Origin of the sequence: Chitinophaga pendula, from assembly GCF_020386615.1 — a bacterium.
Classification (GTDB): Bacteria; Bacteroidota; Bacteroidia; order Chitinophagales; family Chitinophagaceae; genus Chitinophaga; species Chitinophaga pendula.
This window is the reverse complement of the sequence record NZ_CP077769.1, coordinates 4498377-4613719: the sequence shown is the minus strand read 5'-3', so window position 1 is coordinate 4613719 and position 115343 is coordinate 4498377. Positions and strand designations below refer to the sequence as shown.

The 115343-nt window shown below is 48.5% G+C and carries 101 protein-coding genes and 1 other RNA gene (2 of these 102 cut by a window edge); 57 read left to right on the top strand and 45 right to left on the bottom strand.

The genetic code is table 11. From position 1 onward, the window contains the following. Together KTO58_RS16520 and KTO58_RS16515 are read left to right on the top strand one after the other, a co-directional pair. On the top strand, positions 1-1053 hold the 3' portion of the coding sequence (locus KTO58_RS16520) for an OmpA family protein (protein WP_095838311.1). It extends 846 nt beyond the left edge of the window; 1053 of the gene's 1899 nt are visible here — the last part of the coding sequence; its start codon lies beyond the left edge, outside the window; it ends in the stop codon at positions 1051-1053. 31 nt (positions 1054-1084) lie between these two features. Beyond that, positions 1085-3571, top strand: a complete 2487-nt coding sequence (locus KTO58_RS16515) for a Calx-beta domain-containing protein (protein ID WP_095838312.1) — start codon at positions 1085-1087, stop codon at positions 3569-3571. Positions 3572-3643: 72 nt separating this feature from the next. Here the strand turns inward: KTO58_RS16515 and KTO58_RS16510 are convergent, their stop codons facing one another. From KTO58_RS16510 to rplU, 8 genes are all read right to left on the bottom strand, one after another. After that, positions 3644-4876, bottom strand: coding sequence for a FecR family protein (locus tag KTO58_RS16510; protein ID WP_095838313.1), 1233 nt, complete (start codon positions 4874-4876; stop codon positions 3644-3646). A 30-nt stretch (positions 4877-4906) separates the two neighbouring features. Continuing rightward, the gene (locus KTO58_RS16505) at positions 4907-5449 is read right to left on the bottom strand and encodes an RNA polymerase sigma factor (RefSeq protein WP_095838314.1); all 543 of its coding nucleotides are present in this window, start codon (positions 5447-5449) and stop codon (positions 4907-4909) included. A 484-nt stretch (positions 5450-5933) separates the two neighbouring features. After that, the gene (locus KTO58_RS16500) at positions 5934-6431 is read right to left on the bottom strand and encodes a GNAT family N-acetyltransferase (protein WP_095838315.1); all 498 of its coding nucleotides are present in this window, start codon (positions 6429-6431) and stop codon (positions 5934-5936) included. Positions 6432-6443: 12 nt separating this feature from the next. Next, positions 6444-7076 (bottom strand): DsbA family protein, encoded by a 633-nt coding sequence (locus tag KTO58_RS16495; RefSeq protein ID WP_095838316.1) that lies wholly within the window; start codon positions 7074-7076, stop codon positions 6444-6446. Between the two features lie 8 nt (positions 7077-7084). Further along, positions 7085-8767: a DNA polymerase/3'-5' exonuclease PolX gene (locus KTO58_RS16490; protein WP_095838317.1), complete on the bottom strand. Its 1683-nt coding sequence runs from the start codon at positions 8765-8767 to the stop codon at positions 7085-7087. Between the two features lie 159 nt (positions 8768-8926). After that, the gene (locus KTO58_RS16485) at positions 8927-9313 is read right to left on the bottom strand and encodes a hypothetical protein (RefSeq protein ID WP_225859794.1); all 387 of its coding nucleotides are present in this window, start codon (positions 9311-9313) and stop codon (positions 8927-8929) included. 71 nt (positions 9314-9384) lie between these two features. Further along, complete coding sequence (gene rpmA, locus KTO58_RS16480; RefSeq protein ID WP_095838318.1) at positions 9385-9663, bottom strand: 50S ribosomal protein L27; 279 nt, start codon at positions 9661-9663, stop codon at positions 9385-9387. A 34-nt stretch (positions 9664-9697) separates the two neighbouring features. Then, positions 9698-10000, bottom strand: coding sequence for a 50S ribosomal protein L21 (rplU, locus tag KTO58_RS16475; RefSeq protein ID WP_095838319.1), 303 nt, complete (start codon positions 9998-10000; stop codon positions 9698-9700). Positions 10001-10340: 340 nt separating this feature from the next. On the opposite strand from rplU, the gene KTO58_RS16470 reads away from it, so the two are divergent. The 4 genes from KTO58_RS16470 (at position 10341) to ssrA (ending at position 14991) form a co-directional block, all read left to right on the top strand. After that, a complete protein-coding gene (locus KTO58_RS16470; RefSeq protein WP_095838320.1) occupies positions 10341-11834 on the top strand; it encodes a GH3 auxin-responsive promoter family protein in 1494 nt (497 codons plus the stop codon). A gap of 73 nt (positions 11835-11907) precedes the next feature. Further along, positions 11908-13074 (top strand): 1-deoxy-D-xylulose-5-phosphate reductoisomerase, encoded by a 1167-nt coding sequence (locus KTO58_RS16465; protein ID WP_095838321.1) that lies wholly within the window; start codon positions 11908-11910, stop codon positions 13072-13074. 99 nt (positions 13075-13173) lie between these two features. Continuing rightward, complete coding sequence (gene rseP, locus KTO58_RS16460; protein WP_095838322.1) at positions 13174-14520, top strand: RIP metalloprotease RseP; 1347 nt, start codon at positions 13174-13176, stop codon at positions 14518-14520. 95 nt (positions 14521-14615) lie between these two features. After that, positions 14616-14991, top strand: a transfer-messenger RNA (tmRNA) gene (ssrA, locus tag KTO58_RS16455). Positions 14992-15093: 102 nt separating this feature from the next. Here ssrA and KTO58_RS16450 read toward each other — a convergent pair. From KTO58_RS16450 to KTO58_RS16440, 3 genes are all read right to left on the bottom strand, one after another. Continuing rightward, entirely contained in the window at positions 15094-16005 is a 912-nt protein-coding gene (locus KTO58_RS16450; protein ID WP_095838323.1) for a helix-turn-helix domain-containing protein, read from the bottom strand. Positions 16006-16103: 98 nt separating this feature from the next. Then, complete coding sequence (locus KTO58_RS16445) at positions 16104-16877, bottom strand: SDR family NAD(P)-dependent oxidoreductase (protein WP_095838324.1); 774 nt, start codon at positions 16875-16877, stop codon at positions 16104-16106. 244 nt (positions 16878-17121) lie between these two features. Next, positions 17122-18225, bottom strand: a complete 1104-nt coding sequence (locus KTO58_RS16440) for an epoxide hydrolase family protein (protein ID WP_095841533.1) — start codon at positions 18223-18225, stop codon at positions 17122-17124. A gap of 395 nt (positions 18226-18620) precedes the next feature. Between KTO58_RS16440 and KTO58_RS16435 the strand changes: the two genes are divergently transcribed. After that, positions 18621-19226, top strand: coding sequence for a CGNR zinc finger domain-containing protein (locus KTO58_RS16435; RefSeq protein WP_198315217.1), 606 nt, complete (start codon positions 18621-18623; stop codon positions 19224-19226). After that, positions 19226-20116, top strand: coding sequence for a PD40 domain-containing protein (locus tag KTO58_RS16430; RefSeq protein ID WP_095838326.1), 891 nt, complete (start codon positions 19226-19228; stop codon positions 20114-20116). Before KTO58_RS16435 ends, KTO58_RS16430 begins: the two co-directional genes overlap by 1 nt. A 98-nt stretch (positions 20117-20214) precedes the next feature. On the opposite strand, the gene KTO58_RS16425 is transcribed toward KTO58_RS16430, so the two are convergent. Continuing rightward, complete coding sequence (locus KTO58_RS16425) at positions 20215-21726, bottom strand: DNA recombination protein RmuC (RefSeq protein WP_225859793.1); 1512 nt, start codon at positions 21724-21726, stop codon at positions 20215-20217. A gap of 212 nt (positions 21727-21938) precedes the next feature. Between KTO58_RS16425 and KTO58_RS16420 the strand changes: the two genes are divergently transcribed. The 3 genes from KTO58_RS16420 (at position 21939) to KTO58_RS16410 (ending at position 24064) form a co-directional block, all read left to right on the top strand. Further along, positions 21939-22928: an alpha/beta hydrolase gene (locus KTO58_RS16420; protein WP_095838328.1), complete on the top strand. Its 990-nt coding sequence runs from the start codon at positions 21939-21941 to the stop codon at positions 22926-22928. 22 nt (positions 22929-22950) lie between these two features. After that, on the top strand, positions 22951-23505 hold the full coding sequence (locus tag KTO58_RS16415) for a methylated-DNA--[protein]-cysteine S-methyltransferase (protein WP_225859792.1): 555 nt from the start codon (positions 22951-22953) through the stop codon (positions 23503-23505). A gap of 79 nt (positions 23506-23584) precedes the next feature. Continuing rightward, entirely contained in the window at positions 23585-24064 is a 480-nt protein-coding gene (locus KTO58_RS16410) for a DUF4943 family protein (protein ID WP_095838329.1), read from the top strand. Between the two features lie 97 nt (positions 24065-24161). On the opposite strand, the gene KTO58_RS16405 is transcribed toward KTO58_RS16410, so the two are convergent. Beyond that, entirely contained in the window at positions 24162-25559 is a 1398-nt protein-coding gene (locus KTO58_RS16405; protein ID WP_225859791.1) for a family 43 glycosylhydrolase, read from the bottom strand. Between the two features lie 205 nt (positions 25560-25764). Between KTO58_RS16405 and KTO58_RS16400 the strand changes: the two genes are divergently transcribed. Genes KTO58_RS16400 through KTO58_RS16390 form a run of 3 tightly spaced genes read left to right on the top strand, consistent with a single transcriptional unit; the run spans position 25765 to position 27282 of the window. Then, a complete protein-coding gene (locus tag KTO58_RS16400) occupies positions 25765-26346 on the top strand; it encodes a Crp/Fnr family transcriptional regulator (protein WP_095838330.1) in 582 nt (193 codons plus the stop codon). A 60-nt stretch (positions 26347-26406) separates the two neighbouring features. Then, positions 26407-26883, top strand: coding sequence for a DoxX family protein (locus KTO58_RS16395; protein WP_095841535.1), 477 nt, complete (start codon positions 26407-26409; stop codon positions 26881-26883). Positions 26884-26889: 6 nt separating this feature from the next. Beyond that, positions 26890-27282, top strand: coding sequence for a hypothetical protein (locus KTO58_RS16390; RefSeq protein WP_095838331.1), 393 nt, complete (start codon positions 26890-26892; stop codon positions 27280-27282). Between the two features lie 90 nt (positions 27283-27372). On the opposite strand, the gene KTO58_RS16385 is transcribed toward KTO58_RS16390, so the two are convergent. From KTO58_RS16385 to KTO58_RS16375, 3 genes are read right to left on the bottom strand one after another with little or no spacing between them, the layout of a single operon-like run. Beyond that, positions 27373-27783, bottom strand: coding sequence for a VOC family protein (locus KTO58_RS16385; protein ID WP_095838332.1), 411 nt, complete (start codon positions 27781-27783; stop codon positions 27373-27375). Positions 27784-27824: 41 nt separating this feature from the next. Then, positions 27825-28631: a helix-turn-helix transcriptional regulator gene (locus tag KTO58_RS16380; protein WP_198315218.1), complete on the bottom strand. Its 807-nt coding sequence runs from the start codon at positions 28629-28631 to the stop codon at positions 27825-27827. A gap of 42 nt (positions 28632-28673) precedes the next feature. Then, entirely contained in the window at positions 28674-28961 is a 288-nt protein-coding gene (locus KTO58_RS16375; protein WP_095838334.1) for an SWIB/MDM2 domain-containing protein, read from the bottom strand. Positions 28962-29202: 241 nt separating this feature from the next. Here KTO58_RS16375 and KTO58_RS16370 point away from each other — a divergent pair, with 241 nt between their 5' ends. The 3 genes from KTO58_RS16370 to KTO58_RS16360 are packed head-to-tail and all read left to right on the top strand — an operon-like array spanning position 29203 to position 31157. Beyond that, positions 29203-30057 carry a TraB/GumN family protein gene (locus KTO58_RS16370; RefSeq protein WP_095838335.1) on the top strand — a complete coding sequence of 285 codons (855 nt, stop codon included), beginning with the start codon at positions 29203-29205 and terminating at the stop codon, positions 30055-30057. Positions 30058-30067: 10 nt separating this feature from the next. Further along, complete coding sequence (locus KTO58_RS16365) at positions 30068-30571, top strand: RNA polymerase sigma factor (protein WP_095841536.1); 504 nt, start codon at positions 30068-30070, stop codon at positions 30569-30571. After that, positions 30561-31157, top strand: a complete 597-nt coding sequence (locus KTO58_RS16360; protein ID WP_095838336.1) for a hypothetical protein — start codon at positions 30561-30563, stop codon at positions 31155-31157. Before KTO58_RS16365 ends, KTO58_RS16360 begins: the two co-directional genes overlap by 11 nt. Here the strand turns inward: KTO58_RS16360 and KTO58_RS16355 are convergent. Then, positions 31152-32027 carry an ankyrin repeat domain-containing protein gene (locus tag KTO58_RS16355; protein ID WP_095838337.1) on the bottom strand — a complete coding sequence of 292 codons (876 nt, stop codon included), beginning with the start codon at positions 32025-32027 and terminating at the stop codon, positions 31152-31154. The genes KTO58_RS16360 and KTO58_RS16355 overlap by 6 nt on opposite strands. A gap of 61 nt (positions 32028-32088) precedes the next feature. Next, on the bottom strand, positions 32089-32985 hold the full coding sequence (locus tag KTO58_RS16350) for a LysR family transcriptional regulator (protein WP_095838338.1): 897 nt from the start codon (positions 32983-32985) through the stop codon (positions 32089-32091). Positions 32986-33071: 86 nt separating this feature from the next. Here KTO58_RS16350 and KTO58_RS16345 point away from each other — a divergent pair, with 86 nt between their 5' ends. The 3 genes from KTO58_RS16345 (at position 33072) to KTO58_RS16335 (ending at position 34639) form a co-directional block, all read left to right on the top strand. Next, complete coding sequence (locus KTO58_RS16345) at positions 33072-33668, top strand: thioredoxin family protein (RefSeq protein ID WP_095838339.1); 597 nt, start codon at positions 33072-33074, stop codon at positions 33666-33668. Between the two features lie 144 nt (positions 33669-33812). Then, complete coding sequence (locus KTO58_RS16340; protein ID WP_157752901.1) at positions 33813-34427, top strand: DUF2975 domain-containing protein; 615 nt, start codon at positions 33813-33815, stop codon at positions 34425-34427. Next, a complete protein-coding gene (locus KTO58_RS16335; protein ID WP_095838341.1) occupies positions 34427-34639 on the top strand; it encodes a helix-turn-helix domain-containing protein in 213 nt (70 codons plus the stop codon). Before KTO58_RS16340 ends, KTO58_RS16335 begins: the two co-directional genes overlap by 1 nt. 303 nt (positions 34640-34942) lie before the next feature. Here the strand turns inward: KTO58_RS16335 and KTO58_RS16330 are convergent, their stop codons facing one another. Both KTO58_RS16330 and KTO58_RS16325 read right to left on the bottom strand, forming a co-directional pair. Further along, positions 34943-36214 (bottom strand): thioesterase domain-containing protein, encoded by a 1272-nt coding sequence (locus KTO58_RS16330; RefSeq protein ID WP_095838342.1) that lies wholly within the window; start codon positions 36212-36214, stop codon positions 34943-34945. A gap of 264 nt (positions 36215-36478) precedes the next feature. Then, complete coding sequence (locus tag KTO58_RS16325) at positions 36479-37087, bottom strand: FEKKY domain-containing protein (protein ID WP_095838343.1); 609 nt, start codon at positions 37085-37087, stop codon at positions 36479-36481. A 347-nt stretch (positions 37088-37434) separates the two neighbouring features. On the opposite strand from KTO58_RS16325, the gene KTO58_RS16320 reads away from it, so the two are divergent. After that, a complete protein-coding gene (locus KTO58_RS16320) occupies positions 37435-38856 on the top strand; it encodes a right-handed parallel beta-helix repeat-containing protein (protein ID WP_157752902.1) in 1422 nt (473 codons plus the stop codon). 4 nt (positions 38857-38860) lie between these two features. On the opposite strand, the gene KTO58_RS16315 is transcribed toward KTO58_RS16320, so the two are convergent. Next, complete coding sequence (locus KTO58_RS16315) at positions 38861-39340, bottom strand: hypothetical protein (protein WP_095838345.1); 480 nt, start codon at positions 39338-39340, stop codon at positions 38861-38863. A gap of 26 nt (positions 39341-39366) precedes the next feature. Then, entirely contained in the window at positions 39367-39744 is a 378-nt protein-coding gene (locus tag KTO58_RS16310) for an SRPBCC domain-containing protein (RefSeq protein WP_095838346.1), read from the bottom strand. A 236-nt stretch (positions 39745-39980) separates the two neighbouring features. Between KTO58_RS16310 and KTO58_RS16305 the strand changes: the two genes are divergently transcribed. The 3 genes from KTO58_RS16305 (at position 39981) to KTO58_RS16295 (ending at position 42949) form a co-directional block, all read left to right on the top strand. After that, entirely contained in the window at positions 39981-41927 is a 1947-nt protein-coding gene (locus tag KTO58_RS16305; RefSeq protein WP_157752903.1) for a helix-turn-helix transcriptional regulator, read from the top strand. Between the two features lie 233 nt (positions 41928-42160). Next, a complete protein-coding gene (locus KTO58_RS16300; protein ID WP_095838348.1) occupies positions 42161-42379 on the top strand; it encodes a hypothetical protein in 219 nt (72 codons plus the stop codon). A gap of 24 nt (positions 42380-42403) precedes the next feature. Beyond that, a complete protein-coding gene (locus tag KTO58_RS16295) occupies positions 42404-42949 on the top strand; it encodes a DUF8685 domain-containing protein (RefSeq protein ID WP_095838349.1) in 546 nt (181 codons plus the stop codon). Between the two features lie 124 nt (positions 42950-43073). Here KTO58_RS16295 and KTO58_RS16290 read toward each other — a convergent pair whose 3' ends face one another. Then, entirely contained in the window at positions 43074-44294 is a 1221-nt protein-coding gene (locus KTO58_RS16290; RefSeq protein WP_095838350.1) for a PepSY-associated TM helix domain-containing protein, read from the bottom strand. Positions 44295-44327: 33 nt separating this feature from the next. After that, positions 44328-46721: a TonB-dependent receptor gene (locus tag KTO58_RS16285; protein ID WP_095838351.1), complete on the bottom strand. Its 2394-nt coding sequence runs from the start codon at positions 46719-46721 to the stop codon at positions 44328-44330. Between the two features lie 281 nt (positions 46722-47002). On the opposite strand from KTO58_RS16285, the gene KTO58_RS16280 reads away from it, so the two are divergent. The 4 genes from KTO58_RS16280 (at position 47003) to KTO58_RS16265 (ending at position 53676) form a co-directional block, all read left to right on the top strand. Then, entirely contained in the window at positions 47003-47599 is a 597-nt protein-coding gene (locus KTO58_RS16280) for a TetR/AcrR family transcriptional regulator (RefSeq protein WP_095838353.1), read from the top strand. Positions 47600-47615: 16 nt separating this feature from the next. Continuing rightward, positions 47616-48485: an alpha/beta fold hydrolase gene (locus KTO58_RS16275; RefSeq protein WP_095838354.1), complete on the top strand. Its 870-nt coding sequence runs from the start codon at positions 47616-47618 to the stop codon at positions 48483-48485. 600 nt (positions 48486-49085) lie between these two features. After that, positions 49086-52157: a SusC/RagA family TonB-linked outer membrane protein gene (locus KTO58_RS16270; protein ID WP_095838355.1), complete on the top strand. Its 3072-nt coding sequence runs from the start codon at positions 49086-49088 to the stop codon at positions 52155-52157. A gap of 37 nt (positions 52158-52194) precedes the next feature. Beyond that, positions 52195-53676: a SusD/RagB family nutrient-binding outer membrane lipoprotein gene (locus tag KTO58_RS16265; RefSeq protein WP_157752904.1), complete on the top strand. Its 1482-nt coding sequence runs from the start codon at positions 52195-52197 to the stop codon at positions 53674-53676. Positions 53677-53752: 76 nt separating this feature from the next. Here KTO58_RS16265 and KTO58_RS16260 read toward each other — a convergent pair whose 3' ends face one another. Next, positions 53753-54175: a hypothetical protein gene (locus KTO58_RS16260; protein ID WP_095838357.1), complete on the bottom strand. Its 423-nt coding sequence runs from the start codon at positions 54173-54175 to the stop codon at positions 53753-53755. Between the two features lie 167 nt (positions 54176-54342). On the opposite strand from KTO58_RS16260, the gene KTO58_RS16255 reads away from it, so the two are divergent. From KTO58_RS16255 to KTO58_RS16245, 3 genes are all read left to right on the top strand, one after another. Further along, entirely contained in the window at positions 54343-55377 is a 1035-nt protein-coding gene (locus KTO58_RS16255) for a sugar phosphate isomerase/epimerase family protein (RefSeq protein ID WP_095838358.1), read from the top strand. Between the two features lie 164 nt (positions 55378-55541). After that, complete coding sequence (locus KTO58_RS16250; RefSeq protein ID WP_095841537.1) at positions 55542-55886, top strand: hypothetical protein; 345 nt, start codon at positions 55542-55544, stop codon at positions 55884-55886. A gap of 158 nt (positions 55887-56044) precedes the next feature. Further along, positions 56045-57259: an NAD(P)/FAD-dependent oxidoreductase gene (locus KTO58_RS16245; RefSeq protein WP_095838359.1), complete on the top strand. Its 1215-nt coding sequence runs from the start codon at positions 56045-56047 to the stop codon at positions 57257-57259. On the opposite strand, the gene KTO58_RS16240 is transcribed toward KTO58_RS16245, so the two are convergent. Then, a complete protein-coding gene (locus tag KTO58_RS16240) occupies positions 57249-58229 on the bottom strand; it encodes a FecR family protein (RefSeq protein ID WP_095838360.1) in 981 nt (326 codons plus the stop codon). The two genes, KTO58_RS16245 and KTO58_RS16240, sit on opposite strands and share 11 nt — an antisense overlap. A 234-nt stretch (positions 58230-58463) precedes the next feature. Here KTO58_RS16240 and KTO58_RS16235 point away from each other — a divergent pair, with 234 nt between their 5' ends. Next, positions 58464-59639: a proline dehydrogenase family protein gene (locus tag KTO58_RS16235; RefSeq protein WP_225859790.1), complete on the top strand. Its 1176-nt coding sequence runs from the start codon at positions 58464-58466 to the stop codon at positions 59637-59639. A 69-nt stretch (positions 59640-59708) separates the two neighbouring features. On the opposite strand, the gene KTO58_RS16230 is transcribed toward KTO58_RS16235, so the two are convergent. Together KTO58_RS16230 and KTO58_RS16225 are read right to left on the bottom strand one after the other, a co-directional pair. Continuing rightward, the gene (locus KTO58_RS16230; protein WP_095838362.1) at positions 59709-61013 is read right to left on the bottom strand and encodes a RagB/SusD family nutrient uptake outer membrane protein; all 1305 of its coding nucleotides are present in this window, start codon (positions 61011-61013) and stop codon (positions 59709-59711) included. Between the two features lie 33 nt (positions 61014-61046). Beyond that, positions 61047-64052, bottom strand: coding sequence for a SusC/RagA family TonB-linked outer membrane protein (locus tag KTO58_RS16225; protein WP_095838363.1), 3006 nt, complete (start codon positions 64050-64052; stop codon positions 61047-61049). Positions 64053-64653: 601 nt separating this feature from the next. Between KTO58_RS16225 and KTO58_RS16220 the strand changes: the two genes are divergently transcribed. The 4 genes from KTO58_RS16220 (at position 64654) to KTO58_RS16205 (ending at position 67290) form a co-directional block, all read left to right on the top strand. Beyond that, a complete protein-coding gene (locus KTO58_RS16220) occupies positions 64654-65448 on the top strand; it encodes a thymidylate synthase (RefSeq protein WP_095838364.1) in 795 nt (264 codons plus the stop codon). Between the two features lie 54 nt (positions 65449-65502). After that, positions 65503-66003, top strand: coding sequence for a dihydrofolate reductase (locus KTO58_RS16215; protein ID WP_095838365.1), 501 nt, complete (start codon positions 65503-65505; stop codon positions 66001-66003). 70 nt (positions 66004-66073) lie between these two features. Beyond that, positions 66074-66940, top strand: coding sequence for a cytochrome-c peroxidase (locus KTO58_RS16210; protein WP_095838366.1), 867 nt, complete (start codon positions 66074-66076; stop codon positions 66938-66940). Further along, positions 66883-67290, top strand: coding sequence for a cytochrome-c peroxidase (locus tag KTO58_RS16205; protein ID WP_225860287.1), 408 nt, complete (start codon positions 66883-66885; stop codon positions 67288-67290). The genes KTO58_RS16210 and KTO58_RS16205 overlap by 58 nt, the downstream gene beginning before the upstream one ends. A gap of 6 nt (positions 67291-67296) precedes the next feature. Here KTO58_RS16205 and dnaG read toward each other — a convergent pair whose 3' ends face one another. Continuing rightward, positions 67297-69273 (bottom strand): DNA primase, encoded by a 1977-nt coding sequence (dnaG, locus tag KTO58_RS16200; protein WP_225859789.1) that lies wholly within the window; start codon positions 69271-69273, stop codon positions 67297-67299. Between the two features lie 338 nt (positions 69274-69611). Between dnaG and KTO58_RS16195 the strand changes: the two genes are divergently transcribed. Continuing rightward, positions 69612-70292, top strand: coding sequence for a hypothetical protein (locus KTO58_RS16195; RefSeq protein WP_095838369.1), 681 nt, complete (start codon positions 69612-69614; stop codon positions 70290-70292). Between the two features lie 229 nt (positions 70293-70521). Further along, positions 70522-71697 (top strand): acetyl-CoA C-acyltransferase, encoded by a 1176-nt coding sequence (locus KTO58_RS16190; RefSeq protein ID WP_095838370.1) that lies wholly within the window; start codon positions 70522-70524, stop codon positions 71695-71697. A 59-nt stretch (positions 71698-71756) separates the two neighbouring features. Here KTO58_RS16190 and KTO58_RS16185 read toward each other — a convergent pair whose 3' ends face one another. Further along, positions 71757-72401: a hypothetical protein gene (locus tag KTO58_RS16185; RefSeq protein WP_095838371.1), complete on the bottom strand. Its 645-nt coding sequence runs from the start codon at positions 72399-72401 to the stop codon at positions 71757-71759. A 196-nt stretch (positions 72402-72597) separates the two neighbouring features. Between KTO58_RS16185 and KTO58_RS16180 the strand changes: the two genes are divergently transcribed. Next, complete coding sequence (locus KTO58_RS16180) at positions 72598-76107, top strand: hypothetical protein (protein ID WP_095838372.1); 3510 nt, start codon at positions 72598-72600, stop codon at positions 76105-76107. Between the two features lie 144 nt (positions 76108-76251). After that, positions 76252-77235, top strand: a complete 984-nt coding sequence (locus KTO58_RS16175; RefSeq protein ID WP_095838373.1) for a pyruvate dehydrogenase complex E1 component subunit beta — start codon at positions 76252-76254, stop codon at positions 77233-77235. A gap of 87 nt (positions 77236-77322) precedes the next feature. On the opposite strand, the gene cysM is transcribed toward KTO58_RS16175, so the two are convergent. Then, complete coding sequence (cysM, locus tag KTO58_RS16170) at positions 77323-78204, bottom strand: cysteine synthase CysM (RefSeq protein ID WP_095838374.1); 882 nt, start codon at positions 78202-78204, stop codon at positions 77323-77325. Between the two features lie 20 nt (positions 78205-78224). After that, positions 78225-79040: a serine O-acetyltransferase gene (locus KTO58_RS16165; protein ID WP_095838375.1), complete on the bottom strand. Its 816-nt coding sequence runs from the start codon at positions 79038-79040 to the stop codon at positions 78225-78227. A gap of 174 nt (positions 79041-79214) precedes the next feature. Between KTO58_RS16165 and KTO58_RS16160 the strand changes: the two genes are divergently transcribed. Then, positions 79215-79940, top strand: coding sequence for a hypothetical protein (locus tag KTO58_RS16160; protein ID WP_095838376.1), 726 nt, complete (start codon positions 79215-79217; stop codon positions 79938-79940). Here KTO58_RS16160 and KTO58_RS16155 read toward each other — a convergent pair. Beyond that, positions 79937-80785, bottom strand: coding sequence for a DUF4846 domain-containing protein (locus KTO58_RS16155; protein ID WP_095838377.1), 849 nt, complete (start codon positions 80783-80785; stop codon positions 79937-79939). The two genes, KTO58_RS16160 and KTO58_RS16155, sit on opposite strands and share 4 nt — an antisense overlap. Positions 80786-80990: 205 nt before the next feature. Between KTO58_RS16155 and KTO58_RS16150 the strand changes: the two genes are divergently transcribed. From KTO58_RS16150 to KTO58_RS16130, 5 genes are all read left to right on the top strand, one after another. Continuing rightward, positions 80991-82175, top strand: coding sequence for a sigma-54-dependent transcriptional regulator (locus KTO58_RS16150; protein WP_095838378.1), 1185 nt, complete (start codon positions 80991-80993; stop codon positions 82173-82175). A gap of 12 nt (positions 82176-82187) precedes the next feature. Next, a complete protein-coding gene (locus KTO58_RS16145; protein ID WP_157752906.1) occupies positions 82188-82844 on the top strand; it encodes an alpha/beta fold hydrolase in 657 nt (218 codons plus the stop codon). 117 nt (positions 82845-82961) lie between these two features. Continuing rightward, positions 82962-84143 (top strand): signal peptidase I, encoded by a 1182-nt coding sequence (gene lepB / locus KTO58_RS16140; protein ID WP_095838380.1) that lies wholly within the window; start codon positions 82962-82964, stop codon positions 84141-84143. A 77-nt stretch (positions 84144-84220) separates the two neighbouring features. Further along, positions 84221-84712, top strand: a complete 492-nt coding sequence (locus KTO58_RS16135; protein WP_095838381.1) for a cytidine deaminase — start codon at positions 84221-84223, stop codon at positions 84710-84712. A gap of 127 nt (positions 84713-84839) precedes the next feature. Further along, positions 84840-85637, top strand: a complete 798-nt coding sequence (locus tag KTO58_RS16130; RefSeq protein ID WP_095838382.1) for a tetratricopeptide repeat protein — start codon at positions 84840-84842, stop codon at positions 85635-85637. Between the two features lie 61 nt (positions 85638-85698). Here the strand turns inward: KTO58_RS16130 and argS are convergent, their stop codons facing one another. Together argS and KTO58_RS16120 are read right to left on the bottom strand one after the other, a co-directional pair. Beyond that, positions 85699-87624 carry an arginine--tRNA ligase gene (argS, locus tag KTO58_RS16125; RefSeq protein WP_095838383.1) on the bottom strand — a complete coding sequence of 642 codons (1926 nt, stop codon included), beginning with the start codon at positions 87622-87624 and terminating at the stop codon, positions 85699-85701. Positions 87625-87790: 166 nt separating this feature from the next. Next, the gene (locus KTO58_RS16120; RefSeq protein WP_095838384.1) at positions 87791-89137 is read right to left on the bottom strand and encodes an OmpA family protein; all 1347 of its coding nucleotides are present in this window, start codon (positions 89135-89137) and stop codon (positions 87791-87793) included. A gap of 223 nt (positions 89138-89360) precedes the next feature. Between KTO58_RS16120 and dnaK the strand changes: the two genes are divergently transcribed. Together dnaK and KTO58_RS16110 are read left to right on the top strand one after the other, a co-directional pair. Continuing rightward, positions 89361-91280, top strand: a complete 1920-nt coding sequence (dnaK, locus tag KTO58_RS16115) for a molecular chaperone DnaK (protein ID WP_095838385.1) — start codon at positions 89361-89363, stop codon at positions 91278-91280. 81 nt (positions 91281-91361) lie between these two features. After that, on the top strand, positions 91362-92375 hold the full coding sequence (locus KTO58_RS16110) for a dipeptide epimerase (protein WP_095838386.1): 1014 nt from the start codon (positions 91362-91364) through the stop codon (positions 92373-92375). Positions 92376-92388: 13 nt separating this feature from the next. On the opposite strand, the gene KTO58_RS16105 is transcribed toward KTO58_RS16110, so the two are convergent. Then, positions 92389-92643: a hypothetical protein gene (locus KTO58_RS16105; protein WP_095838387.1), complete on the bottom strand. Its 255-nt coding sequence runs from the start codon at positions 92641-92643 to the stop codon at positions 92389-92391. Positions 92644-92670: 27 nt separating this feature from the next. On the opposite strand from KTO58_RS16105, the gene KTO58_RS16100 reads away from it, so the two are divergent. Beyond that, positions 92671-93912 (top strand): DUF6807 domain-containing protein, encoded by a 1242-nt coding sequence (locus tag KTO58_RS16100; protein WP_095838388.1) that lies wholly within the window; start codon positions 92671-92673, stop codon positions 93910-93912. A gap of 78 nt (positions 93913-93990) precedes the next feature. Here KTO58_RS16100 and KTO58_RS16095 read toward each other — a convergent pair whose 3' ends face one another. Next, positions 93991-94308, bottom strand: coding sequence for a DUF6686 family protein (locus tag KTO58_RS16095; protein WP_095838389.1), 318 nt, complete (start codon positions 94306-94308; stop codon positions 93991-93993). A 467-nt stretch (positions 94309-94775) separates the two neighbouring features. On the opposite strand from KTO58_RS16095, the gene KTO58_RS16090 reads away from it, so the two are divergent. From KTO58_RS16090 to KTO58_RS16080, 3 genes are all read left to right on the top strand, one after another. Beyond that, positions 94776-95777 carry an NAD(P)/FAD-dependent oxidoreductase gene (locus KTO58_RS16090; RefSeq protein WP_095838390.1) on the top strand — a complete coding sequence of 334 codons (1002 nt, stop codon included), beginning with the start codon at positions 94776-94778 and terminating at the stop codon, positions 95775-95777. A gap of 11 nt (positions 95778-95788) precedes the next feature. After that, on the top strand, positions 95789-96118 hold the full coding sequence (locus tag KTO58_RS16085; protein ID WP_198315219.1) for a 2Fe-2S iron-sulfur cluster-binding protein: 330 nt from the start codon (positions 95789-95791) through the stop codon (positions 96116-96118). 138 nt (positions 96119-96256) lie between these two features. After that, positions 96257-97528, top strand: coding sequence for a sensor histidine kinase (locus KTO58_RS16080; protein ID WP_225859788.1), 1272 nt, complete (start codon positions 96257-96259; stop codon positions 97526-97528). A 75-nt stretch (positions 97529-97603) separates the two neighbouring features. Here KTO58_RS16080 and coaA read toward each other — a convergent pair whose 3' ends face one another. Continuing rightward, entirely contained in the window at positions 97604-98545 is a 942-nt protein-coding gene (gene coaA, locus KTO58_RS16075) for a type I pantothenate kinase (RefSeq protein WP_198315220.1), read from the bottom strand. Positions 98546-98590: 45 nt separating this feature from the next. Further along, a complete protein-coding gene (locus KTO58_RS16070; protein WP_225859787.1) occupies positions 98591-99946 on the bottom strand; it encodes an NAD-dependent succinate-semialdehyde dehydrogenase in 1356 nt (451 codons plus the stop codon). A gap of 113 nt (positions 99947-100059) precedes the next feature. Here KTO58_RS16070 and KTO58_RS16065 point away from each other — a divergent pair, with 113 nt between their 5' ends. Next, positions 100060-101247, top strand: coding sequence for an MFS transporter (locus tag KTO58_RS16065; protein ID WP_225859786.1), 1188 nt, complete (start codon positions 100060-100062; stop codon positions 101245-101247). Between the two features lie 81 nt (positions 101248-101328). On the opposite strand, the gene pyk is transcribed toward KTO58_RS16065, so the two are convergent. Both pyk and pfkA read right to left on the bottom strand, forming a co-directional pair. Then, a complete protein-coding gene (gene pyk / locus KTO58_RS16060; RefSeq protein ID WP_095838392.1) occupies positions 101329-102819 on the bottom strand; it encodes a pyruvate kinase in 1491 nt (496 codons plus the stop codon). A 10-nt stretch (positions 102820-102829) separates the two neighbouring features. Further along, positions 102830-103810 (bottom strand): 6-phosphofructokinase, encoded by a 981-nt coding sequence (gene pfkA / locus KTO58_RS16055; RefSeq protein ID WP_095838393.1) that lies wholly within the window; start codon positions 103808-103810, stop codon positions 102830-102832. Between the two features lie 138 nt (positions 103811-103948). Here pfkA and KTO58_RS16050 point away from each other — a divergent pair, with 138 nt between their 5' ends. Further along, complete coding sequence (locus tag KTO58_RS16050; protein WP_225859785.1) at positions 103949-106066, top strand: prolyl oligopeptidase family serine peptidase; 2118 nt, start codon at positions 103949-103951, stop codon at positions 106064-106066. 215 nt (positions 106067-106281) lie between these two features. After that, a complete protein-coding gene (locus tag KTO58_RS16045; RefSeq protein WP_225859784.1) occupies positions 106282-107181 on the top strand; it encodes an SDR family oxidoreductase in 900 nt (299 codons plus the stop codon). Positions 107182-107272: 91 nt separating this feature from the next. Here KTO58_RS16045 and KTO58_RS16040 read toward each other — a convergent pair whose 3' ends face one another. From KTO58_RS16040 to KTO58_RS16030, 3 genes are all read right to left on the bottom strand, one after another. Then, positions 107273-108250 (bottom strand): HU domain-containing protein, encoded by a 978-nt coding sequence (locus tag KTO58_RS16040; protein WP_095838395.1) that lies wholly within the window; start codon positions 108248-108250, stop codon positions 107273-107275. A gap of 120 nt (positions 108251-108370) precedes the next feature. Then, a complete protein-coding gene (locus KTO58_RS16035; RefSeq protein ID WP_095838396.1) occupies positions 108371-110002 on the bottom strand; it encodes a TonB-dependent receptor in 1632 nt (543 codons plus the stop codon). 94 nt (positions 110003-110096) lie between these two features. Beyond that, positions 110097-113189, bottom strand: a complete 3093-nt coding sequence (locus KTO58_RS16030; RefSeq protein ID WP_095838397.1) for a tetratricopeptide repeat protein — start codon at positions 113187-113189, stop codon at positions 110097-110099. Between the two features lie 273 nt (positions 113190-113462). Here KTO58_RS16030 and KTO58_RS16025 point away from each other — a divergent pair, with 273 nt between their 5' ends. Continuing rightward, positions 113463-113870, top strand: coding sequence for a DoxX family protein (locus KTO58_RS16025; RefSeq protein WP_095838398.1), 408 nt, complete (start codon positions 113463-113465; stop codon positions 113868-113870). A gap of 62 nt (positions 113871-113932) precedes the next feature. Further along, complete coding sequence (locus tag KTO58_RS16020; RefSeq protein ID WP_095838399.1) at positions 113933-114346, top strand: acyl-CoA thioesterase; 414 nt, start codon at positions 113933-113935, stop codon at positions 114344-114346. Positions 114347-114355: 9 nt separating this feature from the next. Here the strand turns inward: KTO58_RS16020 and dacB are convergent, their stop codons facing one another. After that, positions 114356-115343, bottom strand: the 3' portion of a protein-coding gene (gene dacB / locus KTO58_RS16015; RefSeq protein ID WP_095838400.1) for a D-alanyl-D-alanine carboxypeptidase/D-alanyl-D-alanine endopeptidase. 428 nt of this gene lie beyond the right edge of the window; only the last 988 of its 1416 coding nucleotides appear in the window; its start codon lies beyond the right edge, outside the window — the gene reads right to left on this strand; the stop codon is at positions 114356-114358.

The window sequence follows — 115343 nt, the reverse complement described above, 5'->3', positions numbered from 1 at the left end:
AGTAAGCCAGCGCCTCTAAGGTTATATGGACGTTCTGATAATTACTCTTTCCTCCATCCATCTATTGCAAATAAGGGTAAGCGGTTATATTTTGCATCGGATATGCCTGGGGGTTATGGCGGGACAGATATTTACTATACGGACTGGGATAAAAAGGAGAAGCGCTGGAAGGCGCCTGTCAATCTTGGACCAGGTATTAATACAAACGGGAATGAACTATACCCGTTTTTCTTTGAGGAAAAGTTACTATTTGCATCTAATGGCTTGCCTGGTTTTGGCGGACTGGATATTTTTATTGCCAAATTGAATGAAAAAGATACTGCGCCTGTGCATTTGCCCTATCCTGTGAATACACAGTTTGATGACCTGAATCCTGTATTGGATCAGGCGCATTCGCTTTTATATTTCACCTCGGATCGTTCAGGGATTCACGACAATGATCACATTTATGTACTTAATCTGAAGAAGCATATGCTTCCTCAACTGGATTTACCTGTGCCCGGCAGACCGGTAAAACAGGAGGAGAAGGTACCTTATACCGTTACTCCATCGAACCGGGCTGTTATTACTTATGTAGGTAATAAGGAAGGAGATACACCGTTATCGGAGCCCGTGAAACAGGCGATAGTTCATAATGAGCAAGAGCGGGCATTAACTGAAACAGGGTCGGCATTTGTTGCCAAGAAAAAGGACCCCGGTGTTATCTATTTTGATCTGGATTCGTATGTGCCACAGGATCAGGAGTGGTATAAGTTAGATACTCTTTTTCTGGACTGGAAGAGACATCCTGAGCGTACTTTCCTGGTGGCAGGTCATGCAGACGTGACAGGACCTGAGTCACACAATCTTAATCTTTCGAAGAACCGGGCAATGTATATAAAGGAAAGTTTAAGAAGCCGCGGAGTGGATCCCGCCCGTATCAAGGTGAGTTATTTTGGCTCGACCAAACCACTGCTGGCTGTAGAGCAGGATACCATTTCGCAGGATAAGGCATTGTTCCTTCAGGCACAAGGTATTAATCGTCGTTGTGAGGTGAGTATATCAGCTAACTAAAAAAAACATTTGCATATCAAAAGTAAAGGAAATGAAAAAAATTGTTTCGTTGTTCCTGTTGTTGGGAATGGGGGCTATATCCCGGGCGCAGGAAATGCCTGTTGTATTCAATAAGAGCTTCGGTAGCCCTAAAAATCAATATCAGAAGCTAGCGATAGCAGAAGGAAATGCTATTGTTGCCATCGGTGGAGGATTGGATAATGGATGTATTACGAAGCTATCTGCTGCCGGCAATCTTATTTTTAATACCAAGCTTAACAAGGGAGGTCTTGTTGCTTACCAGGACTTACTGCTATTGCCCAAAGGGGATATCATCGCTGTAGGTGGTGGAACGATTGCTTATGGTAATGCCCGTATCACCAAACTTACTTCGAACGGAGAGGTGGTGTTTGACAAAAGTATTGGTAATGGACAAGGCGGTTTTTATGCTAAAGTGATCCTGGATCGTCACGGTAATATTATCGCTGTTGGTGTTGACGGCAGCAAGCCGGCACAGGCCCGTATCACTAAGTTTGCTTCGGATGGAAAGATAGAATTTGATAAGGCATTCGGTGCACATAGCCTGCTCTCGAATGTATTAATAGATGAGGACGAGAACATCGTTGCCGTTGGTGGTGATGCTGGTGATGGAGAAGGGAAAGCTTATATGGTAAAGATAGATGGAAAAGGAGAGAAGCAGTTTGAATTGAGTTTTGGTAAACCCGGGGCTGTATTCGAGAAAATGTTATTGCTAGAGGATGGTGCTGTGCTTGCGATGGGAGGAGGTGCTTATGGTACCGGGAACGCCAGTCGTATTGCCAAAGTTAACAACGAAGGACAGGTTGTGTTTGATAAAGAGTATAGCACTGTAGATGGTAAATTTAACGCCATGAAAGTAAACGACCTTGGCCAGATATTTGCCTGTGCGGAAGAGAAGGATAAAGGCCGGTTAGTCAAATTACGTCCGGATGGAACAGAGCTTTTTAATAAGGAGATAGATGCCGCCTTGTATGCCCTTGAGGTAGGTAAAAACGGACGTGTGGTGGCTGCCGGCGGGAACATCAATAGCAATACAGGTAAGATTGTGAAGTTGTTACCTGATGGTACCCTACAGGTAAATAAGAACGCAGGAACCTTATTCCAGCATTTATTGCTGACGGAAGATGACGAGATCTGTGTGGTGGCTAGAGAGGGTTATCGGCTGATGAAGTTCAGTCCTGATGGTGAGATGATGTTTGATAAGGAGTTGGGTAAATATGATGCCAAGACTACCCTGTCCGCATTGTTAATGAGCCCCGCCGGTGAAATATTGGCTGCTGGCGGTGGTGAACACGATGGTAACCGTATTATAAAGATCAGCCATGGTGTAACGATTAATGATATTGTTGTATCCGAACCATTGAATGGTTTAGCGAATGCGACGATGACCATTACGTTATCCGGTTTCTTACGCAGTAACGGTGTGCGGACGCCGGTAAATGTGCATTATAAAGCTATCGCTAACAAAACAGGTGCAGGTACTGCTGATTTCGACGCAACGGAAGGAACTATTTCTTTTGTGCCTTCTGAGTATGCTGCCGGAGCGATTATTTCCAAGACGATACAGATACCCATCAAGAGCGATAATTTACTGGAAGGAAAAGAGTCATTCCATGTCGAATTACTGGATGCGTCTGAGCTGCACCTGACTAAGGCGAAGGGAGAGGTGGCTATCCTGGACCAACCAGCTATTGTTAAATTCACCGGCGGAAACGCCGGTGCTGAACCTGCAACGGATGTACTTTTTGCTGCCGGTTTATTTAAGCGGGATAATACGCCGTTGGTAAACGCGACGACTAAGCCGGTGAAACTGACCTATAAATTTGGTAATGGTACAGCCTTAGCCGGAGCGGATTTTGTGAATAGTCTGAAGGCTCCGTTTGAAATAGCCAGCGGTGCATCTACTGCCTCTTTATCTGTAAAAGTAAAAGACGATAATCGATTTGAACTGGCAGAAACTGTAGTGTTGGTATTAAGTGAGATCAAAGCAGATAATGAAGCAAATGTGGGGTATAATGGAGATGTAACTTCTATTTCGGCCTCTCAGTATATTCATGATCAGGCTGCTTATATCACGCTGGTGAAGTTGACTGATGCGAACGAGTCCAGTACTGCTCCGGTAAGTATGTTTAAATGTATCCTGGTGAAAGCTGCTGATCAGAGTGTACAAACGAATTGCACCGGTAGTGATATCAATATATATTTCTCTGTGGACTCCTCCAGTACCGCGGCTAACGGGCGAGATTATGTGATCATGAACGGAGATATGGTAAAGATCACGGGAGATTGTGCATTTAGTGAGACGGATATACAAGTAGCTTTGGTGAATGACCGGATCAAGGAAAATGATGCATCTGTTGTATTGAAATTGAGAGAAGCTACCAGTGCAGCTAATATAGGTATTCTGAAGATAGTACCCGACCTGAAACTAAATACAGCGCTGGCTATTATTCATGATGATGATAATGATGCGGGAGAGACGGTGCTGTCTGTAAAATAAACGTATTCGACAATTAAAAAAGGGATGGCCGTACGGTCATCCCTTTTTTAATTGTTATGAAAATGCTTTTTGTTAGTCATACATGTCTGCTACTTCACTGACCACTTCTTTTATTTTAAAGTGGATGGTGCTGCCAAGTATATAATAGTCCAATGTTGTTGTTTCGCGTAAAGAGCGGAGGAATATGTCTAACGGCTTTTCGCGTTCAATACTTCCGGTAAATGTCTGTGTAAGTAATGGGGTTGCGTCTATGATCATTTTCATGCCATACCATCTTTCCATTACGGGAGCCAATTCTTTCAGGGTTTTATTTTTGAAGGCGTAGATACCATTACGCCAGGAGAGGGTCATTTCCTCGTCGAAGCGTTTTATCTTAAAACGTTCGCCTGCTTTATAGATGGCCTGGTATCCTGGCTTTAGTACGACATCGAGACTATCGCCTACGTCTGTGACAACGGAGCCTTGTACCAGCGAGGTAGTGGTTTGATCGGCATCGTAGGAATTGACGTTGAATGCGGTTCCCAGGGCCCTGATAGAGGTGGTATTAGTATGGACGATGAAAGGTTGTTTAGGATTATGTGCTACGGTGAAGTAGGCTTCGCCTTCCAGGTAAACTTCGCGGGTCTTACCCGGGAATATGAAGGGAAAGCGGAGGGTGGAGGCTGCGTTCAGGTGTACTTCTGTACCATCGGAGAGGTCGAATTTATAGTCGACTTTAGCTGGAACGGTGAGGGTATTCCATTCTGTATTGACATCGTCTATAGAGTCTTGTTTGAGTTGGGCAGCTAGTATTGCGCTACTGTCGAGGTGGGTGATAATTGTTTTTCCGGTGTCTGTAAAGTTAGGAGGCGATACAGGTGTAAAATGTCCCTGTACGGTGGTCCCTGGTTGTACGGAAGGCGTCACCGACTGGTTGTTCATGCTGATCCCGGGAATTATGGGCAGATGGGTCTTGGTAGAAAGATAGAGGAAATAAGCAGTGCCTGTACATATCAGTAACATGGCGGCGACCGCCCATCTCCAACGGGAAGAGGGAAGCGGTAACAGGACAGGTTCTTCTTCGACCGGGATCTTGCTTAATTTATCTGTAATGCGGCACCAGGTCAGCTCTGCTCTCGCATCGTCGAGGAACTCGCCGTTAGTGGCGGTTTGCGCATCTTTCATATCGAGCCAGCAAATGTATGCATGTACATCGTGCTGCATGATCCGTTCCAGTTCAATATCGTCTTCGCGGGATATCTCTCCGAGCAGTTTTTCTAATATTAACTGGTAGACGTATTCTTTGGTATATTTTGTCCGTCTCATGAGTGATCATTGAGAGATGTGGTAGTATTTTCAATAAGTATTCAGGAAGATTTCTCTTCGTAGTTCTTGCATTGCGAGAGACAGGTGCTGGGATATGGTATGTACACTGATGCCCATCAGCTGTGCTGCCTCGGCATGTTCCTTTTGTTTACCGAATATCAGCTTTACTACTTCCTGTTGTTCGGCGGGCAGGTCGTGTAAAGCAGTTACGAGGCGTTGTATGTATTCGTCTGGAGTTACCAGGTTAGTTTTTGCCTGGGGGTAGGTGGGGAGTTCCGGATGTTCTTCCCTGACAGATACATGAGGATAGTCGATAGATCCTGCGATACAATTATCATGTACCAATTTACACAGGTAGCCACCTACTGCATTGGGAATATCCTTATAGGCTTTTTGCTCCCAGAGCTGGACGAAAATGTTTTCTACAGCTGTTTCTGCTTGCTGCATATCATCGAGCACCAGGTAGGCTTTCAGGCATAATGGTTTGTAATATTTCATGAATAGCCTTCTGTATGCCTTTATATTGCCAGCCTTCACTGCTGATAATAATTGAGCATCTGTTTCATTACTCATATGGTAGGTTTTAAAACGGGGCAAAAAACTGATACATTTTGGTACCTATTGGCAAATCATCGAACAAGGGTTTTTTACATTACACAGGATGTCATTCACAAGTGACAGTAATCCACACAGCTAGGGCACAATATGGAGGCAAGCTAGGAAATAAAAATGGTCCAACTGTTAATAACTGGTTAACGAAGGGAGGGGTGCGTATAGGGGTGATTTTTATATTTCATTGATTGATATGGTGTTGTAACTATATATATGTAGCAGCTGGGGATAGAGATGGGGGATCGGGGAAGGCTTTTAGTATTAGGGACCATTGGGCAGGATTAGTTAGTAAGGGGTAAATCCGTTGTTGATACTTTGTCGTAAATACAGATATAAGACTATTTAAAGAACCGAATACACTTACTAGAAAATATTAAAGATAGTTGTGTCTTTTTAATGGTTAAACTTGGGAAACAGCCTGGTATTTCTACCAGGCTGCACTTTTTTATACTAATGTCTTTCTCAAAATGTAGTCATTCATAAGGTATCCCCGGCCTATATCTGTGTCTTTTTCTCCGGTTATATTGAATCCCTGGCTTTGGTAGAATTGTAATGCTTTATTATGGCGATTAACGTCCAATTCCAGGACCGTGCCGTCGGCGGCTCTTACCTGATCGGCTACTGCATTGAGTAAGAATTTGCCGATGCCTTTGCCTTGTTGTGAGGGATCCAGGTAGATCTTGTGCAGTTTGAATACTTGTGTTTCTGATGTCGTGCTGTAGGAAGCATAGCCGATGGGTTGTTGATCATCGGCCAGTATCAGATAATGATGTCCTTTAACAGTCAGTTGGTCCTGCAGTGATGATGTGCTGTACATCATATCCATCATGTAGGTGATTTGTTCGGGTGTGAGGATGGCGGCGTAGGTGGGCGGCCATATTTTGTCAGCCAGCGCTTGTATAGTGGATATATCTGTGATGGCGGCTGCTTTTACATGTAGCATAAGCGTAGTTGTTTATTCTTTTGTTTTTACCTGTTCAATAGCTGTCTGTAGTTGTTCGGCAGGCACATATCCACGTGCGGCGAGGAAGAAGCGATCATCTTTCTGCAATATGACGGCAGGGAAGCCAGTGATTCCCCATTGAGCTACCTGTTGAAATTCCAGATTGGTTTCCTGCAGATATTGTGGGTTTTGCAAGCGTTGTATAAAAGCGGCCGGATCTATGTCATACTGTTTTATCAGTTTGATGTAAGTATCGTTATCGTTGAGTGATTGTCCTTCATAATTGAATGCAATCTGTATTTCATGTGCAAAATCGATCGCTTTTTCTGGCAGGAAGGATTTGAACACAGTCAGTGCCAACGCGGGAGGTGTGGAGTCCAGCAGATAGTCTTCCCTGGGTAGCAATTGCTCCAGGAATGGTTGGCCAAACTTTGCGCCGGTCATGTCTTCCACCCTATGATAGGCTTTGATGATATAACCATGCATGCTTGCTGCAGGGCGACGGTTATCTCCTGTGTTCATGCCACCGGAAAGTATTTCGAACGACAGTTGTCCGGCATATTGTTGTTGCATCTGTTGGATGACTGGTGTGAAGCCATAGCACCAACCGCACAATGCATCAGATATATAAATTAGTTTCATCATGGTTTGTATTAATAACCTTTAGACTGTTTTCTTTTGAGCAGGTAGTCTGTCAGCATATCCCTACTATAGCTACTAAGGTTGCGTTCTTTGGTGAGGCCTCCTTTTTGGGCTGCGAGTACGCCATAGTGGATATCCTGGTATCCGCTGATGCTATGGGCATCTGGATCTATGGAAATGAGGGCACCCTTTTCCAGGGCGTATGGTATCCAGCTCCAGTCTATATCCAATCTCCTTGGATGGGCATTTAATTCTATTACGACCTGGTTGGCGACGCAGGCGTCAATGATCGCTTTATGATCTACTGGGTAGCCGTTACGACTTAGCAAGAGCCTTCCGGTCATATGTCCGAGTATGGTAGTATGTGGATGCTCGATAGCCTTCAGGAGTCTGGAAGTGGCTTTATCCTGTGGCATTTTCAAGTTAGCGTGTACGGATGCGATTACGAGATCGAACGATGCCAGGACGTCGTCTGGATAGTCCAGGTTGCCATCGTTTAGTATGTCAGCTTCTATGCTTTTGAATATGCGGAATGGTGCCAATTGTTGATTCAGGCTGTCTATCTGTGCATGTTGAGCTATAATCCGTTCGATGCTCAGGCCATTTGCGTAAAATGCGGAGCGGGAGTGATCGCTGATGACCAGGTATTCGAATCCCTGTTCTTTGGCAGCCAGGGCCATTTCTTCCAAGGTATACAGTCCATCGCTCCATTGGCTGTGGGAGTGGATAATACCCTTTATATCAGCAGTGGTGATCAGTTGAGGTAATTGATGAGAGGCTGCTTGTGTGATGATGTTGGGATCTTCCCGGAGGCAAGGAGCTATATAGTCGATCCCGGCAGCGCTGAAGATAGCCTGTTCGTCGGTATAAACGGCGTCTGCAGTGGGCAGTAGTTCATTGACTGCCTGGAGGAATTCACCGGAAGCGGAGGTATTAAATAATACCTGTGCGAAGGTATTGTTGGTAGCGTGATATATTTTGACTTTGAATCCTTTTTCATGTTGCCATGTTAGTGATTCATCGTTTGATGTTGATAAGGTAAGGCCGGTGAGTGAGGCTACTTTTTCCTGCAGAGTGGAGGGTGTTGCAGCGGCTACCAGTGCGATATCGTCGATGATAATATCCTGGCGGCGTATCTGGCCGGTGAGTGTTACCTGTGCTGGTTGCAGCAACTGCTGAAGGGATTGTTCGAGTTGTGCTGCCAGTGGGAGGATTTCTGCATAGAGGAAACGTTCTCTGTTGGAGAGATAGAAGTTGATGCTTTGTTTAACATTTTCCTGTGTTTTCTCTCCGAAACCTTTTAGGAGTGCGAGGCGGTTTTCGTTGCAGGCATATAATAGTTCGCCCATGCTTTCGACTTCGAGTTCTTTCCAGATGGTGGCGATCTTTTTGGGGCCGAGGCCTTTGATCTTCATGATCTCTAGGATGCCTGCCGGTGTTTTCAGCAGATAATTTTCCAGCAGTGAGAAATGGCCGGTATCTAACATTTCGAGGATGCCTTTGCCAGTGGACTCGCCGATTCCTTTGATGCGGAAGATATCGTCTCTGGCGGTATCTTTCAATTGTACGGGCAGTTTTTCTATGGTAAAGGCTGCGCTGGAAAAGGATTTGGCTTTAAAGCTATTTTCGCTGTGTATCTCCATGAGTTTTGCAAGCAGGGAGAAGTTATCTGCTATGGTGTAATTATCTAACATAAGAACCGGTGTGAGCGATGTAATTGTCGTGCATTGACAACTTGCAAGTTATCACTTTATCGGTTTTGATGGCGGGTAAAAATGGGGAGATAGGGGATGGGGAAAAAAAATATCCCGGCATGAGCCGGGATACTTATTCTACAGTTTGTAATTGTAAACTTACAGAGCTGGAGCGGAAGGTGCCTGAGGAGCAGCTGGTGCAGAAGATTTCTTCTTAGGAGCAGCTTTCTTCTTAGGAGCAGCAGCGGCTTTCTTTTTAGGAGCAGCGGCAGCTTTCTTCTTAGGCGCAGCTTTTTTGGCAGCAGCTTTCTTTTTAGGAGCGGCTTTTTTAGCAGCAGCTTTCTTTTTAGGAGCGGCTTTTTTAGCAGCAGCTTTCTTTTTAGGAGCGGCTTTTTTAGCAGCAGCTTTCTTTTTAGGAGCGGCTTTTTTAGCGGCAGCTTTCTTTTTAGGAGCAGCTTTTTTAGCAGCAGCTTTCTTTTTAGGAGCAGCAGCAGCTTTTTTCTTAGGCGCAGCTTTTTTAGCAGCGGCTTTCTTAATTGTTGCCATTGTTTTTTGAATTTGGGTTAGTAAATTAAAATCTGGGTATTAAAAAAAACTTTATGGCAAACACTACACAATTAAGCTTCCGCCTGTGCAGTGGTGTCAAATTCTTTTACTGAAACGAAGGTTCTGTTTTCGCGACCTTTTCTGAATTCAACCACACCGTCAGTCAATGCGAAAATGGTAAAATCTTTACCGACACCTACGTTTTTACCTGGGTGGTAAACAGTACCTCTCTGGCGAACGATTACGTTGCCGGAAAGTGCTGCCTGACCTCCGAATATTTTTACCCCGAGCCTTTTGCTTTGGGAGTCACGGCCGTTCTTTACGCTACCTTCACCTTTTTTATGTGCCATTTGTATTTAACGTTTTTACTTTGTCAATAATAAATTAAGCGATCTCGTTGATCTTGATCTTGGTAAAGTGGGTACGGTGACCTATCTTCTTTCTGAAGCCTTTACGTCTCTTCATTTTGAAGGCGATCACTTTGTCACCTTGAACGTGACCGAGGATCTCGGCTTTTACCACTGATTTTACATCAGTACCTACTGTCAGCGTGCCAGCATTATCTGTTAACAGCACTTCAGAGAACTCCACTTTATCTCCTATATTTCCCTGTAACTGCTGTACAAAGATTTCCTGGTCTTTTTGCACTTTAAATTGCTGACCTGCGATTTTTACAACTGCAAACATAATTATCCAAAATATAATTTCCGCAAAAGTACCATTTGTTTTTCAATTGACAAAGTTTTCTGGTATTTTATGCGTGATGATACAATAAGCCAAAATCGCTATCGAGATAGACAGATTTTTTTCAAAGATACGTAGATTCCTGAATTTTAGTTTTTTTTAACAAATGTTTATATACATATATAGCACTTACCGGCTATAGCCAGATACGGTGTTGCGAGCGGTTTCAAGCATACAAAGCTGCTGAAACCTGCTATGGAAGCGGTTGAGTAAAAACACTTAATTTGCCGGTGCGATGCATCGCAATTTTTTTACTTTTGTCATTTTATCTAAAACAAACGGCATGAAGTTTAAATCACTGCTGGCCAAACCATTTGCTTCTATTGTGTATAATCGCATCCGGAAGGAAATGCAGCGGGCGGTGGAAGACCAGGACGCTATCCTGGACGATTTGATCAAAACAGGCAGGAAGACCGATTTTGGTAAGGAGCATAAGTTTGACGCCATACATGCTTACGATGAATATAAACAGGCGGTGCCTATCCGTGATTATGAGGCTTTCGCTTCATATATTAATAAGATAAAGGAGGGTCGGCAGAACGTATTATGGACGGGTGCTCCTATTTACCTGGCGAAGACCTCGGGTACGACCAGTGGAGTGAAGTATATACCTATTACTAAGGACTCGATCGACAATCATGTGGATAGTGCAAGGAATACATTGCTTTGTTATATGGCGGAAACCGGCAATACCACTTTTGCGGATGGTAAGTTGATCTTTCTGTCTGGCAGTCCTGAGTTGGAGCGGATCGGGAATATACCCAGCGGGCGGCTTAGTGGCATTATGAATCACCATGTGCCCCGTTATCTGCGTACTAACCAGTTGCCTACTTATGAGACCAATTGTATTGAGGATTGGGAGCATAAGTTGGATAAGATCGTGGAGGAGACGATTGATCAGAATATGACTTTGATCAGTGGTATTCCGCTCTGGATGCAGATGTATTTTGATAAATTGATGGAGCGTAGTGGTAAGAAGATCAAGGAGCTGTTCCGCAACCTGGATGTGATGGTATACGGTGGTGTAAACTTTGAGCCTTATAAGGCCAGGATACAGGAATCTATCGGAGCATCGGTGCACAATATTGAGACGTATCCTGCTTCCGAAGGTTTTTTTGCTTTTCAGGACTCGCAGCAGCACGAGGGTTTATTGCTGAATACGAATAGCGGTATCTTTTATGAATTTGTGCCGGCACAGGAGATACACCTGGAGCGGCCTACCCGTCTTTCTTTGCGGGATGTGCAGCCAGGTGTCAATTACGCACTGATCATCAGCAGCAATGCAGGTCTCTGGTCCTATAATATAGGTGATACGGTTAAGTTCCTGTCTACCGATCCATACAGGATCGTGGTAACCGGGAGGACCAAACATTTTATATCTGCTTTTGGAGAACATGTAATAGGAGAAGAGGTAGAGCAAAGTCTTTTGCAAGTGGCTGCTACGGAGAATGTACGGATCACGGAATTTACGGTAGCGCCGCGTGTGCAGCCTGATAAGGGGTTGCCTTATCACGAATGGTTTGTGGAATTCGAGAATACCCCTGGTAACCTGGAAGCATTTGCCAACAAGGTAGACGCCCAGATGCGGCAGCGTAATGTGTTGTATGACGGGCTGCTGCGGGGGCAGGTATTACAGCCGCTGAAAATAAGGACAGTGCGCCGGCAGGGATTTATTGACTATATGAAATCCGTCGGTAAGCTGGGAGGACAGAACAAAGTGCCCCGGTTGAGTAATGACCGTAAATTGGCGGACGACCTGGTGCGGTATCTGCAATGAGCACGCCTTTTAAGGGTAATGGTCTTTACTGACAGGAAGTGTAAATCATTTTTTTCAAGATATTAATTAACTGATGAGTAAAAAAAGGATAGCAATATTTGGTTCTACCGGTTCGATTGGCATCCAGGCGCTGGAAGTGATAGCTGCCCATCCCGACAAGTTTGAAGTGGAAGTATTGACAGCCGGACAGAATGCTACGTTGCTAATTGAACAGGCTTTACAATTCAAACCTAATGCTGTTGTAATCGGAGATGAATCGCAGTATGAGGCGGTGAAGGAAGTATTGTTCAACAAAGGTATTAAGGTATTTGCCGGCGCGAAAGCGATGGTGGAAGTTGCGGCCTGGAATATGATAGACATGATGTTGGCCGCTGTGATGGGGTTTGCCGGATTGGCGCCGACGCTTTCCGCTCTCGAACAGGGTACCCCTGTCGCACTGGCTAATAAGGAGACACTGGTGGTAGCCGGTGATATTGTTATGGCGACAGCCAGGAAAAAGAATGTGCCCATTATTCCTGTGGATTCTGAGCATTCTGCTATTTTCCAATGTCTGCTGGGGGAGCCTTTCAACAAGGTAGAAAAGGTGATATTGACGGCTTCGGGTGGTCCTTTTCTGGGGAAAAAGCCTAATTTCCTGATCAATGTAAAGAAGGACCATGCGTTGCAGCATCCTAATTGGAGTATGGGTGCGAAGATCACTATTGACTCTGCTACGCTGATGAATAAAGGATTGGAAATGATCGAGGCCCGCTGGTTGTTTGGACTGGTGCCGGAGCAGATAGAAGTGGTGATCCACCCTCAGTCCATCATACATTCCATGGTGCAGTTTGTGGACGGTTCGCTAAAGGCCCAGATGGGATTGCCTGACATGAAGCTGCCTATACAGTACGCTTTGGGATATCCTAACCGTTTACAGAACGATTTCCCCCGTTTTTCCTTCCGAAATCACCCTTCCCTTACTTTTGAGCAACCCGATACCAAAACTTTCCGTAACCTTGCGATAGCCACAGAGGTATTGCAGATGGGAGGTAATGCGGCATGTGTGATGAATGCTGCGAATGAGGAGGTGGTGCATGCCTTCCTGAAGAACCGGATAGGGTTCCTGCAAATGACGGAAGTGATCGAGGAGACGATTGCCAAGATACCGTTTGTAGAAAAGCCTACCTTGCAGCACTATTACGAATGTGATCAGGCGGCCCGTGAATATGCGGGTACGCTTATCAACGCGATCGTCATCTGATATTTTTTAAGAATGGTAGCGCCATCGTTGATAACAGACCTGATCGCCTGGTAACGAATGATGCCAGGACATTAAAGTTTTTAAAGTAGCAACAAATACATGACAACACAAGAAATATTGGTAAAGGCCGGACAGTTGGTGCTGTCCCTGTCGATACTGGTAGTATTACACGAGATGGGACACTTCCTCCCAGCCAAACTGTTTAAGACAAAGGTGGAGAAGTTCTATCTGTTTTTTGACCCCTGGTTTTCTCTATTTAAGTTCAGGAAAGGAGATACGGAATATGGTATCGGATGGTTGCCATTGGGCGGTTACGTAAAGATCGCTGGTATGGTGGATGAGAGTATGGACCGGGAGCAGTTGAACCGTCCGCCGGAGCCTTGGGAATTCCGTTCCAAACCGGCTTGGCAGCGACTGATCATCATGATCGGTGGTGTGACGGTGAACCTGATCCTTGGTTTCCTTATTTATGCCATGATGTTATGGTATTGGGGGGAGACATATCTGCCTACTAAGGAAGTAAAATATGGTGTAACTGTAGATTCCCTGGCGCAGAGCATCGGTTTGCGTGATGGCGACAAGTTGTTGGGAGTAGATCATCAGGCGATCGAGAAATTCCATACAATACCTGGTGAGATCATTCTCCGCGAGGCAAAGACCATTGAAGTAGACCGTGACGGGCAAGAGGTAAGTATTGCTATTCCTCCCGGTTTTGTGCGTCAGCTGATCAAGCAGAAGGGTGGATTTGCGATGCCTCGTTTCCCATTTTACGCGAAAGGATTTCCTAAAGACTCTCCAGGTGAGAAGGCTGGTATCAAAAAAGGAGATCGCCTGATATCTATCAACGGAGCGCCCACCTTATACTTTAGTGATTTTGCCAAGCGGCTGAAAAACTATAAGAACCAGGAGATCACCGTAGGAGTGATCCGTGGCAAAGACACTTTACAGATACCTGCCAAGGTGCCTGGAGATGGTTTGCTGAAGATCTATTTTGAGGATGATATGAAGCAGTTCTTCACGTTGAATACACAGCAGTATACATTCTTTGAAGCTATACCTGCTGGTTTCAAAAAATGTATCAATACCCTGGTGAAATATGTACAGCAACTGCGCCTGATCTTTGTATCTCCGGAGGTAAAGGCCAGCGAGTCGCTGGGAGGTTTCCTGAGCATAGGTAACCTGTTTCCTGGTGAGTGGGATTGGATGGCCTTCTGGGAGATGACAGCATTGCTGTCTATCATCCTGGCTTTTATGAACATCTTGCCGATACCGGCCCTGGATGGTGGCCATGTATTGTTCCTGCTATATGAAATGGTGACAGGTCGTAAACCCAGTGAGAAATTCCTGGAATATGCTCAAATCGTAGGGATGGTATTATTGTTCGGTCTGTTGTTGTATGCAAACGGACTGGATATCTGGCGGAACATTATCAGTAAATGGTTCTAATAATTAATTGATTTACATAAAATAACAGCCGGGTTTTAGCGACCCGGCTGTTTTGTTTTAGAAAAGTTGTATATTTGTATACTGAATTTAAACCTGGGGTCGCCTGGTTTTGACAGCATACGGTCTTTGAAAGTGTAAGCATGTCGTGCGTTGGATAATTAGCACGTTAATCTGAATATTCAAACTCTAAATGGCGAATCTAACTACGCCATGGCTGCCTAATCAGCGATTAGCGCACCATTATAGCCGCCTGGAGTTGTCGCCTTATGCGACTCCCGCCGCTGAATCATCAAACCCATAGGGATAGGCGCTCATGGTTTCTGTGAGTGAGTGCCGAAACACAAACGGATAAGGACGAGGTTGGTTAGTTATGTTCCTGCCGAGTTCCGACACATCAATACATAAATAAGCATGTAGAAAGCTTTCGGAGAATATGTTTGGACGCGGGTTCGATTCCCGCCGGCTCCACGAAAAATCCCAGTGGGAGAAATTTTGACAGCTACCTTAATAGGGTAGCTGTTTTCGTTTGTTATAGCTTAGACTTCTTTGTTGTATGCTGTATGGTCAATACCATTAATTAAAAGCGGATCTGAATTGCACCGGTGATATGCGTGTCTTCATTTTAAAAAGCCTGCTGAATGATTGTGGATGCTCGAAGCCTAATTCGTAAGCTACTTCGCTAATTGTCAATTCAGTGGTAGAGAGTAACTCTTTTGACCTTTCGATCAGTTGCTGATGAATGTGCTGTTGTGCATTTAGCCCGGAGAGGGAGCGTAGCATATCGCTTAGATAATTAGGGCTATAGTTCAATTGATCCGCCAGATATTGTACCGTTGGTATGCCATGGCTGACGGGTTTTCCTTCTTCAAAATATTTATTCAGTAGCTCTTCCAATTTTTGCAGTAAATCGCTGGTTACTGCTTGCCGGGTCAGGAATTGACGTTTGTAGAAACGTTTGGCGTAACTCAGCAATAATTCGATCTGGGCAATGATCACCTCGTGGCTGAAGTCATCTATCCGGTTCTTCAATTCTTCGTGTATAATGTTGTATATAGATAGCATTGTTATCTTTTCTTGTTCGGACAGGTGCAGGGCCTCATTGGTGGCATAGGAGAAGAATCCATAGTTTTTGATCTTCCTGGCCAACGGATAACCTTGCAGGAAATCCGGATGGATGAGTAATGAATATCCTGCATTGTTTGTATAACTATCCACGTTGCCTATGATCTGATTGGGAGCAGTGAAAAGAAGGCTTCCTTCGTCAAAATCATAAAATCCCTGTCCATACCTGAACTTTCCGCTCAGTTTGGTAATGAAAGATATCTTATAGAATCCCGATACATAACTGGATGGAAGCCGGCCCATGTCTATGTGATCTTTTAAGATCAAACTTATCAGTGGGTGAACTGGACCGGGAAGGCCCAGCATACGATGTACTTCCGATATGGAATCCAGTTTACTGACTTTGGGTGTTTCACTTTTCATGATTCAAGGTAATGTCAATGACCGGTGGCTGTTTGTGCCACCGATCATACTTTAAATTTAAGCATTCTATGCGTTGTGGTAATTCCAGCCTGGGTTAATTACCATTGAAAGGGGCCATCCGGACCGGTAAAGGTTGCGGTAGGACCATTAGTTTCGAGCGCTACCCGGATCGGTTCACGAGCGCCTACTTCAAGACTATCAGTGCCTTGAAAGTTGTTCAGTGCGGTGGCGGTAAAACCCGGGCTGACTGCGTTGACCTTTATATTTTCTTTTTCCAGTTCCAGGGCAAAAGCCAATGTAATAGCATTGAGGGCTGTTTTAGATGCTGGGTAAACAATACCGAAATGTTCTCTTGCCCAACAACTGGGATCGGCTATCCAGCTGAGTGAGCCCAGTCCACTGGATATATTGACGATGCGTGCTGCGGATGACTTTCTCAGTAAAGGCAACATCGCCTGTGTAACCGCGATAACACTGAATACATTGGTTTCCCAAACCGCCCGTACTTCATCTACAGCCGCGGTGCTGGCGCGGCTGCTCTCTATTATTTCTTCCAAGGAGCGACCAGGTTTGCCTGCATGGGATATAGCAGCATTGTTGACCAGCAGATCCAGTCGGCCCTGTTCCTTTTCAATACGGTCTACCGCGGCGTTAATAGTGGATTGTTGGGTAACATCCAGTTGGATGGCATATGCATTGGCACCTATCTGTGCGGCGGCCTTTTCTCCGTTGTCAGAGTTACGTGAGCCGATATATACACTATAACCGTTCGCTGCAAGTGCTTTTGCGATCTGATTGCCTATGCCCTGGTTCGCTCCGGTGACAAGGGCAACGAGCCGATTGTTTGTTGATGGTTCGATCTGATCTTTCATAAAGTTGCTGTTTGAATGAATAGTGCAAAATTCACGAACTATTACTTTGTGATGATAACCAAATCAAGGACATCTGTAACCGAAATGAAAAATGGCGACTACCGCCAGCCCATAAAAAAGGGAGCTGATACAGCCTCCCTTTGTTATTTATTCTATAAGTGCTTATAGCTACTTCACTAAAAGAGTTTATTTCACTTCGCTTTGGGGAAACGTCTTCATTTCTTAGCTACTTCACTAAAAGAGTTTATTTCACTTCGCTTTGGAAAAATGTCTTCACTTCTTTTGTCCACAATTCCGGTAGTTGCAGTGCTGCAAAGTGTCCGCCTTTCTCCATTACGGTGAAGCGTTTTACGTTTGCTTTTCTGTCTGCCCACTCTTTGGGTGTAGGAGCGTCGCCCGGGAATATGGCTATGCCGGTGGGCGTATTTACCTTTTGACCTGAAGCCAGTTGTTGAAAGGCACCAGCCGCATAGGTACGCATAGACGAATTGATTGTCTGACTAACCCAGTAGATCATGACATTGGTGAGCAGTTCATCTTTCGTGAAGTGATCTTCAATGTTGCCCTCTTTGTCAGTCCAGGTATGGAACTTTTCTACGATCCAGGCAGCAAGGCCTACGGGTGAGTCATTCAGTCCATAGGCTTGTGTTTGCGGTTTGGTAGCGTGCAGCATTGCATATGCACCTTCTGCGTACCACCACTGTTGAATAAACTGTCCGAATTCTTGTTCTGCTTTGGTCATAGTTGCCCAATCTTCGGTACCATTAGGATAACCTACATCTGAGAGATGGATAGCAGGTACGCTTTCAGGGTAGAGATTTGCGATAGATTTGGCGATGCCGCTACCTACGTCTCCACCTGCTACCAGGAAGGTTTTATAACCCAGTACTTCTTTCATCAGTGTCGTGATCACTTTTGCCGAGCCATCATCCGTCATGGCAACGTGACTGGAGAAGCCGAAACCGGGAAGGGAAGGTACTATGATGTCGTATTCATCGGAGAGTAAAGGAATGACCTTGTAATAGCGGTAGAAACAATCAGGCCATCCGTGTAGCAGCAGTAAGGGTCTGGCATTGGCTTTTTTACTTTTAATGTAGAGGAAGTGGAGGTTGACACTGTCTATTTCTACAGTGAACTGCGGAAATTTATTGAGTGCGGCTTCCTGTTTACGCCAATCGTAGCCATTTTGCCAGTAGGCTATCAGTTTTTGGAGGAATACGGGGTCTGTACCATATTTCCAGCCAATGTTTTCAGGGGCATCGGGCCAGCGTGTTTGACGCAGGCGTGTTTGGAGGTCTTCCAATACGGTTTGTTGTACTTCGATCTTGAATGGCTTAACGGTAGACATATTGTAGGTTTTTTTTTGACTTTGTGCATTTGTGGTGACAGCTGCAGCAGCGATAGTTAGCGAAAGGAGAAGTCGTCTCATATGTGTGTGTTTGATAAAGCAAATTTCCGATCAGGTGATGACAACCTTATGTCAACAGTAAACAGCAATTTGAAAAAAAATATTTTCTTCCGACAACAGGCTCCTGAGATAGATATGGTGTACGCTTTCAGCGTGCTGATGTACCTGTATTTATAAGTTGTAACGTGTATTGTGTCTGGGTTCATGACAACTTCAGATCTGTATTATTGACCTACAGGTGAGTGATAAGATGCGTTAAAAATATAAAATAATTATTACTGCCTATCATGGTTTTAGTGGTAGTAATTACCTTTATCCTGATAACGTTTTGCTTAATGAGAAGTATAGCCACATTGCAGTTAGACGGAGGGTGTATGGTTTTTGATTTTGTCAATACCATCAGCAACCGGCATGTGCCTGAGGCATATGACTACCTGAGGAGTTACCCGGATTTTCTGGAGTGGGCAGGTAAGGTGGGCCTGCTGGATGAAAGCCGTATCGGGGAGTTGGCCGATTATGCTGCCAGTCATCCGCGTAAGATGGCGATGGCGTTTGATCGTGTGATACAGCATAGGGAGTTATTATTTGAACTGTTTGGCGCTATCGCGTACAAACATGCCCCTGAGCAGGGCGCTGTCATCGCTTATAATACGATACTACAGGAAACTTTTTCCCACATTACAATCACTATTACGAATAAGCAGGCCAGGGCGATGGTTTCGGATACTACGTTGCATTTAGATGTGCCGTTATATTTATTGATCAAGCAGGCATTTGACCTGCTTACGGGAGGCCGGTTGGAGCGTATTAAATGTTGTTCGAATTGTGAATGGCTTTTCTTCGATCATACCAAGAATGGGAAGCGAAGATGGTGCAATATGCAGGTTTGCGGAAGCCGGGATAAATCCAAAAGATACTACCACAAAAAAAAGTACATGTAATGGTATTACGGACACTCCTTTTTGTATTGTGCACCAACGTGCTGCTGCGTATCGGTACTTGTCATCCGAGCCGGCAAATTGCCTATCCAATGCCCCGTCCGGACTCTATTCCTATGCGATTCCTGCCGGAGGTTATACCGGCGGATAAGTTGCATTTCTGTACGGCATTTTCGGCAGACGGGAAGAAGGTCTTTTTTTGCCGGGGTGAAAGGGGAGTCTGGCAGATCTATGAGCTGGCATTGGGGGAATCCGGGAAGTCGATTCCCCGACTGGCTCCATTTTCTGAAGCAAGCTATTCACAGGCAGATCCGTTTGTTACGGCGGATGGCACTTTGTATTTCATTTCCAACCGGCCTGTAAATGCTACTGATACGATAGCTGATTATAATATCTGGCGGACCAGGCCGGAAGGGGAAGGTAAATGGTCTGCCCCGGAATATATTGAGCAGGTGAATTCTGATAGTACGGAGTATTATGTGTCTGTGGCCCGCAATGGTAATCTTTATTTTGCCTCTAACCGCCGGGGTGGTTATGGTGGACTGGATCTGTATGTAAGTGAGGTTGTCAATGGTGCATTTACGACACCTAAAAACCTGGGGGCAATGGTTAATACAACGGGTGATGAGCATGACCCGCTGATCACCGCACATGAGGATTACCTGGTGTTTACTTCTGACCGGCCCGGTGGGTACGGGGAGGCTGATCTTTATTATGCAAAGCAGTCAGGTGGCCAGTGGTCTTATCCTGCGCATATGAGTAACCGGATCAATACTGCTACCTATGAGTATTGTCCGAGTTTTTCTCCTGATGGACAATATTTCTACTACAGCAGTGAGCTTACTATTAAGTGGATGGAGTCAAAATATCTTCCTTTTACGCCAGCCAAATAATCATCTTGGGATATCCTATATAGCGAAACGGGAACTATACGCGATTGTATGGTTCCCGTTTTCTTTTTGGGGCTATCACTGTAGATGAAGTGATGGTATTATTGAGGAGGAGCAGCAACGACTTCCCTGGTAGCGATGTCTATGGGGATGATATTAGATAAATTCTTTTTGGTAGATGCTGATGCGTACTTATGTATTGTTCTTGTATGTGGCAGGAAGTTTCCTTCCAGGCTTGCTACGGTTTTGTTGTAATTACTGACGGTGGCTGTGAGGCTTTTCCCGATGTTTGTTATGTGATCCATTAATATGGTGGTGCGTTCATACATTTCTACGGCGGCGTCTCTGATCTGGTCGATGTTTTCCTGTGTTTTTATCTGGTTCCAGCAATAGCCGATGCTGCGTAATACGGTGATGAGCGTAGTAGGTGTAGCGATAATGATACGATTGTTCAACGCTTCTTCTATTATGCCAGGATATAGCTGTAGTGCTGCTCCAAAGCTGCTTTCGATCTGCATAAACATCACGACAAAGTCTGGTGCTTCGGGGAATTGATCCCAGTAGGCTTTACTTCCTAGTTGTTTGATATGTGTTTTGATGGCGGCAACATGTTTTTCCATCAGTAGTTTTTGCCGGGGTATTTCGTCTGTTTCAAATACTTCGAGGTAAGCGGCCAATGGTACTTTGCTGTCTACGACTACTTGTCTGCTGCCAGGGAGCTGGATCACCATATCGGGGCGCAGCCGGCCGCTATCGCTGTCTGTGCTGACCTGTTCCTGAAAATCGCAGTATTCCATCATACCGGCGAATTCTACCAATCTGCGCAAGGCGATCTCGCCATACCTGCCACGGGAGGTGCTGGTCTTTAAGGCGCTGACCAGGCTGCGGGTTTCTTTGTCTAATGCGACGGTACTTTGTTTCATCTGATCCAGCAGCGTGTTCATATTGCTATAGGCACCTTCCCTTTTTATTTCCAGATCGTTGATCGTTTTATCTATTTTACCCAGGCTTTCTGCCAGCGGTTTGACTACGGCGTCGATTGCCTGTTGTTTTTTATCCAATTCTCCCCTGGCTTCTGTTACTTTCTCTTCTAGTTTTGCTTTGGCTAATTCTACAAAGGAAGTATTGTTATTTTGCAGTGCATGTGCGGATAAGGCGCTAAATGTATCCTTGAGGTGTTGTTGTGCATCTGTCATGAAGCGCTGTTGTTCTTCCAGGCGTTTCGCTGTTGCTTTTTCGCTGGCGTCGAGGCTTGCATTTTCTTCTTTAACGGTTGTCAGGGTATTTTGTAAGTCTGTTATTCTGACTAATGCTTCCTGCTCTCTGTTTTGTAGTTCCAATATGGTTTTGTTCACCTGTTCCAGCGTGGTTTCCAGTGCGGTTTTTGTCTGCAGGGCGTTGGTGAGCATATTTTGCTGCTGACGTAACTCTTCGTTCCGGGCTGCGAGCAGTATCTTCTGTTCCTCGAGGGTAGTCTGCAGCATTGCTACCTGTCTGTTTGCTGCTACCTGGAGGTTGCCGGTGATCGTTTTGGTATTGCTTTTAGCGATGAGCCAGGCTACAGTAAAACCTATGATCAATGCTGCTGAGATGATGAGTGATAAACTAGTCATACGGTCCCCTTTTTTGTTTTAGCTATGTGCTATGTTGCGGTGAAGAAATTGGAGTTAATAATTTCCTCAAAGCTAAGTTGCTTCGAGCAACGTGTGGCAGGGGATTTTTCCGGTATTTGGCAATTAGCGGGAAGGGCGAATGTATCAATGGTCAGATCTAAGTTATCTATTGGTTTGAAATTTGGGGGGATAGGGTACAAAATCTTACAATTATGGCAAAAGCAATATCTGAAGTATCAGATCCGGCGCTTGATCCTGCGATCAACAGCCAGGTAAAGGCCTTTTTGCGGCACCTGAACAGTAGTGATGCAAAACCTATGGAGCAGTTATCGCCTGTGGAAGCGCGAGGTGTGCTGGAAGGCGCTCAACAATCGGTTAGGGTGGACGTATCGGGTGTGGATGTAGAGGAACGTACCATTACGGAGGATGGGGTAAGTGTGGGTATCAGGATCATACGGCCAGCGGGTGTGAAAGAGCGGCTACCGGCGTTTATGTTCTTTCACGGAGGTGGTTGGGTATTAGGGGACTTTCCGACGCATCAGCGGTTCATCCGTGATCTGGTGGTGTATGCTGGTTTGCCCGCTATATATGTGGATTATGATCGCTCTCCTGAGGCAAAATTCCCCACTGCGATCAACCAGGCTTATGCTGCTACGAAATGGGTGGCAGGGCACGGTGATGAGATCAATGTGGATGGAAAGCGGCTGGCGGTAGTGGGGAACAGTGTTGGAGGTAATATGTCTGCGGTAGTGGCATTGATGGCTAAGGAGCGGGGAGGGCCGGACCTGCGGTTACAATTCCTGTTCTGGCCGGTGACCAATGCTGATTTTGATACTTCTTCCTATCATCAATATGCTACGGGCAGGTTTCTGACGCGTAATATGATGATCTGGTTCTGGGATAATTATCTCAATGATAAATCGGAGGGTGTTCACAAGTACGCGTCGCCATTGCGGGCTTCTCTGGAGGAGTTGAAGGGATTGCCTCCTGCTATTATCCAGACGGCGGAGAATGATGTATTACGTGATGAAGGAGAGGCTTATGCCCGTAAACTGGATGAGGCAGACGTACCGGTTACGTTGGTACGTTACCAGGGAATGATCCATGATTACGGGTTGTTGAACCCATTGGCGGATATCCCGGCGGTGCAAAATGCATTATTGTCTGCTGCTGCTGCGATCAGGGTGGCATTACAAGGTTAAAACTAAATTATTTAGTATTTTTATGTTGTTGATATTATACAATAGCATGGAATACTATTATAAAGAAACGCCTTCTCCAGTAGGGCGATTGAAGCTGGTGGCCAGTGATAAGGGTTTGGCTGCTATCTTATGGGAAAATGATGTGCCTACGCGTACGCGTATCCGGCATTATGAGGTGGATGAGCAGCACCCGGTGCTACTGGAGACGGAGCGGCAACTGAAGGAATATTTTAAGGGTGAAAGAAAGGAGTTTGAGTTGGAACTTAATCCTGTGGGGACGGATTTTCAGCGTTCGGTGTGGCATATCCTCACGACGATCCCATATGGTAAAACACTTAGCTATGGGGATATTGCGCGGCAGCTGGGGGATATAAAGGCGGTACGAGCGGTGGGGGCTGCCAATGGGCGGAATCCCATCTCTATTGTGGTACCTTGTCACCGGGTGATAGGTGCTTCCGGCCATCTTACGGGGTTTGCGGGCGGATTGGAGGCGAAGGCTTATTTGCTGACGTTGGAAGGTGCGCGGGGTAATGCGATGCAAATATCTTTGACTTGGGGAGAGGATACCGCCGGATGAGCGAAGTTAGCTATGTGACTTTTCTGTATATTTATAGCAGACCTTTGGATCCTATACTTTCATCTTTAACATCCTTAACATGACCCAGGTACTGTTGATGCTCAGCCTGTTTGCTGCCGTAACGTTTAACAACTGTAACCACACCTCTGATAAAGGCCCTATGACAGCCAAACAGTACGTTTCTCTGCTTAAAGCCAATAAATATCCCAAGTATGATCTGGTGCCGGCATTACGGCCTGCTGATATTGCTGTGTTGATCCAGCATGTCAATGATGAGCAGGTCATTGATAATTATCCTATTCCGGCGATGTCTGCGGCGCAGCATGGTCCGCAGCAGGTCGGTATGATTGTGTTGTATACTATAGAGAGTATCCGGTTGGAGCGTAAGCAAGGTGCCTCGACGCGGCCTTATATTTCGGATACGGCAGATCCGAAGCGGCGGCCCTCGTTGCAAGAGGTAGCACCTTATTATGTACGATGGTGGGAGCATCATAAAGATAATGATGCCGCGGCGTTGAAGCAGTCGTCTCCGCTGGCGGGTACTACATTGACCTGGTAGGTGTAGTCTGACAGCTGCACTTTTTTATAAAGGCATAGCGCCGGTATCTGATTGATGCCGGCGCTATGTTATTTATAAGATGGATAGTGTATGGTGACTATTGATTGATGCGGAATCGTTCGGTGCTCTGTGCGGTGCTGCGGGTGCAGGTCATTGCCTGAGTACCATCTTCGATAGAGACGAACTTGCCGTTATTGCCTTTAAGGGAGATGGTGCCATCTGTATTTTTTATCCACTCGAACTGTTCCCAGGGGCCGATGGCGGGGCGGTCGCAGATCATGGGTTTCAGGCCATTTTCGGAGCAGACATATTTGCCGCTGTTCAGCAAGGCTACTTTACCATTACCGGCGGATACTACTTTAAACTGTTCCCATCCACCGACGGCGGGGCGGTTGCATATCATTGGCTGTGCGCCGTTTTCGCTGCATACGTAGTTATTGTTAGCGCCTTTGAGGGTGATGATTTGACCGATGGGGAGGTCGCCATTAGGGTCGGGATTTGTAGGGCCTGATTGCTGTACTTTCTGGATGGTGCCATCGGCGTTGTAATAGAGTTTATCTACGCAGATGGATCTGAGCCAGTCGTTTTTGGAGATGGAGCTGTTGTGATAGAAGGCGTACCATTGTCCTTTGTATTCTACGATGGAGCCATGATTGGTATAGCTATCGGTAGGGTCCATGTAGATGCCGCGATGTGTCCATGGGCCGAGGGGGCTGTTGCTGGTGGCATATCTCATTTGGTTGTGGCTGTCGCCTACGTCATGGTTATCGGAGTAGGAGAGGTAGTAAACGCCATTGCGTTTATGTACCCAGGAGGCTTCGTGGAAGTCGACGAGGCCCTGCATGGTTTGCATGGCGCCATCGATCTCCATCATGTTATTTTTTAGTTTACCTCCTTTACAGGTGCCACCACCGCCGTAGTAGAAATAGGCCTGGCCGTCGTCGTCGACGAAGACGGTGGGATCGATGAACGGTTCGAGGTTGGGGATGTAGCCTTGTACGGTGAATCCGCTGGCGGGGTTGGTGCTGGTGGCTACTCCTATTTTCCAGGTGCTGCCCCAGTCGGTACCGCTGGGGTGGGGGAAGTAGAAGTAGTATTTGCCATTTTTGTAGGCGCAGTCGGGCGCCCACATAAAGCCACCTTCGGGGCGCCCCCAGGGTACCTGGCTGGCGCGCAGTATTTCGCCATGATCGGTCCAGTGTACCATGTCGTCGGTAGAGAATACGTGGTACTGATCCATCAGGTCGCAGCCTCTGGGAGGGTCGATGTCGTGAGATGGATAGACATACAGGCGACCATCGGCCCATACGTGGGCGGAGGGGTCGGCGGTGTAGATCGATGTTACGAAAGGATTTTTTGCCATGTCGGCGGCGCGTAGATTTTCAGATGCCGGGAGATTGGCGGTGTCTTGTTGCCGGGAGGTGGCTTGTTTTTTACAGGCGGCGGCGGATACCAATAGCGCCGCTGTCACAAGCGTGAGAAAAAGGGTTTTCATGTGCGGAATTTTAGCGTAGATTTTAATACCTATCAAGGTAATAAATAGGGGATGTTCCTGCAAGCAGTAAAATTGATGATAGTTGAGCGGATATTGTACGGGATGGAAGATTTTTCTTTGACAGGGTAGTGAGGAAAGGCGGGGGGATGCGGGAAATGCAGATAAAATGCAGGATATTGCATGATATAGCCTATTCCGGAGTATCATGGGTGAATTAGTACAGATCAAACAAGCTATTTATCGGTTCCTGTCATTGAGTGAGCATGAGTGGGAGGATTTTTCCATCCATCTGCGGATACGTTCGTTTCGCAAGGGGGAATTTCTGATACGTGATGGTCAGGTAGAGAATTCTATTTACTTCCTTAATACGGGGGCGACCCGTAATTATTTTTTGCGGGAGGATAAGGAGTTCACGGTGGATTTTCATTTTGCGGGGGAGTTTGTGACGGCTTATTATTCTTTGATCACGCGGGAGCCCAGTAGTGTTTTTATTGAATTGCTGGAGGATGCGGAGGTGGTAGAGCTCCCATATAAGTTCCTGAATGAGTTTTATGCCCGCTATCATAATGGGGAGCGTATCGGCCGTTTGATAGCGGAGTTCCAGTATGTCAGGCGATTGCGTAAGGAGATGGATCTGTTATCGCGTACTGCTGAGGAGCGATATGCGGAATTAATGCGTAAGCACCCTACTCTTATACAGCAGATATCTGTGAAACACCTGTCCTCCTATCTGGGTATACAACCGGAGAGCCTGAGTCGCATACGGAAGCTGCACCTACGAAACTAACATACATCATTTTCCGGCTGTGGTGTAATGCGGACCTTCGAGATCGTTAATTACATTTATATGGAAACGATCCTGGTACTTTTTATTAGTTTTATTCTTTCCCTTGTTATTTCGAAGCTAGTGACACGGCGGGTGCAGCTGATATTCAGCGGTAACCTGGCGATGTGTCTGATGTTGTTCCTGACGGCTGCCGGGCATGTATTATTTGCGAAAGGCATGACGATGATGTTGCCTGCATTTGTGCCCTATAAAACGGCGGTGGTGTATGTTACCGGGCTGTTGGAGCTGGTGTGGGGAATTGCTTTATTATTTCCTGCCCTGCGGCTGGTGACGGGGTATATGCTGATCATCTTTTTCGTGTTGATATTGCCTGCCAATATTTACGCGGCGATGTTGCATCTCAACCTGGCGAAGGGGACCTATGATGGTCCAGGTCTTGGATATCTGTGGTTCCGGGTGCCTTTGCAGGTATTATTCACCGGGTGGGTTTATTATTTTTCCATCAGGCCTTACCGTTATTCTGTCACTGTCAAATAGGGATATATGTCAGGATATACTGTTTATGAGGTAGATGTTACGAATGGCGAATCGGTGGTGTTTGTCAATAGTATCCGGGCGCGGAACCTGGTAGGATTTTTATGGTTATGGCGCCGGTTGCCCCGGATGATCCGGTCGATACGGCGGGAGCCGGGAGCTTATGAGTGTATACCTGCCTTGGTGAGTCCGTGGCAGGTGGTGATGGTGAGTTACTGGTATAGTTCGCGGGAGTTGGGAGGATACTATCGCGGTGAAGCTCATGTGGAGTGGACGGCTTTTCTTGGGAAACACCCACAATCGTTGGCGATGTTTTTTGAGCAATTTCCTGCCCGGCACTCGGGTAAGTATGTGAATGGTACTTTCGGGTTGGGGCGTAATTTCCGGCGGAAGATGCCTTGATGCGATGTGGATGTGACTAGGTTGTATAGTGGTATTTTATAGAGAGCGGTTGTCTATAAGAGGCTGGCCGCTCTCTTTCATGATACGGTATTACTTTTTATGCTCGAACTTCTTTATAGCATCTGCTGTGACAGGTGTGAAGAGGTTGACGAGGTTGCCATCGGGGTCGCGGAGTAAGAGTGATTTATTTCCCCAGGGCATTGTTGCGGGTTCCTGCACGATAAAAGGTTGGAGAAAGGCGGCTAGTCTTTCATAGTCCTGTTCTACGTTATCGACCATGAATTCGATGATGGCGGAATGATTATGTGCGGCCTGGGCTACGCTGTCGCCACCAAAGAATTGTAGTGTTCTTGTACTGCCGATGGCTAATGTTGCCGTTTGGGTTTGCAGCTCGGCGAAGTCTGGTGTGTATTGGATCACTTGCATACCAGTTACTTGTTCATAGAATTTTACCAGGCGATCTACGTCTGCTGTAATAAGGCGAGTGGATACTAAGTTCATTTTTCTGCTATTTTTATTTGTATAGCAAAGCTAGTGGTGTGTTATGACAAGGGCTTGTCAGGGGTCTTAAAATTTTTTTCTTTTTCTGCCAAATACTCCTGCAGTGATAATTTATGGGGTACAAAACTCATTTCCGTTTGCCGGATCTTCAGCAGTCTGTCCAGTCTAAACATTCTATAGTCCTTTCTTAGTCTGCAAAAGGCGATCATTGTCCAACTTTCTTTCAGGGAATAGTATAAGGCAAAAGGTTCGACTTGTCTGTCTGTTTCTTCGTTTTTATGTTCGGAGTGGTAGGTGATATACAGTACTTTAAAGCTTGTCAGGGCGTTCTGGATAATTGTCAGGGAGTTGGTGATGTTTTTGTTTTCGAAGGCGGGGCTGACGGCGACTCTTTTAGCCAATATTTCAATTTTCTCTTTGGCAGCATATTGCAATACGGCTTTTACTTTGTCGATGGCTTCGGAGTAGGCTTTGATCAGTGAAGCGTCTCTGTTCTTCCGTACCAGCTGTTCTACTATAATTAGTGCATTGGCTTCATTTTCGGTGAACATGAGTGGAGGTATTTTATATCCTTCCATGAGGGAATAGCCTTTTCCATCTTCTGTGGTGATGGGCACGCCGGCTTGTTCGAGTGTTTTAATATCTCTGTAGATGGTCCGGATGCTTACATTGAATTTTTCGGCCAGGCTGGTTGAGGTAATCAGTCGTTTTGTCTGCAGTTGGATGAGGATTGCAGTCAGTCTTGATATCCGTGTTGAGTCGGTGTTGCCCATTTTATTGCGAAGTAATAGCTGCAAAGCAAATAAAAAAATAGCATGGTGGCTATCTGTTTGGCAGGTGGCCACCATGCTATTTTACAAAATACGGACAGTACTGATGGTTAGCTGTCTTTATTTCACGTGTTTGCTGACTACTTTGGCCAGTTCGAACATGGATATCTGTGATTTGCCATCGAAGAGTATTTTGAGTTTTTCGTCGGCGTTGATCATCCGTTTGTCTTTGGTATCCTGGAGGTTATGGGCTTTAATATAGTCCCAGATCTTTTTGGTAATCTCTGTTCTTGGGAGTGGGGTATTGCCGATAACGTCTGCCAGTGCTTCGCTAGGTGTTAGTGGGGCTTTAAGGCCAGTATTAGCGGTAGATTTACTTTTGGAAGCTGCTTTGCTTGTGTTTGCCATGACAATTAGGATTTGCGTTGATTAAGCGGTTTCATCTGCTGTTGGCAGATAATAAGTTTATTATATAGCCAGCCTAAACTATGCCAGTGCTGGCGAAGTTTGTTTTATTATTGATAATCAGTATGATAGATTGTATTTGATTAGTTTTGACCGATATTCTCCAACATTTCCGGAAAAAAAATTCACGGAGCTATGTAACAAATTGTGTACGGTGCATACCAATTATGCAAAACACTACAACATGAAACATAGAATCAACAGTCTGTTACTGGTAATTGTTTTGATCTTTGGTATTAATCGGTCTTATGGACAGGAGTCGACTTCTCTTTTGTGGGAGATCAGCGGGAAGGGGTTGGCGAAGCCATCTTATTTATATGGTACGATACATATGTTGTGTCCGGAGGATTTTGAGATAAAGGAGAAGACGAAACGGGCTTTTGAGCGGAGTACTAAATTGGTATTGGAGATCAATTTTTCGGATACTGCGGAATTAAAGGCTTTGCAGCGGTCTGCTGTGGGGGATAAGAAGATAAGCGAGCAATTGACTGCGGAGCAGTTAAATAAGCTGGAGTTGATATTGAAGGAGAATCAGATGACGTTGGCGCAGGTGGATCAGTTTTCGGGTATGACGCTGATGAGTTTGTTGATTATGAAGTCATTGCCTTGTCCGCAGCAGAAGTACTATGAATTTGAGTTTATGCGTATGGCGAAGCAGGCGGGTCATAGTATGGGAGGTTTGGAGACGGTAAATGAGCAGATAGGTGCTATGAATCAGTCTTTTTCATTGACGGATATTATCGTGCAGTATGGTAATATCGCGGAGTACCGTAGTTTTTTCAATAAGATGGTGGCGGCTTATAAGGCGGAGTCTTATGTCGCTATCGGAGAGATGGTACGTGACCGGCGGTATATGACAGCGCAGGCGGAGCAGTTGATGTTAACGGACCGGAATCATCAGTGGATAGAGCGGATGCCTGTTATGATGCAAAGGGAAAGTGTTTTCTTTGCGGTAGGTGCGGGGCATCTGGGGGGACCAGAAGGGGTGATCAATCTATTGAAGAAAGAAGGATATACAGTAAAGCCGGTGAATCAATAAAACTAAATTGGTGAGAGACTCCGAACAGGAATTTTTGCAATTGATCAACGAACATAAGGGAATACTGCATAAGGTTTCCAGGATGTATATGCATGCGGAGGCGGATAGGGAGGATCTATATCAGGAGATTATTTTACAGCTCTGGCAATCTTATGGAAGTTTTAACGGGCAGAGTCGGTTTTCGACCTGGCTATACAGGGTAGCGGTGAATACGGCGATCACGTATTTCAAGAAGGATCGCCGGCGTCCGGATGTTTCTTTTGGAGATAGTTTACCGGATGTGAAGGCGGAGGGGGTAGAGCCTATTAAGGAGTGGCAGTTGGTTGTATTTTATCATGCGGTGCAATTATTGAATCCGATCGAGAAGGCGCTTATTTTTTATTTTATGGAAGGGCTTTCGCATAAGGATATTGCTGCGAACCTGGGTATTTCTGAAGTTAATACCCGTGTAAAGTTGAATCGTACGAAGGAGAAATTGCAACAGCTTATAAAAAAGCAAGGTTATGAATTTTGATGACATTAAATCTGCCTGGCATCAGGAGCCCTCTTCTGACTGGCGGGAGATCACGGTGAATGATCTGTATGGAAAACATGCGGCGCATCCTATAGCGCGGTTGCGGAAGAACCTGCGATTTGAGTTGTATGCGCAGGGGGTTGGTGTGTTGGTGTTAGGCTTTTTCCCGCAGCTATTTGGTATGGGTGGGGGGCTATACCTTTACTATTACCTGTTGTATGCATTGGTGATATTGCTCAGTGTTTATTATATTTCCCGTATATCGGTTTTTTATAAGCAGGTGTTGCATTACGAGGTGAACTCGCGGGAAAGCCTGTTGCGGCTTTATTATGAGTTGCGGCTTTATATAGAGGTGTACAAGTCGTTTATGATCGCATTATATCCTTTTGCGTTAGTGATGATCGTGTTAGTGGAGTTTGATGCTATGCCAGCCATCAAGGATAAGTTGCTTTGGGTGATTTTCGTCGGGGTATTTTTTACGGTGATGTTGATATTGGCGACGATATTGTGGATCAGGGAGTTTTATGGTAAGTATGCGACGATGTTGTTGATATTGCTAAAAGAGCTGGATGAAGAGCCTTTATAAGGGGCTCTTTTTTATTTCGCTGAGATATTGAATGATCTCTTTCCATTTTTGTTTTTGTTGCGGATTGTTGGCGTTTGTTTGTTCGAAGTGTATGGCCCAGTCTAGGGGAGTGCCTTGGTATACGAGGTCGATGATGCTGGTGTTGGCGCCTGCGGTAACGAGCAGGTGAACGGCTTGCGGTGCGCAAGCCTGTACGGCCTGGTGGAGGGCGGTGGCGTGGCTATGGAATCCGCTATCGGTGGCGGGGAAAGCATCGAGGTCGATACCGGATTTTACGAGTAGTTGTAGCAGTTCGTGTTTTCCGGTGAAAGCGGCGACGGTGATGGCCAGTTCGATATCTGTGGGAGTTGCCTGTTGCAGCAGGGGGATGATATCATCGGTGCGCTGGAGGCCGACGGCGAGTGGGAGTGTGAGTGAGGCCCCCCGTTCCACTAGTCTGGCGGCCGCTTCGTTATTGCCCTGTGCGACGGCGGAGAGGCCATTGTTGGGGATGGCGCCTGCGTCGATGAGGAGGTCAATGAGATCGATCTGTTTGCCTGACAGGCGGGCGGTGCGGCCGGTTGCGATCAGTTCGAGGGCATAATCCAGCTGGAACTGTAGGCTGCCCGGGGCATGCTGGCGTACGGCGGTGATGATGTTGTTAGTGATATCGAATATTTTGGCTGGCCAGCTACCGGTACGGATGGGATTGTCGGCGAGGAACCAGAGTAGGAAGGGGCGTCTGAAATATCCTTCCAGGGGAGTATCCAGGCGGCGGGTGACCAGTTCGGGGTGTGCTGTTAGCAAGGATTGCAAGGCGGCGGGGTCGTCGGCATCTATTGCTGCCAATGCTTGTCCGAACAGGGGATCGTTGATCGCTGTGGTACTCATTGTTGGAACGTTTAAAAAGTGTGTTGCCAGTTATTGTGATTGTCCTTACATATATACGAAATTATTTGTTGTTGGCGGTGGTGGAGAAGTGTGTTTTTATTTCGCTGATAAGTTTTGGGATAATGGGATTGGTTTTATCGATGAAGGCTGCTTTCCAGGCACGTTTGGCCAATGCTGGTCTGATGGGGAGTGTAATGATCTCTTTGGTTTGGAGGTATGGTTTTACGGCCCAGTTGGCCATTATGCCGATGCCCATGTTGGCGTTGATCATTTCGATGATGGCTTCTGTAAGTTGTACGCGGCTGATATTTTTGGGCGGTGTATCGCCGAAGAAGGCGCGTAGCTGGAGGCCATCGGCTGTTTTGGTTTCGTAGGCGATGAGGTGTTCGCCGGCGAGGTCGGCGGCGGTGAGTGATTTCCTGGAATTGGCGAAGGGGTGGTGCTGGGAGAGGATGGCGACGTTGTGGTCGTTGAAGAGTGGGGTGAGGTGAATGCCTGTGTGGGTGGGTTTGTCGCTGATCAATGCGATATCCAGTTTGCCATTCAGGAGGAAGGAGAGTGGGTCTGCGGTGGCGTTGGCGATTATTTGTATATCGATGTTATTATTAGCGGCTTTGAGGCGGGTGATGATGGGCGGAAGCCAGTGGTAGCAGGTATAACATTCTGTGCTGATGCGGAGGGTATGTGTTTTGCCCTGGCGGATTGCGGTGATATCGTCGTTGAGGCGGGCCAGCAAGGGGAGTATGTCCTGGGCGCTTCGCCATATTTTTCCGGCGGCTGGTGTGGGTATCATTTTTTTGTTGACCCTTTCGAACATTTTTATGCCGGTGCGGGTTTCGAGGTCGCGTAGCTGGTGGCTGAGAGCGGATTGGGAGAGGTACATTTTCTCTGCGGCATTGGTGATAGAACCTTCCTGTATGATGGCGGTTATCAACTGAATATCCTTGGTTTCTATCATGAGTATTTTTCATTAAAATTACGAAAACAATTCATTTTCCTAATGTGTGATAGCACGTAGTTTTGTTGTTCACTAAATATGATGTTATGATAGCGACATTAAAGAAATACACGGAAGATTGTGTGGAAGAGGCTTTCCTGGAAGCGAAGTTACAACAGCGTCCTTTGCTGATCGATTTCTGGTCACAGGGGTGTAAGGGATGTAAAAAGATGGAGTTGGTGACTTATCAGGATGCGGAGGTGCAGCGTTATTTGCAGGAGCATTATGTGCTGGTGAAGTATGAAGCGGCGAAGGTGGACAAGGCATTTTCGGACGATTATCTTTCTTTGGCGTTGGCATGGTCGCCCTCTTTTTATGTGTATGCTCCTGACGGGACGATTGTGCGTCAGGCGGTAGGGTATTTGTCGCCGGGGCAATTTATTGCGGAGTTGTCTTTGGGTAAGGCGCAGTGGTTGTTGCGGAAGGGGCAGCCGGCGGCAGCGGAGGAGTTGTTGTTGCGGATCAGCGAGGAAAGTGCGTATGATGTATTTAAGCAGGAGGCGTTGTATCTGGCGGGGGTAGCGGCCTTTTTTAAGGAGCGCCGTGATGTGTCGGCTGTGGGGCCGAACTGGGAGGTGTTATTGGCTAAGTACCCTTCATCCCGTTGGGCGGAGCGTGCGAATGTGTTGGATATTAAGCTGTAGCAGTAGTATTTTTCTGTACGCCTGCCGGTTATTCCGGCAGGCGTTTTTAATTAAAGCGTATATTTATTTATGTTTTACATAAAATAATCTCTGTTTTATTTAAAATAATATTGTAGCTTTGGGATGTCATTAAAACACCTGACCATGAATCGTTTTTTTATCAACCTGTTTAAGTTTGTGGTGAATGCCATGTGGTATGTATTGATACCATTGATGGTGATTGCATTTATTGGGATTGGCTGGAAGGTTATTTCCCAGGGGTATGTGGAATGGGATGTGCCGGTATATTTAAAGCATCCGGAGGGGTTGCCGGATGTGCAGGCGGTGAGCAGCAGTGTGCAGTTTGTGGCGGTAAACGGTGCGGAGGCGGTATTGAAGCTGCGGCGTAAGCTGACGCCATCGACGACGGTGATGGTGATATTTGGATTTGGGATGGGGATGTTGGTATTATTTGGCATTCTGTATCAGTTGCGAAAGATATTTAATTCGCTGAAAGCCGGGAATGCCTTTGATCTTGCGAATATCCGGCGATTACGTCTGATCAGTCTTTTTGTATTGATCTCGGTATTGGTGGGATGGATCGACGGGGTGGTAAACAGGCAATTGTTGTCTCATTATTTCAATGATATTAACGGCGCTTATGTTGTCAAGTTCCATTGGGGGATACCTGCGTTGGCTATTTGTGTGGCGGTGTTTATTGTGTCTGAGATCTTTAAGCAAGGATATCAATTAAAATCGGATAACGAATCTTTTGTGTAATGGGTATTATCATTAACCTGGATGTAGAGATGGCGAAGAATAAGATGTCGCTAACGGAGTTGTCAGAGCGGGTGGGGATCTCTATGACGAACCTGTCGTTATTAAAAACGGGCAAGGTGAAGGGGATCCGGTTTGATACCCTGGAAGCTATTTGCCGGGTATTGCATTGTAAGCCCGGGGATATCCTGGATATAAGTGTTGAAGGAGGCTAATTGCTATCGGGCGTGGGTAAGTTTTTCGGGACGCCTGCCGGTCATTCCGGCAGGCGTTTTTATTATTGCATTATATCTTATTGTATTTCAATGAATTGTGAATGGTGTGTATAAGCATCCTATAAGCGTTGTATAAGCATTGTATAAGCGTTCTATAGTCATTGTATAAGTGGGGTATATCCCGGGTATATCTATTGTATAGTGGTTGTATAAGTTAGTATATGGTTAGCTTATACAACAGCTATACGAATGTTATACGAATGCTACAGGAATACTATAGGAATGCTATATGAATGGCGGAGGTTAATATTTGTGTATACGTCTCATTTCGTCTTGCAGGGCTGTGATGTCAGCCTGTGAGGGTGGTTGGAGGCTGTAAAGTGTTTCGCAGAAGTTGGTAATGGTTTGATTGGATGTGGGGTTGGTGAGCATCATGAAGTGGTTACTGACATCCATGTCCATGAAGTGGAAGTTGGTGAAGTGTCGTGCCCATCCGAGGGAGTAGTCGGTATGGTCTGCCGGGAGGGCAGGATCGGCGAAGAAGGGCATGAGTTCGCCATAGAAGCGATTGCTTTTATTACGGAAGTAGTAGCAGGTGACTTGGTCGGGGTATTCGAGCGGGCGGCAGATGTACTGATGCATTTCGAAGGCGGTCCGTATCTCTATGCAGCGGTTGATCATGGCGGCGAGGTCGGCTGGTGGGACTTTGCTACGGATGCGGTCGTTGAATAGTGTGATGAGTTGGGAGAGAAAGGCCTCTTCGTCTTGTGCCCAGTCGAGTTCGTGATTTTTGATGAGTACTTGGAAGATGTCCTGTGCTTCGAGCATTACTTTTCCGGAGAGTATGAAGTTGCCGGTTTGGAAGATGATCCCTTTTCCATGGCTTTTATTTTCTGCCTGTATGGAGGCGTTGATATTGCTGAAGGCGACATCGTTGGAGACATAGAGGGGGTCGAGCATGACGATGGAGTTGACGGTTTCGCCCAGTTGTTGTAGTTGTCTGGTGACCTCGTAGGAGAGTTTACCACCGAGGGAATAGCCGCCGAGGTCGTAGGGGCCATGGGGTTGGACGGACCTGATGAGGTGTATGTAGTAGGCGGCCATGGCGGGGACGCTGTGGATGGGAGGGGCGTCGTTGATCCAGCCGCGGGCATGTATGCCATAGAATGGGCGTTGGATGTTGCGGGCGAGCATATGGTAGATCTCACCGGTGCCGAGGGCGGCGTGGAACCAGAATACGGGTTTGCCGCCGGCGGCTTTGTTGAGTTGTACGATCTCGGGGAAGAAGGTGTTATCTGCCGGCGAGGTTTGTTGGAGGATACGATTGCTGAGTTGCTGATAGAGGGCTTCGAAGTCATCTTTCAGGCGGAGGAGGGCGATGTGTGGATCCGGGGAGGTATTTTTCTGCGATGTTTGCCGGTTATTGTTGCCGGAGCCCGGGGCGAACAGGACCTCTGCCGGGCTGTCCGGGATATTGGTTGGGAGTTGTTTTTCTGCGTTGTTCAGTACGCGTTTGGCATCATCTACACTCATGTCTCCGTTTTTGAGTGCATTGAGGATTGTTTTCAATTCCATCGGTTAATTTTTTAGTCTTAGGAGTATATCAGTTGGCACATTGCATGGACGGCAATAAGGGGTTGCCGGGGCAACAATGAGGGTTAAAACGGCGATAAGTAGTTTATTATTTAGCAAGGGGCAGGGTAGACCATGCAGGAAAAACCTGCGGCATTAAAATTAAAGCAGGCAGGCGCTATAATACGGCACTTTTGGGGATGTGGATTAAAAAAGGAAAGGGGCGGCCTATGGCCAACCCCTTTTGATTTCCGCCAATATAAAAAGTTAATCCATTGCAGTGAGCTGATCGTTGAGTACGGTGACGGTATGTGTATTCATGTCGGCTTTGAGAGTAAAGTAGACCCAAGTGGCTTCTTTTCCATTTTCCTTTCCCCAGGCATAGGCTTTCACCTGGTAGGTATGGTGGGAGGTACCTGGGAGGATTTGCAGGCGGAGGGTGGTGTAGTCGGAGTTGAGCGCTTTGTCTTTTGCCTGGATGAAGGATTGTTTTCTGACGAGGGCGGCTACTTTTTCCTGTTCGGCGGCCCATTGTCTGGCTTGTTGTTCGTAGTTGGTTTCCCAATTGGGACCCCAGCGGCGGGCAAGTTGCTGGTATACCCATTTATTTTCTTTTTTAACGCTATCGATCAGTTCTTGGGTTACGACGCAGCCGGCGACGGCGATGGTTCGGAATCCGAATTTTCTGGCGACTGTTTCTCGGCTATTGTATTCATCGAATAGCGGGAGGCCGTAGGTGAGTATGGTTAGCAGGCTATCTGTAGGTGTGGGGGTATGGATGAACTTATTGTTACCATTTGTTCTTGTATTTATGCCTACTGTGAGGGCTATCATGATGACGATCAGACGTTTCATGTTAATGTTATTTTTCTTCATGATGTTTATTTTTCCAGGATTCCATAAATGAAATACATTATGTTTTAAAACGTATTGAAATATTTCATACCTTAATAATTATTAAACTATATTATTAAACCTAACCTATTGATTATGTTGAAAAAAAGAATTTTTGTTCTCATGTAATAATATGCCATTTGTTCCCGTTCTTTGCATAACCAACAATTAGAGAGGCAAAATTTTCACGAGGGACAACAACATTTAAGAAGGCAATTCCTCATTGATTGTTTCTATACCAGTAAATATTTTACACCATATCCGGCAGCCGCTACGTAACACCGACAGGTGTGGGCGAGCTGCTATTAAAAAAAATGAACCGAAAAGCCATGAAGCGATTCAGCTTAATCCATGTCCGGGCTTTGCACCTGTTGACCCTATGTCTGTTATGGTATGTGACGACTGGCTGCAAGAAGGAGTCATCGACGGTCCAGCCACCTAAAGAGCAGCAGCCTAATCCTGATCCGGATCAAGAACAGCCGGAGACGATTACGGGCAGAGAGGTTACGATTGTACCTGATGCTTATGGTACTTTGGTGATTGATAATTCCAATGGTAAATATCAGCCAGGGGATATTTTGAACCTGAAAGGTGATTTCAAGGGGATACTGATCAGTAATATGAGTGGTACTTCTTCGAAGCCTATTTATGTCCGCAATTTCGGTACTACGGTGACGAACATTGGAGATCCGCGGTGGAATGGCGGGTCTTGGGCGGCTGCGTTGACATTTTCGAACTGTCATTATGTAAAGATCGGCAGTACGAATTCGCGTACGCAGTTCGTGGTGAACGGATCGGAGCAAGGGAACCGGGGTGCTTATTTCAATGTGGTATTGAAGGATAAGACGGATAATTTCGAGATGCGTAATATGATTATCCGGAATGGGGGTACTGGTATATGGGCGAAGACGGATCCGGTGAGAAACGATGCCAGTACGTATTATCCTAATTCATGGATGTCGCAGTTGAGTATTCATAATCTGACGGTGAGTGGTACGCTGAATGAGGCGATGTATATAGGTCATACGGCTACATACTGGAACCTGACGAACAATACGCCTTACTTTGGCAGTCCGGCGGATATGCCCGGTGGTAGTCAGTTTGTGCAGCCGATCAAGTGGCGGGGTGTGAAGATCTATTCCAATGTGGTGATGAACAGTGGTGCGGACGGTATACAGACGGCGGCTATTGACCAGCTGGAGGTGTATAATAACAATGTGAGTAATTGGGGGACGCAGCGTAATCCTTCGCATTGCGGTGGTATATTGATTGGCGGGCGTACGACGAATTCGAATGTGCATGACAACTATGTGCATGACGGGTGGGGAGAGCTTTGCCAGTTTTTCGGATCTGGGGAGAATGGCGGTACACATATTATCCGCAACAACCTGTTTCGTGACAATACGGGGAGTGACGGAGTGAGTTTGCGGGGTACGGCGGATGCGCGGGTGCAGGTGATCAATAATACGATTGCCCGTACGGCGGGTGTGAATCTGCGTATCAATGGGTACCAGGGGATGACGAGTAAGGTGCTGGTGCAGTCGAATGCTTTCATTCAGCCGATGGTGGCGGGAGGCAATGTGAATGCGAAGGCGTATATCTATTCGGAGAATGGTGGTGATTATTCGGAAGGCACGGGGAATCAGTTTAATGCGAAGTTTGCGACGGTGTTAGCAGCGTTGGTGGATGCGAACAATTTCTACACGCCTAATTCGGGTTCTCCGATGCAGGGTGCAGGTTACCGGAAGTAGGTAATTAGTGTAATGTGAGGCGATCCAGCTGGCGTTGATAGTCGTATTGGAGGTCTTCGTGTTGTGCGGCGATGATAGCTTGTATCTTTTTGAGTTGCTGGCGGTACATATTGTATATAACGGTGCCGGCGGTGAGCGGGATACGTGCTTTTTTGATGAGGCTGCAGAAGTATAATAACAGTTCGGCTTCGGCTTGTTTGGAGCCGGTATATTTAATATGTTTAGCGGTGCTGCGGAGTATTTTCCGCAGCACTTTTTTTGTCAGGTAGCTATTTGTAGCCGGGAGCCCGTTAAAATCTGCCTCCATTTCTTCTTTTACATTCCTGATGTAGGCTTCGAGGTCATGTGCTTCGAAGAGGAGGTATCCCAGTAATTCTTTATTATCTTTTTTGAAACGAGCGAGTCGCAGACATATTTCCAGCAGTTGTGCCGGGGGAAGTGTGGTCAGTTCTTTTTTTAGCTCGTTGATAGTTGTTTTGGTCATCCTGTATGATTTGCCGGTATGTTGGCTCAGGCATAGAAATCTATGAGGGAACCGAAGTAGGCTTCGTTCCATCCTTCGACGATGTCCTGGTATTCTTCGTCGGGGATATTGGTATGCCGGAGTTCGGCGTCGGTGCCTTTTTTGTGATGATGCAAGTTGATTGTTACGATGGACGGTTCTTCCTGTTCGCCGAAGTACCATTCCTGTACGATCTGTTTGTCTTCGATGAAGGAGATATTGCGGCCTACGATGGCGCCATCCCATAGGGAGAATTCGGTATTGGGTGTGTCGCTCATTTCTGCCGGTTCGCCGGTCCAGAGTTGGATGGTAGGAGCATAGGTGAGTGCGCGATATACATCTTCGGGGGGAGCAGCCAGTATAAAATGCCTTTTATAATCTTTCATGTGAATGCATTCGAGGTATGAAGGTAACAGAGATTTCCCGATTTCGGGTAGGGTAAGTTTGGGAGAAGTGAGGGAGAAGTGAGGGAGAGGGCGGTGGATGAGGGTGGTGGAGGGGGAGTAGGAGCTGACTACATTGTGTCTACAAAAGCTTTTAAATTATAAGTATATAGTGCGTTATGAAATGTGAAATATGGTAATGTGTTAATTGTGTGTATAGGAATACTTAATTTTATCTCATGAATTACTTGCAAAGAAAGTTGCTTTTACTGATTCTTTTTTTAGGAGGTATGTCGGTTTCGGCGGTGTATGGTCAGGTGCAGGCGGATTCTTTGCGGCAGGTATTATCGCGAGCGGACCTGACGCAGGAGGAGCGGATCATGACGATGGGGAAGCTGGCTTATACGACTGGGGAGCGATTTCGACGGGAGGCGGTAGCGCTTGTGAAGCAGGCATTGCGGTTGAGTTATGGGTTGAAGGACGGTCAGTATTCGGCGTTCAGTCATGCTATGTTGGGCAGTTTATATATGCGGGTGGACAGTGTGTCGATGGCGCGGGAGGAGCTGGACAGTGCGCGGTGGTACCTGTCGCGTACGGAGAACCGGACGGTGAAGGGAGTTGTGTATTATATGGGAGGCAGTTTATTTGATAAGGAAGGGAAACCGCATGAGGCGCTCAAGTCCTTTTTCCAGGCATTGCGGTTGTTGGACGGTCAGCAGTCGCCCGGTTATGAGTCGGCGATTTATTACCAGATATCGAATATTTATGCGGACTGGCAGGAATGGAAGAGTCAGCAGCGGTATGCTTTATTGTGTATGCAGCTGGCGAAGGTGAGTGGTGATCCGGATCATATTTGTTCGTCTTATCAGTCGATGGCGAATTATTATGAGCGGATTTTCCGTCGGGATACGACACGTCATGAATTATTGGATTCGGCCCTGTATTTCAACCGGCAGGCGATCCGGTTGTACCAGGATGAAGGGGGGAGGATGGTGCATCACAGTATGATGGCGGTGTTGGCGTTGAATACGGCGGGGCTGTATGCGCGGTATTTTCATAGACCCTACAAGGATACGGTGATGAAGTACCTGGATATTGCTTTGGAGACGGGGCGCCGTACGTATCAGCAGCAGGTGGTGGCCAGTGTGTATGGTATGTTGAGTGATTATGCGATTGCGGACCATCGTTATGATGAGGCGGAGCGGTTGTTGATGATGGGATTTATGACATTGAAGGAGGATATCAGCAGTAGTCCGTTGGTGATGGCGCAGTTTATGCGCAGTCTTTCGGCGGTAGCGGAGATGAAGGGGGAGTTGCCGGCGTCGCTTCGTTATTTGAAGCAGTTTACGGAGTTTTACAAGGATGCTTTTGATGCGGAGAAGGTGGTGTCGGCAAAGCGGCTGGAGGCTCAGTTTGAGACGGAGCGGAAGGAGCGGGAGCTGGTGTTGCTGGAGCAGCGGGCATCATTTAACAAGAAATTGAATTTTTTTTATATTTCGCTGGCGGTGGCGAGTTTGCTGGCATTGTTGTTTCTGTTTTTGTCATATCATTTCCGGTTGAAGTCGACGATGCAGCAGCAGCGGTTGCTGGCGAAGGAGAAGGAGGATGCGGCATTGCAGGCGCGGTTGAAGACGGAGGAGAATAAGCGATTGGAATTGGAGAAGCAGGAGGTGACTTTACAAGCGAAGTTGAAGGAGGAGGAGGCGATGCGTTTGCAAGCGGAGCAGCAGTTGTTGCAGGAGAGGCAGGAGCGGTTGCAGAAGGATCTGCTGGCCGGTGCTTTGCAGGTGGAGCAGAAGAATGAGTTGCTGCAGTCGTTGCAGAAGAAGATTACGGAGGAGACCAGTCATGGATCGCCGGTATTACGGCAGTTGAATAATATCATCAACCAGGACCGGCGTTTGGATGAGGATTTTGACAATCTGAAATCTGACCTGAAGGATATTCACCCTGAATTTTTTGTGCGGTTGCAGGAGAAGGCGGTGGATAACCTGACCCGTTTGGATATGCGGCATTGTGCTTATATATTGATGGGATTGTCGGTGAAGGAGATTGCGCAGCGTATGAGTGTAGAGCCGAAGAGTATACGAATGGCGAGGTATCGTATCAAACAAAAGTTAGCCCTTCAAAAAGACGAGAGTCTGGATCAATTCATTTTATCATTGGGGGAAAGCAGGCGATTGTAAACGGCTTGTTAATGTATGTCGCGTTTGCTTGCAAGGGTTTTCATATGAAAAATTAACATAAAATCACACGAAGGTGTTGGTAGGGGAGGAGCATTGTTTGTTATTTTTAGATTAAATCAACGGGTACTACTACTGTAATTCCTGGGTACATTTTAACCACATCCTGCCATTGAACGACCGGAAAGGTTGGCGCGAAGCGCATTTATTTACAACAACAAACAACTCTATAACCGATGCAACGCCTGAAATTATTGCTGCGTGTGGCCAGCAAGTACGAAACCAAAGCGCTCAGTTACCTGGATGTATTTCAGTATCCTAAGAGTGCGCAGGAGCGGAAGGCTAAGGAAGATATTGCTGCCGCGATGTATCTCGCCATATTAGGTCTTATTTGTATCTTGTTGTTCTTCGTCGGAGGCAGTGACCATTTTTGGAGCTGGCTGGGGATGAAGTAGCACAGCGAAACAAATAATCGACATATGGAAGAACTGACATTAGGTATTGGTTCCAGGGTGCAGCATGCACGTTATGGGCCTGGTGTTATTATCGGTGTAAAATATGCTCAGTATACGGTGACCTTTATGAATGAGGGGATTTTGGATGTAGATAAGGATGATCCGCTTTTTGAGGTATTGTATGCAGAGAATAAGACGGTAGAGGTAGAGACGTTATCGGCGGTGGAGACCTCTTTGCTGAAGATATTACGGCTTTGGGGCGGTGTTACGGAGAAGGTGCCGATCGGTGAGCGCTGGGAGGGCGGTACTTTGGTGTTGCAGCCGAAGGATAGCGGTACGAAGGCGAAGGAGATACCATTGGATGTATTTTTTCATAAGATCGTTATGGTACGGGACCGGCTGCGGGTGTTGGAGCAGCAGGTCAACAGTCATAAGCAGCTGAGTGATGCGGACAAAGTGAATATGCAGCAGTATATAACGCGGATCTATGGATCGCTGACGACCTTCAATGTATTGTTTAAAGAGAAGGAGCATTGGTTTGTGGGAGAGAAGGGAGGTAAAGAAGATTAATTCATCATCACGGATAGAAAAAGGCCGGTTACGATCTTGTAGCCGGCCTTTCTATTTATAGGTTGTGCAATTAGATTTTAAAGCCAATACGGAGTATGGCTTTATCATCACCAGACAAAAAAGTTCAGACGGTGGTGGCAGATACGGATGCTCTTGTGGCAGGCTTTTGATATTTTTTATGGTGGTTCTTACCCCACCATACGAGGAATCCAGTGATGGGCAGGGAGGCACAGATCAGGCCGACGATAAAGGCGATGATCTTGCCAGCGATGCCGCCAACGGCACCTACGTGGATATCATAGTTGAGTTCTATCATCTGGACGCCGCCATTTTTCTCTTTCTCTGTCTGTTTGTGCAGCATTTTTCCGGTATACTGGTCGAAGTCGGCTTCATCATGGTCGTAATACACTTCTTTTCCTCGGAAGGCATGTACGTTGATTACACCTTCGGGTGTGGGAGCTGGTGATACGCCGTATCGTTGTGCGTCTGGCATCTGCAATTGTGCCGTTTTGAAGGCGATGTCGAGCGGGTTGGTAACGGGTGGAGTTGTGGGTTTGGCGGATTTCAGCTCCTGGAATACCGGCGGTGTGGTGGAACGGGCAGCTATGACATAGACGGTGGCCTCGAACCATTTGAATGCCCACACCATACCTGTCAGTGCGAGTACGAGGGCGATGAGCAGGCTATAGAAACCTAATACGTTGTGGAGGTCATAGTTCAGCCGTTTGAAGCTGGCGCCCCATTTGATCCGGAAGTTCTGTTTACGAGCAGCTTTGTTCCACTTTTTGGGCCACCAGAGGACCAGCCCGGTAATGAGGAGGATGATGAAGATGAAGGTACTCCAGCCGATGATGGGTTGGCCATACTTATCGTTAAGCAGGAGGCTCCAGTGTATACCTTTGACGATATTGAAGAAGTTGTATTTGTAGTCGATGCGGCCGGTGACGGCGCCGTTGTACGGGTTGATAAAAACGGACTCGTAGTGCTGGAGCGTGCCGAAATACGTAGTGGCGGTGTCGTTACCGGCGTAGGACATAAATTCCCAGGCGCGGTTTGGTTGTATGTAGGCGGTGATGTAGTTGGCTGGTTTGGCGGTGCCCAGTGCTTTTTGTGCATTATCCAGGAGGGTGCTTAGCGGCAACGGGGCGGTGTGAGTAGGTGTCACGAAGTATGTCTGATGATGGATGGATTCCATGATCTCTTTCTGGAATACGAATAGGCAGCCGGTAACGGCGATAATAAATACGACGATGCCGGAAATGAGGCCCATCCAGAGGTGGAGCCAGGCCAGGCATTTGCTGAGGATAGATCCTTTCTTTTTCTTCTTAGCAGGTAGTGCTGTCATTCGATGGGTGAGACTATTCTTTTTCTTTCAAAGTTACATTCTTACTGTCAGACTTGCGATCAGGCGGCGGGAAGATTGCGCGCTGAGGCCTGACCAGCCGATCCAGTATTGCTGGTTGGTGAGGTTGTCGACTTTGACACCCAGTTTGTAAGCCGCTTTATTATAGAATACGGAAGCCTGCATAACGGTGTAACCGGGCAGGGTGAATACGCCATTCTGGGTATCGTTGATGATCTTGTTTTCGCTGGCGTAGTTGCCACCGACACCCAGTCCCAGTCCTTTCAATTTTCCTTTTGCCTGTTGGTAGCTTAGCCACAGGTTAGCCTGGTTGGCAGGACCTGCGCTGGTGGGGCGACGATTAAGTACGGAGGCATCGCTTTGGGTCATTTTGCTTTCGTTGTAGGCATATCCTGCTACTATGTTAAGGCCGGCAACCGGTTCGCTGATGATCTCTGCTTCGAATCCTTTGCTACGTTGGGTACCATCCTGTATCTGGTATTTGGGATCTACGGGATCCATTCTCAATACATTTTTCAGGGAGATATCGTAGTAGCTGAAGGTGCCGGAGAGGCTGCCATGCAGCAGGTCGATCTTTACGCCGGTTTCCCACTGGTTGGCCTGCTGTGGTTTAAATGTCTTACCCAGTCTATCACGGCCGTTGGCATTCTGGAAGCCATTTTGATAATTGGCGAACAGGGAGACCTTATCTTTTACTGGTTGGAATACCAGGCCGAATTTGGGTGACAAGACGGTTTGTGTATATGCACTCAGGGTGGTGTCGGCGGCGAGGTAGTAGGTGCCTTTATTGTCGAAGTGATCGATCCTCAGGCCGAGGTTGGCGATGAGGCGGTCGGTAATGTTTACGACGTCGCTGATGTAGGCGCTATAGGTGTATTGGGCACTTCTTCTTTCGTCGAGGGCGGTTTTTTTCATGCGGTTATCCACATTGGCCTTATTGAATTGCGCGTATTTAGCGGGATCAGGTTGGGTGAGGCTGATGGTATCGAAGTAGTCGCTTTGTCTGTTGCGGCTATTGATCATGGTCTGGAGGGAGATGAAGGATCTGCTGCTGAATACATCTATTCCTATCAGCGCCCGGTTGCGTATGGTACCTATGTGAAAGTCGCCCGTGAAGTTTTGTTGTATATGGAAGGAGCTGGTGCGGGAGTTGTCGTTGTATATGAGGCGGCCCAGGGAATCGTGGGGGAGAGCCATAAAATACAGCTGTGGACCCTCGTTTTTATTGTTGGTGGTAGCGAAGTTGGTCTGGGATTTCCACTTTTCCGACAGTTTGTAGGTGACCTGTGCGAAGAAGTTGCCTGTGTTGATTTGTTGGGTAAGATCGCTGCTGATATAGGATCTGTTGTAGTCCATTTTAAGTTCGTCGGCGCGGGACTTCCCCAGTCTTGTGATGGAGGCGTTGAAGAAAACGATTTGCGGGGTGGTGCTTTTGGTGAGGAATATTTCGGCGTCGAGCAGTATAGATAATCTATCTGACGGTTGGAACAGGAGGCTGGGTGCCAGCAGGAGGGAACGGGCGCGGCCATTGGCCTGGAAGCGGTTTTCCCGGTTATATGCGACGTTGGTGCGGAACAGCCATTTATTTTGTTGGTCCAGCGGTGTATTAACGTCGGCGGTGATACGATGGAAGTTAAAGCTACCGGCGCTGTAGGCTACTTCAGCAGTTCTTTTTTCATTCGGTTTTTTGGTTACGCGGTTGATGAGGCCACCGAAGGAGGTGAGGGCGCTTCCGAAGAGGGTGCCGGAGGGGCCTTTGATGGCTTCTATCCGTTCGAGGTTAGCGGCATCGACGGTGTTATTGACGAAGCCGGTTACGCCATTTCTCAATTGTCCCTGGAGGTAGAATCCCCGAGAGGAGAAATAGGCGCCTCCGTCGGTGTTTCTGCCGGTGGCGGGTAGCAGTTGATAGACACCCGGCATGTTGCGGGTCGCATCTTCGAGGGTGAAGCTCATTTGATCTTGTAACAATTCTTTACTTACGACGGTGTATACCTGTGCGTTTTCGAGGTTACGGAGGGAGATGCGGGCGACATGTTCGCTGTATTTGCGGGAGAATTTGTTGCCCATGCTCTGGATGATGACTTCGCGTAGTTGTTTGGCGGATTCGGCGAGGATGATGGGATGGAGGGCGAGGGTCTGACCTGGGGTGAGGGAGACGGTCCTTTCCTGTGTTTTGATGCCTACGCCGGTAACTTTGACGGTATAGTTGCCAGGTTTGATATTATTAATGATATAGGTGCCTTCGTCGGAGGTAACGGCTCCTAGGCGGGTACCTTCTATGCCGACGGTGATGAATGCGGCAGGTTTGCCTTCTGACGTGATGATAGTGCCTTTTACGACCGCGTGTTGAGCTCTGATGACCAATGCGGTACATACTAGTAACAACAGTAGTACTGTTTGTTTCATTTGTGATTTCGATAGATGGTTTAAATAGCGCCTGGCAATGATGATGGCAATTTGTCCCTTGTACCCTGCATTGCATTTAATGCGTCTGCAAGTTGCCAGAAAAATGGCGTTGCAAGATATCGCATCAGGAAATTTTTTGCATAATACGGAAACTTACGGCTGTCTGACAATATGTTTTTGTAAAATAAGACCATCTGGTCTATTTTTGTGATTATGATACCAGATGTTTTTGACAAAGCGATATAAGTAACGAAAAAGAAATGCAATAAACAACGCAGTGAATGAAAAAAGGAGCACGAACTAAACAATTTATTGTTTCGCAGGCGGCACCCTTATTTAATATGAGGGGGGCGGCCGGGACGTCTGTACAAGATATTATGGAGGCGACGCAATTGGCGAAGGGGGGATTGTATGGGAATTTTGATACGAAGGAGGAGATCCTGCTTGCTTCTTTTGAGCATATGATGGGGGTGATCGGGGAGCGATTGCGGGAGGTGTTGGGATCTGCTGGCGGTGGGGCCGGTGCGCAGTTGTATGCGTTGGTGGAGTTTTACCGGGCATATGCTTTAGACCCGGTGATTGCGGGGGGCTGTCCTATATTAAATTTCGGGGTAGAGGCAGATGATATGATACCCGCTTTACGGGAGCGTTTGGCGCAGCAGGTGTTGTATTATCAGGGGAGGATACAGGAAATGGCAGATGAGGGGGTACGTACGGGGGAGTTCAGGAAGGGGTGGGATACGCGACGGTTTGCGGTCCGGATGTTTGCCCTCATAGAAGGAGGGATATTGGTGGCCCGTATATGCCAGGACAAGGCGCAGATGGATGTGTTGATGGATATGTTGAAGGAGGAGATAGCTGCGCAAATCATTAAATAATCTTAATAACATACAGATGCAAAAGGATGTATTGCCATTCTCGTTAAGGATGTCCTCTTTTTTCTTATCCCGTTTGGGGTATTCTTTTCCCGGGTTGACGGCGCGGGTGTTTTTACGGCTTTACAGTACGCCGCCCGGGCGTAAGTTACGGGCGTCGCAATTGGCGTTTGGCGCGCAGGCACGGCAGGAGCGGTGGTTAGTGCGTGAGTATGCTTTCAGTGAGCGTAAGGTAGGTATACAAGGGTATAGGTGGGGAGTGTCTGACCGTAAGGTGTTGTTACTGCACGGTTGGGGAGGCAGTCCACTTGATTTCCGGCAAATGGTAGGTGCGTTGGTCGAGGGAGGTTATGAGGTGATCAGTTATGACGGGCCTGCTCACGGAGCATCTGGCGGGAAGCGTAGTAACCTGGTGCAGTGGATGTATGTATTACAGCAGGTGTTGGAGCAGGTGGGCCCGGTGGATGCGATCGTGGGGCATTCTTTGGGCGGGTTAAATGCGGCATTGACATTGGCAAGGACGGATATGAAGGTATCGCGGTTGGTGATGATGGGTTCTTCTGTGAGTGCGCCTGCTTTTTTCAATGATGCTTTCCAGCAATATGGTATTCCTCAGCCGGTGATGCCTAAGGTGCAAGCGTTGGTACGCCGGCGGTTGCGGGATGATCTGGCGCGGTTGGATCTTTTTCAGTACCTGGAAGGTATCCATGCGGATAAGATCCTGGTGGTATCTGATGAGAATGACCTGTTGGTGAAGCAGCAGGAGGTGGAGGCGTTTTTGTCGGTGTATCCTGGTATACAGGCTTTTCATATTAAGGGGGAGGGGCATTTCCGGATCATGCGGAATGAGGCGGTGATCCGGGAGGTATTGGCATTTTTGGGTAGCTGAGAGGATAACTCCGATAATTTGCAGGTATTTGGACGTTAAAAAAAAGTGTTTTTGCCCGTTGATACTTACAGATTGTTAAAGTTTTTTTAATTTTTTTTGCTAAAAGAATCTACCTATTTAGCAGGGAAGTTGTCATGTTGTTTTGTGCGGAAGTAGATAAGTTGAAACGAATTGTATTTCAATACATATGAAATTATTATAGCAAATCTTATTTGCATTTGGAGTTATATCCGAATTATATTGAAAAAAATCAACTAAAAATATAGTTTTTCTGATGGATTTCTAATAGAAGCGTTGTTTTTTCGAAAACCTCCTTATCTTGTAGGCCTGTTCAACCAGGATGTTAGAACGCTAAAATTCCAGGGGTAACCAAATACGATAATACTGTCATTCATCCATTAACGACCGCCATTAGCATTAACGAAGTCCGATTCCCAGGACATTAGATATGTAGGGACAATGTAATTTTTCTATGAGCTTATATATAGTGATTATTTAACTAACCAAACAACAAGATCCAGATTTTGCTTTACGGCAGATAAAGAAGCCAACTAACAACCAAGATTTACAAACAACTGAAATTTAAACCGCGGAAAAATCATGAACAAACATCTTCTCAAGGTGTTACTCATCCTCGTGTTGATGGGCCAGCCGTTATTTGCCCAGAACAGAGAGGTGAGTGGCACAGTTACTGAAAAGTCAGGAGGCGCCCCTATGCCCGGCGTGATTGTAAGAGTAAAAGGAGCTAAGTCAGGTACGAGTACTAATGCAGAAGGGAAGTACCATCTTCAGGTGCCAGGACAGCATGCCGTTTTAATTTTTTCTTTCGTTGGTTATACGCAGGTTGAGCATGTGGTGAGTGGTGATGTATTAGATGTGAGCCTGGTGGCTGACAACAAGCAGTTGTCCGAGATTGTGGTAACGGCGCAGGGTTTGAAGCGTTCTGCCCGTGAGCTGGGATATTCTGTAGCGAAGATTGACAATGCGAGTTTGACACAGGGTAAGGTGGTGAACCTGGCGACGGGTCTTGCCAGTAAGGTGTCTGGTTTGCAGGTGAATTTGCCTAACAACGGCGTGAATCCGGAGCCACGCATAGTGTTGCGTGGTAACCGTTCGTTGACTGGTAATAACCAGGCATTGATCGTAGTGGACGGGGTGCCGGTTCCTTCTGCGGTGTTGAGCAATCTGAATCCTAATGATATTGAGAATGTGAACGTGCTGAAAGGTGCGAATGCGGCGAACCTGTATGGTTCTGAAGGTGTGAATGGGGTGTTGATGATCACTACTAAAAAAGGTAAGACTGGTAGGCCGGTGGTTCGTTATTCGAATACTACTCAGTTTGAGACGGTGTCTATGTTGCCCGATATGCAATACAAGTTTGGTGGCGGTAGCGACGGGGTACATGATCCGATCGAGAATACTTCCTGGGGAGCTCCGTTTGACGGTACGTTGAAGCAGGTAGGACCTACGCTTGCGGACGGTTCCAAATGGATGTTGCCGTATGTAGGTTTGAAAGATGAGAAACGTAAATTCTGGGACAGGGGTCTTACGGTGCAGAATGACGTAGCGGTGTCTGCGGGTTCTGACAACAGTGAGTTTTATCTGTCATTCCAGGACGCCAATATCAAGGGGGTGATACCAAAGGACAAGAACCGCCGTACTGGTGCGCGACTGAATGCGAGCAGGAAGATGGGGATCTTTACCGCCGGTTTCAATGCTGGTTATACTGTTACCAAGACTAATACTACTACCGCTAATATTTACGATAACCTGTTGAACATTCCGCAGAACGTTCCTATTACGCAGTTGAGCGACTGGCGTAATAACAAGTGGGCGGCTACTGACGGTTATTTCAACGGTTACTACCGTAACCCATGGTGGCTGATCGACAACCAGCGAGCTGACCGTATGACTAACCTGTTCAACGGTAACCTTGATCTGGGTTTGCAGCCGCTTTCCTGGTTGAACTTCGTGTATCGTGTGGGTTTATATAATGAGGCTTATACACAAAAATCTTTCCGTGCGAAAGTGAACCCTACTACGGCTTATCAGCGTCCTACTGCGGATAACGGTTATGTGAAGGATGAGGCTTATACGCGTCGTCGTATCAACTCGGACATCCTTGTGACGGCGGATCACAAGTTTGGTGATTTCAGTACCAAGCTGACATTGGGTAATACTATCCGTGACAACTACGATAACTATTCTTCTATTGAAGCTAACGGTCTGGTGGCGCCGGATGTTTACAACGTTAACAACCGTACGGGCGAGGCTACTGTAGATCAGTACTATCGTGATACCCGTTTGACGGCTTTGTTCGGCGATTTGTCTGTAGGTTTCCGTAATTACCTGTTCCTCGGTGTGACTGCCCGTAATGAGTGGGTGTCTATCCTGAGCAGCAAGAACCGTTCTTATTTCTATCCCGGTGCATCGTTGTCTTTTGTGTTCACAGACGCTATCCAGGCGTTGCAGGGGAACCGTACGCTGTCTTTCGGTAAGGTAACCTTATCTGCCAATAAGACTGGTAACGTGAACCTGGATCCTTATCAGCTGATCACTCCATTCATCAACGGTACAGGTTTCCCATTTGGTACCTTACCAGGTCAGACGTTGGATAACCGTTTCCGTTCGCAGGAGCTGAAGCCTGAGTTTGTAAACTCTGTGGAGGCTACTTTGCAGTTAGGTTTCTTCCAGGATCGTTTGAGTACGGAGATCAGTGTGTATAAGACCACTTCGAAGGGACAGATCATACCTATTCAGACATCTTTTGCTACTGGTTACAGCAGTGTGCTGGTGAACAGTGGTGAGGTGAGTATCAAGGGTATTGAGTTTGATGTAAAGGGTACTCCTGTTAAGAACAAGAATGTGACCTGGACGGTGGGAGTGAATGGTACTTATCTGCAGAACAAGGTGATCAGCATCTATGGTGGTGAGAATGGTACTAGTGAAGTGCCTATCGGCGGTTATGCCAACAGTGCTTATATCTATGCGGTGATTGGTCAGCAGTATCCTACGTTGAAAGTGAAAGCTTACCAACGTGATCCTCAGGGCCGTATTGTTGTAGACGGTGCTACTGGTTATCCTAAGGTAGCGAATGCGCTGAAGCCAGTGGGGCAGACCAATCCTAACTTCATGATGGGTTTCAATACTTCTGTTAAGTACAAAGGTTTTACGCTTGGTATACAGTTGGATTATCGTACCGGCAATGTGTTTTACAACCAGTTAGGGAGAGGTATGGACTTCAATGGTTTGGGTTCGCGTAATGCGGAGTACAACAGGGAGCCATTTGTGATACCTAATTCTGTGATCGAGGTTTCTCCCGGTAAGTTTGAGCCAAACACAAATATTAAGACTACATCCGGTGGATTTGATTACTGGTATTCCCAGTATTCACAGATCAATGAGAACTATGTAGCTGACGCTACTTTCCTGAAATTGCGTGAGGCCTCTCTGACTTATGATCTGCCGGCCACTTTGCTGCGTCGTCAGAATATTGTGAAGGCGGCTTCCGTTACTATATCCGGACGTAATCTCCTGATGTGGTTGCCTAAAGAGAATATCTGGACGGATCCTGAGTTCAACTTCACCAGTGGTAATGCGATCGGTGTGGTGGATGACAAGATTGCTCCTCCTACCCGTATCTATGGTGCGAGTGTAAATATTACTTTCTAGCAGAGACAGTGTAGTGATCAAGCAAAAAAACAATCACATGAAAAAAGTAATCAGCATATTATCAGTTGTCAGTGTTCTGGTATTCGGCAGCTGTAAAAAAGGTTTTCTTGATATTAATACGGACCCTAACCGTCCGACCTCTTCATCTCCGGAGCAGTTGTTGCCCAATGCGATGAATGTAACGGCTAACAAGCTCAATGTTAAGCTGAACCAGTTGGGTGCTATCTGGTCTGGTACCTGGGCGGCATCTATTGACTATTTGTGGTTTATGGATGAGAAGTTGTACAATGTGAATTCTAACTTTTACGTAGATATCTGGGAGGACCTGTACAATGACCTGGCGGATCTGCGTTATGCGGGGAATGCTGCGGCGAAGACAGGTAAGGCTAATCATCAGGCGATCGCCAAGATACTGGAGGTGTTGCATTTCCAGATACTGGTGGATATGTATAATAATGTGCCATACAAGGACGCATTGAAGGACGTGGCGGTGTTGCAGCCTTCATACGATAAAGGGCAGGACATTTATGATGACCTGATCAAACAGCTGGATGCTGCCATACAGCTGATCAAAACGGCGCCTGCCGGTACTCCTAAGCCTGGAGCAGAGGATATCATGCTGAAAGGTGATATGACCAAATGGATCAAGTTTGCCAATACGCTGAAGTTGCGTATGCTGATCCGTCAATCTCAGCTTGACCGGGATGCTTATATCAAGACGGAGATCGCGAAGATCGTTACGGAAGGGACCGGGTTCCTGGGAGCGGGAGAGACTGTTTATTCCAACCCTGGTTACAGTGGTAGTAAGGATAAGCAGAATCCTTTCTGGAATGCATTTTACAAGAACGAGGGAGGTGCTACCAAATCTGATTATCGTGCGCTGCGTCCTACTGTTTTTGTGATCAACTTTTATAAGTCTACGAATGACGACCGTATTGCGCAGATGTATCTGAAGAATGGCGGTGATTATAAGGGGGTGGAGTTGAATGCGCCTGCAAGCAAGAATGAGTATCGTTCTGAAAATACTTCTGCTTTTGTTGTGAATGGTGGAGTATTCAAGGCATTGAATCAGAATGCGGTGATCCTGTTATCTTCTGAGTCATTGTTCTTACAGGCAGAAGCTGCGCAGCGAGGATGGTTATCTGCGGATGCGAAGGCGTTGTACGAGAGTGGTATTAAAGAATCTTTCATTTACCTGGGCGTTCCTGGTGCAGCGGCCGCAGCGGCTACTTATTATGGCCAGACCCTGCCTAACACCGGTTATCCTGCAGATGCCAGCAAGCAGCTGGAGGCTATTATCACACAAAAATGGATTGCGTTGAACAGTATTTCTGGCATTGAAGCCTGGAATGATCTTCGTCGTCTGGATCTTCCGAAGGGGGTTCCGTTGGCTATCGGTAAGACTGTTGCGCCGGTAAGGCTGATGTATCCGAACAGTGAGTTAGGTACGAACGGTGCGAACGTATCCAAGGAGAACATTAATGATCCTTTTACACAGAAAGTGTTCTGGGATAAATAAAAGATTCGGATTAGTTGACAAAGTAAAGGTCACAGGTTGTGTAGCAGCCTGTGACCTTTTTGTTTTATTGATAGTATCAGCGGGTGAAGGAGAAGGTAGTTTCGTAGCTCAGTGCGGCGGTACCAAATGACTGTGCCCGTAGTACGAGTTCCAGTTTCGCGCGATCGAGGCTTTTTATTTCGAAGGTGTCTACGCGAAAGATGAATTCGGGATCGGAAGCGGTGACGAGTTTGGAATTGTTAGCGATAACGGTGTAATATACGGTATCGGTGTTGCTGTTCATGCTACGGGCGATCTTGTTATCGATGAAGTTCCAGTAGTCGGCGCTCTGATAGTTATAGCGGCTGGTGTCTTTACGATCCGGGTAGTAGGTAATGCGTGTGTTTTGCTGCATTTTCCACTTGCCATTGATGCCGGTGGAGGTGGATACTTTGTCATCTTTTTTACACGCGAACAGGATCATGCTTGCTGCCAGTAGGGAAAGGGCGGTCATTTTCATAGATATATCGGTTTTAGGTGATGTTCACTTTGCTCTGCAGTGGTGAAGGTACGTTGAAAAAATATATTATTAAAACAATTAACATGTTAGTAATATTTCCATTTAGATAAAATATTAGCATAATTGGCAGGTGATGATTAAATTAAGTGATCACTAAAAACCACGATATGAACACTTTTAAGAATCGACGTGAATTCCTTCGTCAGGCAGGTCTGTATACAATGGGGATGGGGCTTATATCGCCGATACTGGCGGCCTGTGGTAATGCCGGCAATTCCGGTGCCGGTGCGGGTGACAGTACTGCTACAAAGGATGGAGGTGTAGCTGGTGCCGGGAAGGAGTTATTTTTCAAGATCAGCCTGGCGGAATGGTCTTTTCACCAGGCGTTATTTGCCGGTAAGATGACGAACCTGGATTTTCCGGTGAAGGCTAAGAAGGAATTTGATATATCCGGAGTGGAGTATGTGAACCAGTTCTTTAAGGATAAGGCGAAGGACAAGGCTTATCTGCAGGAGTTGAAACAGCGGTGTGATGATAATGGTGTACGTAGTGTATTGATTATGTGTGATGGGGAGGGGGAGTTAGGAGATGCGGATGTTAAGAAGCGTTTGGAGGCGGTGGAGAACCATTATAAGTGGGTAGAAGCGGCGCAATTTTTAGGATGTCATGCTATCCGGGTAAATGCGGCAGGAGAGGGGAAGGCAGAAGAGGTATCGAAGGCGGTGGTGGAGTCTTTATCCAAGTTATCTGATTTTGCGAAGGACTTTAATATTAATGTGATCGTGGAGAATCACGGTGGTAATTCTTCCAACGGGCAATGGTTATCGAATGTGATGAAGACGGTGAACCGGGGTAATTGTGGTACGTTGCCTGACTTTGGTAACTTCTGTGTGAACAGGACCAAACCGGAGGCGCAAACGGTGGAGGCGTGGCGGAAGACGGTATGTCTGGAGGAGTATGATCGTTATATCGGTGTAAAGGAGTTGATGCCTTTTGCGAAGGGGGTGAGTGCGAAAACGAATGATTTTGATGCGAATGGTAATGAGGCGAAGATGGATTATAAGCGATTGTTGCAAATCGTGAAAGAGGCTGGTTATACCGGTTATGTGGGAATAGAATATGAGGGGCAGCAGTTGCCGGAGGAGGAGGGGGTGCGGAAGACGAAGGAGTTATTGTTACGGATAGGAGCTGAGCTGAGCTGATGAGCAGATATATCATGAATATCATTATGGAGAGCAGGTCAAAGCCTGCTCTTTTTGTTGTAAAAACTCCCCAAAATGTAGGGCGGTTATCTTTGTTGAGGTGCGTGTATAGCGGGACTTCCTGCTGGCATGGTTTTAGTTTTTATATTTCTAAACCTTTAACCATGGAAAAATCAGAAATGTTAACATTGAGTGCTGTAATGGAGAAGTTGCGATTGAAGGGGCTGGATGATGAATTTAAGATGACGGATCACGGTCGTATGCAAAGTCCGAAGACGAGCAAGATTTACAATCCTGATGAGTTGACGGTGATCAAAACTTTCCGATTTGAGGGGGAGTCAGATCCTTCAGATTCTTCGGTGTTGTATCTGCTTGAGGACGGTGAAGGCAATAAGGGGTATGTGATCGATGCGTTTGGTGCCTACAGTAATCATGAAGGGGATAAATTTGACGAGTTCATTAAAAAGATAAAGGTCGAAGACCGGGAGTCAAAAAGTATTTTCAAGTAACTGTTTGATACCTATTTCTGTAATAGGTAGTCATTCATTGTCCCCCAGGATCAGGTAGTAACGGCAATACCGCTATTTTACCTGATCTTTTTTTGTGCCCTGTTGTTAATAGGCAGGGTACGGTTTGAATCTGTCACAAAAAAAGTTTTAAACGATATATGGATTTACAATCGGGTTATCCTTTTTCACTGGTACGTTATGGACTTCCTTATCAGTATCCGAAGTTAGGCCGGGATGTGCGAACGGATGTGGTGATCATTGGCGGGGGTATTTCCGGAGCATTGAGTGCGTATGCGTTGACGAATGCGGGTATATCCTGTGTGGTGGTGGATGCGCGTACTATTGGCTTGGGTAGTACCAGTGCGAGTACTTCTTTGTTGCAGTATGAAGTGGATACGCCATTGGTGGAGCTCATTCCGAAGGTGGGGGTGCGTATAGCGGAAGCGGCGTATACTTTAGGGGCTGCGACCATAGCGGAGCTGGCGGATATCTGCCGGGATGTTAATTGTGCGCAGTATGAGCGGAAGGAGAGTCTTTACCTGGCTTCTTATAAAAAAGATGTGGCGATGATACGTGCGGAGTATGCTGCGCGCAAGGCCTTAGGATTGAAGGTGGAGTTGTGGGAGGCGGAGGATGTTGCGGCTTATATGGGATTTGAATCGCCGGCTGGTATTTATTCCCATACTGCTGCGCAGACGGATGCGTATATGCTGACGCATGCGTTGCATCAATATAATTTACGGCAGGGGGTGGAGGTATATGACAGAACGCAGGTGACTGGGGTGGAATGTAAGCGACGTGTAAAGGTTCATACCGCGGAAGGGTATACGTTGAGTAGTAAGTACCTGATCGTGGCGACGGGTTATGAGGCTATGCAGTATATACAGGAGCCGGTGTTGCGGCTACATTCTACATATGCGATGGTGAGTGAGCATATGTCTCAAGGGGATTTCTGGCATCGTAACTGCCTGATATGGGAGACAAAGGAGCCTTATCAGTACCTGCGTACTACGTCGGACAATCGATTATTGATCGGAGGCCGGGATGAGCCTTTTTACAATCCTGCTCGCCGGGACCGGTTGCTGGTTAGTAAGTGCCGGCAGTTGCGGGCGGACTTCCATCAGAAGTTTCCTCATTTGCCATTCGAGCCGGAGTTTCGTTGGACGGGTACTTTTGGTGTGACGGAGGACGGACTGCCTTATATCGGTAGTTATCGCCGGATGCCACATACCTTTTTTGCGCTTGGTTTTGGCGGGAACGGTATTACGTTCAGCCAGATGGCCGCCAATATTATCCGGGACCTGATCCTTGGCAAGCGGAACAAGTATGCGGATATGTTTGGTTTTGAGAGAGGGAGGCGGATCAGAAGCTGATAATGACTTTGTTGCCTTTGATTTTATAGGTGCCACCTGTCTGGCTGATCATTTTGTCGAGCAGTTGTTGCAGGGTATCGTTGTGAACAGAGAGGGTGAGGTTGGCGGTGTTGGCGGGCCATGTACCTTTTACGGTGATCTCTGTCGCGTACCAGTCTTCCAGTTTGCGGATGAGGGAGGGGAAATTGTTTTCTTTGAAGGTGACGGAACCAGATAGCCATTGGTCCTGGGATGCGGGATCGAATGTTTCTTTTTCCATCAGGTCGATTTCTTTATTGGCGAGTATCATCTGGCCATGTTCTAATATTTCGGGTTGGTTATCGCTTTGGGAGTGATAGGATTTGGCGACGCGTATTTTTCCCCGGAGGAGATATACGGTGGCGCCTTGTTGTGCTTCGAAGGAGCGCATACGGAAGGAGGTACCTATGGTGGAGGTGATCAGTTTATCGGATCTTACGGAGAAGGGATGTATGGTATCTGTGGTGACATCGAACCAGGCTTCGCCGTTGAGGATGACTTCGCGGGAGGTGGTTGGGAACTGATCGGGTACGAGTAGTATGGAGCTGGAGTTGAGTATAACGTTGGTATTATCTTTCAGCCGGATGGGGGTACGGGTACCTACGGCGCCTTTGTAGACGGTGTAGTGGGTGCCTGGTTGCCGGATGGTGCTATCTGGTGCGGGCCTGTTGGCGGTGAAGTACCAGGTGCCGAGGCCAGCGATGAGGATGATAGTAGCGATGAGGGCAAACCGTTGGCGTTGGCGGCGTTTTTTCATGGCCAGTAGGGTGGTTCGTGCGTGTTCGCGGGCGAGTACGCGTTGGTAGGCGCCGGTGATCAGGGATTGCTGATCGGGATGTTGTGCGATATAGTGTTGCCACCAGGCGATGTCTTTGGCATTGCGTTGCAGGCAGAAGTTGATGAAGGAGCTATTATCAGCCAGTTCGTCTATGGTGTAGGTGCGTTGCTGCATGTGTTGATCATTTAGTTCTTATGCGTGGACGTGTGGCAGTTGGTACCGGGATAAACGGCAAAAATAAACAAAAAAATAAAAGAACAGGGATATATGACAAATGCTAATAAACCAGGTGTTTATGCGTGTTTTGGTCAATAAAAGAGTGATGAAATTGTGGAATTTGAAAGTATACAATAATATAACCTATACTAATTTTTGCGATGATGTGGGGGCGCATTAACTTTGCGGCCCATGGAAAAGCAGCTACCATTATCATTTGACAATACGGCCATTGCGTTTGAGCATAAGACCGATGGCGCCTTGCGTAAGGCGGATTTTCTCTTCAGCAATATAGGTAAGCCCTGGCTGGTAAAGTTGGGTGCGGCATTGACGCCCTGGGCGTTCAAGCTGAGGTTGCCTGTAAAGGGTATCATTAAGGCTACCATTTTCAATCAATTCTGCGGCGGGGAGAGTATGGAGGAGGCTGCGGCTACGGCTGCCATGCTGAACAAGTACCATGTGAATGTGGCGTTGGATTATGGGGTAGAAGCGATGGAAGGGGAGCACAATTATGATGCGGCAGTACCTGAGTTTATCCGGGCAATCAAGTATGCCGGTAGCAAGCCTAATATTCCATTTATTCCTATTAAGATCACAGGTTTTGCCCGTTTTGGGTTGTTGGAGAAGGTGCATAGCGGTGTTACGTTGAGTGCGGAGGAGCAGGCGGAATTTGAGCGGGTACGTGCGCGGGTGATGACGATTGCAGAGACGGCAGCAGCCAGTAATATTTCTTTGCTGATAGATGCGGAGGAATCCTGGATACAGCAGCCGGTAGATGATCTGACTGATGAGCTGATGGTCCGTTTTAACCAGGGACGGGTAATTATATTCAATACTTTCCAGCTGTACCGTCATGACCGGCTGGCGTTTTTGACCGCTTCTTTTGAGAAGGCGCAACGCGGTGGTTATTTGCTTGGTGCGAAGCTGGTACGTGGTGCTTATATGGAAAAAGAGCGTAAGCGTGCTGCGGAGATGGGTTATCCATCGCCGATACAACCTAATAAAGAAGCTGCTGACCGGGATTACAATGCTGCTTTGCAATTTTGTATGGAGCGACTGGATAAGGTAGGATTGTTCGTTGGTACGCATAACGAGGACAGCTGCATGTTGGCTGCGCAATTGATGGACCGGTATGGTATTCCTCATAACCATCCGCATGTAAGCTTTTCGCAGTTGTATGGTATGAATGATAATATCACTTTTAACCTGGCACATGCCGGTTACCAGGTGTCTAAGTACTTGCCTTACGGGCCGGTGAAGGATGTGATGCCTTACCTGGTGCGTCGCGCGCAGGAGAATACTTCGATTGCAGGGCAGATGGGACGTGAGTTAGGTTTGATCCGTAAAGAGCTGAAGCGCAGGAAATAAGTAGTTTTTTATAGTGAACAGCGAAGGCCCCGCAATTTGCGGGGCCTTCGCTGTTTTTATCATTCGTGTTTACTGGTTTTCGTTTTGCGGGATGGGGAATTTATCCCAGACATCGTCGCCTACGCGATCTATGGGCAGTTGGCCGAGGCGGTTATACCGGCGCATGTCTATCCATCGATGACCTTCGTAGAAGAGGGAGTAGCGGCGTTGATAGAGCATTTCGGTGATGAATGCTGCCTGGGTGGTGGCGCCGCTGTATACTGGGAGATTGTGGGCGGTGCGTATTCTATCGATGGCTTTGCGGGCTTCGTCCAGGTTGTTTTTCTGGGCTTGGGCTTCGGCGTATAGGAGGATGAGTTCTTCATTGCGGATGATGGGGAGTGGTGCGGTATTGGACCGGTATACCCATACATCGCGGTTGCTGCTCAGTCCACCCTGGCTGGCGACATCGGTGCGGATGGTGGCTTTCTGGATGCGATCATCTCCGGCGGTGATGTCTGCGGCGTAGGAGGGGTGGGCGGCTCTGATCTCTCCATTGTTATTCTGTGGGAGGAACAGGGGGTTGAGTTCATCGCCGGCGCCGGCGGAGAATATGTGAAAGACGCCATCGGAGAGGGAGCCATTGATGTCATAGAAGGAAGCGGAGAGGTTGGTGAGGACTTCATCCCAGCGTTGGCGGTAAGCGGCTATGCGGGCTGCCAGTGCGCGGTTGAATTTTACGAGGCCGGTGTTGGAGGCGAACTTGCCGAAGCCATCGGAGAGGGGGAATACGATCTCAGCGTTGGCGAGGGCGGTGTTGCCTTCGTCCAGGAGGCGGGCGATGGTATCGAGAGCCGGGCCTTTTTGTATGATGGGTCCCAGATTGTTGATATCGGTGGTGTTGACACGGATGCCGTTTGCGTCGGTCATGTTGAGGTTGAGCAGTAGTTGGTATGCCATGACGGTTTTGGCGAAGCCGATATATCCCTGTTTTTGGGCGTCGGATACGAAGCCAGAGCGGCGGGCGCTTTCCATGAGGATATATGTTTGTCTAACGACCCTGTACCTGGCTGCCCAAGGGTTGGTGGTATAGAAGGTGTTGTTGTCGAGCTGATTGGAGCCGCTGCCCAGTATTTCGGTGGTCCAGCGCGGTTCTGAGCCGGAGAAGCGATAGCTTTCGCGGCCGATCATGCTGATGGCATCGTAGTAGGTGCCCAGGGTAGCGCGCATGCCTGCTTCGGCGCCGGTGGTGAGGTTATTGAGTTCGTCTTTGTTAGCATTGACGACGATGACATCGGTAGTTGGGTTGTTGAGATTGGGTATTTCGCCTTTTTCGCAGGCGCCGAGTGCGAGCGCCAGCAGGGGCAATAGTCTGAGATATGTATGTAGTTTCATGATTGACGTGTTTTGCAGATGATGATAAGATGATCAGAAGTCGATGCCTACGTGGAAGCTGGCTCTTTTGGAGGCGGGGAATGGCATTACTTCCACGCCGGTGGAGATGCCGCTGCTGCCTCTGCTGGTACCGGTAGAGAGGGTATTGCTGCCGAAGTTGGATGATTCCGGATCATAGCTTTTATAATCAGTGAAGGTGAACCAGTTGTTGGCGGAAATACCGAAGCGCAGTGCGCGGATGTATTTGGTATTATGCAAGGGCAGGTTATAGTAGATGCCTATTTCGCGGATGCGTACATAGGAGGCATCTTGTACGAAGATGGAGGCATCGCCGGCGTTGGTGCGTTCGAGGCCATCTTTGATACCATTGCCATTTTTATCATCATCGTAGTCGGGGGTGGTGCCGCCGAGGTCGGAGAGGAGTTCGGTCAGGTTGATGTTGTCACCTCCTTTTTTCCAGTGAACGAGGAACCGGAAGGTGAGGTTACGCCAGAGGGTGACTTCGTTCATGAAGCTCATCTGGAAGTCGGGTTCTGCATTGCCTAATGTTTGTAATCCCACTTTGTCTTTTACGGTTCCTTTGATCTGGGTGGCTGATTTGCCTTCTTCGATGAAGAAGGTGCCGAGGGAGTTACCGAATGCGCCGAGGGAGAAGGCTGGTATTTCGAGTCTTGTTATTCTGGACTGGTTTTTCCACCAGTTGATATTGGCGGTCCATTTCACGTTTTTGGTGTTGACGGGTATGAGGCTGAGGCCCAGTTCGACGCCTCTGTTGCGGAGGTCACCGCCGTTGACCCACTGGGTGGTGTATCCGGTGGAACCTGGGGTTGCTCTACGGAGGAGGAGGTCGAATATTTTCTTGTTATAGAAGGTGGCTTCGAGGCTTACTCTACCATCGAGGATGGATATGTCGACGCCTGCTTCCAGTTCTGTTTGTTTTTCTGGGAGGATGTTGGGGTTACCCAGCTGGTTGTCTACCAGGGATCCGGGGAATCCGCCGGTGTTGGAACCTACGAGCGAGGTGAATTTAGCGCCATAAGGGGATACGTTGCCGGACTGGCCGTAGGCGACGCGCAGTTTGAGGCTATTGATCTGTTTGGAGTGCCAGAAGTCCATTTTGGCGATGTTCCAGGACAGAGCGCCTTTGGGGTAGAGGTAGTATTTTTTGAAGTCGCCGTTGTTGGTAGAGCGGTCAAAGCGGAGGCCTGCGGTGGCGGTGATGGCATCGAGGAGGGTGAGTTCTTCCTGAATGAAGATACCATTATCGCGGTATTTCTGTCTGAACTGGCGGGGGTTGGAGGCGCCTGCCTGGTCGACATTGGTTTGGGTGCCTACGAGTTTGGTGGAGGCGACTACGATGTTGTCGAGGTTGCCCGTTTCGAGGGTGGCGCCGATGGTGCTGGTGAGGTTAAGTTTCTCTGACGGGGAGAATACGTTAACGATAAACCCGGCGAGGTTGGTGTTGGTGTTGTTGGTATTGCCTTGTATGGAGGCACCTTGGAGGGTATTTTCCATGAACTGCAGGGATCTGGGGAAGATGGCTGCTGTTTTAAGGTTAAAGAAGTCTACGCCACCTCTTACGATGAGGCGGGTATTGCTTTTATTGCTTTGCTGGACTTTGGCGTCGAAGTTAATGCTGGTGATGAAGCGGTTGGTGTTTTCATTGTTGGTCATTTTATCGCGTGTTTCCAGCGGGTTGGAGGCGGCGAAGCGGTTGCGGGGGTATAGTCCGTTGGCGGTGGGGTGTAGCTCGACGAATCCGGGTGTGGAAGCCAGTGCTACGCCTAGTGATACGCCATTGTTATCATTGTTGCTGAGGCCGCGATCGGAGGAGGAGTTGATGTAGTTGGAGGTGAAGCCGAGGGATACGCGGTCGCTTACTTTATGATCGATATTGAGCCGGAGGGAGTTGTTGAGGTATCCGGTGCGTTTGATGATGCCATCTTCACTTCGTCTGTTGGCGGAGAAGAAGAAGGTAGTTTTTTCGGAGCCACCGCTGGCGCTGAGGCTGGTATTGAGGAGGAGGCCTGTCTGGCCATATATTTCTTTTTCGTAGTCATATATTTTGCCGGCGGCTTGTGCTGCGAGGAAGTCCTGGCGATTGCGGGCGCGGGCAGCTTGTACGGCGGGATCTGTGGAGGAGGCGGCGCCGGCGAGGTCGGCAGCTGTTTCTGGTGTGAACTGGCGTACGCCGAGGAGTTTGCGCACTTTTACGAGGCCTGTTTCCTGGTTGACGCTGAATTGTGTTTTGCCTGCTTTCCCTCTTTTGGTGGTGATGATAATTACGCCGGCTGCTGCTTTGGAGCCATAGAGGGCTGCTGCTGAGGCACCTTTGAGGATCTCAATGTTCTGGATATCCTGTGGGTTCAGATCGGCGATACGGCTGGACGGGTTGTCCTGGTTTTGCGGGTTACCGGCGGTAGCGGCGCCGGTGATGTCGTTGAGGCCAGCGGGTATGCTGACGTTGCTGACGAATACGCCATCAACGACATATAGTGGTTGGGAGTTGCTGAATATGGAGGTGATACCTCTGAGTTTGACGGAGATACCGCCGCCAGGTGCGCCGGAGTTGGCGGTGATGAGGGCGCCTGGGATCTTGCCGCTGAGGGCAGCGTCGAAGGTTTGTGCCGGCGCGGTACCGGCGAGGTCTTTGGCGGAGATGGTGGCGACGGCGTTGGCGAGGTTACTACGTTTGACGGTGGTGGCCAGGCCAGTGACTACGACTTCGTCGAGTTTGGCGTAGTCTTCTTCCATGGTGATGTTGAGTGTGTTGCTGTTGCCTACGGCGACTGTTTTGGTCTTATAGCCGGTGAAGGTGAGTATGAGCTGGGAGGTACCGGCGGGTGTAGCGAGGTTGAACTGCCCATTGACGTCGGTGATGGTGCCCTTGCTGGTGTTGGGGACCCTGATGGTAACACCGGGGAGTCCTTTGCCGGAGACGGCATCGGTGACTTTACCGGTCAGGGATTGTTGCGCATATAGCGCAAAGGCGCAGGTAATCAGCACCAGCGCCATTAGCGTTGATCTAAATAGAAGCATAAAGTGAGATTTAGGGGATGAGTAATGAAACCGACATTATGCCGGGTTGTAGTTCTCGGATTATGATTTAAGTGTTAAGGAATCTGGTTGATATGGCGGCTTACATGGCTTACATGCACGTGGTCAAGCGGTGCGATCTATGGGGTGGTGTTTGTTACTGAACAATTTGTTGTGGTTTAATCGTGAACAATTTGGTTGATAAGTTAAACACGGGGGATAAACAGGTCAAAAGACGGAAATCCGTTACAGGGCTTGCGATCTATGTTTTGGTCAATTGAATATCGGGTTTTACCTGCTTTATAAATGTGCAATTATATTACGAAAAAAAGGTAACAGCGTTCTTTTTTTGTTCCGAGATTTTTAATTAATGGGGATAGCAGGTGAAAGGGGGCAGCAGGGGTATTGAAAAGGGAGGGAGGTGGGTTGGAGAGGTGGATGCAGGTGTGAAGGATATGTGGTAGGGGAGGCAGTTGATTGGACAGGAAGGAGGATTGGGGGGCTGGTAGGTAGGGGATTGTCCAGTGGTGATGTGGTAGTTATGAAGAACTGGTGGATAACTGGTAGCGGGAGCGCTGCTGAAATTTAGCTAAATTGCGGGCTTATGGAACAATATCTGAAGTTATTACAGCATATACTGGATAATGGGGTGACTAAGTCAGACCGTACGGGTACGGGAACGACAAGTTGTTTTGGTTATCAGATGCGATTTGATCTGCAGGCGGGTTTCCCGGTTGTGACGACGAAGAAGTTGCATTTGAAGTCGATCATTTATGAGTTGTTATGGTTCCTGCAGGGGGATACGAACATTGCTTATCTGAAGGAGCATGGTGTGAGTATCTGGGATGAGTGGGCTGATGCGGAGGGCAACCTGGGGCCTGTGTATGGTAAGCAGTGGCGTAGCTGGGAGACGCGTGACGGGAAGGTGATCGATCAGATCAGTGATGCTGTGAAGCAGATCAAGACGAACCCGGATTCGCGGCGTATTATAGTGAATGCGTGGAATGTGGGGGATCTGCCTGAGATGAAGTTGAGTCCTTGTCATTGTCTGTTCCAGTTTTATGTATCGGAGGGTAAGTTAAGTTGCCAGTTGTACCAGCGTAGTGCGGATGTGTTCCTGGGGGTGCCGTTCAACATTGCTTCCTATGCGTTGCTGACGATGATGATGGCGCAGGTTTGTGACCTGGAGCCCGGGGAGTTCATACATAGTTTCGGGGATGTGCATTTGTACAGTAATCATATTGAGCAGGCGAAGCTGCAGTTAGGCAGGGCTCCTCATGCGTTGCCGGTGATGAAGATCAACCCTTCGGTGAAGGATATCTTCTCGTTCAGGTATGAGGATTTTGAGTTGCAGAATTATCAGTTTCATCCGGCTATCAAGGCGCCGGTGGCTGTCTAATATTTTTTAACACGTTGCTTCCTGTAGGGGAGGAGACTATCATCTACTATTTACATGTTATCTATTATTGTTGCTGCTGCGGAGAACAATGTTATTGGTCTTAATAATGAGTTGCCGTGGCGTATGCCTGCGGATATGCGGTATTTTAAGGATAAGACGTTAGGGCATCCGGTTATTATGGGCCGGAAGTCTTTTGAGGCATTGGGTAAGCCATTGCCGAACCGTCCGAATATTGTGATCACGCGTCAGGCGGATTATGCGCCGGAGGGTGTGTTGGTGGCATCTTCCCTGGATGATGCGATAGCGAAGGCGAATGGCCTGGTGAGTGAAGATGATGATGAGATCTTCATCATTGGTGGTGGTGAGATCTTCCGGGAGGCGATGGCGGTGGTGGACCAGTTGTTTGTGACCCGTATTCATACGGAGGATGTGAAGGGGGATACTTATTTCCCGGATATCAACCTGAATGATTGGGCATTGATCAGTTCTGACCCGCAGAATGCTGATGAGAAGCACGCGTACGATTATACGTTTGAGGTGTGGGTACGTCACTAAATTAATTGTGGGTGGTCGATAAGGGTATGTGATGTTGGTAGGTGTTATTTGGTAATAAACATTTTACCATATGCGATCGGCCCGAAGGTTCTTGTTTCCTGTACTATTAGCGTTTCTATCTGGGGTATATTTTTCCAGTTGTAATAAGCCTGACGGACCTGTTCTTCCCGGGAAGCCCGGTGAGGGGCAGGTGCCATCGGCGCCTCTTCCTTCCGGCGATGGTCCTCATTTGCCGAGTGTTCCTTACGATTATGTGCAGACGGTGCAACAGATGCCCGCTTATTTGTCTGCTTATCTGGCTCATACACCGGGTGTTGACAATACGCCTGTTGACAATCCTATTACCAATACGGGTGCTACTTTAGGCCGGGTATTATTTTACGATAAACATTTATCTGTAAACGACCGTATTTCTTGTGGGTCTTGTCATCATGCGGACAAGGCGTTTACGGACGGGATGAAGTTTTCCACCGGCTTTGACGGGCGGTCGACGCGCCGTAATGCGATGTCTACGGTGAATTTGCGTTTTTTCATGGAGAAGGCGATGTTTTGGGATATGCGGGCTGGGCATTTGGAGGTGCAGACGTTGATGCCGGTGGTAGATCCGGTGGAGATGGGGATGTCTGGTTTGCGGGCATTGGAGGTGAAGTTAGGGCAGCTTAGTTATTATCCTCCTTTATTCCAGGCGGCTTTTGGCAGTCCGGAGGTGACGGAGGAGCGGATGCGGCGGGCGTTGTCGCAGTTTCTGCGATCGATCGTTTCGTTCCGGTCCAAGTATGATGAGGGTTTGGAGAATGGGTTTGTGGATTTCAATGCTGCTGAGTTGCGTGGGAAACGTATTGTGGGAGGGATGCACTGTGGGGAGTGTCATAGTGATCTTTGGTATGTGGGCAACCGGAAGGAGGCGCCTTTTTTGCCAGCGCAGATTCGGGGTTGAATGATATGGGGGTGGGATCGAATAACGGGTTGCAGCTGGATTATGTGGATAAGGGTATTGGGGCGGTGACGGGGAAGGCGGAGGATCAGGGTACTTTTAAGATGCCTTCGTTGCGGAATGTTGAGTTAACGGCACCTTATATGCATGATGGGCGGTTTGGGACGTTGGAGGAGGTGATTGAACATTATAGTAGTGGGGTCAAGAACGGTGTTAATACGGGGATACAGTTGCCCAGGGGAGGGTTCAATTTCAGTGCGCAGGAGAAGGCGGACGTGCTGGCCTTTCTGAAGACGCTGACGGACAAGACGTTGGCGACGAATCCGTTGTATGCGGACCCTTTTAAGCGATGATATTTATTAGCGGAATATAACGGTGCCGAGGCCTTGGGTGAGTTCTCTTTCGAGTTGTTTCAGGTGTTGATGCATCTGGAGGGATGCGAGTTGGGCTTCGGCGGTTTCTGCTTTTTCGCCTTCCTGCTGGTTTTCATGGACCAGCTTTTTTATTTTCCGGAGGATGAGGTAGTTGGTGGTGGATATGGTGTCTTTGAGGTAAGCGTTGTCACCACATACGGTGTTTATTTCGAAGCGTTCTTTCCAGTTGACGCTGAGGTCTGCTTCTTTGTCTTCGAGGATGAGGGCTACTTGTTTGGCTATTTCCAGGTCCTGGTGGTATAGGAACCATTTTTTGTCGGGGGTATTTCCCTGGTCATAGAGGTCTTTATATTCCCGTAGTATTTTTTTGACCATTTCGCTATCAGCCAGTGATTCGAAGTCGTATGGGAGGTTGAAAACGTAGTCGGCGACGGATTTGTTGTCTTCCTGGCTGAAGGGCATATCGCCGAATCGCAGTAATATTTTTACCAGTTCGCGTTCTTGTTTTTCGTCTTTGTTAAAAAGTGCGGCGGCATCGCTGATGCCATTGTCCATGGCTTCGAGGGCTTCCATGGCGGCGATGGCTTCGTCGGGGAGGTCTTCTTCTGCTGTATTATTATTACGGGCATGTTTGAGTTCCTGTTTGGTGAGCCTTTCGCGGATGAATTTATTAACGAGGATGATGAGGCCTTGCTCGTCAATTTTGAGGAGCTGGCTGCACTGGCGGATGTAGTCTTGTTGTTTGGTAAAGTCTTCTGCCTTATCAATTTTGGAGATAGTTTCGGCGATTTCGTTTACCAGTTGGGATTTGCGGTTGGTATCGTTGCCAGCCTCCTGCATGGAGGTCTGGAGTTTAAACAGGATGAAGTCCTGTTTATTGGTCTGGATAAATTCGCGGAAGGCGTCGGCGCCGATTTTTTGTACGTAGCTATCCGGGTCTTCTTTGTCCGGGATGAGAACGAGTTTGACGTTGAGGCCTTCTTCTATGGCGAGGTCGAGGCCGCGGAGGGCGGCTTTAACGCCTGCGTTATCGCCATCGAAGAGGAGGGTGAGGTTGTTAGTAAATTTTTTTATGAGGCGTAGCTGATCGACGGTGAGGGAGGTACCGCTGGAGGAGACTACGTTTTCGATGCCGGCCTGGTGGAGGGAGATGACGTCGGTATATCCTTCTACGAGGAGGCATTCATTTTGTCTGTCGATGGCGTGGCGGGCGTAGTATGCGCCGTATAGGACTTTGCTTTTGAAGTATATTTCATTCTCCGGGGAGTTGATATACTTGGGAGCGCGGTCGGATTTGACGAGGATACGGGCGCCGAAGCCGATGGTTTTGCCGGACTGGTTATGGATGGGGAAGATGACCCTGCCGCGGTAGTTGTCTACGGGTTGGTCATTCCGGATGGTGACGAGGCCGGTTTTCTGGAGGTATTCCAGGTTATATCCTTTAGCGAGGGCTGCTTTGGTGAATGCATCGCGATCGTTGGAGCAGTATCCCAGCTGGAATTTGCGGATGGTTTCTTCGGTGAAGCCTCTTTCTTCGAAGTAGCTGAGGCCAACGTTTTGGCCTTCGTCTGAGGAGAAGAGGTTTTCGGTGAAGTATTCGCGAGCGTAGTTGTTGATGATGTGGAGACTATCGGCGAGGAGCAGTCGTTGTTTGGCTTCTGCGCTGACTTCGGTCTCTTCTATTTCCACATTGTATTTCTGGGCGAGCCAGCGGAGCGCTTCTACGTAGGAGTACTTTTCGTGCTCCATGATAAAGCTGATGGTGTTGCCGCTGGCGCCGCAGCCGAAACATTTGTATATCTCTTTACTGGGGGATACGGTAAATGACGGGGACTTTTCGTTGTGGAAGGGGCACAGGCCGAGGTAGTTGGTTCCGCGTTTTTTGAGTTTGACGAAGGAGCCTACTATTTCGACGATGTCGATACGGTTGAGTATCTGTTGTATGGTCTGTTGTGAGATCATGATCTGGTGCCAACTGCAAACTTAGTCAAAAAACGGCAAATAGGGGGACCGAGGGGGTGATTATGGACATGTTTCGTTAATTATTGATAATTAAGCTGTTGTGAAATGTTTGCTTATAGGTTGTATAAGCGTTGTATAAGCGTTGTATAAGCAATGTATAAGCCAGGTATATCCGTTGTATAGTCATTGTATAAGCTGCTATATGCTTAGCTTATACAATGGCTATACGAATGATACAGGAGTGTTACAGGAATGATATAGGAAAGGAGGGAGGGGATGTAACTTAGTGGTATTGTTGTGCGTTTTATTTCCTGTCTGGCAATTAAAAGCCTTTATCTATGAGATATTTTTACCCCTTATTATTCTTGCTTTTTGTTCCCTGTTTGCTTCAAGCGCAGGCGTCTGCTTATCTGCAGGACGGTAAATTCCCGATGCGTGCGGGTACGTTGATCAGTACTAACCTGGTATCGTTGATGGAGCCTGACGGAGGTTTCAGTATTGCAGTGGAGCGGCGGATGTCGTTGCGATGGGCGATGGTGGTGGAAGGTACGCTGATCACTTACAGTACGGGATCTATGCCTACTCCATTTGCTGCTTTCCGTATCCGGCCGGAGGTGCGTCATTATTTCAAGGGGCGTGTGGGAAAGTACAAGGGCTTTGTGGGGCTGGAGCTGTTATATAAGCAGGTGAGTAACGATGAAGAGGCATTGTCTGCTCATCCGGGTTTGCCGGGGCAGGAGTTGCCGGTACCGGTGAGATATACGCGGGAGCGTCGTTCTGCAGGAGCGGCGATGAAAGTAGGGATGCAGTTGTATTTTGACCGGCAGAAGCGGGTATTGTTTGAGATGTATGCCGGTCTGGGATTGAAATACCGTTGGTTGGATGATGGCGGTGTGGTAATCGGCGGGTTGCAGCAGGTAAAACGCGGAGACTTTTTTGCTTACAATAATGATTACAAAAGTGGTATTCGGCCTAATGTGCCTATCGGGGTAAAGGTGGGTGTTAGGTTAGGGAAGTAGGGGGGAAGTGATCTGCGATGGAGGCTATGGGGATAACTGTGATAAAGAAGTTAATTAATGATGTAGCGTTGGGGCTGGTTTCCGGTGAGCGGGGACGGCGTTATTGGTATACCCTTCAATTTCCCTATATTTGGAAGCCTTCTTTAGCAGCGTTTGGTAAAAAATGTCCGGACGGATGATGAGGGAGGCGGGAACCCAAAAAATTAAACCAATTCAATCTTAATTAGCAATGAAAGAAGTATTTATCGTATCGGTTGCACGTACTCCTATCGGTTCATTCAACGGGGCATTGAGTTCGTTGACGGCGGTACAGCTGGGTGTGATCGCGGTACAGGCGGCGCTGGAGCGTTCCGGGGTAAAAGCGGAACAGGTGAATGAAGTATATATGGGGAATGTGATCAGTGCTAACCTGGGACAGGCACCTGCCAACCAGGTGAGTATACATGCGGGGTTGCCGGTGAATGTACCTTGTACTACTGTGAATAAAGTATGTGCATCTGGTATGAAGGCGATTATGCTGGGAGCGCAAAGCATTCTGCTGGGTGATAATGACATTGTGGTAGCGGGTGGTATGGAGAGTATGAGTAACATTCCTTATTACCTGGATAAGGCCCGTAACGGTTACCGCCTGGGACACGGCGCGATAACGGACGGTATCATCCGGGACGGCCTGTGGGACCCTTATAAAGACTACCATATGGGCAATGCGGCAGAGCTTTGTGCCAGTGAATACAAATTCAGCCGGGAAGACCAGGATGCGTATGCGATCAGCAGTTATAAACGTGCTGCGGCTGCTTATGAAGCAGGTTACTTCCAGGAGGAGATTGTACCGGTGACTGTTCCCGGTAAACAACCGGTGACTGTGACGGAAGATGAAGATTATAAGAAAGTAAATTTCGACAAGATACCTACGTTGAAGCCGACATTCCAGAAGGACGGCACTATTACTGCGGCGAATGCGTCTAACATTAATGACGGTGCTGCTGCGGTGGTGCTGGTAAGTGGTGAGAAGCTGAAAGAGCTGGGGTTGAAGCCGCTGGCACGTATTTTAGGTTTTGCTGATGCTTCGCAGGCGCCTGAATGGTTTACCACTACGCCGGTGAAGGCAATCAACAAGGCGCTGGAGAAAGCTAATCTGCCTTTGTCAGAAATAGATTATGCGGAGATCAACGAGGCATTTTCCTGTGTGCCGCTGGCTAACCAGCGCGACCTGAATTTGCCTGCTGAGTGTGTGAATGTATGGGGTGGTGCAGTGTCTATGGGGCATCCCATCGGCTGTAGCGGCGCCCGTATCGTAGTAACGCTGACCTCTATACTGAAACAGCGCGGCGGCCGTTATGGCGTGGCTGGTATCTGTAACGGTGGTGGTGGCGCCAGTGCGATCGTGATAGAACGCGTACAATAGTATTCCTGAGAGATAAAAATTGTGGCAGGTGGGGTGCAATTGCGCTCCACCTGTTTTTTTTACTGGCGTTCGTAACCAGGTTGTGGCGCTTTGAGTGAGATAATGGTATCGTAGCGGGTATTATCGCTGAGGGTGATGTGGATGCTATCGGTATTGAGTTTTTGCAGGCGGATATCGTGTGGGTTGATCTGCCGGGAGATGACGTCATGCGTAGTTTTTTCGAAGAGCCAGTATTTATGTTCTATGATGCTGAAGGCCGGGTATCGGGATACGATGGGGACAGTATACGTTTGGAGACAGACCTGGTTGTCGACCGGGTACCGTTTGACATTGCCATCGGCTAGTAAGTATACAGACAGCATGATGGTAAATATGCGTGTGAATGGGAGGAGGAGGCCGATGAGCAGGAGGAAGGGGAAGGCGAAGAAGGCTGCGAGGTATACTTTTTTACCAGATATTTCTTTAGGGGAGAGGCCATATACGATCATACCGGAACCGGCGTATAGGGACAGGATGATACGATTGGTGAAAGCGCCTTTGAAGCTGTATTCCCCCAGCCACAGCAGGGCACAGCAGATGACGGCGAACAGGAAAAGCAGGTGGATGTACCAGGTGATGGCGGTGATAAAGGGAGCTTTGACCTTTTTGATCTTACAGGAGAGTGCTGTGAGGAAGCAAAGGGTGAGTATTACGACTGTTGTCATAGGATAGGCTGTTAGGTATAGGGAATGCTAAGATATGTATTATTTAGATAATATTTAATAGGTTTAAATTTTCGTGATTATCAGGTACACTTATGGGGACTGTTCTTAGTAATGGTGGCAGGTACGTGGCCAGCACCGGTTATTTTTAGTACATTCGATATAACAACCCTTATCCCGGTAAACCCCAGGATGTACTATGAAAACAGCTGCTGATCGTTCTACGAAAGACCATATCGCTGTGGCGATGGCCAACACCCGTAAAAGGCAGGCATCAGGTGTCAGTATCGGCCAACCGGCGTCCTTTCAGCTACTGGCGGATAAAAGTGTGCAAGTGGGCCAGGCGCATTCTTATCAGTTAATGGCAAACCAAAGTGTGCAGGTGAAGCAGGCAAGTGCTTTTCAGGTGCTGGCAGACAATCGTATACAAGAAGGACCATCCAGAAAACTACAGCCGGAGGGAAGTTCCCAACCGGTAGTGCAGCGTGTAACGCTGGGTCAGGAAGAAGCGTTCAAGGTCCTTAAGGAAAAGGTGGATAAGAGGCAAGGATCAGCGGAGGAATTGTTGAGCGAAATAAATGAGATGACTGGTGTATTGGAGAAAGACCGGACTGCGAGGGGCAAGATACTACTCGGGAAACTGGCGGGCATGAAGGTGGCCCTTAGCGGTAAGCAGCCTCTTTCACCGGATACGTTGGGGAAACCAACCGTAATATCCGGGTCAGGCGCGAAAAAGCCTGTCAGCAGACCTGCCCCCCTTTCATCTAAAAATGTTCGCATATTCAGTCGTCCGCAGCAACCAGGTATTACGAAAGCGGCGGCGGGTACTGTACCGCCTGTGCAAAGCGGCAGCATCGGTACCCAATTGGCGGAGTTGGGTTTTACGCGGATACCGACGGTGGGAGATGGGAACTGTAGCATTCATGCGTTGCTGGGGCAGGAAAACCAGGACGGCGAGCTGGAATGTGTAAATGCCCAGGAGGTCAGGGGGCTTCTTGCGGATGAGTATGAGCAAGGGCAATTGGTGGGAGGAGCCATGGAGAAAATGGCCTATGCACACGAGAATACGATCGGTACCTATTCGACTAAGTTATTGCAGGACTATCAACAAGGAGCTATTACGGATGTGGCGCAAGGGGATGTAAAGGAGCGACAAGGAGCTATCACTGCTGTGTCGCCAGCGGTGGCGCAAGGGGATGTAAAAGGTAAAGGGAAAGAAGGGAAGGACGTGAAGGCGGCTCAGCAGGGGCTGAGCCTGGCGCAGCTGGAAAACAACCTGCGAGAAGCTATACGTGTTGTTAATATCGGCCATTTTGAGGAAGGGATCGTTCGAAAAGTGCAGGCAAGTACTTTTGATCAGATCATGGATGGCAGGAGCGGAGCTGAGATATTGGCGGCACTTAAAGTAAGCACGGTTATCAATGCTGATGATACTGTCAAAGATATCGACGCGAGATTGTTCCCATCAGAATTGGAAGACAAGACTGGTAATATACAAGCGTTGTTGAGGCCATATATAACGGGGAAAACGGATAACCGGATGTTTGTGCAGCGGGCTATGGCTGATCCTGGTGTACAGGCAGCGTATATGGCGTTACTCCGGCACCAGCATTACTGGCTTTCTGCTGAGGAACTACAGGCGCTTGCGATACAACGAGGAAAGAGTGTCCAGCTTTTTGAAAATGTGTTAGGCCGTATTCAGGAGACGGCTCCTGTGAATGAAGGGGAACAGCGGACACCCATTCCGATCTATTCCAGCGGTACCCACTTTGAGCGGCTCGGGCCCCGTGTCAGTGGCTCTTCCAGTGGGGAGGTACGTACGACGGAGGTACCATCTGATAAATTGCAACCTCATTTGTATACGGCTGCGCAACAGCGATATCACACGCCATTCAAAAGGTCGATGCACCAGGCACCTACCAGTGAAAAGCTTAGGGCGAGGCATGTGCATGGCCTTGGGCATGGTATCCGTGTGGCGGCGAGTGTATTGAGTTTGTTGCATAAAATATCGGAACAACACGCCATCAAATTTGCCCAGGATGATCTGCATATAAAAGCATTATCGATGGCTGCGCTCTGGCATGATGCCGCCAATGAAGCGGAGGACGATAAAATGGATGAAGCAAAACATGCGCAGCTGTTTACGCAACAGCTAGATCCTTTGTGTGAATTAATATCTCCGGCGGAAAGGGAGGCTTATTTATGGGCCAGGGATTGTTTGCAACTGAAAGGCAAGGTCGCTGGTATCAAGCCCCGGCAGCGGACGTGGGAGGACCTGTCTGCGGAAGAACAAGGGGCTGCTATTATTGCCGGAGCGGATTCGTATGAGTATGTGCGTACGTATGACCCGATGAAGAAGAAGTATGCTCCCAGCAGGAATGTGCTCGTTAATGTAGGGGCGCTGGATGCGAAGCAGGACGGTGCGCATGCTGATGCGGTCATTGACCTCATCTTACATACCGGTGGTAATACTGTGGGGGCAAAAATACCCGGCGGAGCTACCCGTCCTGAACAGCTGGCCACCTATTTTGAGTTTCATGGTATCAGGGCTGTGCGGGAGAAGGAAGGAGCGATCGGTAAGGCATTTGAGGTATTTCTGCAAACGGTGCCACCGGAAAAGGCTGCTGAGATTATGGGTATTTTTTCCGGGTGGGGTACTGGAGAAAGTGGTAGCAGGATTAGGGTATCGCCCGTTAAAAAGCCGGTGGCCGGCGGTGGCCAGCCCCGCTCTTCTTCTGTGGAGACGAAGGTAAAGGTGATATCTGCGCCTACGATTAAGCCACGTTCATCGGGCGGTGTGCTAGGGGCTACTTCCGGCCGGCGTAAACCCGGAGTTCCTGTAAAGGAATCGGCAGGCTCTCAGAAAAAGCGGGTGATCAACTTTTTCCCGAGGGATGCGGAAGGGAAGCGTACGCCTGGTACCCAGGCGAAGGACGGGATGTATAATCAAGGGCGTGCGCCGGATTTCAGAGAAGACAGATCCGGGAAGACGATACCGGTCGATGTTGAGCAAACATTGGCTTTGGTACACGGTATTTCAACCCAGCATGTAGGTAGTACTTTTAAGCGAGGGTATCTTTCCAGTGCCTATATGAGGGAGGGGCCTTTTGGGAAATACAGTCGGACGGCGGATAAACTGGGAGGCGGAGGTCTGGCTGTATATACCAGAGCTGTTGGTAAAGGTCATAGGAAGTGGCCGGCAACGGGGACGGGAGTAGGCAGTAGCGGAAGTAAGACACAGATCGTGTTATCTCCTTCTCTGCTGGTTACGAAGGAGCTTGTCTGGCGGCATAGTTCTACGGACCTCAAGGGAAATCTGCCTGGGGGAGAGGGGTTAAGGGCACATAAAGACAAGGATAGCTTTGATTACTGGGAGCAGCAGTCGGAAGGGATGAGGAACCGTGCGTTTAATGATACGGTCGGGGCCTCGTCCTTGACGGGTCTGGAGAACAATGAGCAGACCTTTTGGGCACAAATACCGTTGGCGGGCAATGTGTTGGCTATTGTCTGCAGCTCGGTCGCTGATCAGCAGGCTATCATTGCGGCGATAGGAAGTGGTCCGGAGCGGGGTACTGTGAGCTACGAGGGGCATATTATCCGTGTCATTGTCGCTGGTGATCAACAATCGCTGCTGGAAGTGCTTACGGTACGGGAGGAGGCTGTAATTGCGAATGAAGGGGAGGCAGATGATCAAAGTTCGGGTGAATGAGCTATCCGGATGTTCGGAGGGCGCGGTGTGGCCAGGTGTTGGGATTCTTTGGGGAACGCTTTGCTTTTTTCGCCAACAAACGATATTTTTGCCCTGCCTTTGAAAAATGAGGTGGATTAAATTTCAAACTTTATTACGAATAGCATGCGTCAGATAGCTTTCAGACAAGCCTTAAGAGAAGCCCTCCAGGAAGAGATGCGCCGCGATGAGCGGGTATTCCTTATGGGGGAGGAAGTAGCCGAATATAATGGCGCCTATAAAGTAAGCCAGGGTATGCTGGACGAGTTTGGTGCTAAGCGGGTGATAGATACCCCGATTGCCGAGCTGGGTTTTGCTGCGATTGGCGTAGGTGCTGCGCAAAACGGGTTGCGTCCCGTAGTGGAGTTCATGACCTGGAACTTTGCGGTGCTGGCTTTGGACCAGATATTGAATACTGCCTCGAAGATGCTGGCGATGAGCGGCGGTCAGGTGGGATGTCCTATTGTGTTCCGTGGGCCTAACGGCAGTGCGGGTCAGCTGGGGGCTCAGCACTCTACTGCATTTGAAAGTTATTATGCGAATATACCTGGTCTGAAAGTGGTGTCGGTATCTAATCCATATGATGCGAAGGGGCTGTTGAAGGCTGCGATCCGTGATGACGACCCGGTTGTTTTCATGGAGAGCGAGGTGATGTATGGTGACATGGGTGAGGTACCTGAGGAAGAGTATATCATTCCGATCGGCAAGGCGGATATTAAGCGTGCCGGTAAGGATGTGACCATCGTATCCTTCAACAAGATGATGAAAGTGGCTTTGGGTGCTGCTGAGGAGCTGGCTAAGGAAGGTATTGAAGCGGAGGTGATTGACCTGCGTACGATCCGTCCTTTGGACTGGTTTACGATCCTGGAGTCTGTTAAGAAGACGAACCGGCTGGTGATCGTCGAGGAGCAGTGGCCTTTCTCCAGTGTTTCTTCCGAGATCACATATCGTATCCAGAAGGAAGGATTTGACTACCTGGATGCTCCGATCCGTCGTATCACTGCTGCGGATGCGCCTATGCACTATGCGCCTAACCTGGTGAAACTGTACCTGCCTGATGTAGAGCGTACGGTGAAGCTGGTGAAGGAAGTGATGTATATGAAGAAATAGCAGGTATCTATTCCTTTACTTTATAAGAGAATCCCCGTCTTGCGTTGGCAGGACGGGGATTTTTATGTTAGGCTGGGAGGGTATACTTCAGCCGAAGAGGTCGCTGGAGAGGTATCTGTCGCCCCGGTCGCAGATGATGCAGACGATGGTGCCTTTATCTAGTTCCTGCGCGAGGCGGAGGGCGGCGGATACGGCACCGCCGCTGCTCATGCCGCAGAAGATGGCTTCTTCGCGGGCGAGGCGGCGGGTTGTCTGGCGGGCTTCTTCTTCTGCGATATCCATGATACGGTCTACGCGATTGCGGTCGAATATTTTGGGCAGGTAATCTTCGGGCCATTTGCGGATACCGGGTATTTTGGAGCCATCGGTGGGTTGGCAGCCTACGATCTGGATGTCCGGGTTTTGTTCTTTGAGGAACCGGGAGCAGCCCATGATGGTGCCAGTGGTGCCCATGGCGCTGACGAAGTGGGTGATCTGCTGTTGGGTGTCTCTCCATATTTCGGGCCCGGTGGTACGGTAGTGCATGCCGTAGTTGTCCGGGTTGGCGAACTGATTGAGCATGTGGTAGCCCCCTTTGGCGACTTGAGCATGTGCGTAGTCGATGGCGCCTTCCATGGATTGTTCTTTGGGGGTAAGGATGACTTTGGCGCCGAAGGCTTCCATGGTGAGGACGCGTTCGCGGGTGGCATCTTCGGGCATGACGAGTTCGATCTGTACGTCGAAGAGGTTGGCGATCATAGCGAGGGCGATGCCGGTATTGCCGCTGGTGGCTTCGATGAGTTTGGTACCAGGTTGCAATTCTCCTCTGTCGAGGGCGCCTTTGATCATACCGTAGGCGGCGCGGTCTTTTACGCTTCCTCCCGGGTTATTTCCTTCCAGTTTGGCATAGATGGTGACACCGGGATTGGGATTAAGCTTAGTCAGTGCTACCAGGGGTGTGTTTCCCACCTGGTCCAGTATAGCGTGCATATTATGAGTCATTTTTATTGTCAGTACATATTTTCCACGATGTTCATGCTGCCATCGGCTTTGTAGTAGATCCGGGAGAAGGGGGCTGTGCTTTTGATGAGCCAGACATTACCTCCGATCACGCTATGGTGGCCTACGATGGTATCTCCGCCGAGGATGGTGGCGCCTGCATAGATGACTACATGTTCTTCGATGGTGGGATGACGTTTGCTTTTGGCCATATTTTTATCGATGCTAAGGGCGCCGAGGGTAACGCCCTGATAGAGTTTCACATGTGGTCCGATATGGGTGGTTTCGCCGATGACGATACCGGTGCCATGGTCGATGCAGAAATAGGGGGCGATGGTAGCTGCGGGGTGGATATCGATACCGGTGCGGGCATGTGCCTGTTCGGTAATGATACGGGGCAGCAGTGGTATGTTAAGGAGGTGGAGGGTATGCGCGATGCGATAGAATGCGATGGCATAGAATCCCGGGTATGCCCTGATGACTTCATAGAAGCAGGTAGCGGCCGGGTCTCCCTGGTAAATGGCGGCGGCATCTTTGGAGAGGTCTTCATAGATGCCAGGTACTGCTTCCATAAATTGGGCTGCCAGTTCGGCGGCAGGGGCCGGTAATTGTTGTTGCATGATGAGCAGTAGTTGTTCCAGTTCTATCTGCAGCGTGAATGCGTAACGGGCCAGTTCTTCTTCATCTGGGATGACTTTGCCCGTATGTTCGGGGAATAGCCAGTTGATGAGATTATTGACAAAGCCATTGACTGTTTCCGTAGATGGATAGGTGTTGGCAGCCGCCCATTGGTGCCGACTTTTTAGTTCTTCCAGTAATTTTTTCATGTGCCTACCTGATTACAGGTTTTTGGATGCCGATTGTATATGAAATTACGTATAAAGCCTGTAAAATTGGTAGACTATTCCTAAATAAATTTGGGTGTGTATAAATGGCGGCGGTGGCTTTGCCGTAGTTGATTTATTTTGTTGCTGTTTATTACCCCCAATAACTTATCACCTATGTACAAGTACTATATCATCTTTTCGCTCAGCCTGCTGGCTATTTCCCATCCTATAAAAGCCCAGAATAAGTTAGAGGCCACCGGCCATGCGGGTATTGGCACGACAAGTCCCCGGGAGAAGCTGGAGGTAGCCAATAGCGGGGCAGCCTATATATTGATCAGCAATAGCAATGACGTATTGGCGCCAGCTGGAGGTATCCGGTTTGATATGGCGGGTACGGAGACGGGGCGTATTGAGAGTGAGCGGGTAGCAGCTGCGGGTAGGGCCAGTGCATTAAAGTTTAATGTAAGGTCAGAGACATCCCTGAAGGAGGGGATGCGAATTGATCAGAATGGTATGGTAGGTATTGGAACGACAGTGCCGGAGGCGGGACTGCATGTGTCCAGTGTAAGTTTGACGACGGGTATCCGGTTGGCGGCTGTATTGGGTAATTCCTGGGATGATTGGACAGCATTTGGCGGTACTACCGGTGGTCGGATCAGGGGGAGTAACGAGGGATACCTGGTATTGGAATCTAATAAAAACGGATCGAACAATATGATTGGGTTGAACCTGGGTTCTCCGGGTAATGTGCTGATGGTTACTGGTGGGGGTAATGTGGGTATCGGCACTGCGAAGCCGAAGGAGAAGTTGACTGTAGACGGTAAGATACTGGCGAAGAGCATCCGGGTATCGTTAAAGCCTGAGGACTGGCCGGATTATGTATTTGCCGCTACTTTTTAGAACCGGGCGAGTTGGTTGGAGTAGAAGGTCCATTCGGGAGTATAGAGTATTTCGCTGTTGGGGGCGGTGTACCAGGGGGATAGGGCAGGATCGTTGGGATTGCGGAGGATGTGGATATCCTGGGCGGGCATATAGCTTTGGGCGAGGAGGAATGCTTTATGGCCATTTTTATCGGTGGCGACGTCCATGACGATGACGGCATGGCCGGGGGTTCCCCCTTTGATGAAGACATCGCCCGGTTGGATGTGCTGTAGGCCGGTGATGCGGGAAAGGTCCCGGGCCAGTGATTGGGTGCCTGCGAAGCTGAAGACGGTTTCCAGGTAGTTGAGGAAGGAGGCGCGGTTGTCGGCGGGAGTGGCCATCATCACTTTGGAGAGGCGGTTGTTGTGTAGTTTAAAGCGGTAGCCTTTTGTCCAGCTTTTGTAGTCGAGCAAGGTGCCATCGGTGGCGTGGAAGGCGATGCGGTCGATAGCGCCCTGTTGATAGAGGAATTCGGCCCGCAGACGGATGACGGCATCGGCGCATTGCTGGAGGTCTTTATTGCCGACGGAGATATCGAGTACGGCGAATTGGGCGGTTTGGTTCCGTTTGGGATGGCCGTTGAACAGATAGACGGTATTATTTGTTTTTAGCGGCAGTTTGCGGAGCCAGCCGGTGAATTCGTTGCCTTGGGGGCGTTGATAACCGGGAGGTGCGGGAATGGCGGCCACATTAGCGGGCGGATGGGAGGTAGCTGCTGTTGTGGAGGCGGATATGGCCGGGGAGGTATTGTTGGACGTCGCAGGTTGCCGGCAGGATAACAAGGTAGCCATGAGGCTACCGAGGATGAAGGCAGTAGTAGTCATGGAAAAAAGGTTTATCTTAAGATGGCAGATAGCGGGAAGTGCATATCTGAAGGTGTTACTTTAACACTGTTTTAACAATGCAGCAAATTTGGGCGTCGGCGTGTGCATTCCTGATAGTTTCTTTAATTTTGGCCCTGTTTTGCCGGCAGGGTGTGTATGAAGGCAGCGCCCGGGACCGGAATTATTCTAACACTTAAAACCACATATGGCCAACATTCTAATAATAGATGATGAGAAAAGTATCCGCAAGACGTTGTCTGAGATCCTGAGCTATGAAGGATATAAAGTAGAGGAGGCAGCAGACGGCGCGGAGGGGTTCCGTATGTTCAAGGAGAAGCAATATGATGCGATCCTTTGTGATATTAAGATGCCGAAGATGGACGGACTTGAGTTTTTGGAGAAGGCGAAGGAGGCGAACCCTGATATTCCTATCATCATGGTGTCGGGTCATGGCAATATAGATACAGCTGTAGAGGCGGTGAAGAAGGGGGCTTATGATTATATTTCCAAGCCACCGGATCTGAACCGGTTGTTGATAACGCTGCGTAATGCGATGGATAAGACTACGTTGGTAGCGGAGACGAAGACCTTGCGTCGTAAGGTAAGTAAGGCGTTGGAGATGATCGGTGAATCGGGGCCTATTGTTAAGATCAAGGAGACGATCGAGAAGGTGGCGCCTACTGATGCGCGTGTGTTGATCACGGGTGAGAACGGGGTAGGTAAGGAATTGGTGGCGCGTTGGCTGCATGAGCGCAGCAATCGTGCAACGGGCCCGATGGTAGAGGTGAACTGTGCGGCTATTCCCAGTGAATTGATCGAGAGTGAGTTATTTGGTCATGAGAAAGGTTCTTTTACGTCTGCGGTGAAGCAGCGTATCGGCAAGTTCGAGCAGGCGAGTGGCGGTACCCTGTTTCTCGATGAGATCGGGGATATGAGCCTCAGTGCGCAGGCGAAGGTGTTACGGGCTTTGCAGGAGGGTAAGATCACGCGTGTGGGCGGTGATAAGGAGATTGGTGTGGATGTGCGCGTGGTGGCGGCTACGAACAAGGACCTGTTAAAAGAAGTAGAGGACAAAAATTTCCGTCTTGACCTGTATCACCGGTTGAGTGTGATATTGATACACGTACCCTCGTTAAATGATCGCCGAGAGGATATTCCCGCGTTGGTAGAGCATTTTCTGGTGAATGTGTGCAACGAGTATGGTATTGCGAAGAAGGGGGTGGATAAGGACGGAATGAAGGCTTTGCAGCAGCATGACTGGTCGGGTAATATCCGGGAGTTGCGTAATGTGGTGGAGCGGTTGGTGATATTGTCCGGTAAGACGATCACTGCGGAGGATGTGGAGGATTATGTGACCCCCAGCCGGGAGCGGAAAAAAGTAAATCCATAAAGTACCTTTTGTATGCAACGACACCTGTATATGATCAGCGGTCTCGGTGCGGATGAGCGGATGTTCAGCCGGCTGGTATTTCCTCCGGGGTATACGGTGCATTTTTTACCTTGGCTGAAGCCGAGGACGGAGGAGCCGATCGTTGATTATGCGCGTCGTATGGCAGCGGGTATTGATCCTGCCCATACGGATGTAACGATGCTGGGGCTTTCATTTGGCGGGATCATGAGCCAGGAGATTGCGCGTTTGCGGCCTGTCAGCAAGATCGTGTTGATCAGCAGTATCAAACATACGAAGGAGAAGCCGCCATACTTTAACTGGGCGCGTCAGTTGAAGCTGCATCATTTGCCTGACCTGGTATTATACCGGCACCGGCACCTGGTGGTGCAGCATTTTCTGAATGTGAAGGGGAAGGAGGAGAAGGCGTTGCTAAAAGAGTACCTACGTGACCGTAGTTTTGATGATCTTCGTTGGTCTGTTAATACGGTGTTGCACTGGCAGCAGGAGGAGGTAGCGGCGCCGATAGTGCATATTCATGGGGCGAAGGATCTGACTTTTCCACTTCGTTTTGTACAGCCGACCTATACAATTGCCGATGGCGGTCATTTTATGGTATTAGACCGGGCGGAGGCGATCAGTCCTATTCTTCAGGAGATATTGGCTGGGTGAGAGGTGTCTGATATGCCGGTTGATTTAACCATATTTTAAGAAAACTTTGATGACCGGTACTAGGACGGTTGTTACATAATGTTATATTTGTTCTTTTTAAATATCTATTAAAGACTTATGAATCTGGCATTCTGGAAAAGAAATAAAGACGGACAACCGAAGAAGAAGAAATCAGCGTTGAGGGAGTGGCTGGACGCGGCGGTATTTGCGATTATTGCGGCTACGTTGATCCGTACCTTTATCTTTGAGGCGTATACGATCCCTACTCCATCTATGGAAAAGACCTTATTGGTGAATGATTTTCTGTTTGTGAGCAAGGTCAGTTATGGTCCCCGCATTCCGATGACGCCTTTGGCAGTGCCTTTTACGCATCATACTTTACCATTTACACAGTATTCCAAAGCTTATTCTGAAGCGGTAAAGTGGCCTTACAAGCGGCTTCCCGGTTTTTCTGATATCAAACGTAATGATGTAGTGGTATTTAATTTCCCGGAGGGAGATACGGTAGCGCTGGAGCAGCAGGAGCAGAGTTATTACGGGCTGGTACGTGCTTTTGGCCGTGATGCGGTATGGAGTCAATATCATATTACTTCCCGTCCGGTGGATAAGCGGGAGAATTATATCAAACGTTGCCTGGCGGAAGCTGGTGATACTTTGAGTATCAAGAACGGCGTGGTGTATGTGAATGGTGCGCAGGCGCCGATACCACCAGCTAGTGAGCGTAAGTATTGGGTGCAGACGAATGGGGATCCGTTGAATCCTTCCAGGCTGGATGAGTTGGATATCACGCCTAATCCTGACCAGACGTATCCTGACGGGTTGTTCAAATATAACCTTACGCAGTCTGATGCGGCGGTGTTGAAGACATTCCCGGTGGTGAAGCGTGTGGAGTCTTATGTGGATGAGGATAATGCAGATCCTAATGTATTTCCTTTTGACACGCTGCATCACAAATGGAGCCAGGATAATTTCGGGCCGTTGTATATTCCGAAGAAGGGTGCTACTGTGAAGTTGGACGAAAGTAATATTGCTATTTACGACCGTGTGATCCGGGTGTATGAAGGTAATACGCTGGAGCAGAAGAATGGCCAGTTCATCATTAATGGCCAGACGACGGATAATTATACCTTTAAGATGAACTATTACTGGATGATGGGTGACAATCGTCATAATTCGCTGGATTCGCGGTATTGGGGATTTGTACCGGAGGATCATGTGGTGGGTAAGGCCTGGTTGATCTGGATGAGTTATGGCAAGGGTAGTATCCGGTGGAGCCGTTTGTTCCGTACGATCAAGTAGGGAGATATTTTCGGACTTTAATTTATTTATTATACCCTCCGGGGGTCAAATCCCGGAGGGTTTTTTAATCTGGTAATATGAAAAAACTGCAGCAAGTATTTGAAATAGACAGTTATGATGATATAACGATGCTGCCGGCGGATGATGCTGCTTTGCTGACGAAGGCCCGGGCGGTGACGTCGCAGGCGTATGCTCCTTATTCCCGGTTTCATGTGGGGGCGATATTACAGTTGGCCAATGGGGAGTTGGTGAATGGAACGAACCAGGAGAATGCTTCTTACCCGGCGGGTATTTGTGCGGAGCGGGTAGGGTTATCGGCTGCTGCTTCGTTGTATCCAGGGGTGCCGGTATCGGTGATTGCTATCAGTTATCATAATCACAATGTGGAGGGCGCGAGTGGGCGGCCTATTTCGCCCTGTGGCATTTGCCGGCAGTCGCTGGCGGAGCAGCAGGCGCGGCAGTCCAGTCCTATACGGTTGATCCTGAGTGGGCAGGAAGGCGCCATCTATGTGATACCTAATGCGGCGGATCTGTTGCCTTTGTCGTTTTCTGCATCAGACATGGAATAAATAGCACATACGGGGCAGGCGGATGTATGGGATCGTTTTATATCTTTGGATGGACCATATCCGCCTGCTGCGGTAATTGCGATTATTATGTGCGGCCGGCATATGGTGATGATAACCATAACCACCTATGACCTATTGCCGTATCCTACTACTATGGCTGATATTGGGATGTATAATGCCCATCGGCCCTGTCAGCGCTTATTTTTCTCCTGCGCTGAGAGATAAAGCACGTACACTTTACAAGGAGGGATTAGCCCTGAAGCGGGAAGGCCATTTACAGGAGGCCCGCCGGTGTTTTGCGGCTGCGGTTGCGCGCCAGCAGGATTTTTACGAGGCTCACCTGGAGCTGGGGCATGTTTATTTGTTGCTAGATCAGCCGGCGGCTGCGCGGGAGCATTACCAGCAGGTGTTGCGACGCTCTTCTCCATTGCCGGATGTTTTCCGCGGACTAGCTGCTGCCAGTTATGCGCTTGGTGATTATGCGGCGGTGCCTGGTTATTGCGAGCGGGCGGCGCCGGGCGGCAATCCGCCATTGTGGTTGCTGGCGGGTAAGAGCTATTTTCACCTGGGGCAGTATGATGCTGCGGTGGCGATGCTTACACTGGCGGTTGCGCACGGTGCGATCCCTGTGAGCGAGGTATACCTGTACCTGGGGATGGCTTCGTTGCAACTTGGGGATACGGCGGGTGGTATTGCGGAGTTGCGGAAGGCATGTGCGATACAGCCCTGTGATACGGCTATCTTATTCCAGCTGGCGCACGCCTGTTATCAGCAAGGGGATTATACGGCGGCGGTGGGGTATTGGCAGGAATTGCTGGCTATTTTGCCAGAGCATGCTTTTGCTGCCTATATGTTAGGCAAGTCGTATATCGGTATGGGGCAGACGGCATTGGGTCAGTCCTGGTGTGAGCGTGCGTTGCAATAGTCATCAAAAAAATCCCCGCACCATCACAGGATGATGCGGGGAGGTAATGTGTTGTTATATTTTACATCCTTTCGGGAACGGCGATCCCCAGTAGCTGCATCGCCTGAGCGATGGTACTGGCCGTGAGGGTGATCAGCTGTATACGCAATATCTTCTTTTCTTCAGATTCTGCTCCGAGTACGGAGTAGGTATATTTCCCTTCCACTTTTTCCGCATAGAAGCTATTGAATTTCTGGGCGAGCTGGAAGGCGTAGTTGGCGACTACTGCCGGGCTCATTTCTTTCTGTGCATCTTCGAGGATGGTGCCGAACTGTTCGTTGAGTATGATCAGTTCTTTTTCCAGCGGGAGTAACGGTGAGGAGGCTACGAAGTTGTCGATGCCTTGCTGTGGGCCTGCTTCGCGGAGGATGGATTTGATACGGGCGTGTGCATACTGGATGAACGGGCCTGTAAAGCCATGCAGGTCGATGGATTCTTCCGGGTTGAAGATCATTTTCTTTTTAGGATCTACCCGGAGGAGGAAAAACTTCATGGCACCCAGGCCGATCATGTTATAGAGTTGCTGTAGTTCTTCTTCGGGGAAGTCTTTCAGCTTATTGGAATCTTTGGTATGTTCGGCGGCGGTAGTGACCATTTCGGTAACCATGTCGTCGGCATCCACGACGGTACCTTCCCGGCTTTTCATGCGGCCATGTGGGAGTTCCACCATGCCATAGCTGAGGTGGAAGATACCATCGGCGCAGGGTTCCTGTAATTTTTCGAGGATAAGTTTGAGTACTTTGAAGTGGTAGTTCTGTTCATCTGCAACGACTACGATGCTTTGGTCCATGTGGTAGTCGTCGTATTTGATACGGAAGGTACCCAGGTCCTGGGTCATGTATACGGAGGTGCCGTTACCGCGGAGGAGGAGTTTTTCATCGAGGCCATCGGCGGTGAGGTCTATCCATACGGAGTTATCGTTTTTGCGGAAGAGTACTTCTTTCCGGAGTCCTTTTTCCACCAGTTCTTTTCCGAGGAGGTAGGTATCGCTTTCGTAGTACATTTTATCGAAGCTGACGCCCAGTTTGCGATAGGTTTCGTCGAAGCCCTGGTATACCCAACTGTTCATGGTGGCCCACAGTGCTCTTACTTCGGGGTTGCCGGCTTCCCATTGTTCGAGCATGATCCTGGCTTGCTGCATGATCTCGGTTTTGTTGCGTGCCAGTTCTTTGATCTCGTCCATTATTTTGGCCTCTTTGTCTTCGTCCTGCTGTACTTCTGGTTTATGCAGGGCGGTGGCCAGTTTTTCGATCCGTTCCAGTTCGGCGCCATCGAAGTCCTGGAAGTTGTTTTCCAGCACGTTGGCGATGATGGGTTCTGCCTGTTCTTTGAGGATGGATTCGAATTTGACGTAGTAATCTCCGACGAGGTGATCGCCTTTGATGCCGGTAGAGGCGGGGGTATCTCCATGGGCATAGAGTTGCCATGCCAGCATGGATTTACAGATGTGTATACCTCTATCGTTGACGAGATTTGTTTTGATCACTTCGTTTCCGTTGGCTTTGAGTATCTCGGAGATAGAGAATCCCAGGAAGTTATTACGGAGGTGGCCGAGGTGCAGTGGTTTATTGGTATTGGGGGAGGAGAATTCCACCATGATCTTTTTGCCGTTGGGGGCTTTGATGCCCGGTTGCGGGTTGGTGAATTCTTTCCGGAGGAAGTTGTTCCAGAAGGCGTCGTTGATGCGGAGGTTCAGGAATCCTTTTACGACGTTGAAACCGGCGATGAGTTCGGAGAAGTGAGTGACCAGGTACTGACCTAACTGCTGGCCGGTTTCTTCTGGTTTTTGCCGGCTAAAGCGGGTAAAGGCGAATACGACGATGGTGTATTCTCCTTCGAATTCGGGTTTGGTAGAATTGATGGCAATATCCTGGATGGACATTTCCTGTTGGTATAGCGCCTTGATAGCCTGTACAGCTGCAGTTCTGATGGTTTGTACCACACTCATGTTGAAAACAATTAATACAAAAAATAGACTGCAAATCTAATGATTCCCTCAGCAATATTATTACCCGGTATTGTGTAGGGTCGTGTTCTTTTTATGTAGGGGGATAAAAAACAAAAAAGGTGAGGGTACTGACCCTCACCTTTTTTGTTTTAGGATGATATTACTATTAATACAAAGTGAATTCCACGCGTCTGTTCTTTTGGCGGCCTGCGGCAGTTTTGTTAGAAGCGATGGGCTGTGTCATGCCATAGCCTACGGCTTCTATTTTGGAGGGGTTGGCTCCTTTGCTGACGAGGTATGCTTTTACGGACTCTGCGCGGTCTTTGGAGAGGATCATATTTTTATCGGCTTTGCCTACGTTGTCGGTGTGGCCGGCTAGTTTGAGGCTGAATCCTTTTGTTTTCAGCATTTCGGCCACTCTGTCGAGGGAAGCGTAGGAGGATGGTTTGATGCTGGATTTGGCTGTTTCGAATTCGAGGTTTTGGATAGCATCTCTTACGAGGCGGCGGTCTTCTTCTGTCACAGTGACCTGTACTGTTTTAGGTGTGGTATCTTTTGGCAGTTCGCAGCCGGCGCCATCTACGCGGCTACCTGCGGGGGTGCCTGGGCATTTGTCGAACACATCGGAAACGCCGTCGCCGTCGCTGTCTTTGAGGAGTTTTTCCATTTCAGCGGTGAGGCGGGCACTGTTGCTACGGGAGGCATTGAGTTCCTGTTGCAGTTGTGCTTTTTGGGCCAGGAGGTCATCGTAGAGTACGGCGGCGGGGTTCTGCCATGCCAGTTGTGGTTTACTTCTGGAGCCGAGGCTGAATTCGAGGCCGGCGTAGCCATAGGAATATTTATCGCGACTGGAGCCATAGTAGAATCCATCGAGGTTATCGCCATCGACGAAGTTCATGGTATATCCCAGGTCGAGGTTGATGAAGTCTGACAGTTTGAATTTGGCGCCTACGCCTACGGGAACGAAGAATTCTTTGATAGTACCGCTTGGTTTATATTCTTCTGTGGTGTTATTGTTCCTGGTGAGGGTCGGGTTGTAGCCGGCGATACCACCACCGAGAGTAACGAACAGCTGTGCGAAGCTTTGGCGATGTAGCCAGTTGATGGTGGCGATATTGGCCTGGGCGCTAAGGGCGGCTGTCCATTTTAATTTAGTTTCAAAGGATTTGTAGGGACGATTAGGATTGTCGCCATTGCCGAGTTTGTTGTCGTTATTGGCGGTGAGTTTGCCACCTACAAAGTCGGCACGGATGGCTAAAGCATGTAAGAGCTGCCATTTGACATAGGCACCATAACCTGCGGAGACTTTCCATTTGGTGAAGTCGTTGCCACCGCCGGTGGCTACTACGGGGGCGAGGAGACCGCCATTCACACCGATGGACCAGGTTCTGTAGCTTTTTTGGCCATTGAAGATGCCGGTTTTTGCGGGAGTGGGTTCCGTTTGTGCTTTGGTGAGCAGGGGGAAGGCTAAGGCCAGCATGGATAGACCCCTCGTGATTGTGGATGTTTTCATAAATTTAAAAGGTTAGAGGTTAGTTATACTACACATTATCGAACAGAAATCAAGGTATCGGGGTAATTAGGGGGGCTGACAAGCCTTGCGGACTTTTTTTTCAAATATAGGTCCTTTTATCATATGGACTGACATATTTGCATAAAATTTTGCTTGGCATAATCATTGACTAACAGTAGTTCACAGACTTGAATACTTACAACTAAAGGAGAATATTTATATTATGGGAAAAATAATAGGTATTGACTTAGGAACTACCAACTCATGTGTTGCCGTAATGGAAGGTAACGAACCGGTAGTTATTGCCAATGATGAAGGCAGAAGAACGACCCCCTCCGTGGTGGCATTTTTGAAGAACGGGGAGCGTAAAGTGGGCGATCCGGCTAAGCGCCAGGCGATCACCAACCCTGTGAACACTATCATGTCCGTGAAACGTTTCATGGGACGTCATTACAATGAGGTGACCAGTGAGATCGATCACGTGAGCTATAAAGTGGTAAAGGGTGATAATAATACTACCCGGGTAGATATAGATGGCCGTCCTTATACTCCGCAGGAGATTTCAGCGATGATCCTGCAGAAGATGAAGAAAACGGCGGAAGATTATCTGGGTCAGGAAGTAACTGAAGCGGTTATTACTGTACCTGCTTATTTTAACGATGCGCAGCGTCAGGCGACCAAAGAGGCAGGTGAAATTGCCGGTCTGACAGTACGTCGTATCATTAACGAGCCTACGGCAGCAGCGCTGGCTTATGGTCTTGACAAAAAACATGTTGACAGCAAAATCGCCGTATTTGACCTGGGTGGTGGTACTTTCGATATCTCTATTCTGGAGTTGGGTGATGGTGTGTTTGAAGTGAAGTCTACCAATGGTGACACTCACCTGGGTGGTGATGACTTTGATAAAGTGATCATGGATTGGCTGGCAGATGAGTTTAAGAAAGATGAAGCGGTTGACCTGCACAAAGATCCAATGGCATGGCAGCGTCTGAAAGAGGCTGCTGAGAAAGCGAAGATCGAGTTGTCTTCTTCTCAGGAGACAGAGATCAACCTGCCTTATATCACTGCTGTGGACGGTGTGCCTAAGCACCTGGTGCGTAAGCTGAGCCGTGCTAAATTTGAGCAGCTGAGCGACAGTCTGGTAGAGCGTACGTTAGAGCCTTGCCGCAAGGCGTTGCAAGATGCTGGTCTTTCTACTTCTGAGATTGACGAAGTGATCCTGGTAGGTGGTTCTACCCGTATTCCGAAGATCCAGGAAGTGGTAGAGAAATTCTTCGGTAAGAAGCCTAACAGGGGTGTAAATCCGGATGAAGTAGTAGCTGTAGGTGCTGCTATACAGGGTGGTGTATTGACTGGTGAGGTAAAAGATGTACTGTTGCTGGACGTAACGCCGCTGTCACTGGGTATCGAAACGATGGGGGGTGTATTCACCAAACTGATCGAATCCAACACTACTATTCCTACCAAGAAGTCAGAGGTGTTCTCCACTGCTGCTGACAACCAGCCTAGCGTAGAGATCCATGTACTGCAAGGTGAGCGACCTATGGCGGCTCAAAACCGTACTCTGGGCCGGTTCATTTTGTCTGATCTTCCTCCTGCTCCGCGTGGGGTACCTCAGATCGAGGTGATATTCGATATCGATGCCAACGGTCTGTTGCATGTAACTGCAAAAGATAAGGGCACCGGTAAGAGCCAGAACATCCGTATCGAAGCGGGTAGTGGTCTGAGCAAGGATGAGGTTGAAAAGATGAAAGCGGAAGCGAAAGCGAACGAGGCTTCGGATAAGGAGCAACGTGAGCGTATCGAGAAGTTGAACCAAGCTGACAGCCTGATTTTCCAGACGGAGAAACAGCTGAAAGAGTATGGTGACAAGTTGTCTGCCGATAAAAAAGCTGCTATCGAAGCGGCGTTGAATAAAGTAAAAGAAGCTCATAAGAGCCAGGACCTGGCGCAGGTAGATGCTACTGTAGCTGAACTGAATGCTGCCTGGACTGCTGCTTCTGAAGAGATGTACAAGGCTACACAGGAGGCCCAGCCTAATGGTGCTCCCGGTGCTGACGCCAATGCAGGCGCAGGTGCTCAGGGAGGTAACGCAGGAGGTGCTGAGGGTGTAACGGATGCTGAATTTGAAGAAGTGAAATAGCAACATACTTTATATAGTTTTTAAGAGCCCGGTACATGGTACCGGGCTTTTTTTGTATTTTTCTATGATAGAGATATCCATATGAAGTTGCATTTATACCCTTATGAGTTGAAGTTCAGGCATACGTTCACCATTTCCCGAAAGTCCAAAGACGTGCAGCCGGTGCTGGTAGTAGCATTGGAGCGGGACGGTCATACCGGGCTGGGGGAGACGGTTGATAATTCCTATTACCATATGACGGTGCCATTGCTGATGGCGGCTATAGAGGAGCACCGGTCATTTATAGAAAGCTATAGGTTTGAATCGCCTGAGGTGTTCTGGGAGCAGCTATACCCGTTGTTTGCCGATAACATGTTTGCCCTTTGTGCTCTGGACCTGGCGGCTTATGACCTATATGCCCAGCAGCAGGGGCAGCCTTTGTACCAGGTATGGGGATTGGATATATCCCATAACCCGCTGACGGACTATACGATTGGTATTGATACGATCGACAATATGGTACGTAAGCTGCAGGAGTTTCCCTGGCCTATCTACAAGATCAAACTCGGTACTAAAGAGGATATTGCCATCATCAAGGCGTTGCGGCAGCATACGGATGCGATATTCCGGGTGGATGCCAACTGTGCATGGGGAGTGACGGAGACGTTGCGTAATGCGGAGGCATTGGCTAAGCTGGGCGTAGAGTTCATCGAGCAGCCGATGCCGGCGGCGGACTGGGAGGGAATGCGGCAGGTATATAGCCAGGTGGCGCTGCCGGTGATCGCAGATGAGAGTTGCATTGTGGCCGGTGACGTGGAAAAGTGTCACGGATATTTCCATGGTATCAATATCAAGCTGACAAAGTGCGGCGGTATCACGCCGGCGAGGCGAATGATTGACCAGGCCCGTACGTTGGGTATGCAGGTGATGACGGGTAGTATGAATGAGAGTACTGTGGGTACATCGGCGGTAGCGCATCTGTTGCCCTTATTGGACTATGTGGACATGGATGGACCGTTGTTGCTGGCGGAAGATACGGCAGACGGTATCCGTATAGAAGACGGGCGTATTATCTATGCTGACCGGCCGGGTACCGGCGCGGTATTGCGGAGATAGTTATAGGTGGTTATCAGTCGTTGTCTTCCCGGATCGACCAGTAGGTGGCGAGGAATACGTCGTCTTCTACATACCCGGTAGCTGTGATATAGTTGCCTGCATAGGGCAGGAAGGGGTTGTCGATATCCGGAGGGGAGTCAGCGGGTCGTATCAGGTAGCTGGTGTCAGCGGCTACCAGGTACAGACCGAACAATTGGTTCTTTGTATTCTCGTAAAATATGCGCAGCTCGAGCTGCCCTTCTAATTGCAGGTATTGTTGATCTGCCATGGTATCAAGTTAACACATTTTCACGTTATGAAATCACGTTTTATCCTCTTACTGATCTTATTGTTTCCTATTACCGGCCTGGCACAGGTGTTGGCGCGCATCGCGGTATCCTCGGGATCATATGCCCGTGAAAGCAGCCTGGTGCATTGTGCGTTGGACCTATTGACCTTTGATGCAGACACGGCTTTACAGCTGGTGGAGGTAAAGGGAGGGCAGCGGGTGGTGACGCCGTTCCAGGTGAGTGGGGATGGGGAGCGACAGTTGTGGTGGATCTTGTCAGGTGCTACGGCTGCGGGGAAGACCCGTACTTACGAGTTGCTTCGCCGGCGGGAGGCGAGGTCTGTCGATGTGGTGATGTACACCATTGACAGTGCCGGTGCATTGGTACTAAGGGAGGGAGGGACTTCGATATTACAGTATAATTACCGGACAATCTATCCGCCGGCAGGTGTGGATACGATGTACCGGCGTAGCGGATTTATTCATCCTTTGTGGGCACCTAACGGGGCTGTGCTGACCAACCTGCATGCCAAAGGGCACTGGCATCATACGGGTATCTGGAATCCGTGGACGCATACGCAGTTCCGCGGGGAGGAGATTGACTTCTGGAACCTGCAGAAGAAAGAAGGTACTGTACGGTTTGCTGGCTTGCTGGCCCGTACAGATGGTATGATATGGAGTGGTTTCCGGGTGCGGCAGGAGCATGTTGTACTCAAGGGCGGAGGGGAGCAGGTGGCCTTGAACGAACAATGGGAAGTACGTGCCTATCCTGCTACTGACAACGGGCAGCGCAGGATATGGGACCTGACCTCTTTGCTTAACTGTGCTACGGATAGTTCGCTGACGCTGTTGCAGTATCGTTATGGGGGAGGGTTCAGTTTTCGGGCTACGGCAGCCTGGACCCCACAGACCAGCGAAGTACTCACGTCTGCCGGTAAACGGAGGAGCGAAGCGGACAGTACCCGTGCCAACTGGGTGAAGATCACAGGTAATACGCCGCAAGGTAAAGCGGGGATACTGGTACTTTGTAGTCCTGTTAATTATGACGCGCCGCAGCCACTACGTATATGGCCGGAAAACATTGAAAGAGGGGAGATCATGCTGAACTATAGCCCTACGAAAATGCGTCCGTGGATATTACAACCAGGACATACCTATGCGCAACGTTACCGTATCATGGTATATAGCGGAGATATCAGCGCTGCTGTTGCCGATGCTGCCTGGAATGATTATGCTTATCCGCCGGTGGTGAAGGTGACTAAATTGTAGCTTCTTATATTTAGTTTATTGCAAAAAAATATAGGATCGTGTGGCCAGTCATCGTAAGATGGCTGGCTTTGTTATGTTTTAGCGGATGCAGTCGTATACTTGTTGCATGAGCAGGGCATCTTCTACGGCTTGTTTGAGTTGTTTCCATTCGGAAGCGGTGAAGGTGAAGCGTACGTTATGAACGGGGGAGTGCATAATGAGGCGTTCGATATAGTCGGGGAAAAGGAGGCAGCATTCTTCGAATTCCATGCGGTTGAGGGCAGCGTGGAAGGCGCTGAATTCTTCCGGGTTGAAGGTGAGCAGCAGGTTGTTGTGCCACAGGTAGATGGTGTCGCAGTGTACGCAATAGCTTACTACGGTTTCTTCATTGTTGCTAAGCGGTCTTGTCTCGCACATACTTTTACTTTTTTGATCGGGTATTTGGATGGGTTTTTAAGTGGATATAAAAGTAGGATGGGGGGAGGTATCTGCTGATATCGAAAAGGGAAAAGAATTTACGAGATTGGAAAAAAGGCAGGTATACAATTTGGCGGTAAAAGTGTCACTTTCCGCATTGCGTAAAAACTTTTCCCAATCCGATTAGTAGTTTTACTGTTCAGATAACAACTTTGCAGGGCAATAGGGTTGGTGTGCGAGGTCTGCCTGCAGATTGCATTTTAGAACCGGATGTAGGTTTCTGCGTATAGTCCTGTACGTAATGACTTTATTTACAAGCTTACCATCCTATAAAAAGCCCTTGCTTGCCCATGCTGCTGTTGCTGAGAATGCAGGTTGGTATGGGCGAGTCAGGCACAAGGATGTCCTGTTGCCAGCTTAGTGTTTTAACTACAAAATTGTACTCTACTTAAATAACCTATTGAACAATGACTACTACAGATATTTGTATTATTGGAGCGGGCCCTGTGGGGCTTTTTGCTGTATTTGAGGCAGGCCTGCTGAAGATGCGTTGTCATCTGATCGATGCGTTACCACAGGTGGGTGGGCAGCTTTCGGAGATCTATCCACAGAAGCCTATTTACGATATACCCGGTTATCCGGAGGTGAAGGCGCAGGTGCTGATTGACAATTTGCTGGAGCAGATAGCTCCTTTTCATCCTACCTATACTTTGGGAGAGCGAGTGGAGCAGGTGAGCAAGCAGGAGGATGGTAGTTTTGTGATCACGACGAATGAGCATACGGTGGTGCATGCGAAGGTGGTGGTGATAGCGGGAGGGCTGGGCTGTTTTGAGCCCCGTAAGCCGGCTATTGAGCAGCTGGAGGAGTTTGAAGGTAAGGGGGTTGCTTATATGATCAAGGATCCCGAGCGTTTCCGTGACCGTCGGGTAGTGCTGGCGGGAGGAGGTGACTCGGCGTTGGACTGGACTATTTTCCTGGCTAATATAGCGAAGGAGGTGACGTTAGTACATCGCGGGGATACTTTCCGTGGGGCACCGGATTCTGCGGAGAAGGTGTACCAGCTGGCGCAGCAGCAGAAGATAAAATTGATCCTGAAGTCTAATATTACGCGGCTCGCCGGTATGGGGCATTTGCAGGAGGTGGTGATCGCGGGTCCTGAGGAGACGACGACGCTGGCGGCGGAGCACCTGATCCCTCTTTTCGGGTTGAGTCCTAAGCTAGGGCCTATAGCTGACTGGGGATTGCAGATCGACAAGTCTGCTATTACTGTTAATACGCAGGATTATTCCACGAATGTGGAAGGTATATATGCTATTGGGGATATTAACACTTATCCCGGTAAGCTAAAGTTGATCCTTTGTGGCTTTCATGAGGCGGCGTTGATGGCGCACAGTGCATTCAAGTATGTGTATCCTGATCAGCGACTCAGCTTCAAGTATACAACGGTAAACGGGGTGCACGGGTTTTAAAATATTGTTTTATGGAGGAGATGATCAGTATAACTATAGAGGACCGCAATGGAACGCGGCAAGTGATAGAGGTACCGGACGGTATTTCGCTGAGCCTGATGGAAGTGTTAAAAGCCTCAGAGTATAATATCCTGGCGACCTGTGGGGGAATGGCGTTGTGTGCTACCTGTCATGTACAGGTGCTGGAGGGATTGGATGGGTTGCCGCCGGCTACGGATGCGGAGCTGGATATGCTGGATACGTTGCCGGATGCGGACAATGACAGCAGGCTGGCGTGTCAGCTTAAGATCCATACGGATATGCAGCATGCTGTATTCCGGATCAGGGGAGCAGAAGAATAATGACGTTACCCATTTGTTATATTTTGGTTTACAGGGGATCGGCTATGGCCGGTCCTTTTTATTTGTGAGCGTTTTGAAAGATAATGTCTACCTTCAGCCGGTAATACCCCAATTCATTAAACTATAAACCAGTGAACGTTGAGTGATGAGCAGTTGAACAGAGATATTGAGTACATACAGCAGATCCCTATGGTATCGACGATGTTGGAGGTGGTATGCCGGGTAACCGGGATGGGATTTGCGGCTATAGCGCGGGTGACGGATGATCGATGGATTGCGTGTAGTGTGCGTGATGAAATAGCATTTGGTCTGGAAGCTGGCGGAGAGCTTACCCTGGAGACAACCATCTGTAATGAGATACGTGTGCATCAGCAGCCGGTAGTGATTGATCATGTGGAGATGGACCCTCGTTATAACATGCATCATACGCCGTTGATGTATGGATTTCAGAGTTATATTTCTGTGCCTATTGTATTAAAAAACGGTACTTTCTTTGGTACCTTATGTGCTATTGACCCCAAGCCTGCTATGTTGCAAAATGCTAAGGTGCTGGGTTTGTTTCATTTGTTCACCGAATTGCTTGCTTTTCATTTACAAAGTCTGGAGTTGATGGATATAAGCCGGGATGCTTTGCAGACGGTGCATCAGCAGCTGGCGGAGACGATGGATGAGAATCGTCAGTACCGGCATATTTCGAGTCATAATTTGCAGGAGCCGTTGCGGAAGATACGGTTTTTCAGTAATCTGCTGGTCAATACGGTGGAGGATGGTGATGTGGAGAAGGTTAAATTGCTGGCTTCGAAGGTGAATGCGGGGGCGCAACGTGTGTCCATGATGATAAAGGATATTTCGGCGTTTTCGGCGTTGAATGATCCTTATATGCTTTTTGAGGAGGTTTCTCTGCAGCGGGTGGTGGCGGATGTTTGTGCGCAGCTGGCGCCGCAGTTGTCTATAGTGAAGGCACATATGGAGGTGGGGGATTTACCTGTTATTCAGGCTATTCCGGCGCATATGGAGCAGTTGTTCTATCACCTGATCCGTAATGCGCTCAAATTTGCCCGGAAGGATATACCGGCAGAGATCCGTATTTCGGCGGTGGCTGTCGGGCAGGAGTTATTGCCAGTGCAAGGTAGGAGTGCTGTTATGGCTTATCAGGAAATACGGCTGGAGGATAATGGGATTGGTATTGAGGGGTCGCAGCTGGAAAACATATTTGATATATTTTCTAAACTGGACAGTGACCAGTTATTGGAGGCGGGATCTGGTATCGGGTTGGCTTATTGCCGTAAGATCGTTCGTCATCATGGTGGGACGATCCGGGCTGTTTCCACTCCCGGGGAGGGCACGATATTTTCTATTGTGCTTCCTGTGCGGCGAGTGCCTGTATCGGCAGTGGCGGCTTCTTTCTAGTGGGGCAGCGGGGTTTTTCCGGATGATATTATATATAACAAAGGTGGAGTTGCTACTCCACCTTTGTTTGTTATGTTAAGTTCTTCTCAGTTTGACGGATTGTACGGCGTGGGTGTTATCCTTTTCGAGGATAAGGTCTGCGCGGTAGCGGGTGGGTTCGATATTTTGTTCCAGGTTGGGTTTATTGATCTCGTTCCATATGTTGGCTGCCATGTTAAGTGTTTCCTGGTCGGAGAGGGATGCATAGCGGTGGAAGTAGGAGTGTTGGTCCTGGAAGGCGGTACGTCTCAGTGATTCGAACCGGGAGATGTACCAGTTTTGAATATTTTTTTCGGTGGCATGTACGTATATGGAGAAGTCGAAGAAGTCGGATACGAATACAGCCGGGTCTTTATGTTGTGTACGTGGCCGTACTTGCAGTACGTTGATACCTTCTACGATGACGATGTCAGGGGATTCTATCCATTGGAGCTGGTTAGGGATGACATCGTATTCGAGATGGGAGTACATGGGGGCGGAGACTTTTTCTTTTCCTGATTTCAGGTCAGCGAGGAATTGTATGAGCCGTTTGATGTCGTAGCTTTCGGGGAAGCCTTTGCGGTTCATGATCTTTCGTTGTTCCAGTATGCGATTGGGATAGAGAAAGCCATCTGTGGTGACGAGATCTACTTTGGTGTGATTGGGCCATGCGGAGAGCAATCGTTGCAATACGCGGGCGGTGGTGCTTTTGCCTACGGCTACGCTGCCGGCGATGCCTATGATGTAGGGTACTTTATGATTGGTGGTACCCAGGAAGGCGTTGGTGCTGGCGTGTAGTTGTTGTGCTGCGGTGACATACAGGTTCAGCAATCGTGACATAGGGATGTACACCTGTGTGATCTCTTCTTGTGTGAGTGGTTCATTAAGTGCCTGGAGTGAGTGCATATCTTTTACGAGATGCAGCATGGCATCCTCCCTTCTTTTGGCCCACTCTTCCCGTTGGATGGTGATGTACGGTGAATAGATTTCTTGTTTCAATTTGCCTGTTTAATAAAAAGTTGTAACGTGTCTTTGGTTAATAAGCTATTGGATGTATACTGTTTTGATATTTAAGAATTCGTGGGTGCCTTCCGGCGCCAGTTCGCGGCCGTAGCCGGATTGTTTTACGCCGCCGAATGGAAGCCGGGCATCGGAGCGGACCATTGTGTTGACGAATACGTTACCGCTATCTATCTGGGCGGCCAGTTTGGCTGCTTTATCGAGGTCGGTGGTCCAGAGTGCTGCGCCCAGGCCGAACGGTGTTTCGTTGGCGAGGCGGATGGCTTCCTGTTCGTTGGCGGCAGCGATGATGACGGCCAGCGGGCCGAATGTTTCTTCGGCGAAGGCAGTCATATGGCAGTGTACGCCAGTGAGCAGGGCGGGGGCAAAGTTACAGCCCTCGAGGTTACCTCCCAATACTTTGGTAGCGCCTTGGGCGATAGTTTTTTCCAGTTGTTGCTGCAGTTCCTGTGCAAGATCGGGTCGGGCCATGGGTCCTACGTGGGTATTGGGGTCGAAGGGATCACCCTGTTGGAGGGCTTTGATGAGGGAGGATACTTTTTCTGTGAAGGCGGGGAGGATGTCTTGTTCGACGATCCAGCGTTTGGCGGCGATGCAGGATTGTCCGGCATTTTGCATGCGGGCTTTTACGGCGGTGGTGGCGGCCTGGTCTAGGTCGGCATCTTTGAGTACGATGAAGGGATCGCTGCCGCCCAGTTCGAGGACGGTCTTTTTGATATATTTTCCTGCTAATGCGGCGACGCTCATGCCGGCGGGTGTGCTGCCGGTGAGGGTGACGCCCTGGATGCGACGGTCGGCGATGATGGGTTCTATGTCTTTAGAAGATACGAGGAGGGCCTGGAAGGTACCTTCCGGGAAGCCTGCTTCGAGGAATAGTTTTTCGATAGCTAAGGCGCATCCGCTGACGTTGCTGGCGTGTTTGAGTACGCCGGTGTTGCCTGCTAATATGTTGGGGATGGCGAAGCGGAACACTTGCCAGTAAGGGAAGTTCCAGGGCATGATCGCCAGGATGATTCCTTTTGGATCGTATCGTACGTAGCTGTTGGAAGCGTCGGAGGAGATGGGTTTAGGGCGCAGCATGTTGTCGATCTCGCTGACGTAGTATTCGGCGGATGTGGCGCATTTCAGTACTTCTGCCGCTGCTTCTTTTATGGTTTTGCCCATCTCGCGGGAGATGATGGAGGCGTGTGCGGTTACGTTTTGTTTGAGGAGGGCTGCCAGCTTCAGCATCCAGTCGCAGCGCTGTTGTAGTGGGATCTGTGACTGGCGTATGAAGTTACGATGTCCGGCGGACAGTTTACTTTCGATGGTAGCCCTGGTATCGGCGTCGTAGGTCGCTATGGTCTCCTGGGTGTACGGATATATACTCTGAAAGCTCATGATCTTAATTTTTATGATGTAAGATATCCTGTTCAAAGGTTGTTCCTGCCTGGTCAAAGTTAAGGCTTCTGTGGAGGAATGCTTAATTTTGCATTATCTAAAAGCACGGAACTATGGCGTTAAGTAAGTGGAATATCTTTATTATGGCCCTTTGCACGGGTTTGATCGTAGCAAACATCTATTATAGTCAGCCATTATTGATCCTTATCAGCGAGGAGTTTGGGGTATCGGAGAGTAATGCGGGGCAAGTGACGTTTTTTACACAGATCGGGTATGCACTTGGTTTGTTTTTTTGTGTGCCGTTGGGGGATAAGCTGGAGCGTAAGGGTCAGATTATCGGGATGACGGCTTTTGCATCGCTGGCGTTGATTGCTTCGGGATTTTCGAAGAGTATTTTGATGTTGAAGGCGACGGGGTTACTGATTGGGTTTACTTCTGTTGTACCGCAGTTGATATTGCCGATGGCGGCGCATTTATCTGATCCTGCGCGGCGGGGTAAGATCATTGGTAATATCATGAGTGGGTTGCTGGTGGGTATATTGTTATCGCGTACGCTGAGTGGTGTGGTGGGAGCTCATTTGGGTTGGCGGGCGATGTTCTGGATTGCGGGTGGTATCAGCTTGTTGCTGGTGGTGATTATGGCTGTTTCGTTTCCGCAGAGCCGTCCTACCTTCAGTGGTAGTTACGGGCAGTTGATGGCGTCTTTATTTACGTTGGTGAAGGAGCAGCCGGTGTTGCGGGAGGCGTCGGTGATCAATGCCTGTAGTTTTGCTATGTTTGGTTTGTTTTGGACGACGGTGGTGTTTTTACTATCCGGGTCGCCTTTTCATTATCATAGTGATGTAATTGGTTTGATGGGGCTGGCTGCTGCTGCCGGTGCATTGGGGGCGCCGTTGATCGGTCAGATTGCTGACAAGCAGAATCCGCGGATAGCGGTGGGGTATGGTATAATATTCCTGTTTGCCGGGTTTGTGTTGTTTTATTTCAGCCGGGCGAACATCATTGGTATTATTGCTGGTATTGTGGCGATAGACCTAGGGTTGCAAGGGATACATGTATCGAACCAGACGAGGATATATGCGTTGTTGCCGGAGGCACGTAACCGGTTGAACACGGTGTTTATGACGGTAAGTTTTATCGGTACGTCGCTGGGATCGGGTATTGGTTTGTGGGTATGGTCTGTGGGGAAGTGGCCGGCGGTTTGTGTGGCGGGGGTGTCTTTGATCACGATAGCGTTGCTGGTATATCTGCTGACCTATAAGAAGGCCTCTCCGGTGAAGGGGGTGGTGCAGGAGGGGTAGGTGTTGTTGTGAGTGGATATAAATGGCATGAAAAAGCCCGGGGTGATGCTCCGGGCTTTTTCTATGCGGGTAAGCAGTGTGTTATTCTGTTACTTTGGTGATTTTGATGATGTTGGTAGGGAGGTGTTCTTTTACAGGGGTGCTACCTGTGTTTACTACGACATCACTTTCTTTGATGAAACCTCTTTCTTTGAGGATATTGATCTGATCGAGGATGATATCATCGAGGCTTTCTTCTTCGGCGTAATAGAAGGCGCGTACTCCCCAGCTGAGGCTCAGTTGGTTCACCAATGTTCTTTCTTTGGTGAATACATAGAGGGGAGAGCGTGGGCGGTAGCTACTCATCATGAAGCCGGTGTATCCGCTTTGTGTCATACCTATGAGGGCATCTGCGTCGAGGTCTTCTGCTATTTTACAAGCGTTGTAGCAGAGGGCATCGCTCAGGAAGGTAGGGGAGTGGCGGTGTGGGATGAGGTTACGGTTGTATACGATATCTTCTTTTTCCACTTCTTCGATGATCTTTTTCATGGTTTGGATCACGAGGAGGGGGAATTGGCCGGTGGCTGTTTCGCCGCTGAGCATTACGGCGTCGGCGCCTTCGAGTACGGCGTTGGCGACGTCGGTGATTTCGCTACGGTTTGGGCGGGTACGATCCATCATGCTTTCCATCATCTGAGTGGCCACGATTACGGGTTTAGCGCGGTGGATACATTTGCGGATGATATCTTTCTGGATCATGGGGATCTGTTCTACGGGCAGTTCCACGCCGAGGTCACCGCGGGCGATCATTACGCCATCGCTTTCCCAGATGATCTCTTTGAGGTTTTGGATGGCCTCGGGTTTCTCTATTTTAGAGATGATTTTGATCATGGAATTGCGATCTTTCAATCTTTTGCGGAGATCGATCAGGTCTTTTACGTTACGCACGAATGAAAGGGCTACCCAGTCGCATTGGTGATCGATGATAAAATCGAGGTCGATGATATCTTTTTCGGTTAGTGCGGGGAGGGATACTTTGGTATCTGGGAGGTTGAATCCTTTTTTAGAGGACAGTACTCCGGGGAGTGTTACTTCGGCTTTGATTTCACCTTGTGGGGTGATTTCTTTTACGACGGTTTCTATCTTACCATCGTCCAGGAGTATTTTCTGGCCGGGTTTTACATCTCTGTGGAGGTTGTTATAAGATACATATATGCGTTCGCGGTTGCCTACTACTTTTTCGTTAACGAAAGTGAGGATTTCACCGGCTACGAGGGGGAGTGCGTTATTTTCGATCTCACCTACGCGCAGTTTAGGGCCCTGTAGGTCGGCGAGGATGGCGACGTTGTAGGGTTCTGTTTTGTTGATCTGGCGGATGTATTCGATGATGCGCAGCTTATCCTCGTGAGAGCCATGCGAAAAGTTAAGGCGGAACACGTTTACACCTGCTTGTACGAGGGCCAGTAGCTGCTCATAGGTATCGCAGGCTGGGCCGACGGTGGCCACAATTTTTGTTTTGTGGGCAGAGTGTGCGCGACCCGCTTCGTGGTCCATTTGTTTGTGATAATACTTGGACAAATCTTTTGTACTCATAGCTCTATTTTTAACTCGCAAGAATTTTTACAATCTTAAACCATTCGGGATCGATCTGTTGTTTAGCTTTTACCGCTTTGTCCAGCGGAGTATATTCTATTTTATCGTTGACCACACCGATCATTACATTATGTATACCTTGAAGGAGTGCATCTACGGCGGCGTATCCTAATCTGCTGGCGAGGATTCTATCCTGGCAGGAGGGGGAACCACCCCTTTGGATGTGGCCGAGTATACAGACCCTGGTATCGAGTTGGGGACATTTTTCTTTGACCATGCGGGCTACTTCGTTGGCACCGCCGGTATCGTGCCCTTCGGCGACAACGATAAGGTTCACCAGTTTACGGCGGCGTTCGTTGGCTTGGAGGTCTTCTATGATATCGTCGACATGGATCTTGTTTTCGGGCAGCATGATGTGTTCGGCGCCGGTAGCGAGGCCGCTGTGCAGGGCGATATATCCTGCGTCGCGTCCCATTACTTCAATTACGAAGAGGCGGTCATGTGCATCGGCGGTGTCGCGGATCTTATCGATTGCTTCGATGGCAGTGTTAACGGCGGTATCGAATCCGATGGTGAAGTCGGTGCCTGCGATATCTTTATCGATGGTACCGGGGAGTCCGATACAAGGGATATCGAATTCCTGGCTGAATTTCTGGGCGCCATTGAAGGAGCCATCGCCACCGATCACGACGAGGCCGTCGATATTGTGTTTTCTCAGGTTCTCGTAAGCTTTCTGTCGTCCTTCGTATTCGAAGAATTCTTTACACCTGGCGGTTTTCAGAATTGTTCCACCCCGTTGGATGATGTTAGCAACGGATTTTGACTCCATCGGGAATATTTCATTCTTGAGCATTCCCCTGTAACCGTACATTATACCATAAACATTGAGCTGGTGGTATATTCCTGTCCTTACAACCGCACGAACGGCTGCGTTCATGCCAGGGGCGTCGCCCCCGGAGGTAAGAACCGCTATGTTGTTCAATTTTTTCATATAAATTGCTAAAAAAATACCTAAAGGGCGCACAAAAATAACATTTTGTGGATAGTTTTCTAATAGATATCTGAATAAATAACCTGAATTTTTAATTTTAATTAAACAAAGTAGCAATTTTTTTTAAAAACAATAGATATGTTAAAAAAGGTCCATGGAGGGGTACTTGTAATGACATTATTGAGTGGAGTGGCGATGGCGCAGGAAAAGATTATTTATCCCGATACCAAAAAAGTTGATTCGACGGACAATTACCATGGTCAGCAGATTGCTGATCCCTACCGTTGGTTGGAAGATGATCGTAGTGAAGCGACAAAGGCCTGGGTAACAGCGGAGAACCAGGTGACGAGGAGCTACCTGGATGCGATCCCATTCAGGGGGGCTATCCGCCAGCGTTTGGAGGAGTTGTGGAACTATCCGAAGGTGACGGCGCCGTTTCGTCAGGGGGAGTATTATTATTTCTTTAAGAATGACGGTTTGCAGAACCAGGCGGTATTATATCGTCAGGTAGGGGAGAAGGGGGCGCCGGAGGTGTTCCTGGATCCTAATAAATTATCGGCCAGTGGTACGGTAGCGTTGGGTACTTTCCGGTTTTCCAAGGACGGGCGGTATTTTGCCTATTTCCTGGCGAAGGCGGGATCTGACTGGCAGGAGGCCTTTGTAATGGATACGAAGACCAAGGAGCGGTTGTCGGATCATGTGGATTGGATTAAGTTCAGCGGTATTGCGTGGAGGGGGAATGGGTTTTATTACAGCCGTTACGACGCCCCTGATGAGCAAAGTAAGTTGTCGAAGAAGAATGAATTCCACAAGGTGTACTATCATGAGATCGGTACAACGCAGGACAAGGATGTGCTGATCTACGAGGACAAGGGGCATCCGTTGCGTAATGCCGGCGCGTATGTGACGGAGGACGAGCGTTTTCTGATTGTGACTTTGAGTGAGGGTACCAGTGGTCGGGAGATACGTTACCGGGATCTGCAGGATGCTGGTCAGGCCGGTTTGCAGGTGTTGGTAGAGGGATTTGAGTATGAGCCTACTGTGGTGGATAATATTGGTAACCAGCTGTTGTTGCATACCAACCATGATGCGCCTAATTATAAATTGGTGCTGGTAGATCCGAAACATCCGGAGCGGGAGCACTGGAAGGTGCTGATACCTGAGCAGCCTGAAGTGTTGCAGAGTGTAGGTAAGGCAGGTGGTAAATTGTTTGCCAACTACCTGAAGGATGCATCTACCCGGGTGGTTCAATATGATTACAAGGGGCATCAGGAGCAGGTGATATCCTTGCCCGGTATTGGTACGGCCAGTGGATTTGGCGGTAAGCGGGAGGAAAAGGCGTTGTTTTACAGTTTTGCTTCCTATGTGATGCCGACCACTATTTATAAATATGATATTAAGACCGGGAAGTCTACGGAGTATATGAAGCCGGCGGTTAAGTTTAATCCTGCCGATTATGAGACCAAACAGGTATTTTTTACCAGCAAGGACGGTACGAAGGTGCCTATGTTTGTGTCTTACAAAAAAGGGATGCAGCTGAATGGGAATAATCCGGTATTGATGTATGGTTATGGTGGTTTCAATATACCGATGACACCGGGATTCAGTGTATCTAACTTTTTCTTTATGGAGCAGGGCGGTATCTATGTGGTGGTGAGCCTGCGGGGAGGAAGTGAATATGGTGAGCAATGGCATAAAGCTGGTATGCTGGACAGGAAGCAGAATGTGTTTGATGATTTCATTGGTGCTGCGGAGCACCTGGTGAAGGAGCGATATACTAATCCTGGTAAGATCGCTATCAGTGGCGGATCGAATGGAGGGTTGCTGATAGGTGCGTGTATGACCCAGCGTCCGGACCTGTTCAAGGTGGCATTGCCATCGGTGGGTGTGTTGGATATGCTGCGTTACCAGAAGTTTACGATAGGCTGGGCCTGGGCGGTAGAATATGGCAGCAGTGATCATGCGGACCAGTTTAAGTACCTGATCAGGTATTCTCCTTTGCATAATCTGAAGGCGGGGACGCAGTATCCGGCTACGATGATCACTACGGCGGATCATGATGACCGGGTGGTGCCGGCGCATTCCTTTAAGTTTGCTGCGGCGTTGCAGGCGATCCAAACGGGGCCTAACCCGGCTTTGATACGTATTGGTACGCAGGCGGGTCATGGTGCAGGTAAGCCGACCGCCAAGCTGATCGATGAGGCGACGGATATGTGGGCATTTGTGATGTATAACCTTGGGGTATCTATGAAGTAGTTTATCCCGGTAAAATCAATAAGAAAATGAAGAGGTCCTGTATATAGATATACAGGGCCTTTTTATTTGTGCTGTGGCGGATATGGGTGAGCTGCGTGTATGCTGTAGGGGATAGGTGGAGGGATGCTGCATTATGGCTGCATGCGATGGTAAGTTGTGGTGAAAATGTGGCGGATAATTAAACCACATTGAATCTAAAGTCGTAAATTAAGGCTATGAAGGTATTAATAACAGGAAGTAACGGTTTATTAGGACAGCACCTGATACCACTGTTTTTACAGGATGAGCGATACCAGGTGATTGCGACGGGTCGTGGCCCTAACCGGCTGCCATTGCAGCAAGGATATGTATATGAGGCGGTGAACCTGCGGGATGCTGCCAGTGTGAATCATTTACTGGAGAAGCATCAGCCGGCGGTGGTCATACATGCAGCGGCGATGACGCAGGTGGATGATTGTGAGCGTAACAAGGATGCTTGTTGGGATACTAACGTGGGAGCTACACGTTTTTTGATACAGGCGTCGGAGCGGCAGGGTGCTTTTTTTGTTTTCCTTTCTACTGATTTTGTGTTTGACGGTTTGCAGGGCCCTTATTCGGAGGATGATCCGGTGAATCCGATCAGTTATTACGGTTCGAGTAAGGTGGCGGGTGAGCGTATGGTGGCGAACAGTAAGCTGGCGGCCTGGGCGATCGTGCGTACTATACTGGTGTATGGTGTGGCGGCAGACCCTAAGCGCAGCAATATTATTACGTGGGTAAAGAACAACCTGGAGCAGGGTAAGAAGCTGAAGGTGGTGGAGGATCAGTGGCGTACGCCGACGCTGGTACAGGATTTGGCGGAGGGTTGTAAGCTGATCGTAGATCAGCAGGCGAAGGGTATATTCCATATTTCCGGTGATGAGCTGTTGACGCCTTATGATATGGCGGTGCAGACGGCGCAGTATTTCAACCTGGATACGAAGTTATTGGAGAAGGTGAATGCCAGTACCTTTACGCAGCCGGCGAAGCGGCCGGCGCGTACGGGATTTGTGATCGATAAGGCGAAGGAGTTGGGCTTTAAGCCGCATAGTTTTGCGGAGGGGTTGGAGATTGTGGCGAAGGAGATCCCGGTGTGACGGGTGTTTAAAATGTCATGAACGATCGATCGTTTATAAAAGGAACAGGGGCCTGTTGAAGGCCCCTGTTCCTTTTATAGGCATGATGTCATTATTCGAATTCGATATGTACGCGAGCGGCGTAGTGTTTGGCTACTGCTGCTTTGTTGGCGGTGGTATCGGCTGGTAGGGAGCGGAAGGGTACTGCTAGTTGATAGGGGGTTGCAGACGTAGGTTTGTCGAAGCGGACAACGTTCTGGCCCCACAGTTCTTTGAGTTTATGGTATTGTTTTCCGGCTTTGGCGCTATCGGCGTAGGCTGCGAATACGACGAAGTACTGCAGGGTGTCTGATGGCGCGGTGGCGGTGGTGGTGGTACCGGCGGAGTCTGGTGTGACGTTACCCGCTTCTATGTTCATGGTATCAGCCGGTGTGGTGGTTGGAGTGGTAGTAGCGGGAATGGCGGTAGTGGGGGCAGGTGATTGTCTGCCGGCGAATACCCACCAGATGATGAGGGCGATGAGGGCGGTAGCCAGCGGAGCTGCTATCCACCACCAGCGGAATCCGGTTGTTGAAGGAGGTTCTTCTTGTACGGGGGTGAGGTGTTCTACTACCTGTTGTGCTACTACTTCGGTGGTACCGCGGGTGATCTTAGGCGGAGCCTGGTCTGCTCTGATGACAGGGCGGAGGAGGATATCGTCTTTGATCTCGGGCAATACTTCCGGTTCGAGGTAGATATGTTGCATTGCATCTGCCTTGAGGGAGCCGATGCCTGGGATGATCAGGGATTGACCGGCGAGGAGTGTTGCTTTGAGTTCGTCGGTGTATTTGTCCAGTTTTCTCTGGGCGACTGCTGGTACGAGGTTTTCTTTCGATGCGATCCATTCGGCGCAGGAGCCGTCGTCGGTCCATTTGTTTTCGAATGTCACTGTCTGCCCTGGTGGGGTGATGGTATGGTCCACCACGTTGTACCGGGAGGGGATGTGTTGCAAGGTGAAGGTACCGATATGAGGCAGGCAGCACACCTGCTGCCTGGTCAATACGTCTTGTATATACTGTAGTAATATCATTTCAGGTACAAATTCCTCCATAACCATCGCTGCCGGATGAAAAAGGATGTCCACGCTGATCTATATCCTGTCTATTGCTGCGATTACTTATACCGGTGGTAGCTGTATACTGGTATCCGGATTTTGGTACAATTATACAATTTAAAATTTAATCATAACGCCGCCCAGGACATTGAGGCCGTAGGTGGGATAGCCGTTCCAGCGTTGGTATTTGCTGTTGAACAGGTTATTGGCGTTGAACCAGAGGTTAAAGTTTTTGCCGATATCGTAGCTGGCGCCGGCGCTGAGGTCCCATGCTGCTTTGGTTTTTGCGAAGTCGTTATTGGGCATTTGGTAGTAGGTGGCGCTGAGTGCGTAGAGATTGGCGGTGAGGTGTAATTTTTTGGCGATGGTGTACTGGGCGTATGCGTTAGCCTGGAAAGGCACCATGTGCCAGGGTTTTACCTCTGTTTTCTGTTTGTTATAATTGAACCAGTCACCGCTCAGGCGTATCTGGAATTTTTCTTCCTGGATGTATCCGATCTCTGCGTGTAGCTGGAAGGCGCGCAGTTCTTCTTCGTTACGGGTGGTGAAGGTTTTACCATCGACAGCGTCGTTGACGAAGAGGGGTAGGTTGTACCAGGTAACGGCGGCGAATTTGGTATTATAGTTAAAGTGGCTGCCGAGGGAGCCTTTGATACCGGTATATTTTTCTTCTATCCTGGTGTTGAGCATATCGGTGTTATATCCGCCGATGAACGCGTTTTTATTGGCGAGGTTGCGATAGCTGTTTTTGTCGATGTAGGAAATCCATCCACTGCTGAGGATGACTTTTTTACGGATCAGGTGTGATTCGTTTACGATATCGGGGAGCAGGTAGAATTTGTTATTGGTCCAGGTAGGGTTTACGCCGGCGTGTAGAACGAAACCAGGTTTAACGATTTCTACGGCCGGGTGTACGGCTACGACGTTGTTGTTGAACTGGATGTTACCATCTTTAAAATTAGACAGGTCGAATACGCCTTCGGCTTTGAGGTAGATATCCTGTACGAGTTGTTTGCGTACGGGTACATTGAATACGAAGGTGTTTTCCTGACGTTTATAGGTGTCGCGGAAGAGGATGAATTTAGCTTTGGGTTCGAAGAAGAATGCCCAGTCGTTATTGGGGCGATTTTTAGCGCCTACCTGAGCGGTCAGCTGGGTGTAGGTTTGGCGTACATCTTCTTTACCATAATTGTATTTCTCATGATCGTAGCCGTAGTAGTTGATGGCGTTGCGATCGAAGCCTACGCTGGCATTGATTTCGGTGGTGGGTAGCAGGTAGGTACCTGAGCCGAGTATATTGAGATTGCTATGGTCCTGGTATTTGATATCTCCTTTGGAGGAGGTATAGTTTGCGAAGAGGCCATAGCTGAGTTTGTCATTTCTTCCGCTGCCGAGGCCTACCTGGATGAGCGGGGTGCTATAGTTACCGAAACCGGCCTTTACGAAGTTGTTTTGCAGGCGGTCGAGGGAGTCTTTGCCCAGTGCCAGTGGTTTGAGTGGTACTGGCTGGTACATGAAATAGAGGTTGAGTGCCGGTACCTGGTAGGTCAGTTTAGGGCGGGCGGTATCAACGCCGGGGAGGGATGCTGTCAGGTTGAGTTTGGCAGCATCGCGCAACTTGGGTTGATAGGTGGATATGATGTCGATGGTTTCCTGTTTCAGGGTATCCTGAGCGTTGGCTTGCTGTTGTAGCAGCAAAGTGGCGGTGGTTATCCCTGTGATCATCAAAAACCGGCTGATATACTTCATACTTATTTATTGTTGTGGGTATGCTACTTGATGTATTGGGTGGCATACCATGTACGGTGATTGCTTATGATTTCTGTAATGAGCTGTGTGTTGCTTACGGGCGTTTGGCCTTTGGTTTTGCGGGTTGTTTCACAGCTGATTTTTCTTCTACTTCTGCTTTTGCCAGTTTTTCTTTGGCTTCCTGTTTCAGTGCGGGTATTGGACAGTTCTCTGCCACGCTCTGGTAGGTAGCTTTGGCGTTGAAGTAGTCTTTTTGCTGGATGTATACGTCGCCGAGCAGGATGTATGATTTAGCGATCCAAGTTTCGTAGGAAGGTGTGTTTTTGATGACATCGAAGCCTGCTTTTTCTGCGGCGGCGAGGTCATTGAGCTGGAGGTAGGTGAGTGCGATATTGTATCGTGCTTCTGCTCCCAGTTCGGATTTGGTGAGTGCGGACACTGCTTTGAATTCTTTGAGTGCTTCGTTGAGTTTATTTTGTTGCTGGAATGCTTTACCCAGGTAGAGGCGGCCGATGATCTGGTCGTCGGTGCTGAGGGTGGCATTGGAGAGCAGCATTTCGGCGTAGTTCATGACTTCATCCCAGCGGGCCAGTTGGTAGTTACTACGGAGCAGGCCACGGTTGGCAGCCAGGGAGTTCTCGCGGGAGGTGCTGAGATCCTGTAGTTGCAGGTAGTAGTTGCGTGCTTTTTCGTAGTTCTTGGACTGGAAGAAGTTGATATTGGCGGCCTGGAGGGCGGCTCTTTCTGCGTAGATGCTGCTATTCTGGGCCAGTACGTATTCGTAAGCTGGGAGTGCGCTGGTGTAGTCTTTGCTGTTGTATGCGCATTCTGCTTTATAGAAGTAGGCGGGCAGCAGGAACTGGCCGTTAGGGTATTTCTGTATGTAAGCGTTGAAGGCTGCGCTGGCGCCATTACAGTCTCCGCTGGAGAATTTGCTTTCTACGGCGGAGTAGGCCAGAGAGTCGGCGGCGGATGCGGATACTGTTTTGCCGGTTCCTTTGAGGAAGGCCAGGTAGTCGTCTGTTTTGCCCTGCGCTACGTAGATGGATTTGATACCTTGTAGTGCTTCGTTTGCTTCGGGTGTATATGGGAACTGTTTTACTACGCGTTGGTAGTAATCGAGTGCTTTATTATCGTTGTCTTTGTTGTAGTAGGCTAGTCCCAGTTTGAGTAATGCTTTGGGCGCGTTAGGGCCATTCGGTTGTTTATCCACTACTTTTTCGAGGTAGGGGATGGCTTCGTTATATTTTTCATCGGCGAGGTAGGTGTTAGCGATTTCGTAGTCGGCATCGGTATTGAAGCCGGAAACGGGGTATTTGGTACCCAGTTGTTTGAGGAGGGCTAGTTTTTCGCCTGATTTGCCCTGGATGCCGAGGACTACGCTTTTCTGGTAGGTGGCGTAATCGGAGCCTGGTTCGTTGGCGGCGATGATTTTATCGTAGCCAGCGATTGCTTTTGAAAAGTCTTTGAGCATATAGTAACAGTCGGCGGCGCGGAGGGTGGCATCGTTAGCGATGCGTTGAGAGTTGGGGCCGGATGTTCTTTGTGCGTTCTCAAAATGTTTGAGAGCGTTGGCGTAGTCTTCTTTTTTGAGCAAGCTATAACCGAGGTTGTAGCTGGCGGTTTGTGCGTTGGCTTCGCCGGAGGAGGGGGCATTGCCGCTGAGATATGCATTCAGGTTATTGATGGCGATATCTGTTTTATGCTGGCGGAGTGCGACTTCTGCTTTCCAGAAGTGTGCCAGTGCTTTGATTTGTTGGTCGTATGCGTTTTTGATGGCGATATCCAGTAGCCGGTCTGCTTCTGTCAGTTGCTGGTCGTTGACGAGTTCTGTGGCGCGGCCGTAGGCGACTTTCTGGTATGCTTTTAATACGGTCGGGCTTTTTTCCGGTATTTGCTCGATGGTGGTGAGCGCTTCTTTATAGTTGTTGGTGGTGGTGAAGAGGTTGACCAGTATTTCTCTTGCTTCTTTGTTATAGGTGGATTGTGGATAACTATTTACGAAGTTGGTTAGTTCGGATAGGGCGGCATCCTGGTATCCCAGTTCGTAGGAGAGTTTGCCGTAGTTGAAGCGGGATATTTCCTGTTGGCTGGGGTTGGAGCTATTGCGTGCGGAGAAGGCGAATGCATTGCGGGCGTTTGCTTTCTGGCCGGTGCGGAGGTAGCAGTCTCCCAGGAGGTACATGGAATTTTGTCCGAGGGAGTCGCGTTGGCTGCTTAGTTGTTTGAAGCCATTGATGGCTTTATTGAGATTGCCGGTTTGGTAGTAGCTGTAGGAGAGCTGGTAGATATCTTCGTTCCGCAGTTCTTCGGCGTTGTCCTGGTATTCTTCGAGGTAGGGCAGTGCTTTTTTGTATTCTTTTCTTTCGAAGTAGGTTTGTCCCAGGAGTTGTTTCAGTTCTGCTTCGTAGTAGAGGTTACCGTTGCGGAGGAGTGGTTCTGCGTAGGCGACCAGTTCTTCGCGTTTATTCTGGAAGTAGTATATCTCTGCTATGTAGTATGGAACGATGGTGCTGTATTTAGGTTCGTTGACTACCCTTTGGAAGCTGGTGAGGGCGTCATTGTACTGTTTGTTGTAGTAGGCGATGAAGCCATAGTAGTAATTAGCCGGTATGTAGTATTTATTTTTGATCTCCCGGATGGAGCCGAAGAGTGGTTGTGCTTTTTGGAAGTCTTTGACGTTGAAATAGCAATATGCCAGTTCGAATTTAGCATCTACGATCTCGTCGTTGGATAGGTTTTCGATGTTGGCTTTTTCGTAGTATGGGATGGCATCTTTGAGCCGGTTGGCGTGGAAGTAGTATTTAGCCAGCTGGTAGCTCACGAGTTGTTCGCGGGCGGCGTTATTGAAGTTTTTGAGATAGTTGAGGGCAAGTTGTTCGGCGTTGTTTTGCTGGAGTTTGAGTGCACATACGGTATAGTAGTAGTGGGCATCTGTTTTGACCAGGTTGCGGTTTGTTTCGCCGAAGTATTGGATGTTATCCATTGTCTGCCGGAAGAGTTGCATAGATACGGCATACTTTCCTTGTTGGAAGAATTGTTGTGCCTCTTTGAATACTTTATCCGGTTCTGTATATATGCTGGTCTGTTGTGCCCGGGCCTGCGAGGAGACCATGCCGGTGCCGGCGATGGCTATCAAGGATAGATACAGGTGTCCGGGTACAATAATCTTTTTTATCAATTGCATGCTAGTTACCTATTAATTATGCGTTTAAAACGAATCCTGAACGGAAATATTTTTCTGCTCCGGACGGTATAAATGTTTTACAGGGGAAGATTCAAACTTGGCAAATATAAAAGTTTATTGCTGTATTTAGTAGCTTGTTAGCCCGTTTCGGACTGCATACGTTGTGGGTGAAAGAAGTTATACCCATTAACTAATTAAGTAATAAACTAATAAATCAATCACTTATCTTGCGGGCGATTTAGACCTTACAAGAATTAAACCATTTTACTGTCTATGAGAAAACTGTTCTCTGCTAACTTTACCAGTGGTGCTGTGAGCTTTTCGATGTTGGTGTTGCGCGTGATGTTTGGGTTATTGATGTTAACGCATGGGTGGCCTAAGCTGATCAATTTTGCCAGTTTACAGCATAAGTTTGCTGATCCGTTTGGGGTAGGGAGGACGGCTTCGTTGGGGATGGTGGTATTTGCGGAGGTATTTTGTTCGGTATTCCTGATAATGGGTTTACTGACGCGGCTGGCGGTGATACCATTGATCATCTGTATGTCGGTGGCGGCTTTTATGATACATGCGAACGATGCTATTGAGGTGAAGGAGAAGGCTTTATTGTATCTGACGGCTTATGTGGTGATCTTGTTCACGGGTCCGGGAAGGGTATCTATGGACAGTTTGATTGGCAAGTAAGGATCGTTGCAGTCTGTTTGTTATCAATGATTTGTGAAGTATAAAGTAAGTAGGAGTTAATCATGTTTACATCTATTACGCATATACGTGTCCGGTATGGAGAGACAGATAAGATGGGATTTCTGTATCACGGTAATTATGCGTTGTATTATGAGGTGGGCCGAGTAGAGGCGATCCGGGAGTTGGGGGTTTCGTATGCGGATATGGAGGAGCAGGGGGTGTTAATGCCGGTGGTGGAGATGAATTTGAAGTATTACCGGCCGATCTTTTACGATAATCTGATTACGGTGAAGACGATATTGAAGGAGTGGCCCAGAGCTTCCCGTATACAATTTCATACGGAGTTGTATAATGAGGAGGGGAAGTTATTGAATGTGGGGGTGACGACGCTGGCATTTGTGGATGCGGCGACGAAGCGGAAGACGGATTTTCCGGAATTGTTGCGGGAGCGGCTGGCTCCTTATTTTAGTAGTTGACGTATTTTATTATTTGAGTGTGTCGAGCACTTTCCACATTTTCTGCCGGACTGTACCCGGTGTTCCATTAAAGTTATTAACGATCAAGGCGAATATTAATGGCGGGCCCTGTTTGGGTTTCGTGTAGCCGGCGTATGCTCTTACGTTGTTGATATATCCATCTTTCATTTTCATGTTATTGATTTCTGGGAGTGCGTCATAGAATATGGGGAACCAGCTTTCTTTTTGTGCGCGGAAGAGGACGTTTGTCAAGGCGCTGGTGGTGATGCGGTTGGCGGGGGCCAAGCCGCTGCCATCGAATATATTGAGGGCGTTGCTGTCGATGCCTGCTTGTTGCCAGTACTGTTTGATGCGGGTGATACCGGCGGTGGTGGAGGCGGCTTCTGTTTGTTGTAGTGCGAGTGTTTTGAGGAGGTGTTCACCGTAGAGGTTGATACTTTTTTTCAGGAACCAGTATATGATCTTGTCCAGTGAAGGGGAGTTGGTGGTGGTGATGTTGGAGGTACGTGCGGGCAGTGATTGTCCGGTGGCATGGAGGAGGCGGGCGGTGGTGATGCCGGCGGTGGTGATGTTGGCCTGGCGGAGGGCTTCCTGGAGGCGGTAGGCGCATTCGTATCCGGGGTCGGGGATGGCTGCGGCGATGGATGTATTTTTTTCATCGAGGCCCAAGGTGCCTCTGAGGTAGGCGGTATTGGTGTATGGGGGGAGGTATGCGTATGCCTGGTCTCCTGATCCGGCGGGGCCGGTGAGCAGTTCGTTGATGATGGTGAGGTAGGGCATTTCGGGGCGGGTGCCTTTGTAGGCGACGGGGGCGCCGGTGCGGGAGGAAGGCTGGAGGAGGATATCGAACTGGTTTTCGCGCCAGGAGAGGCCGGAGGCGCCTGCGCCATAGTAGTTACCGAGGTCTTGCCATATCCAGCCATCGGGTACTGTTTGTGTATCGAAGGCGGCATCGTCGGCGATGATCTTTCCATTTATCTTTTTGATCCCGGTTTTT

Coding starts and splice junctions, on each gene's coding strand:
- KTO58_RS16445 (WP_095838324.1), bottom strand. CDS start 16,877: ATGAAAGATCAGATCGAACCATCAACAAACAATCGGCTCGTTGCCCTT.
- KTO58_RS16465 (WP_095838321.1), top strand. CDS start 11,908: ATGAGTAAAAAAAGGATAGCAATATTTGGTTCTACCGGTTCGATTGGC.
- KTO58_RS16500 (WP_095838315.1), bottom strand. CDS start 6,431: ATGCTACATGTAAAAGCAGCCGCCATCACAGATATATCCACTATACAA.
- KTO58_RS16095 (WP_095838389.1), bottom strand. CDS start 94,308: ATGTGCGAGACAAGACCGCTTAGCAACAATGAAGAAACCGTAGTAAGC.
- KTO58_RS16210 (WP_095838366.1), top strand. CDS start 66,074: ATGCGATCGGCCCGAAGGTTCTTGTTTCCTGTACTATTAGCGTTTCTA.
- KTO58_RS16155 (WP_095838377.1), bottom strand. CDS start 80,785: ATGACTACTACTGCCTTCATCCTCGGTAGCCTCATGGCTACCTTGTTA.
- dnaG (WP_225859789.1), bottom strand. CDS start 69,273: ATGATCTCACAACAGACCATACAACAGATACTCAACCGTATCGACATC.
- KTO58_RS16120 (WP_095838384.1), bottom strand. CDS start 89,137: ATGAAAACATCCACAATCACGAGGGGTCTATCCATGCTGGCCTTAGCC.
- KTO58_RS16245 (WP_095838359.1), top strand. CDS start 56,045: ATGGATTTACAATCGGGTTATCCTTTTTCACTGGTACGTTATGGACTT.
- KTO58_RS16515 (WP_095838312.1), top strand. CDS start 1,085: ATGAAAAAAATTGTTTCGTTGTTCCTGTTGTTGGGAATGGGGGCTATA.
- KTO58_RS16240 (WP_095838360.1), bottom strand. CDS start 58,229: ATGCAGCAACGCACCTACACCATAGACGAACTGGCTGATAATAGCTCC.
- KTO58_RS16350 (WP_095838338.1), bottom strand. CDS start 32,985: ATGATAGAAACCAAGGATATTCAGTTGATAACCGCCATCATACAGGAA.
- pfkA (WP_095838393.1), bottom strand. CDS start 103,810: ATGAAAAAATTGAACAACATAGCGGTTCTTACCTCCGGGGGCGACGCC.
- KTO58_RS16230 (WP_095838362.1), bottom strand. CDS start 61,013: ATGAAACTACATACATATCTCAGACTATTGCCCCTGCTGGCGCTCGCA.
- KTO58_RS16385 (WP_095838332.1), bottom strand. CDS start 27,783: ATGAACTTAGTATCCACTCGCCTTATTACAGCAGACGTAGATCGCCTG.
- KTO58_RS16380 (WP_198315218.1), bottom strand. CDS start 28,631: ATGGTGGCCACCTGCCAAACAGATAGCCACCATGCTATTTTTTTATTT.
- KTO58_RS16370 (WP_095838335.1), top strand. CDS start 29,203: ATGAAACATAGAATCAACAGTCTGTTACTGGTAATTGTTTTGATCTTT.
- KTO58_RS16145 (WP_157752906.1), top strand. CDS start 82,188: ATGCAACGACACCTGTATATGATCAGCGGTCTCGGTGCGGATGAGCGG.
- KTO58_RS16425 (WP_225859793.1), bottom strand. CDS start 21,726: ATGACTAGTTTATCACTCATCATCTCAGCAGCATTGATCATAGGTTTT.
- KTO58_RS16375 (WP_095838334.1), bottom strand. CDS start 28,961: ATGGCAAACACAAGCAAAGCAGCTTCCAAAAGTAAATCTACCGCTAAT.
- KTO58_RS16295 (WP_095838349.1), top strand. CDS start 42,404: ATGGAAGAACTGACATTAGGTATTGGTTCCAGGGTGCAGCATGCACGT.
- KTO58_RS16395 (WP_095841535.1), top strand. CDS start 26,407: ATGGAAACGATCCTGGTACTTTTTATTAGTTTTATTCTTTCCCTTGTT.
- rplU (WP_095838319.1), bottom strand. CDS start 10,000: ATGTTTGCAGTTGTAAAAATCGCAGGTCAGCAATTTAAAGTGCAAAAA.
- KTO58_RS16360 (WP_095838336.1), top strand. CDS start 30,561: ATGAATTTTGATGACATTAAATCTGCCTGGCATCAGGAGCCCTCTTCT.
- KTO58_RS16490 (WP_095838317.1), bottom strand. CDS start 8,767: ATGTTAGATAATTACACCATAGCAGATAACTTCTCCCTGCTTGCAAAA.
- KTO58_RS16235 (WP_225859790.1), top strand. CDS start 58,464: ATGGAAAAGCAGCTACCATTATCATTTGACAATACGGCCATTGCGTTT.
- KTO58_RS16405 (WP_225859791.1), bottom strand. CDS start 25,559: ATGAAAACCCTTTTTCTCACGCTTGTGACAGCGGCGCTATTGGTATCC.
- KTO58_RS16275 (WP_095838354.1), top strand. CDS start 47,616: ATGCAAAAGGATGTATTGCCATTCTCGTTAAGGATGTCCTCTTTTTTC.
- KTO58_RS16030 (WP_095838397.1), bottom strand. CDS start 113,189: ATGCAATTGATAAAAAAGATTATTGTACCCGGACACCTGTATCTATCC.
- KTO58_RS16285 (WP_095838351.1), bottom strand. CDS start 46,721: ATGAAACAAACAGTACTACTGTTGTTACTAGTATGTACCGCATTGGTC.
- KTO58_RS16100 (WP_095838388.1), top strand. CDS start 92,671: ATGAAATCACGTTTTATCCTCTTACTGATCTTATTGTTTCCTATTACC.
- KTO58_RS16330 (WP_095838342.1), bottom strand. CDS start 36,214: ATGGAATTGAAAACAATCCTCAATGCACTCAAAAACGGAGACATGAGT.
- KTO58_RS16250 (WP_095841537.1), top strand. CDS start 55,542: ATGGAAAAATCAGAAATGTTAACATTGAGTGCTGTAATGGAGAAGTTG.
- KTO58_RS16470 (WP_095838320.1), top strand. CDS start 10,341: ATGAAGTTTAAATCACTGCTGGCCAAACCATTTGCTTCTATTGTGTAT.
- KTO58_RS16175 (WP_095838373.1), top strand. CDS start 76,252: ATGCGTCAGATAGCTTTCAGACAAGCCTTAAGAGAAGCCCTCCAGGAA.
- KTO58_RS16160 (WP_095838376.1), top strand. CDS start 79,215: ATGTACAAGTACTATATCATCTTTTCGCTCAGCCTGCTGGCTATTTCC.
- KTO58_RS16415 (WP_225859792.1), top strand. CDS start 22,951: ATGTTGTTGATATTATACAATAGCATGGAATACTATTATAAAGAAACG.
- KTO58_RS16420 (WP_095838328.1), top strand. CDS start 21,939: ATGGCAAAAGCAATATCTGAAGTATCAGATCCGGCGCTTGATCCTGCG.
- KTO58_RS16265 (WP_157752904.1), top strand. CDS start 52,195: ATGAAAAAAGTAATCAGCATATTATCAGTTGTCAGTGTTCTGGTATTC.
- KTO58_RS16440 (WP_095841533.1), bottom strand. CDS start 18,225: ATGTCTACCGTTAAGCCATTCAAGATCGAAGTACAACAAACCGTATTG.
- KTO58_RS16070 (WP_225859787.1), bottom strand. CDS start 99,946: ATGAGCTTTCAGAGTATATATCCGTACACCCAGGAGACCATAGCGACC.
- lepB (WP_095838380.1), top strand. CDS start 82,962: ATGAATCTGGCATTCTGGAAAAGAAATAAAGACGGACAACCGAAGAAG.
- KTO58_RS16320 (WP_157752902.1), top strand. CDS start 37,435: ATGAAGCGATTCAGCTTAATCCATGTCCGGGCTTTGCACCTGTTGACC.
- KTO58_RS16450 (WP_095838323.1), bottom strand. CDS start 16,005: ATGAAAAGTGAAACACCCAAAGTCAGTAAACTGGATTCCATATCGGAA.
- KTO58_RS16180 (WP_095838372.1), top strand. CDS start 72,598: ATGAAAACAGCTGCTGATCGTTCTACGAAAGACCATATCGCTGTGGCG.
- KTO58_RS16310 (WP_095838346.1), bottom strand. CDS start 39,744: ATGAAAGATTATAAAAGGCATTTTATACTGGCTGCTCCCCCCGAAGAT.
- KTO58_RS16260 (WP_095838357.1), bottom strand. CDS start 54,175: ATGAAAATGACCGCCCTTTCCCTACTGGCAGCAAGCATGATCCTGTTC.
- KTO58_RS16410 (WP_095838329.1), top strand. CDS start 23,585: ATGACCCAGGTACTGTTGATGCTCAGCCTGTTTGCTGCCGTAACGTTT.
- cysM (WP_095838374.1), bottom strand. CDS start 78,204: ATGCACGCTATACTGGACCAGGTGGGAAACACACCCCTGGTAGCACTG.
- KTO58_RS16190 (WP_095838370.1), top strand. CDS start 70,522: ATGAAAGAAGTATTTATCGTATCGGTTGCACGTACTCCTATCGGTTCA.
- KTO58_RS16135 (WP_095838381.1), top strand. CDS start 84,221: ATGAAAAAACTGCAGCAAGTATTTGAAATAGACAGTTATGATGATATA.
- KTO58_RS16510 (WP_095838313.1), bottom strand. CDS start 4,876: ATGAGACGGACAAAATATACCAAAGAATACGTCTACCAGTTAATATTA.
- KTO58_RS16315 (WP_095838345.1), bottom strand. CDS start 39,340: ATGACCAAAACAACTATCAACGAGCTAAAAAAAGAACTGACCACACTT.
- KTO58_RS16485 (WP_225859794.1), bottom strand. CDS start 9,313: ATGGCAACAATTAAGAAAGCCGCTGCTAAAAAAGCTGCGCCTAAGAAA.
- KTO58_RS16150 (WP_095838378.1), top strand. CDS start 80,991: ATGGCCAACATTCTAATAATAGATGATGAGAAAAGTATCCGCAAGACG.
- KTO58_RS16290 (WP_095838350.1), bottom strand. CDS start 44,294: ATGACAGCACTACCTGCTAAGAAGAAAAAGAAAGGATCTATCCTCAGC.
- KTO58_RS16325 (WP_095838343.1), bottom strand. CDS start 37,087: ATGAAGAAAAATAACATTAACATGAAACGTCTGATCGTCATCATGATA.
- KTO58_RS16280 (WP_095838353.1), top strand. CDS start 47,003: ATGAAAAAAGGAGCACGAACTAAACAATTTATTGTTTCGCAGGCGGCA.
- KTO58_RS16110 (WP_095838386.1), top strand. CDS start 91,362: ATGAAGTTGCATTTATACCCTTATGAGTTGAAGTTCAGGCATACGTTC.
- KTO58_RS16045 (WP_225859784.1), top strand. CDS start 106,282: ATGAAGGTATTAATAACAGGAAGTAACGGTTTATTAGGACAGCACCTG.
- KTO58_RS16495 (WP_095838316.1), bottom strand. CDS start 7,076: ATGATGAAACTAATTTATATATCTGATGCATTGTGCGGTTGGTGCTAT.
- KTO58_RS16305 (WP_157752903.1), top strand. CDS start 39,981: ATGAATTACTTGCAAAGAAAGTTGCTTTTACTGATTCTTTTTTTAGGA.
- KTO58_RS16165 (WP_095838375.1), bottom strand. CDS start 79,040: ATGAAAAAATTACTGGAAGAACTAAAAAGTCGGCACCAATGGGCGGCT.
- pyk (WP_095838392.1), bottom strand. CDS start 102,819: ATGAGTACAAAAGATTTGTCCAAGTATTATCACAAACAAATGGACCAC.
- KTO58_RS16215 (WP_095838365.1), top strand. CDS start 65,503: ATGTTATCTATTATTGTTGCTGCTGCGGAGAACAATGTTATTGGTCTT.
- KTO58_RS16050 (WP_225859785.1), top strand. CDS start 103,949: ATGTTAAAAAAGGTCCATGGAGGGGTACTTGTAATGACATTATTGAGT.
- KTO58_RS16270 (WP_095838355.1), top strand. CDS start 49,086: ATGAACAAACATCTTCTCAAGGTGTTACTCATCCTCGTGTTGATGGGC.
- KTO58_RS16090 (WP_095838390.1), top strand. CDS start 94,776: ATGACTACTACAGATATTTGTATTATTGGAGCGGGCCCTGTGGGGCTT.
- KTO58_RS16335 (WP_095838341.1), top strand. CDS start 34,427: ATGGGTATTATCATTAACCTGGATGTAGAGATGGCGAAGAATAAGATG.
- KTO58_RS16195 (WP_095838369.1), top strand. CDS start 69,612: ATGAGATATTTTTACCCCTTATTATTCTTGCTTTTTGTTCCCTGTTTG.
- KTO58_RS16040 (WP_095838395.1), bottom strand. CDS start 108,250: ATGGAGGAATTTGTACCTGAAATGATATTACTACAGTATATACAAGAC.
- KTO58_RS16345 (WP_095838339.1), top strand. CDS start 33,072: ATGATAGCGACATTAAAGAAATACACGGAAGATTGTGTGGAAGAGGCT.
- KTO58_RS16355 (WP_095838337.1), bottom strand. CDS start 32,027: ATGAGTACCACAGCGATCAACGATCCCCTGTTCGGACAAGCATTGGCA.
- KTO58_RS16130 (WP_095838382.1), top strand. CDS start 84,840: ATGACCTATTGCCGTATCCTACTACTATGGCTGATATTGGGATGTATA.
- KTO58_RS16020 (WP_095838399.1), top strand. CDS start 113,933: ATGTTTACATCTATTACGCATATACGTGTCCGGTATGGAGAGACAGAT.
- KTO58_RS16340 (WP_157752901.1), top strand. CDS start 33,813: ATGAATCGTTTTTTTATCAACCTGTTTAAGTTTGTGGTGAATGCCATG.
- KTO58_RS16035 (WP_095838396.1), bottom strand. CDS start 110,002: ATGAAGTATATCAGCCGGTTTTTGATGATCACAGGGATAACCACCGCC.
- KTO58_RS16430 (WP_095838326.1), top strand. CDS start 19,226: ATGGTATTACGGACACTCCTTTTTGTATTGTGCACCAACGTGCTGCTG.
- KTO58_RS16435 (WP_198315217.1), top strand. CDS start 18,621: ATGAGAAGTATAGCCACATTGCAGTTAGACGGAGGGTGTATGGTTTTT.
- KTO58_RS16105 (WP_095838387.1), bottom strand. CDS start 92,643: ATGGCAGATCAACAATACCTGCAATTAGAAGGGCAGCTCGAGCTGCGC.
- dnaK (WP_095838385.1), top strand. CDS start 89,361: ATGGGAAAAATAATAGGTATTGACTTAGGAACTACCAACTCATGTGTT.
- KTO58_RS16390 (WP_095838331.1), top strand. CDS start 26,890: ATGTCAGGATATACTGTTTATGAGGTAGATGTTACGAATGGCGAATCG.
- KTO58_RS16185 (WP_095838371.1), bottom strand. CDS start 72,401: ATGACAACAGTCGTAATACTCACCCTTTGCTTCCTCACAGCACTCTCC.
- KTO58_RS16220 (WP_095838364.1), top strand. CDS start 64,654: ATGGAACAATATCTGAAGTTATTACAGCATATACTGGATAATGGGGTG.
- KTO58_RS16065 (WP_225859786.1), top strand. CDS start 100,060: ATGGCGTTAAGTAAGTGGAATATCTTTATTATGGCCCTTTGCACGGGT.
- rpmA (WP_095838318.1), bottom strand. CDS start 9,663: ATGGCACATAAAAAAGGTGAAGGTAGCGTAAAGAACGGCCGTGACTCC.
- KTO58_RS16025 (WP_095838398.1), top strand. CDS start 113,463: ATGAGAAAACTGTTCTCTGCTAACTTTACCAGTGGTGCTGTGAGCTTT.
- KTO58_RS16225 (WP_095838363.1), bottom strand. CDS start 64,052: ATGCTTCTATTTAGATCAACGCTAATGGCGCTGGTGCTGATTACCTGC.
- KTO58_RS16255 (WP_095838358.1), top strand. CDS start 54,343: ATGAACACTTTTAAGAATCGACGTGAATTCCTTCGTCAGGCAGGTCTG.
- KTO58_RS16400 (WP_095838330.1), top strand. CDS start 25,765: ATGGGTGAATTAGTACAGATCAAACAAGCTATTTATCGGTTCCTGTCA.
- KTO58_RS16505 (WP_095838314.1), bottom strand. CDS start 5,449: ATGAGTAATGAAACAGATGCTCAATTATTATCAGCAGTGAAGGCTGGC.
- argS (WP_095838383.1), bottom strand. CDS start 87,624: ATGAGTGTGGTACAAACCATCAGAACTGCAGCTGTACAGGCTATCAAG.
- KTO58_RS16085 (WP_198315219.1), top strand. CDS start 95,789: ATGGAGGAGATGATCAGTATAACTATAGAGGACCGCAATGGAACGCGG.
- KTO58_RS16300 (WP_095838348.1), top strand. CDS start 42,161: ATGCAACGCCTGAAATTATTGCTGCGTGTGGCCAGCAAGTACGAAACC.
- rseP (WP_095838322.1), top strand. CDS start 13,174: ATGACAACACAAGAAATATTGGTAAAGGCCGGACAGTTGGTGCTGTCC.